The organism is Candidatus Terasakiella magnetica (genome assembly GCF_900093605.1).
Classification (GTDB): Bacteria; Pseudomonadota; Alphaproteobacteria; order Rhodospirillales; family Terasakiellaceae; genus Terasakiella; species Terasakiella magnetica.
In genome coordinates this window covers 1-115,343 of record NZ_FLYE01000047.1, presented here as the reverse complement: position 1 = coordinate 115,343, position 115,343 = coordinate 1, and the positions used below count along the sequence as shown (strand labels likewise).

Sequence of the window (115,343 nt, the reverse complement as noted above, 5' to 3'; positions counted from 1 at the left end):
AATCAAAACCGCAGGAACATCAGGTGCTTTCAGTACGGCAAAGCCCGCAAAACGGTGCGGGTTGCGCAAAACTTTTGAAGAACGTGAAATGTCTTTCACCAATGTTTCTGCAAAGCGAGAGGACTCATTTGTGGTATCACGCTGGGCCATATCAAGCAGAATGAAACTCAGATCATCTGCTGTTGAAGATAAATCGACCCCTGCAATCAAATCAGCCTTGTTTTCGCGCTCAGCCAAGGCTTGCGCTTCTTTTGAAGAGGCCCGTTCTGACAAGGTATAGACAGAGGCACCGCGCACGGACTTATCACGAAACGTATCAGCATGAAGCGAGAGAAACAGGTCAGCGCCTGCACGTCGTGCAATGGCTGTGCGCTCACGTAGCGGGATAAACACATCACGATCACGGGTTAAAACCACTTTATATCGCCCAGTTCTGCGCAAAGCGTCACGCACTTGGCGGGCAATGGCGAGCGTTATGTGTTTTTCATAAGCCCCACTGACACCGCGTGCACCGGGGTCCACCCCACCATGGCCCGCATCAATGACCACCACATGCTTGCCGCTTTTCTTTTGCGGTTTAGCTGGTGGTAACATGGCAGGAACGCGTGCTTTTTGAATATTTTTTGGCGCAACTCGCGCAGGTGCAGCCTTAGCCACTTTTGGCGATGGGAAAGTTGCTGGCTTCATCAAAGCCATAAATGTTGCACGGCTTGTCGGCACCATATCCATGACAAAGCGCCAATTGCGCGTCTTGCCACGCGGGGGCAACATCATGGTGTTTTTAATTTTTACAGGTTGTTTGGCATCTAAAACAATACGCGAGGTCCCGGTTTTAAAAAGACCATAGCGAAAACCACTCAGTGATCCATACATGCGTGGATTGTAGCCTTTGGGCAACTGCCAGCCCATTTCAGGAAAATCAACCACGATCCGGTACGGGTCTGCCAACATGGAGACCCGATATTTTACCTTATCACTAACTTCCATCACAAAACGAGTGTAATCGGGATGCTGACCGACACGAACATTTTGCACAAGCGGCATTAAACCATCTTGGGAAGAAGCCGTTGGCGCGAATCCAAAAAGACAGATAAATAGGAATAACGTTTTGAAAACAGTTATTTTTATGAATTTACGGGTCATAATCATGGTTCAAAAATTTGCTACATTTCCACACATAAATTTGTGCGACTCCATTGATTTACCTTATTTCCCCCACCTTTCGCAAGCTTTCAATGATGCACAGAGGGAACAAATAAATAAGAAAAATCAATATTTGCGCATTTAAGACATTGTGAAATCAATTTCCTACCGTTATGTTAACGACCGCGTGAAAAAGCGCTCTTATCTGTAAAAACATCCATTTCACGGAAAAAACCACTGTTTGGCATTTCCCAACACTTAAAAAAATGGACACAACGTTTAAACAGGATCGAGTTCACGCCGATTTGACGCAATTTCTATTTGTGCGAAACGTAGCGCTTGGCAAGACTAAAATATACACACCTATTCGAGGTTTTCATGCTGGCAAGAGCAGACCATAATATCAAAACGACTGAAACGGGCTATCCCGCGTCACGTTTTGTAATGGGCGCCGCCGGCATTTCTACCACACCATTCATTAAAAAATATTGCAGCAACGTTCAACTGGGGCACGTCCACTTACGAATGCACTCACGTTGGCTACACGTTTCTGCGCACTGGAGTTACGAGCCTAATGGCAACCAAACGTATGTTAATCGATGCAACCCACCCGGAAGAGACCCGGGTCGTTGTCGTCGATGGAAATCGCCTAGAAGAACTTGAATTTGAATCTGCTAACCGTAAACAACTCAAAGGGAATATCTATCTCGCAAAAGTCACCCGCGTAGAACCAAGCCTGCAAGCTGCCTTTGTTGAATATGGCGGCAACCGTCACGGCTTCCTCGCGTTTAACGAGATACACCCTGATTATTACCAAATCCCGGTATCGGACCGTGAAGAATACGAAGCCGATGTGGATGACAACGGTGATGAAACAGACCCAGACCCCGAAGCAGCTGTTGAAGAGTCCGGTGCAGATGATAGCGATCAGGTTGAACATAACCGTCCGCGCTATCGCAATCAGCGCCGCTATAAAATTCAGGAAGTGATTAAAAAGCGCCAGATCATTTTGGTGCAGGTTGTTAAGGAAGAACGCGGCAACAAGGGTGCTGCCCTGACAACTTACCTGTCACTAGCGGGTCGTTACTGCGTGCTGATGCCTAATACGGATAAGGGCGGAGGGATTTCACGTAAAATCTCAAACGTTAAAGACCGCAAACGTCTCAAATCAGTTTTGGCAGACCTTTCTATTCCAAAAGGCACAGCCGTTATTGTGCGCACAGCAGGTGCAGAACGCACCAAGCCTGAGATCAAGCGTGATTTTGAATATCTCATGCGTTTATGGTCCAACATTCGTGATGTGACCTTGCAAAGTCAGGCCCCTGCCCTGATTTATGAAGAAGCCAACCTGATTAAACGTTCCATTCGCGACATGTACAGCCGCGATATTGACGAAGTCTTGGTTGAAGGCGAAGAAGGTTACCGCATTGCCAAGGACTTCATGAAAATGTTGATCCCTTCTCATGCAAAGAAGGTTCAGCCTTATCGCGAAGAGTCCAAAATTCCGCTTTATCACCGCTATCAGGTTGAAGGCCAGCTTGATGCAATGCATAGCGCAATTGTGCAGCTGCCTTCAGGTGGGTATATCGTTATCAACCCGACCGAAGCCTTGGTTGCCATTGATGTGAACTCTGGTCGCTCTACCAAAGAGCGTAACATTGAAGAGACCGCGCTGAAAACCAACCTTGAAGCGGCTGATGAAATTGCGCGTTCCTTGCGTTTGCGTGATTTGGCTGGTCTTGTGGTTGTCGATTTCATTGATATGGAAATTTCGCGCAACCAGTCTGCAGTTGAGCGTCGCATTAAAGAAGCCATGAAGCATGATCGCGCCCGTATTCAAATCGGTCGCATCAGCCCGTTTGGCCTGCTTGAAATGTCGCGTCAACGCCTGCGTCCAAGCTTTACAGAAACAAGCACTGAGCCGTGTCATTTCTGTCACGGCACAGGGGTGCGCCGTTCACTTGAATCAACCGTCTTGCATGTATTGCGTGTGATTGAGGAAGAAGGTATTCGCCGTCGTTCTGACGAGATTATCGTTCATGTGCCAACACAAGTGGCCCTTTACATCCTCAACCAAAAACGTGACCTGCTGGCTGCGATTGAAGAACGCTATCAGATGGCCGTTCAGCTTTTAGGCGATGACAGTCTTGTCTCTCCTGAATATAAGCTTGAGCGCCTTAAAGCCAAGCAAGGTGGTGGCGATACCAACACCCGTCCGCTCGGCCCTGAAGATTCAACCAAGCTTGAAAACATCAAGGATGAAGTTCTTGAGACCACAAGTGAGGATGATGAAGAAGGTGATGGTCGCAAACGTCGCCGTCGTCGTCGCCCACGTCGTCGCAAAAACGAGAACCAATCAGCTGATGAAGTGTCAGAAGTTGTTGAAAATGAAGAAACCGGCGATGAAGACGATGATGAGGATAAGCCTCGCAAGCGTCGTCGTCGTGGCAAACGCGGTGGTCGTCGTCGTTCGCGTCGCACCAATGAAGATGGTGTAGAAATCGAGAACGAAGATGACGATGAAGCAATGACAGAGTCTTCTGAAGGTGAAGCTTCTGAAAAGACTGCTGATGAAGCAGCTTCTGAAGAAGAAACACGTGAAGAAAGACCGCGTCGTCGCCCACGTCGTCGTGGCATGCGTCGCCGTCGTCCTGATTATGATGAGCCCAGAGAAGCAAAACCTGCAAGTGATGCAGAAGAAACTTCTAATACGGACTCTGAAACATCTGACGCGCCAAGTCAGGAAGAAGAAAAGCCTAAAAGAACGCGTCGTCGCATTTCACGCAAATCCACTGAAGAGAAAAGCGAAGAAACGGCTGATACATCTGAAGACAATACTGAAGAGTCTTCAGAAGAGAAGCCAAAGCGCAAAACAACACGTCGTCGCACCTCTACGCGCAAGCCAAAGGTGGATGAAGACACATCAGATGCTTCTGAAAGCGCAAGCGAAGAAGCAGAAGAAAAGCCAAAACCTGCACCGCGCAAGCGCCGCACAACAAAGAAAGAAGACGTGGCTGTTGTTGAGGCGAAAGAAGAAAAAGCACCAACACCAGAGCCAAAAGTGGAAGCAAAAGTTATTGCAACCACGGCTGTTACGCTTAAAGCAAGTGATGGTTCCCATGAGGAAGTCACTGAAGATAAACCAAAACGCAAAGGTTGGTGGAGCCGTTAAGCTCCCCCTACTCTTTCAAGCATTTAAAAGCCCGGCCTCTCTTGAGCCGGGCTTTTTACATTTAACCACCTTATACGGATAGCTAATTTACACTTATTTCATGGATATGCTATATTGATACCCATAATAAAAAAATGATTATTATTCTAGACAGGAAGATTCACAAAGATGTTAGAAAAAATCAAATGCGGCGATGGTGAGCACTGCTTGCGTTGTAAATTTTATGAAACGCTCACCAAGATCGGTAAATTGGCAGGCTTTTCTAAAAACCAGAAAGATCGTTGTGACTGGTTTTCAGAAAAAGATAAAACCTCAACACAGTAAAACCTTCACTAAGCAAGGTAGGCCTTTAACCGTTTCGCAGCCTCTTGCATATGCGCAAAACTTCCTGCATAGGAAAAGCGCATAAAGTGTTGTCCGCGTTCTGAATCAAAGTCAACGCCGGGGGTCAACGCGACCCCTGTTTCATTGAGGATCTTCTTACAAAACGCCTGTGTATCATTTGTGAGATGGGCTACATCTGCATAAATATAAAATGCCCCATCACTGGGTGCGAGCTTATCAAAACCAGCTTTAGGCAGCTCATTTAAAAGCAGCTCCCTGTTCTTGGCATAGGCAGCTACATTCTCATCAAGCTCTTCAATACAGTCAAAGGCCGCAATCCCACCATATTGGGAAAGTGTCGGTGCGGAAATAAACAGATTTTGCGCCAAACATTCAATTGGGCGCACCATATCATCAGGCACAACCATCCAGCCCAAGCGCCAGCCCGTCATGGAAAAATATTTCGAAAAACTATTGATCAAAATAGCCTGATCACTAAATTCCACAGCCGTATCTGCTGGCCCATCATAAGTAATGCCGTGATAAATCTCATCTGAGATAAAGCGAATAGCGTTATGGTCGCAATAGTGACACAAGGCTTGAAGGTCTTGGCGCGACAACATACTGCCCGTTGGGTTCCCCGGACTTGCCACAATCAATCCATCCAGCTTTACCCCAAGATTGTCCAAAATCTCAGGTGTGGGTTGGAAATGTGTTTCTGGCCCCACGGGTATTTCAATCGGCTCATAACCAAGAGCGCGCAAAATATTGCGATAAGCCGGATAGCCCGGTGCGGTTAACCCAACCTTATCGCCTTCTTCAAAGGCACAGAGGAAAGAAAGAAGAAAGCCACCAGAAGAACCTGTTGTCACCACAACACGGCTGGCATCAATGGAAACCTTGTAATAATCTTTGTAATATTGTGCGATCCGTTCGCGCAATTGAGGAAGTCCCAAAGCATCGGTATAACCGATCTTATCGCTCATCAAGGCTTTCTGGGTTGCTTCTAACACGGCCTTGGGCGCACTGCTGCTGGGTTGGCCCACTTCCATATGTAGAACATCACCGCCACTGGCCTCGCGCTCGTTTGCGGCACGCATGACATCCATAACGATGAAGGGGGCCACTGTGCCGCCTTTTGCAATTTTTAAAGCCATAGATCAGTCCGCCCCGACGCCAAGTCCATATCCACGCGGGTCACTCATGGCGCGACATGTTTGAGCCTGTGCATGTAAGCCCCCTGGGCACGCAATCGCATTGACAATGCCAAGGCCTTGCACGCCTGCTGTTTTATGACCCATTGATTGAAGCTTGCTCAGCACATCAGCACTCAAGTTTGTTTCATGATAAAGCACATCGGGTGCACCACCATGATGCGTTCTTGGCATATTCATAGCCTCTTTAGGGGCTTGTTCCCCCATAATAATGCGCGCAGCCACACTAACAAGGGCGGTTGGTGCCGTTACACCGCGCGAAGCAGCACCTGCGAAATAAACTTCATTTGAATTGGGGTTCACAACCAGCATAGGGCCAAGTGGCATAGGACCACGACCATTCAAGCCCGGCAAGGCAGAAAGCAGCACACCCGTTTGTGGCGCAATACGCCCCACACCAAAACCATTATTCATCGATACATTACACGCAACCCCCATGCCGTAACGATCAACCGCAGCAAGGCTTAAAGCGCTTGGCGCTTCTGGCGTGCTTTGTGGAACAGCTTTTAAGGTTGAAGCTGCCTGATGGCGGGTCTCACTCATACCACTCATCAAACTTTTAATATGTTTTTCGCTCACCAAGGCATTGGCAGGCGCACGTGAATGCCCAGATGGCATAACCCAACGTGCACGGTCCCCATAACTGCGCATTGAGCTTTCTGCCAACATATGGGCGCGTGTGGCCTCATCGGCCTCATCAAAATCATCATATTCAGCCAACATGGACCAAATTTGCGCGCCCACAACACCGCCCGCAGCCGCAGGTGGGGCAAAATGGGCAACCTTATACTGATAAGGCAGGCTTTGGACTGTATCACTCCATGCAGGCAGCGCGTCGCGTAAATCCTCTTTTGTGATATAACCACCTGCTTGCTTAACCGCCTCAACAAAGCGGTTTGCAAATGGCCCCACATATAAGGCACCCGGGCCTTTAGTGCGAATTTCTGTTAAAGTGGCGGCGAGATCAAACTGCTTGATGAAATCCCCTTCACGCACGGGCTGAGCATTATCTTTGGCAAAAATACGTGCAGCTTCCTTATCTTGAATAAGGGCCGGACCAACGGGTTTAAGCTCTGCTGCCAGCGCGCGAGAGACTTGCGTGCCAAAACGTGCCAAATTCTCAGCCGGTGAGATAAGCTGCGCCCAACGCAAATCACCATATTTGGACTGCAAAATAAAGAAGCCACGTGCATTCATGGGCACGCCAACGGGGCGCTCAGTCCCCGGTGGGATTGTTTTTGGCGGTTTTGATAAGAAATCCAAGGCTTCAGTTGTTTCGTCCTTGCGATCATGCACCACACAGACACCACCACCACCAAGGCTGGCTGTGGCCGGCATGGTCACACTGGCGGCAAAATACATGGCTGTTACCGCATCAGCGGCTGTACCACCTGCACTTAACACATCACGCCCAACCAAGGCTGCGCGTGGTTCATCTGCGCTGACCCCGCCAATAAAGCCCTTCACATAACCAATTTTGCCTTTATCTTCCGGCTTCTCAGCTATAGAACAAGCAGCCAGTGAAACCAACATTGTACAAGCCGCTAATTGACGCCAGATAGATGGCAGGCTAGCTTTAGACAAATTGGATATATTAAAGCGGTGAGAAAGCGTGCGAAAAACCATTAAACTTCTTTTCTTTGTTATGTGTTGGACCCTGTCTTTCTACATCACTAACGCTAAAAATGCAGTAGCATTAACATTTATTCGAGATGCAGAAATCGAAAATACCATCGCTTTGTTTGCAAAGCCAATTTTTGATGCCGCCGGATTAAGCGCCGACAACATTGAAATTTATCTGGTAAAGGACAATAGACTCAACGCTTTTGTTGCAGGTGGGCAAAAACTTTTTATCCATACCGGACTTTTACAGCGTAGCCGCACCCCTGAGCAGGTAATCGGCGTGATTGCCCACGAAACAGGTCACATCGCAGGCGGCCATTTATCGCGACTTCGCCAAAAAATGCAAGGCGCGTCCCCCGAATCGATTCTTGGTTACATACTGGGTGGTGCCGCCGTGCTGGCTGGTCAGCCCGGTGCAGCCAGTGCCATTGTGCTTGGCGGTCAAGATATGGCCATGCGGTCCTTGTTACAATATAGCCGTACCGAAGAGGGGTCAGCCGACCAAGCAGCCGTTAGCTACCTTGAAGCCAACCAAATGACCTCTAAAGGTCTTTTACAGTTTTTTGAAGTGCTGAAAAAAAATGAGCTGAGCACCACATCTGAGCAAAACCCCTATACACGTTCTCACCCCCTCACAGCGGGGCGGATTTCATTTCTAAGCAATCATGTTGAAACATCACAATATAGTGCCAAACGCGTTTCACCAAAAATGATCGAGATGCATGCCAGAATGCGGGCCAAGCTGGATGCCTATCTCTTGCCAGCGCCGCACACCATGCGTCTTTATCCTCTTGGGGATCGCTCTATTGCCGCGCGCTATGCCCGTGCGCAGGCCTATCATAAAGACAGCCAACTTGATAAAGCCCTAAATGAAATCAACAGCTTGATTAACGAGCGCCCAAAGGATGCCTTCTTCCATGAGTTAAAAGGCCAGATTTACTTTGAAAATGGCAAGCTTCAAGACGCAATTACATCCTATGAAATCGCCGTGGACCTTCTCCCTCAATCCCCGCAGCTTATGTTGGCCTTAGGGCGCAGTTACCTTGAAACAGAAGACCCCTTGCAACTGGGCAATGCCATTACATTGCTGGAACGCTCCCTTGCAAAAGACAAGACCCGCAGCTTCGTGTGGCGCCAATTGGGCATTGCTTATGGGCGCAACGGACAAATGGCTGAAAGCTCCGTTGCCTTAGCCGAAGAAGCCTATTTGCAAAGACGTTATAAAGATGCGATTTACCTTGCCGGACGGGCTGAAAAAGACCTAAAAACCGGCTCTCGCCAATGGATACAGGCCCAAGATTTACGCTTAAGCGCTGAGCGCCTCCTGAAAAAACAGAAACAAAAATGACCCGCTTTTATCAAATTGCACTTTTGCTGAGCTTTGTTTTCACCCTTGAAGGCTGCGCGAGCCAGAAAAAAGAAAAATACCTTCAAATTGGAACTGGTAGCCGCATTGATATTCTAGGGCCAAGAGCCCAGTTCTATCCCAATAATATCCCCGCTGGCTGGGTCATTGAAGGCATGGATTTTGACACAGCCTTTAGCAATAGAAATAAAGTGGCAAATATTTTTCAAGCGCGCAAAGAAGGTATGGTTGGCACCCACATCCAAAATGGCGCAAAAGACTTTATTCTGGCGCGCTATACAAAAGCCAAAATGCTTGTAACACCCTACCTTACATGGCAATGGAATGTATCAGAACATAAAGGCGAGCATCACCCTGTGCGCCTTGTTGTTGGCTTTTATGGCGGGGGAGATAAAAGCCCACCACTTGGCAATGATGCCTTTATCTGGCGCGGTGAAAAATTACCCCCGTTTGATCGCCTGCTTGCCATTGGTTTTGATGATATGGCCCTCAAACGCGGTAATCTCTATAGTATGGGACGGGTCAAATATTATGCCCAACGTGGCGGGGTTGAACAAACCAACATGTGGTATGATGAGGCCATTGATCTCTCGCTTGTCTATCAACGGGCATGGCCGCGCGATGATCGCTCCAATGTCATTGTGACCTTTGTGGGTTTTGCCGGCCAATCTTCCCCATCAGGGGGCGGGATTACCTTTTCAAATATCTGGTTAAGCCGATAAGTCTACTTGCCACTGCTACAAAGCTGCTCCATGATGGGGCCTCCAAAAATCAAAATAGAGCTCTTAAACATGTTGCGCCTGTTTCTTAGTGTTACCTTCAGCCTTTTTCTCATCTCCTCTGTACAAGCTGGCGAAAGCCTAAGCAGCACAGAACAAGAGGAGGTCCGTAAGCTTGTCAGAGAAACCCTCTTACAAAATCCTGAAATTCTTGTGGAAGCCATGAGCATTTTACAACAGCGCCAAGAACAGGCCCGTGCTGACCAGCAAAAAGCCGCGCTAAACTCTGTTAGTGCAGACATGATCAAAGGCCCCCTTACCCCTGTGGCCGGCAACCCCAAGGGTGATGTCACATTGGTTGAGTTTTTTGATTATAATTGCGGATATTGCAAACGTGCCTTTCCCGGCGTGATGGAAGTCATTAACAGCGATAAAAATATTCGTTATGTCTTAAAAGAATTTGCCATTTTAGGACCAGAATCAGAAGTCGCAGCACGCGCAGCACTGGCGGCTGAAAAGCAGGGTAAATATATGGATTTCCATATTGCCATGATGACAATGCGCGGACGCCTGAGCACAGATAAAATTATGAAGACAGCCAAAGATGTCGGGCTTGATGTTGAAAAACTCAAAAAAGATATGAGTGGCGATGATGTGAATGCTGAAATCACATCCACACGTGAAATTGCACAAAAACTGGGAATTACGGGAACACCTGCGTTTATTATCGGTGATCAGGTCATTGCGGGGGCAGTACCGCCTGAGGCTCTCATTGAGGCGGTAAAACAACAACGCAAGAAGTAAGGGGAAACAAGCCAATGAACCTTGAGATTAAATCGGTTGAAGAACTGCTCGCACATTCCATTTCAATGGAAAGCGAAGCTGCTGAGCGTTATCGCGAAATCGCTGACGCCATGGAAGTTCATAATAATCTTGATGTTGCCGAGCTGTTCAATACCTTGGCTGGATATGCTGATAAACATGCAGGTGAAATGCAAGAGCGCGCCAAAGACCTTGAAATCCCCCATATCGCGCCTTGGGATTTTGCATGGGAAGATGGCGATAGCCCTGAAGCGGCTGACCATTTCCAGATGCATTATAAAATGACGCCCTATCACGTTTTGCAAGTCGCCCTTAAAGTGGAAAAAGGCGCGCATGATTTTTACAAAAAAATCGCAACCGACAGTACAAATCCTGAAGTGGTTAAACTCGCCAAAGAATTTGCTGAAGAAGAAAGTGAGCATGTGGAAATGCTTGAAGGCTGGGTTGGACGTTACCCTAAGCCTGATAAAAACTGGGACGAAGACCTCGACCCACCCATGATGCACGAATAAGGTTTAGTTTGACGGTTTCAGGTTAGGCAATGGCGCCTGCATAGTTGTTGCAGCAGATGCATTGATTGTTGGTACAGGTAGTAAAACAAACCTAAAACCACTTGCGCCTTCAACCAGCAACAAGACCATCTCGCGTTTCTCACGCTGCGCCTTTTTGATAAAGCTGATTATATGAGCAGGCTTCCAAACGGGTGATTGGTTAACCTGAACAACCACATCACCAACTTTAATATCTAAGCCAGCTGCCTTTTCTTCATCCACAAGGCTGACAACAACACCACGCGAGCGCCAACCCAGATTAAAGCGCTCTTTAACCTTTTCAGTCAGTGCGGCAAAAGAAATGCCCAAAGGTGCAATCGTTGCAAACTTGTTGCGTTGAATATTCCACAAGGGCGGCATGACACCGATTGGAATTTCCACATCAATTTTCTTGCCACGGCGCAGAAGTGTCGCCGCCACTTTGGTATTGGGCTTAAATCCCTTCGCCATTTTGACGACGGTTTCCACATTGCTTGCCACTTTACCATCTAGCATCACGATAATATCACCGCGTCGCACATCAGAATGGCTAGCAGGCCCCGGGTACGCAATATCGCGCACCAAGACACCTTCTTGGCTCAAAACACCTAAGGATTTAGTGATAATGGGTGAAAGACCTTGAATCTGCATTCCAAAAAAGGGCGTCACCGCATTTGCACAGGCAACAGTGCTCACCACGCTCATCAGCATGGCAGCAAACACAATCCCCTTAACAGACTTTAACAATGGGCAAAACACAGCCCACCTCCAAGATACTTTTTTAATTACTTCTAAAGCTTATCCTGAAGGGGCCTGATAAATAAAGGATGAAATTTAAAATTTACGTTTATTTACTTAGTGCCAAGGATGGAAAGCGCTGAATCATAGAGCTTAAAACCATTGCGACCAGAGGTTTTCACCGCATACATTGCTTCATCAGCACAGCGCATGAGTTCCTCTGCATCCATTGAATCCTCTGGGAAACAGGACATTCCAATACTTGAACCCAGATAGCATTCTTCACCTGCTGCGATGATTGGCTCTTTCAAACAATCAAGTACTTTCTGAGCCACAAGCGGGCCGGACTCTGTTGTATCAAGTTCTTCAAGTAAAATGATAAATTCATCCCCACCAATACGGGCAACCGTATCTGATTCGCGAATGATATTTCTAAAACGCCGCGCCACTTCAATCAAAACCGTATCACCAGCTTCATGACCTAAGGTGTCATTAATCGGTTTAAACTTATCTAAATCAATAAACATCAAGACAAGGCACTTGTCATAGCGTTTCGACAGTTTAATGGCATGGAAAAGACGGTCTTTGAACAAATGCCTGTTTGGCAAACCCGTTAACGTATCGTGATGGGCCATATGACGGATACGTTCAACATTTTGGATACGCTCGGTAATATCGCGTAGCACAGCCGTAAACAGTCGTTCACTGCCCACTTGCGCACTTGAAACCGTCATCTCAAGGGGGAATTCCCCTTTATCCTGATTAAGCCCTTCAAACTCAATAGCGCGCCCCATCATTTTAGAACGCCCATGGGAAATTTTGCGCTCAAAAATACGACGATATTTGTCTCGTGTCCCCTCTGGCATTAATTCTTCAATATGTTTGCCAATGGCTTCACGCGCAGCCATGGCAAATACTTTTTCTGCCGCGGGGTTAAATGTCTGAATAACCCCATCAGAATTGAATGTAATGATGCCTTCACTGACCGTATTAAGAATACTTTTAATGCGATGTTCGCGATCGCGCACGGCTTCTGATGCACGTTTATAAGCCGTAATATCCTGCACTTCGACAATATATGCCGTCATTGGCCCAAGCTGTAATTCATTGATTAACAGCTTCACATCCAGACTTTTATCATCCAATGTGGTGAGTTTCAGGGGAACAAAATCATCTTCTTCTGCCAAGACTTCCAAACCGAAAGACAGAAAGTCTTTATAATCTTGATGGATAAAATCAATGATCGGTTTGTTTAAAACATCATTATGACTTTCAGCGCCAATGAGTTTTAGACCCGCAGGGTTCATATATTGGATATGGTCTTCATAACAAATCATGAAAAGGTTAGAGGCTTTTTCAATAAGCTTCATGCCCCAGCCCGCTTGGGCTAGGTCAAACTCATTAATCTCTACAACCGTTTCTCTATTCGTCATTATATTTCTTTTGACCCAGATCCCCATAAGAGGCTTATTTTATTTTTAGCTTAGCCTTTGCGAGCGCTTCAGCGAGTGCATTATCGCCTTGCTCGCTCCCCCTTGATGGTTTTTGAGAGCCTTTGTTCCTGTATGGTTGTGACTCTATCCTATTTTTTGTGTGTTGCGAACCAGATTTTTTGACCTTTTTGTCAGTTTTATTAAAATTCTCACTATCTTTGGCTTTCATAGATAGCGAAATACGCTTTCTGTTCAGGTCAACTTCAAGAACGCGGACCTTCACCACATCACCGGGCTTTACGATTTCATGCGGGTCTTTCACAAACTTATCTGCCAAATGCGAGATATGAACCAAACCGTCTTGATGCACCCCCACATCCACAAACGCGCCAAAATTGGTCACATTTGTCACCACACCTTCAAGGCGCATGTCTGGTTTCAAATCAGATGGTTTTTCAATACCTTCTTGGAAAGTGGCCGTTGAAAATTCAGGACGAGGGTCCCGACCGGGTTTTTCAAGCTCCGCAATAATATCCTGAACCGTTGGCAGGCCAAATTTATCATCAATAAAATCAGCCGCGTTTAACTGGCGCAAGCTGGCCTGATCACCAATTAACTCATCAACAGAAACCTTTACCTGATTGATAATTTTTTTAACAACCGGATAGGCCTCTGGGTGAACAGAAGATTGATCAAGCGGGTTATCACCTTGGCGAATGCGCAAGAAGCCTGCGGCCTGTTCAAAGGCTTTTGGGCCAAGCCGCGTAACTTCTTTGAGCTCTTTGCGATTTTTAAAACGGCCCTTTTCTTCGCGATAGCGCACAATATTTTGCGCAAGCCCTTCATTCAGACCAGACACATGGCTGAGCAACGCAACCGAAGCCGTGTTTAAATCGACCCCCACGCCATTTACGCAATCTTCAACCACACCATCAAGCATACGTCCTAATTTAACTTGTGACACATCATGTTGATATTGCCCCACGCCAATTGATTTAGGGTCAATTTTCACCAGTTCAGCCAATGGGTCTTGTAAGCGACGCCCAATGGAAATGGCGCCGCGGATTGACACATCGATATCAGGAAACTCCATCGCGCCATATTCAGAGGCCGAATAAATCGACGCCCCTGCTTCACTGACCACCAGTTTGGTTAATTTCAGCTCTGGATAACGCTTCATTAAATCGCCTGCGAGCTTATCTGTTTCGCGCGAGGCTGTGCCATTGCCGATACTGATCAATTCCACCTTATTTTTGCGACAAAGCTGGGCGAGTAATTCTATAGATTGATCCCACTGGCGCTTGGGCTCGTGCGGATAAATTGTGGCAATATCACAAAGTTTACCTGTTTCATCCACCACAGCGACCTTCACGCCTGTGCGATAGCCCGGGTCAAGTGCAAGGGTGGCACGCGTACCTGCCGGTGCAGCAAGCAACAGATCGCGCAAATTTCTGGAAAAGACCAAAATGGCTTCATCTTCAGCTTCTTCGCGCAAGCGTGTAAGCAGGTCCATTTCAAGATGCAAAGAGATTTTCACTTTCCATGCCCAGCGCGCACAATCAGAAAGCCATTTATCAGCACCACGACCTTGATCACGCAAACCAAACTGGCGGCTCACTTTTAATATACAGTCAGAGGCATCTTCTTCTTGTGAAACAAGGGCAATTTTCAACACCCCCTCATTGCGCCCACGAAAGAGAGCCAAGGCACGGTGAGACGGGATTTTGCAAATGGCTTCTGAATAATCGAAGTAATCTGAAAATTTAGCCCCCTCATTCTCTTTCCCTGCAACCAGCTCGGAAACAATCTTGCCCTCTTCCCAAAGATAGGTACGCAGCTCCTTTAAAAGGCCTGCATCTTCAGAAAAACGTTCCATCAAAATTTGGCGTGCACCATCCAAAACGGCCTTGGTATCGGCAAAACCTTTTTCTTCATCAATGAAAGAGGCCGCTTCACCTTCTGGTGACTTTTCTGGATTTTCAAACAACAGGTCAGTCAAAGGCTCAAGCCCTGCCTCACGGGCTATTTGCGCTTTCGTGCGGCGTTTTTTCTTATAGGGGAGATAAAGGTCTTCCAAGAGAGCCTTGGTATCGGCTTTTTGAATTTCGCCTTTTAACTCACCTGTAAGCTTACCTTGTTCATCAATGGATTTAAGAATGCTGTCTCGTCGCTCATCTAGTTCACGCATGTAACGCAGACGTTCTTCCAAAAGGCGCAGCTGGGTATCATCCAGACCTTGGGTCACTTCTTTTCGATAACGCGCGATAAAGGGAACAGTCGCACCTTCATCCAATAAACCAACAGCAGATTCGACCTGCTTTAAGCTAACAGAAAGCTCAGATGAAAGGCGATTAACGATAGAGAGCATTTATTATTGTCCTTCTCAAAATGGGCGCTCTTTATAGCAAGGACAAAAACAAAAAGGCCACCTAAAAAGGTGACCTTGATACTTTATTTCTTTTATGCCGTTTTAAATATAAATCGCTTCAAAGGAAGGTGACTTGTGAATCCCACATTCGGTTTTCCCCTGACCAGACCAGCGCCCAGCGCGTTGGTCTTCTCCCTCTTTTACCGCACGGGTACAAGGGCCACAGCCAATAGAAGGATAACCTTTGCTCACCAAGGGGTGGCGTGGCAAATCCATTTCCTTAAACATAGCGACCACCGTTTCATAATCATAATTAAACAGCGGATTAATTTTAAAGCGCCCATCATGGTCAAGCTCAATACCTTGAAGACTTGCACGATCGCTATTTTGGAAACGTTTGCGCCCACTGACCCAAGCCTCATACGGCTCAAGCGCTTTTTCAAAAGGCAGAACTTTGCGGATATGACAGCAATAGTCTGTATCACGCTCATGTAGCGTGCCATCACGGTCTGCATTTTCAAGATGCATCGCCTCTGGCCCAACCGTAATGATATTGCTTAGGCCAAGATATTCTTTGATCGTTTCTCTATAGTGAAGCGTTTCTTCAAAAAGCTGCCCTGTATCAATAAACAGGATCGGTGTGGTTTTATCCACCTCAGCAACCAGTTTTAAAAGAACGGCCGCTTCTGCCCCAAAAGAAGAACTAATGGCAATTTTACCTGCGAACTCTTCCTTAAGCATGACTTCAAGCAATCCATGGCCTTCAAGCGCGCCGTATTTCTCAATAAGCGAGGCTAGTTTTTCTTCTTTTTGCAAAGCCGACTGGTTCGGTTTTGCAAAGGAAACAGCACTGGATGTGGCAGTCATACTCTTAAAACCCATTAGATGTTTGTTTCAGGACTATAGGATTTAAGCCTCTTTCTCTATTTTGTCAATTATTTATGTTGATTATATTTATATACATTTATTTATTGTTATTGAAGAAACCTGCCAGATTGTCTAATCAAGCTCTATTCTTTTTATATAGTGAGCAAGAACATGGTTGAGCTGCAAGGACCCGATTTAATTCCACAAAATGAAAAGGTGACCTCACTTGTCGTGCTGTTACATGGCTTTGGTGCCGACGGTCAGGACTTAATCGGTCTTGCGCCTTTCTTTGTCCAGCATTTGCCCAACACAGCCTTTCATGCCCCTGATGGGCCACAGGTTTGTGAAATGTCCCCATTTGGGCGTCAATGGTTCAGCCTTGCGCGGTGCGATAGTGATTTCCTAAGACGCCGTGCAGAAACCCAAGATATTGCATTTGAGGCTATGTATGACGGGGCCTGTGAAGCAGCTGCCCCCATCCAGCATTATGTGGATGGGTTGATGAAGCGCTATGGGCTCAGTGCTGATAAGGTTGCCTTGGTTGGTTTTTCCCAAGGCACTATGATGTCACTTCATCTAGGTTTGCGCCAAGAAAGCCCCTATAGCTGCATCGTTGGTTTTTCAGGTGCCTTGGTTGGCGCTTCAAAGCTTAAGGCTGATAAAAAATGCGACAGTCCCGTCTTGCTCGTTCATGGCGAAGCCGATGAAATGCTCCCCATCCATGCTGTGGAACTGGCACAAAGCGGGTTAAAAGCCTGTGATATTGATGCACAAGTGATAAGACGCCCCGGCCTGCCCCATTCTATTGACGAAGCCGGTGCCATGGCCTGTGCTGAATTTCTCAAACAACACCTTGAAGGGTAGCCATAAAAAAAAGGCACCCTGATTAAGGTGCCTTTTAAAACAGGAAAACTGTTTTGAATTAATCTTCGAACGGGATTAGCGCGTCGAATTTAGCAATCTCAAGCATACGACGGACTTGACCGTCTGCACTGCGGATAGAGATGGTAAAAGACTTACCAACCGTTGCATCACGCAGCAACATCAACATGCCAAGACCTGCTGAATCGATGAACTCAAGACCACTTAGGTCAAAGACACACTTTGAACCGCCATATTCTTTAAGGTCATCTACAATTTTACGAAAGACGACGTTGTCTGAGAAAGTCAAGCGACCCTGAAGGAAAAGCTCTCTAGTGTTGTCATCGCCACGAATACTGTATTCCATGTCTCATCCTCGTTTTACTGAAAACAGTGCGGTCTATATAAATATAGTGCGTTAATTTTTGTTGCTAAAACCACCATAACTGTTTTTTTTCATTCGTCCAACATTTTACACCAAATTAATTCTTTTTTTTTCGCATAAATACAAAAGGATATACGTAGCTTTCCCATACTGTTGGAAAGCTTGTTATTTGTATTCATCCTGAATGGTTGACCGAATTTTTTGTACAGCCGCAGCTGAAACCGCATCCGTATTAAAGGTTGCCGCCAATGCAGCAGAAAGCTGAGGCAATAATTCTAGGTCTTTATGTTTAGGCAATGTCCCGCTATCCCACAGTGATTTGGTCACAGTCACAAGCGTGCCTGCCAAATCCGCAATATGTCCATAATCACTATCTTCTAAGCGCTCCACAATATCACGCCCGACTTTCATCAATTTAATGACCATTTCCATATTTTTCTTGGTCACTTCACCTGCTTCATAAGCAGGAACAATGCGCTCAACCAGATAGCCAACTTGAAAGACATGGCGCTCAATCTTTTGCGCATTCACATCCCAAAGTGCCTTATCAATCTGACTTTGCACCATGCGAGGATCGTAGGTTCCGCTTGCTTTGGCAGCCATGGTATTGGGCACTTCAACGGATGGGATTTGCTGCGTGCCCGGGCGCGCAGCTTTGCGACGATCCGGTCCAACATAATCGGTTGTCACCACAAACGGTTTTCTTTTTTCAATCAGGTAAGTCACCCGGTCAATGACTTTTTGCGCCACAACCGGCTTAATCTGCAAATCATCCAAGCCTGCTTCTGAGGCCATTGTCACAATGCCTTCTGTGGCTTCTTCAATAAAGAGGATGACGGCTGCAAAAGGGTTTTGTCCCAGCTCATTATGGCGCAGTTTCTTGATCGATTCACACACATGACCGCCTTTAAGGTCAATATCACACAAGATCAAATCCGGGTTAACGACGCGAACTTCGGCTTCAAAGGCTTCAATTGAAGGCGCGTCCACAATCCCGCGAAAGCCGTGATGGTGTAAAACCCCTTTCAGGCTTGTGCGCAATTGGCGGTTTGAATCCGCAATCAGGATTTTTATATCTTCAATTTGATAGTTTGCCATAATCAGCTACGCATCACCTTTAGTTCCATGATCTTCAACCATAAAACGTTAAGGCACTTTTGTGAAAGAGGAATTATAAAAAAACCTCTAAAACCATCATTTCTATAACTATTGTGGGCCTGCAAGTGGAGTTGGATGGGTATTCACCCCCAACCAATATTCCTGTACTTGCTTCATAACCTGCACAAATTCGTTAAAATCAACTGGCTTTCGAACGAAACTGTTTGCACCAAGCTTATAGCCATTACGGATATCTTTATCTTCATCAGAAGTGCTCAGGATAACAACTGGAATATGGTTCGTTGTTTCACTGGCGCGCATTTGCTTTAGAACATCCAAGCCGCCAACCTTTGGCAAGTTCAAATCCATTAAAATGAGATTAGGTAAGCGATCAGCTTTACGCTCTCGATACTCACCCTTTGCAAATAAGTAATCTAAGGCCGCCTGCCCGTCTTCGACCACCACGAGATGGTCATCGCTGTTCATGCGTTTAAACGCCAAAACAGCCAGCTCGATATCGTCCGGGCTGTCTTCTATAAGGAGTACGTTTTTCATTGTCTCAGTTCGGTTTATTTTTGCGCCGTTATTATGTATTTATACTTATACATGACTTATCAAATCTAAAACTTCAAGTCTTATCAATGGTGCTTGACTTCTCGGCTCAACACAGCCATGACCATGAAAAGGTTTTATACAAGCAGGTGCAAAATGGACGAAATCTACATCCCCATTTCAGAATTCATACAATCTTTAGAAGAACTCCCTTATGCACAAGAACTTTCTGCTTTAGGCGTTTTTCTCACCTTTCTGATTTTGCGCAGTCTTTTTGCCCGCATCATCATCAGTTTTGCCAAAAAACTGACATTGCGCACGAAAAATACCATTGATTATGATTTGGTCTGCGCCCTTGAAAATCCGGTAAAATTCCTGTTTGTCATCATTGGTGCCTCCTTGGCCTTACAGATTCTCTCCCTGCCTGAAAGCTGGCTGGACATCACCGCACCGACTATTTCGGCCCTTTATACCTATTGTTTATTCTGGGCTTTATTTTGCACGATCCCGCCTATTACAAAAGCGGTCTTCAGCCTTGGTCAAAGAATGGGCAAGGCCGTTAATGAAGATTTACAGCAGTTCTTTATTCGCAGTGTTGAAGTCATTGTCCTTGTCATCGGTGGCGTTGCCATTTTGGAACAATGGAACATTAATGTCTCAGCCTTTCTTGGCGGTCTTGGCCTTGCGGGTATGGCCGTTGCACTGGCCGCAAAAGACACGGTTGCCAACCTGTTTGGTACCTTGACCATTTTCACTGATAAGACTTTTCAAAAAGGCGATTGGATTGAAACCCCGCATGTGGAAGGCACGGTTGAGGTCATCGGCCTGCGCGCCTCAAAAGTGCGCACCTTTGCCAAAGCCCTTGTCAATGTGCCCAATGCCAAGCTTGCCAACAGCCCCATCACCAATTGGTCACGCATGACCAACCGCCGTATTAAAATGACATTAGGGCTTGAATATCGCACCACCGCCCAACAGCTTGAAACAATTGTTGACGCCTTGCGTGACTATATCGCCAATGATGCAAAGGTTGAGGCCAAAGGCCCGGTTGCCCAGATGGTGCATCTCACCCACTTTGGTGCCAGCAGCATCGACATCAATCTCTATTATTTTACCAAAACAACCAATTGGGAAGAATGGCGCCAGATTAGAAGCGATCATATCATCGCCTTTAAACGCATTGTTGAAGAAGCAGAAGCTGGCTTTGCCTTCCCAAGTCAATCGCTCTATCTAGAACAAATGCCTGAAGAAACGGCTTAAGACAGCATTTCAGACATACATTCGCGCAGCTCTTTTGGCATCAAGGGCTTATTAAGCAACACCAGTCCGTGGCGCTCCATAGTGCGGATTAAGTCTGGTGCTGTATCGCCTGAAAGCACAACAGCCGGAATGTTAAGAGCCAATTTTTTGCGCACTTCCATAATGGCATCTAGACCTGTTTCATTTTCGCGCAGTCGATAATCAGCCACAATCACATCGGGGCGTTCTTTACCTGCATCGCAATGGGCAAGGGCCTCACTGACAGAACCTGCCACCAGTGGCACACAGCCCCATGCCTCAAACATATATTCAGTTGCGATCTGAACATCGACTTCATCTTCAACAAAGAGAACGCGACACCCCTCCAATATAGAACCATCGCCTTGGACCGCGGCCTCTTCCTTGCGCGTTTCCACTTCAACAGTGGGCAAGGAGAACCAGAAGCTTGATCCTTTTTCTTCTTGTGAAGACAGGCCGATCTTCGTTCCCAACAAATCTGAGATGCGATCACAAATGGCAAGGCCAAGCCCCAAGCCTTTACGGCGGTCACGCTCAGGATTACCCACTTGGCGGAACTCTTGGAAGATGACTTTCTGGTCCTGTGGGGAAATCCCGATACCTGTATCATGGACATAAAAAGTCAACTGCCCTTGATGACGTTTTGTACCGACAAGAATGCGCCCATCTTTTGGGGTATAGCGAATGGCATTGCCAATAAAGTTGCGCAACAGACGTTCAAACTGTACCGCATCGGTTTGGACATGGCAGGATGTTTTAACGAAAGTCAGCTGCAGGCCTTTTTCTTCTGCAACCGGGACAAATTCCTGTTCCAGCATATCAAAACAATGGCGCACGCTGACAGCTTCCAGATTAACCGGCACCACATTGGCATCTAGCTTGGAAATATCCAAAATCCCGGCAAACAATTCATTCATTGTTTCCAGCGAATTGGTGATCCGATCCAGCACTTTTACGCCAGCAGGATCAACAATATATTGTTCAAGCACACTAAGCAGCAAGCCCATGGCATGCAAAGGCTGGCGCAGGTCGTGGCTGGCTGAGGCCAAGAACTGGGATTTAGCCACACTGGCAAGTTCTGCCTTTTCCTTGGCTTCTTCCAGATGTTGTTGATAGCGTGCTTCTTGGGTCAGGTCATGATAGGTGGATAGAACAGCCGCTTCCCCATCATAGAAAATTTTCGTACAGGAAATGGTGAAATACTGCTGTTCATCCGCATCGCTCACAAAAGCAAATTTATGCTCATTTACCGCCTCGCCTCTGGCAAAGGTGGCGTTAACTTCCTGCTCAATGCCCAACCATTCAAAAATATTTTTACGATCTTGCAGCTTAAAAGCATTATCCGCTGCTTTATTGTAAAAGAGCGGGTTGCCATCAACCAAATGGGTCACCACAATGGGAATGGGTGAAGCGTTAAAGATAAAACGTAAATTTTCTTCACTTGCCTTATAGGCTTCGCGGCGACGCCGATCATCGGTCACATCAATGCCACTACAGGCCAGACCGATAACTTCGCCGCTCTCTGCTTCTTTCATGGGCTCGACAACAAGGTCGAAATATTCCGAATCTTCATCACCGGAAACCGTTGGCATTTCCACACGTTCACCAATGCCCGTTTCCAAAACCCGACGTTTAATCACGCCCATGCGATCTGCCAAATCTTGGCCCAGAATGTCCCAATCGGTCTTGCCAATCACCTCATCCTGCACAAAGCCCATATGACCGTTATAAAGCCATGTGTAGCGCAGCTTAGTATCATGGTGGCACAATGCCATCGGGCTTAAGCGCAACGCATCCAGAAAGCGTTTTTCAGACAGCTTTGCTTTTTCCACTTCCGCTTTAAGCTGGCGAACCTCTTCTTCTAAAGCGGCAATTTTATCTGACTGGTCTGACGGGCTCATAAAATATGTCCATAAGGAAATAATGTTCCCTCTTAATTGGCATATTTTTTCACAACTGACCAGCCTCTTTCGTGTTCTCTTAGCTCTTTGACAACCATACACTTAAAACAGCACCTGCCGGCACGATGGCGAGGGCAAAAATGAAATCAAACATGTCGTCACTCCTTTTTTCATCGCAGAGCTATAGTCTTGCAGACCTTGGCTTGAAAAACAGTGCGCGTGATCACAGCTTATTCATAAATTGACTCACTTTAAAAATGTTCTTATTATGTTCTAATTATGGAGCCTGTTATGAATATTTTCACCCCGCTGTTTAGCAAATTAAAGTTACCCTACTTCCTCTCACGCGTGCCTGCGGGTTTTCCTTCCCCTGCTGAAGACTATGAAGAAAGCCGTCTGGACCTAAACGATTTTATTGAACATCCTGCCGCCACCTTTTTTGTGCGCGCCAGTGGGGAGTCTATGACAGGCGCGGGCATCTTCCCCGGTGACCTTCTTATTGTTGATCGCAGCCTACAGGCCAAACACAACAGTATTGTTATTGCAGTCATCAATGGAGAAATGACCTTAAAGCGCCTTATTCGACGCAATGGGCAATGTTACCTTAAGGCAGATAATCCGGCTTATCCCAATATTGCGCTAAGTGATGATGCGCTCATCTGGGGGGTGGTTAAAAATTCGGTGCGAGACCTTGAATGAGTATTGTCGGGCTGATTGACTGTAATAATTTCTATGCCTCGTGCGAGCGGGTATTTGAACCCAACCTGATTGGCAAGCCCATCGTGGTGCTGTCCAATAATGATGGTTGCGTGATTGCGCGCTCACAAGAGGCAAAGCAAATGGGTATCCCCATGGGAGAGCCTTTTTTCAAGGTTAAATACCTCCAACGCGAAGGATTGGTCGTGCGTTCGTGCAACTTCCCCCTTTATGGGGATATGTCAAACCGCGTCATGACCTGCCTGTCACATTTCATCCCCGATGTGGAAATCTACTCCATTGATGAGGCTTTTCTCAAACTTAAGGGGCTGGAGCATCTGGATTTGCGCGCCTATAGCCTAAACATTCGACAGACCGTGCTGGATTGGACAGGCATCCCCATCAGCATCGGTATTGCACGCACCAAGACCTTATGTAAGATCGCCAATAAAATTGCAAAAAACGAACCCCGTCGCGGCGGGGTGGAAGTTCTTCTGAGCCGCGGCGAGCTCCACTACGGCCTTGCCACCACCCCCATTGGCGATGTCTGGGGCATTGGGCGACGTTGGGCACATAAGTTAAAAGGCGACGGTATCCATTATGCCCTTGATCTTGCCAATGCTCCTGAAAGATGGGTGCGCCAAAAGATGGGGGTTGTGGGTTTGCGCACTGCCCTTGAGCTGCGCGGTACAGCCTGCTTGGCTTTTGAAGAAGAAACACCGGATAAAAAAACCATCTGTGTCAGCCGTTCTTTTGGTGAAATGCTGGAAAGTCGGGAGGATTTGGAAGAAGCCATAAAAACCTTTGCCATGCGCGCAGCAGAGAAACTTCGCCGTGGTAAACTTGTCGCCTGCCAAATCTGTGTTTTTATCCGCACCAATGCCCATCGTGATGAGCTCAAACAATATCGCGCAAGTCAGACCCTTAGCCTTGAGTACCCCAATGATGATTCCCGCCTGATTGTTCAGACCATGCTCAAGGCCTTGCGCCATATCTATCGCAAGGGGTTTCAGTATAAACAGGCAGGTGTATTTCTGCTGGAACTTATCCCCAAAAGCAAAGCCACCCCTTCCCTGTTGGTCCCTGTTGATGAAAAGGCCACGCCGCTGATGCAGGCCCTTGATCATCTGAACAAACGCTTTGGCGAAGGCAGTGTAAATGTTGGGCAATGTAAAAAGACACGCCATTGGTATGCCACCCGCAACTTTTCCTCCCCGCGCTATACCACCTGCTGGCAGGAATTACCCAAAGTACGCTAAAGATTTCAGATAAGAATGAAAACTAATAAAAACATGTCACCATATGGGGATAGCGTGATAGGCTATTTGGCGCATATGGTTTTTTATTTATGAACACGGTGGTGACATGGCTGATCTTCCCCATATTCTTTTCGTTGATGATGAAGAACATATCCTGCGCGCGATTAAGCGGCGCTTGCATTATGGGAATGTGCAATGGAAATTTAGCTTTGCTGACCGCGCCACAAAAGCTGTCGAGATTTTAAATGGTGAAACTCCGGTTGATGTTGTGGTAACCGACCATATGATGCCACGCTTTAACGGCTATGAACTCGTGATGTATATATTGGCTGAACATAAAGAGGTCTCACCCATTATTCTGTCTGGCAATTGCGATAAGCTGCATCGAGAAGAGTTTGACCGCCTAGACGTTCCCTTCTTCGAAAAGCCTCTACCAACAAATGAGCTCATCGATACCATCACCACACTTTTAAATGAAAAAGAAAAAGCATCGGCTTAAAGCCTCTTTTCTCAACATAAAAATCATATGAAAACCAAAAAACCCCGCTTCAGTGAAGCGGGGTTTTGAAATGGTAGGCACTAGTGGGTTCGAACCACTGACCGTTCGATTAAAAGTCGAATGCTCTACCAGCTGAGCTAAGTGCCCTCATCAGAGGTGGTCCGAACTGCCGTGTGGCGTGTTGTCCGTCCCGTTTGGTGAGGCGGAACATAGTGGGGTCGGCCCCATTGGTCAACAAAGAATTTCAAAAAAATGAAAATTATTTAAAAAATGTTTATTTTCAAATAGTTGAAACTTCTTTCTTCCTTGTTTTTTTACACAAAAAAATCCCCCATAAATAATATATGGAAGATTTTTTATCACAAGAGAGTCCTGAATATATCTAAAGTTCACACCATTGCTCAGAATGGCTCAATCAAGAAAGAATCAGTCCTGACTTTCAAAACGCTCAAGAAGATTCTCTTTTACATTAGGGCTCACAAAATCCGTAATATCGCCGCCTAACTTACCAATCTCTTTCACAAAACGCGAAGAGATAAACTGGCATTTATCAGAAGCCATCAAGAAGACCGTTTCAATATCTGGCGATAGGTGGGAGTTCATCCCCGCCATCTGAAATTCATATTCGAAATCAGAAACCGCGCGCAAACCCCGCACGATGGTTTTTGCGCCTTGGTCTGCTGCAAAATTCATCAATAGGCTTTCAAAGGGCTTCACCTCAATGGTTGCGCCTGTGCGCGCCATGATGGCAGGCAATTCATGCTCCACCATCGCGACCCGTTCTTCTAGGGAAAATAATGGCCCTTTGCCGCGGTTGATCGCAACAGCAAGTACTAAATGATCAACGAGATTCGTTGCTCTTTCAATAATGTCGAGGTGGCCGTTGGTGACCGGATCAAAAGTACCCGGATACACACCGATACGCTTATTCGCCATGACACATGAACTCCATCAAAAGCAGTAAGACAGAATGTGCAGAAGCTTAACCCTCTGCACCCTCACTTTCGCCTTCCTGTTGGTCGGCAGATTGGTCTGCCTGTTGTTGATTTTCTTCCTCACCTGAAGGAGACTCTTCGCCCTCTTCAGAAATCTCTTCGCCATCATCGCCCATATCACGGAAACAGCTCACAGAAACAACGCTTTCACCCTCAGCAACACGGAAAAGCGTCACACCTTGTGTCTTGCGCCCTGCAATACGGATCTGGCCCACACCTGTGCGGATCAATTGCCCGCCATCGGTGACCATGATGATCTCGTCTTCTTCTTCAACCGGGAAGGAAGCCGCCACATTACCGTTACGCTCAGACGTTTCGATATTGGCAATCCCCTTACCGCCACGCCCTGTGGTGCGATATTCAAAGGAAGAAGAACGCTTACCATAACCACTTTCCGTTACAGAAAGCAGGAACTCTTCAGAAGCTTCCATCTCAGCGACTTGTTCTTCGCTTAGACCTTCAGCAACCACGTCTTCATCACCACGGCGTTTGGCATTGGCATAACGAAGATAAGCATCGCGCTCATCGGCTGTCCATTTGCCACCGTTAAGGATCGACATAGAAATGACACGGTCTTCATCAGCCAGACGAATACCACGCACACCTGTTGAATTACGCCCGGCAAAGACACGGACATCTTCAACAGAGAAACGAATACATTGACCGTTATGAGTAGTTAAGAAGACATGATCATCCGGCGTACAAATCGACACAGCCACCATAGAATCACCATCATCAAGCTTCATGGCGATCTTACCGTTTGCCTTCACGTTGGTGAAATCAGACAACAGGTTACGACGCACCCCACCTGAGGCGGTGGAGAACATGATGTGCATATCCTTAGCTTCAGACTCGTCTTCCGGCAATTCCATCACGGTTGAGATATTCTCACCTTCATCCAATGGCAACAGATTGACCATTGCCTTACCTTTGGATTGCGGTGTCCCAAGCGGCAGGCGGTAGACTTTCATCTTATAAACCATACCGTTGGAAGAGAAGAACAACAGTGGTGTATGAGTATTGGCAACAAAGACATTTTCAACAATATCTTCGTCTTTGGTACTCATGCCCGAGCGACCTTTACCACCGCGACGTTGTGCACGGTAGGTATCAAGCGGCACACGTTTGATGTAGCCAGAGCTTGTGACCGTCACGACCATATCTTCGCGTTGGATCAAATCTTCAATATCATGTTCAAATTCAGCTTCTTGAATTTCAGAACGGCGCGGTGTGGCAAACTGGGTGCGCATATCAACAAGTTCGTTGCGCATCAAGGTCATCAGTTTTTCACGTGAACGCAGGATGGAGAGATATTCTTCAATCTCTACACCCAATTCACGCAGATCACCGGCGATTTTTTCACGCTCAAGCCCTGTTAAGCGGTGCAGACGCAGCTCAAGAATCGATTTGGCTTGAGTTTCTGAAAGCTGATACATGCCTTCAACAACCTGACGGTCCGGCTCATCGAGCAATTCAATAAGCGGTTCAACCTGACCAGCGCGCCATTTACGTTCCATCAACTGGCTACGCGCCGTTTGTGGATCAGGTGCTGCACGGATCAATTCGATCACTTCATCAATATTTTCAACCGCAACCGCAAGACCAGCCAACACATGGGCTTTGTCGCGCGCTTTACCAAGTTCAAAGATTGTGCGCCGTGTAATCACTTCTTCACGGAATTCAATGAAGGCCTGAAGGATTTGCTTCAGGTTCATCAATTCTGGACGGCCTTTGTTGAGCGCCAGCATATTCACACCAAAGCTTGTTTGCAGCGGTGTAAATTTGAAAAGCTGGTTCAAAACGATTTCAGGCTGGTGGCCCTTTTTGATTTCCACAACAACGCGAACACCTTGACGATCAGATTCGTCACGCAGATCGCCAATGCCTTCAATCTTTTTGTCACGCACCAGACCGGCCATATTTTCAATCATACGGGCCTTATTCACCTGATAAGGGATTTCCGTAATAATGATCGCCATGCGGTCTTTGCGGATTTCTTCAATATTTGTGCGCCCACGCATCACAACAGAGCCACGCCCGGTGTGGAAGGCGGAGCGCAAACCAGTTTGACCAAGGATAATCCCACCTGTTGGGAAATCTGGTCCAAACACATAATCATTGATCAGATCATCAACGCTCAGGTTAGAATCATCAATCAGGGCACAACAGGCATCGATCAATTCCCCAAGGTTATGGGGCGGGATATTGGTTGCCATACCCACCGCAATACCACCAGCACCATTAACCAACAGGTTTGGATATTGTGCAGGCAGAACCGATGGTTCCAGCGTGGTATCATCGTAGTTTGCTTTAAAATCAACTGTTTCTTTGTCGATATCAGCAATCAGGTTATGGGCTGATTTATCCATACGTGCTTCGGTATAACGCATGGCTGCAGGTGGATCACCATCCATGGAACCAAAGTTCCCCTGCCCGTCAATCAACGGCAAACGCATGGAGAAATTTTGCGCCATACGAACCATGGCATCATAAATCGCGCTATCGCCGTGCGGGTGATATTTACCCATCACATCCCCGACGATACGGGCTGACTTACGGTACGGTTTATTATAATCGTACCCGCTTTCCTTCATCGCATAGAGAATACGACGGTGAACAGGTTTTAACCCGTCACGTACATCTGGCAGCGCCCGTGAGACGATTACACTCATGGCGTAATCTAGGTAGCTGCTGCGCATTTCATCTTCAATGGAAACCGGGGCAATATCCATGCCCGAAGGTGTCTGTTCGTTGTCGCTCGTCAACTGAGTAACCCAATCTGTTATTACTTCTTAAAAAGTCGTGTTTTTTAGTCCTCTTTTCAAAAGGATAAGACACTTCTTTTTATTTGGTAAAAAGGTATAGCAATTTTCAAATTCAACAACAACAAAACTATGACGATTTTAACAATAAAAACGTTCCTTTTTCATCTTGCGGCCTTTGCCTGATCAAACAGATGCGATAGAGTATCGAAATCAGATCAATATAAATGAAATGACAAGATGCCGACAAAGCTCGCAAACGCCAAGCAATTGATCTTTTTTTCAATCTGCTTTTTACTTTTTTCATCACCAGCTTGGGCTGAACCCCACGCGGCTTTTATTTTTGTCGAAAACGCTCTTATTTCCCTCGTCTTTGCCATTCTTGGTCTTGCGGCAGGTATTTTCTTTTTTAGAGAAAAGCGCCATGAGATTGAAGATAGCCCCCATTCAAGCCGCTATCTGGCAGCCATTGAACGTATTTCTCAAGGCTTCACTCTTTTCTTGCGCCCCGATCAGGAGGCAACACCCAAGCAGGCCGTTGAATGGCTTTTGCGTGAAACCGCAAAAACAATTGATGCCTCACAAGTCAGTTTCTGGGTCTTTGAAAACAATCAAACCGCTTTAAAAGTTAAATATTTCTTTGATGCCCGCAGCAATAAGCTTCAAATCAACATGAGAATGTCAAAAGATCGCCACCCCGGCATCTTTGGCACTTTGCGCGGGGAACGTACCATTAGTTTTTCTGATGCGCGCAACGACATGCGCTGCCTTGACCTTATGGAGTCTATGCCTGAAGGGACCCAGCCAAAATCTATTTTGATTGCAACGGTCGGTGTTGGTAAACAAGCTCATGGTACCTTGCAGGTCAATACACGGCGGCGCCTGCGTAAATGGAATGACAGCGACAAACAATTTGCGAGTTCTATTGCGGATTTGATCGCCTTTTATTTATCTACACACGATTTACAGATTACAAAAAAAGCCCTGCAAGGTACCGAAAAACGTTTCCGCGACCTTGTTGATGCCAGCTCTGACTGGTACTGGGAAACCGATGAAGAACATCGTTTCAGCTATTTTTCAGAACAATTTACCTCTCAAACAGGTCTTCCACAGCAAAAATTACTAGGTAAAACACGCAACATCTTTGCTGAAGATGCGGCCATGAGTGCAAAATGGGTCAACCACTGGGATGACCTGCAAAACCACCGCCCCTTTCGTGATTTTCAATATTCAACTGAGGTCAATGGTCGCGATCTTTGCGTCACCATTAACGGCAAGCCCTATTTTGATGAAAATGGTGCCTTTCGCGGCTATCGCGGCACAGGCACGGATATTACGGAAACCAAAACATATAAAACCCGCTTTGAAGAAGGCATCAACGCGCTGCCCAACGGCTTTTTAATGTGGGATGCGGATGACCGTCTGGTCATGTGGAATAAAACTATTTTAGAAATGTTCCCGGTTATTGCCCCTTATGCCAACAGGTCTTTCACCTATCTGGAGCTGATCAAAATATGTGAGAGAGAAAATGCGGTTAAATATCCAAAGCCATTAACAGATGCTTTTTGTAGTGTGATTGTCGCCCAACATAAAAGCTGTACGAGCAGTGAGATTGAACTCAGCAATGGCAAGCACCTTCTTGTTCATGAGCATGCGACCTCAGAAGGCGGGATCGTTGGAATTTACACAGATATCACCAATATCAAAGCCCGTGAAAAAGAGCTCATCCAGAACAAACTCTATTCTGAAGTACTGACCAAATGCAGCAACGTACTTTTCCATGCCCGCAATGAAAGTTTTATCCTCTCTGAAATCTGCCGCATCATCACCGAGACACCACCGTTTGATATCGCTTGGATTTCCCTTTTCAATTCCCCCGGTCAATTGCCGGAATTTTTGAAAATCAACATGCAGCGCGGGCTCGATATCTCCTTGGTCGATCACCGCCCTTCCAGCACATTGAAACAAGCCTTTATCAAGCAGGAGTTCATGGAAATGAACGAGACCCTGCTGCAACAGGCCTTTCCAGATTTTAAAGACAGCTTCATACAAAGCGAGATTAAATGCGCCGGTATTTTCCCCATCTGGATCGACACAAAAATTGCCGGTTTCCTCAATGTGGCAACCAAAGAAAGAAGCAAATTCAAACAACGCCATATCAACCTGTTAAGAGAAATTTCCAATGATGTGGGCTATGGGCTCTCCAGCTTGAGGAGTGAACATAGCCGCCTGATTGCAGAAGAAGCATTGCGTGAAAGTGAAGGACGCTACAGAAGCCTTGTTGATATGTCACCTGATGCCATTTTGGTTTTGGATGAAAACAACAAAATCGTCTTTTCAAACCCTGAAGGCCATGCCCTGTTTGTGACGAAAAACCGCGTAGAAATCCTCAACAGACCGTTCCTTGATTTCATCGTCGAAGATAAGCCCATCTTTGCCCATGCCCCTGATTTTAAGTCTGAAGACCCAACAGAATATCTAAACTCAATCAAACTTCGAAAAACCGATCAAACGATCTTCGAAGCAGATATCACCTCACGCCCGGTTTCCTACGCTGGCTTAACCACACGCTTGCTGATTATTCGTGATGTGACAGAAAGAAATCGGGTGAATGAGCATCTTGCCCAAACCTCCAAGCTTGCCACCCTTGGAGAAATGGCAGCAGGTATTACACACGAATTAAGCCAGCCTTTAAATATCATGCGCTTTGCGGCTGAAGGCAGTTTGCTCAAAATGAGCAAAAATAAAATCACTGAAGAAGAAATTCAAAAACAGTTTGATCTTATCAGCATGCAAAGTGGCCGTATGGCCGATATTATCGACCATATGCGGGTCTTTAGCCGCAAAGATACAGGCAGCGTAGAAACCTTTGACCCCACACTGGTAATCAGTCAATCCGTGGATATGGTCGAAGCACAGTTTTTAGCAGAAGGTATTCAGCTTGAGGTGCGCTACCCCGCGCATTATGGTATGCTTAAAGGCCGCCCCATTCAGCTTGAACAGGTTATTCTAAACCTAATCAACAATGCACGCGATGCCATCAACCAACGCCATCAGAATTTAGGTGACGATGAAATTGCAGAAAAAATAATTTCAGTGCTGATGATTTATGATCAAGCCGATCATGAGATTAATATCGCCGTGACTGATAATGGTGGCGGCATCCCTGAAGAAGCTTTGGCAAAATTATTTGACCCCTTCTTCACCACAAAAGAAGTCGGCAAAGGAACAGGCTTGGGCCTTTCTGTTAGCTACGGCATTATTGCAGCCATGGGCGGCATTATCAGGGCGCGCAACATTCACAAAGGTGCCAGGTTTGATATCAACCTACCTTGTTTTACCCCTCAAGAAAAAGACGAACAACAGGTCGAAAATGCTTCCCCTCTTGAGATTGCACAGACTTATGATGAAGACAATACACCGGACGAAGACCTTGAGTTTGATGTAGATGGTGCCAGCGTACTTGTTGTTGATGATGAAATTTATGCGGCAGAAGCCATGATGGAATATCTCTATTCCCACGGCCTCCAAGTCAATATCGCGAGTAATGGTGAAGAAGCACTTGAGCTTTATGACCTTGACCCTGTCGATGTTGTCGTAACGGATATGCGAATGCCTAAAATGGATGGCTATGTGTTGATCAAAAACCTCAAGGAACGCAACCCTGATATCCCCATCATCGTTGTAACGGGCCATACCGGAATGGAAGATATCAGCCAAGAAGACCTAAATAGGCTTGCCTTTAGTATCCTTAAAAAGCCTGTTAGCCTGTCTGAATTATCATCACAAGTAGAAAAAGCAGCTCAATCTATTGGAAAAGATAAGATTTCTACTTTTGGTGATTGAGAATCGCGCGTCATTAACATATGATATGCGCAAATTTAAAAAGTGGAATAAAAATAAATGAAAATCCTTATTGCAGATGATCACAATCTTGTACGCGAAGGTCTAAGGCCTTTTATGGAAGAACTCGATCCAAACGTTACGATTGTTGAGGCTGCATCTTTTGACGAAGCCTATGCGCTTGCTGACAAAACAACTGGATTAGACCTTATTCTCATGGACCTGAAAATGCCGGGTATGAACGGCTTTGATGGGTTGATTAAAATGTGTGACACACACACTGATACCCCCGTTGTTATCCTGTCAGGCCATTTTAACCGCCATGATGTGCTTGAAGCTGTTGAGCGCGGTGCAGCGGGTTATGTGCCTAAAACCATCAGCGGGTCTGCCATGGTCAATGCATTGCGCCTTGTATTGTCCGGTGAAAAATATATTCCGTCCGCTGCCTTTCAAGATACACCAGAAGACAATGACGATAGCCCCATTGGTCGCAGCGCAAATAATGCAGCGCCAAAAGATGGCCCGCTGTCTCGTCTGAGTGATCGTGAAAAAGAAATCCTCGGTCATTTGATCGAAGGTAATACAAACAAGGAAATTGCGCGCAAGCTTGGCCTTCAGGAAATCACCGTTAAGGTCCATCTGCGCAACATCTATCGCAAGATGGAAGCAGCCAACCGTGCACAAGCAGTGCGCATTGCCCTTCAAAACGGCTGGCAGACTTAAAAGCGTCTTTTTTCAAAGAGACATAGAGACAAAAAAGAACCCTCTGACCAAAATGGTGAGAGGGTTCTTTTTATTCTTAGGCGTAAAGAAAAGGCTTATTCTTTAGAAGATGCCTCAGTGCTTTCCTGCACTTTGCTTTCTGCTTTTTCTTCAGCTTTACCAAGCTTGGCCGCACGTGCGCGTGCAATGATCACCAGCTTTTCAAGATCAGCTTCCGTACATAGACCCAATGTTACAGGGTTGCGCGGTGTGATATTGGTTGAATTCCAGTGCGTCTTATCATCAATCGCCTTAATTGTCGGTTTTGTAGTTCCCAACAGTTTTGCAATTTGCACAGGCTGTAATTCAGGGTGGTTTTTCAACAACCATGCAATACCGTCTGGACGGTCTTGGCGTTTTGATACAGGCGTGTAACGTGCACCTTTACCTCGTGCCTTAGGCATCGGGTTGGTTGATTTAGCAAGTTTCAAGCGTGAAGCTGGGTCAGCGGCACAACGGTCTAGTTCAGCTTGTGTAAGCTGACCATTGGCAAGCGGGTCAAGACCCTGCATTCCCATACCAACATCGCCATCGGCAATTGCCTGAATTTCCAACTCGTGCAAACCACAGAAGTCAGCGATTTGAATAAAGCTGAGAGCCGTGTTTTCGACAAGCCAAACGGCCGTCGCCTTGGGCATAAGAGGCAGCGCCATCTCGTTGATCCTTTTCTTACTTTAAGATGTCGATTATATAGAATCGACCAAAATGATATTTGCCCTACTATATAATCGACTTTTCGCTCAGGTCAAACCTCTTCCATGAAGAGAGATCAACTTTCTACTTTGAGCACGATTTTTCCGATATGTTGAGAGCTTTCCATCAACTCATGGGATTCTTTGGCCTGATCCATTTCAAAACTACTGTGCAACACAGGTTTCACAGCCCCTTTTTCAAGCAAAGGCCAGACTGTTTCCTGCAGTTCTTCAGCGATTTGTGCTTTTACTGCGAGGGGCTGCTGGCGCAATGTAGAGCCTGTGATTTGAAGCTGTTTCATCATCACGCTCATGAAATTAACTTCGGCTTTTGAGCCTTGTAGATAAGCAATGTTGATCAAACGGCCTTTTCTGGCCAAACAGCGGATATTGCGCGCAATATAGTCTCCACCGACCATATCAAGAATCATATTCACGCCTTTTCCACCTGTTGCTTCTTTGATCACATCAACAAAATCAGCCTCTTTATAATTAATCGCCATCACCGCACCCAGTTTGCGACATGCCTCACATTTTTCTTCAGAACCTGCTGTCGTATAGACTTTTGCCCCCAATACGGTAGCGACCTGAATTGCCGTTGTGCCGATTCCACTGGAACCACCATGCACAAGCAAGCTTTGACCTTCTTTTAAGCCCCCTTGAACAAACAGGTTAAACCAGACCGTAAAAAACGTTTCCGGCACAATCGCAGCTTCTTCCATGCTTAAACCTGCCGGGATGGGAAGGCATTGCTGGGCGGGCACATTACAATATTGTGCATATCCCCCGCCATTGGTTAGCGCGCAGACCTTATCACCCACACTAAGGCCAGCAACATCACCACAAACCGCAACAATTTCACCCGCGACTTCAAGGCCAAGCAGGTCAGAAGCCCCTGGGGGTGGCGGATAAAGCCCTTTTCGCTGAATAACATCAGGACGGTTCACACCAGCAGCCGCAACCTTGATCAAAACTTCACCATCAGCCAGCTCAGGACGTGCGCGTTCTGCCATTTGCAGGACCTCAGGCGCGCCCGGTTCGCTGATCTCAATACATTTCATCGTCTGTTGTGGCATAGCGCACTCACTTAATTATATTTCAAAAAGTCATTTGATAGTTGATAGAAAGAAATAACGAGCCTGCGCAAAAGTCAACGTTTGTTGCGCTGCAGCAACTATTTTTCTTGACCCATGCCATCACAGCCCCCTAGATTGGGGCCAGCCGAAAAGGCAAGTTTGACAGGTTGAGGCCATAAAAATAAGGGCTGTCGTTATTTATATAACGGCAGCCCAATTAATTTGTACTTCCTTCTTCTCAGAACAGTTTAAAAGCTTATGATGAGTTTTTTCATTTAAGCGTTGCCGTTTTGGGTGATTCCGGCTAGAAAGCCGCGTTTGGAAATTTTTCGCGATGATAGCGCGGACAGGGATATGACTGACAGAGCATTATTGCCCACGGGCCTAGAAGATGTATTACCGATCGATGCACAATATGAAGCATCCGTTGCAGACCATCTTATGAGTACATTTGCCTCCTTGGGTTATGACCGTGTCAAACCCCCAATGATTGAATTTGAAGATAACCTTCTTCAAGGCAGTGGCGAGGCTATTTCAGCCCAGACCTTCCGTGTGATGGACCCTGCCTCACAGCGTATGCTTGGGATTCGCCCTGATATGACGGTTCAGGTTGAACGCATCGCCTGCACACGCCTTGTCAATGCCCCACGCCCGCTGCGACTGAGCTATACGGGTCAGGTTTTGCGCGTTAAAGGCTCACAACTGCGCCCAGAGCGCCAATTCGGTCAAGCTGGTGTTGAGCTTATTGGTTCAGATGCACACAGCAGTGATTGTGAAGTGATTTTGCTGGCTGTTGAAGCACTTACAAATGCAGGGGCAAAAAACTTAAGTGTCGATCTTGGCTTGCCTTCATTGGTGCCTGCTATTTGCGAAAGCCTTGATATTGATGATGAAACAAAATCACAATTGCGCACAGCCCTTGATCGCAAAGATGCCGCAAGTGTCAAAGCCCTTGGTGGTAAGGCAGCAGATCTATTTAGCATTTTGCTTGATAGCGCAGGCCCGGCAAAACAGGCCATTGAGACGCTTAAAAGCTTAAAACTCGACGGTAAAGCCCAATCGCTTTGCCAGTCCCTCATCAGTGTGTATGAGCTGGCAATAAGCCAAAGCCCTGAGCTTAACATCACAATTGATGCGGTTGAAAACCGTGGCTATGAATATCACACAGGCGTGACCTATACATTTTATGCCAAAGGCGCACGCGGTGAATTGGGCCGTGGCGGGCGTTATGTGGCGGGTTCTGGGGAAGCCGCAGTTGGCTTTACCCTCTTTATTGATAGCCTCATGCGGGCCTTGCCAAAAGCACAGGCCCCTGAGAAATTATTTGTTCCTTTTGGAACTGATGCACAAGAAAGCGCGAAATTGCGCCAACAAGGCAATATCACAGTTAACGGATTGCAAGACGAATCTGATGTTTCGGCAGAAGCCAAACGTCTGGGATGCAGTCATATTTTCTTAAACGGAAAGATTGAACCGCTTGTCGGTTAAAGCGGTAAAACGGAGTATATACCAATGACAAACGTAGTCGTAGTCGGTTCCCAGTGGGGTGACGAAGGTAAAGGCAAGATTGTTGACTGGCTTTCTGAGCGCGCAGATGTGGTCGTTCGTTTCCAAGGCGGTCACAATGCTGGACATACACTTGTTATTGATGGTGTAAAATATAAACTCAGCCTGCTGCCTTCTGGCACAGTGCGTGGTGGCAAACTTTCTGTTATCGGTAATGGTGTGGTCATCGACCCCGCTGCCCTGCTTGAAGAAATGGACACCATTCGCGGCCAAGGTGTTGAGATCAACCCTGAAAACCTGGCAATTGCTGAAAATGCCTGTTTGATCCTGCCGGTTCACCAAAAAATCGACCATGTGCGCGAAGAAGCGTTGGGTAAAGCCAAAATCGGCACAACAGGTCGCGGCATCGGCCCTGCCTATGAAGATAAATGTGGTCGCCGCGCCATTCGTTTTGGCGATCTGGCTGACCCAGATACATTGCCTGCCAAGGTGGAAAAACTTCTTGCCCACCATAACCCGCTGTTGCGTGGTCTTGGTCATGATGAATGGAGCGTTGAAGAAGTTCTCGCCCCTCTTTTGGAAATGGCCCCAAAACTGACACCATATTCACAAATCGTCTGGCAACTGCTTGATGATGCCAAATCCAAAGGCCAACGCATCCTGTTTGAAGGTGCGCAAGGTACGTTACTTGATGTTGATCATGGTACAGTACCGTTCGTGACGTCATCTAACACCGTTGCAGGCCAAGCTTCTGCGGGTTCTGGTATGGGTCCGGGCTCACTGGATTACATCCTTGGCATCACCAAAGCTTACACAACACGTGTAGGTTCTGGCCCCTTCCCAACAGAATTGTTTGACGAAGTTGGTCAAGGCTTAGGCGAGCGCGGTCACGAGTTTGGTACGGTTACAGCACGCAAACGCCGTTGTGGCTGGTTTGATGCGGTTTTGGTCCGCCAAGCCGTTAAAGTCAACGGCATCAATGGTATTGCCCTGATGAAGCTAGACGTTCTTGATGGTATGGAAGAGCTTAAAATCTGTACAGGTTATAAGCTTAATGGTGAAACCATCAAACATCTGCCATCAAACCCGGCACAACAGGCTGAAGTTGAGCCCGTTTACGAAGTGATGGAAGGCTGGAGCGACAGTACAGAGGGTGCACGCACCTGGGCTGACCTGCCTGCAACATGCGTGAAATACATCAAACGCATTGAAGAACTTATCGACACGCCTGTTGCGGTTTGTTCAACAAGCCCTGAGCGTGAAGATACAATTTTGGTGACTGATCCGTTCAACGGGTAATTATCTCAGTCCTATAGATTTACACTTAAAAAGCTCTGGATGATAAATCTGGAGCTTTTTTTATATTTATTCACACCCTTTTAACAGTTTAGCTTTTATGATGAATGAGATTTTCGATATGATTTCCGCTACCATGTGCACAGTGGTGGGTGAAACATACCGAAATTGGGCGTTATAGAAAGATAAGATCCATAAATGGCCGAACAGGAAAACCAAAATGCACAAGATCAGGCTCAAGCCGATCAAGCTGCAGCTCAGCCAAAAGCTGAGCCACCAAAGGCAAAGGGTAAACCCGTGCCTCCTGTTGTGCTGGATCGCTATAACATTAACCCCGCCATGCCGATCCCTGAACTTTGCACCCCATCAGCCAAAGCCTATGTAGCTGAAGACAAACGTAATACCGAGCGCAAACTCTTCGCCCTTGTTTGCCCGCCCTTCCTTGGGGCCCGTACTGGTGTTATGGATGTTTTAAAAGGCGCGAATATTCGCGGATCCATGAACCTTGTGGAATGGGGCACCGTTCACTGGCCCTTAATCAGCCAGCGTACCGTTGTTGTGATTTATGAACGCCCGACAGGTGGACGCCTGCTTGACCATCTGGGTCAAATCTCTCAACATGAAATGGTGCGAAAAATCATCGAGCCCTTATGCCATGGCTTAATGGAACTGTCTTCGCGCGGTGTTTCGCATCGACAAATTCGCCCCTCCAACCTCTTTTTCCTTGATGGCTCCCTTGACCGTTTGGTCCTTGGTGATTGTACAACCGTACCACCGGGATATGACCAACCCATTCTTTTTGAAACGTTAGAACGTGGCGCTGCCCCGCCTGCCGGGCGTGGGGCTGGCGACGTTGCCGATGATATGTACGCCTTTGGGGTGTCTGTCATCTTTGCCATTGCCGGGGGCAACCCTGTGCCGCAATTGCGCACCGATGATGATATCCTTTATTCAAAGATGATCGAAGGCTCCTATACCACACTGATTGGTCAAGAAGTCATACCCCCAAATATGGTGGAATGTCTGCGCGGCCTTCTCTCTGATGATGAACATGAACGCTGGAGCCTTGAACAGCTTGATCTCTGGATCAATGGTCGGCGTTTAACCCCCATCCAGAAAAAGTCTGCACGCAAAGCCAAACGCTATATTGATTATGCCGGGCGTGAACATTTCAACACCCGCACGCTTTCCCTTGCCGCAACACGTATGCCCAGCCAAGTTGACAAGCTTGTCAAAGATGACATGTTGGAAACGTGGCTCAAGCGCGACTTGGAAGATTCTGATCTCTCCGCTGCGGCCTCAAACGCCATTCATATGGCACAATCACAATCTGGTGATAAAGATGTGCTGGCAGCCCGTATCGGGATTGTGCTCGATCCGACCTTACCGATCCGCTACAAGGATTGCTGGTGTATGCCTGATGGCTTTGGGACAATGCTTGCCCATTCCATCTTACATAAAGGTAATGCAAACTCACCGATTGAATTGATCACCCGTGGCCTGCCACGCGCTTGGTTTGATGCTCAAGATACCTATAACCCGGTCTATGTGGCCCTTGAAAAGAACTTTGACCAGCTTCTTGATTTTGTTCAAGAACGCAAAATCGGTTATGGGGTTGAGCGCGTCCTTTATGAAACCAACCCGACCATGGCCTGTCAGAGCCCCTTGTTGGTTGAGGAATATGTCACAACCATTAAAGACCTCATGCCCGCGCTTGAGCGCATTTCAGCCAAGGTCGATAAAAAGAAAAAACCGATTGATCGCCATATTGTCGCTTTCATTGCAGCACGGCTAAACCAAAATATTGACCCTCATGTCAAAGCCGTTGGCGATGATCGTGAAGAGATTGCGACATTAGGCATGCTCAGCCTGCTTGCCCTTGTGCAATGGCGCACCAAAGCGGGCACCATGATGGGCTTTACCAGTTGGGTGGGTGCCCATATGGGCCCCGCGATCAAAGCCTATCACAGTAAATCCATTCGTGAAGAGCTTGAAAAAGAAGTCCCAAAACTTATTCGCAAAGGTAACCTTGCTGACCTGTTCAACCTGCTTGATAATGCAGAACAGCGCGCGCAAGATCAGATAGAGTTCGATGAAGCTTGCAGTGAATTTGAAGAAGCTGAAAACGAAATAAAAGACATTCAGAATAACGAGAAATCCCTGCAGAAAAACTCAAATCGCATGGGGCAACAAGCTGCTGCTATGACATCCATTGTCATCTCCCTGTTAATCATCACCGTGACCTTCATCGGTCGGCTTTGGTAAGGGGAAACTATAATGGCAAAAGCAAAAATGACGGTGAAGAAGCAACAAGGCGGTGGCCTCATGCTGCTTGGCATGATGGCACTGTTTGCAGCTGTTATCTTGATGCTGGTTTCCATGGCATCACTGGTGCTTGTCTGTTTTGGTATGTTGCCAACATTTGTCGCCGTTCTGATTGACCGCTCCCCACAACGCTTTGCATTCATCAGTGTTTTAGCCATGAACTTTGCCGGTATTTTCCCTTATCTGCTGGATTTATGGATGGGAAGCAACAGTATGTCTGTTGCCATTGATACCCTTACCGATGTGTTCTCTCTCTTTTTGATGTATGGCTCAGCGGGTCTTGGCTGGATTTTATTTATTGTCACACCCCCCATTGTTACCACCGTCATGACCTTTATTGCCCAGCGACGTGTTTCTGTCTTGCGCGCAAGCCAAAAGAAACTACTTGGCGAATGGGGTGATGCGGTCACTAAAGAAGAGGTGGTTGGCGAGCCCGGTGAGGCCAAAGAACCCGGTGCACCAGCCGCAGAACCCAAAGCCCCGAGGGGCTAGAGTATTTCAAAGAAAAAACGCCCGATCCATGATCTGGGCGTTTTTTTATAGTTAGATTGAGAAAGCAAAATCAGAAATTATCACGCATTTCCTTTTCTTTCATGCGTTGTTCAAGCATGGCATTTTTCATAGATTTTTGTAATTTTTCAAATGCACGTACTTCAATCTGACGAATACGTTCACGCGATACACCATATTGCTGAGATAAATCTTCAAGTGTCGTTGCCTTATCTTGTAAACGACGCTCAGTCAGGATGTGACGTTCACGCTCATTTAAAATACTTAAGCCCGACTCCAGCATAATACGACGATTATCAAGCTCTTCTTTTTGAGCGAGTTCTTTTTCCTGATTAACCTTGTCATCAACCAACCAGTCAATCCACTCACCTTCCCCATCCATACGTAGCGGGGAGTTCAAGCTATGATCTGAACTGGCGAGACGGCGGTTCATCTGAATGACTTCTTCTTGTGGAACGTTCAGTTTTTCAGAAATCGCTGTCACATGCTCTGGGTGGAGGTCACCTTCTTCAATGGCCTGCATTTGCCCTTTAAGCTTACGCAGATTGAAGAAAAGCTTCTTTTGGGCCGCTGTTGTGCCCATTTTGACAAGGGACCAAGAATGGAGGATATATTCCTGCATAGAGGCCCTGATCCACCACATGGCATATGTTGCCAAGCGGAAACCACGTTCGGGGTCAAAGCGTTTTACCGCCTGCATCATCCCGATATTGCCTTCTGAGATAAGTTCGCCAACAGGTAGGCCATAACCGCGATAGCCCATTGCAATTTTTGCAACAAGACGCAGATGGCTGGTTACGAGTTTATGAGCAGATGCATCATCTTCACGGTCTCGCCAATTAACGGCCAAACTATATTCTTCCTCGACGCTCAGCATCGGGAACTTTCTGATTTCATTAAGGTACCGGGAAAGATTACTTTCCGGTGTGAATGTAAGTCCTAAGGTATTATTCGCCATGTGCCATTCCCCCTATCGGATATGGATTACACGGATAGCTCGGCGGAACCACCCGTCATGGATGCCCTCCTTAATTAAATCCCCTTCACTATTTATAGTACCTAACTCTACAGCTCGGGTATAGATAAAAATTATATTTTCTTCAAAAAGTCACATAACTCGTTGATTTCAGAAGGTAAGTCATTTTCAAAATGCATCTCTTCTTTTGTTCGCGGGTGCAAAAACCCTATAATATATGCGTGTAATGCATGGCGTTGGAACCCGCTAAATTCCGCCTTTTGCTCTGCATTGAGCAAACGCAAAAACCGTGGCGGCGTGCGCCCATATAAAGCATCCCCGACCACCGTATTGCTTTTATTGGACATATGCACCCGTATCTGGTGGGTTCGCCCCGTTTCAAGGCGACACTCCACTAAAGAGGCATGCAAGCCAATCTGCTTAACCAAGGAATAATTGGTCGCAGCTGTTTTTCCGCCCTTTGTAACCACCGCCATTTTTTTGCGATTCTGCGGACTACGCCCGATATTGCCTTCAATGCGGCCCTTTTTCGGCTCCGGCAGACCCCAGACCACAGCTAAATAAGCACGCTCAAGGGAGTGTTCAGCAAATTGTTCAGATAAGGCCACATGGGCAATATCGTTTTTCGCCACCACCATCAGACCGCTGGTCTCTTTATCAAGGCGATGGACGATCCCGGGGCGTTTTACCCCGCCTATACCGGAAAGACTATCCCCACAATGATGCAGCAAGGCATTGACCAAGGTCCCGGTATAATTACCTGCCGCGGGATGAACAACCATACCAGCAGGTTTATTCAAAACAATCAGGTCATCATCTTCATAGACGATCTCAAGCGCAATATCTTCGGGCTCAGGCTCATATTCCTTTGCTTCAGGAATTTTAAAAGAAAAACACTGTCCTGATTTGACCCGAAGCGACGGGTCGGTTATGGTCTGGCCCGAAAGAGTAACTACCCCTTCTTCGATCAGGGCTTTTAGTCGTGAACGCGATAGACCACTTTCTCCTAAAGAAAGAAGTTTATCCAAACGAATCCCTTGATCTTTGTCTTGGGTGGTTATTTCAAATGTATCTGTCATAATCACTAAGCTAGAGTAAAAAAGATGGGAAGAACAGTACTGGTTTCAGCCGTTGTCGGCATGGGAGTTTTAATCATCCTTGGCATGATTGCTCTGGTTTACGGCCTAATGCAGAAGGCAGACAACCCTGATTTTAAATTTTTTGATCTGGCAACAGAAGCACCTGAGCTTGAAAAAGCGCTAAAAGACATTGAAGTCCCGCTTGTTGGCAAGAAAAGTGAAGCTGAAACAGTTGCCCCAACAGCGGCCCCTGTAAGCGTTGTGGCCCCAGTGCGTGCTTTTGGCGATATGCGCATTGAGATCCCAACAGGCTATAAAGTGGTGGAAACCGATATAGATTCTCAACGCCTTGTGCTGCGCCTCATCAATGAGGTAGGTATTAACCGTTTGATGGTTCTTGATATCAATACGGGTGCAAAACTTGGTGGATTGTCCTTACACCCTGCTCAATGATCCTCTCACAAGCTGATTTTGATCGATTATTAGACTTCACAAAACAGGCCCATCCTGAAGAATGTTGTGGCCTGATTGTGGGGGATGGGGAAACTGTTGAGCGGCTCATGCCATCCGCCAACATCAGCACAGGCGATAAGACAAAAAGTTTTGAGCTTGACCCAAAAGTGCGTTTTGAGCTGATCCGTGAAAGCGGGGAGCGCAGCCTGATGGGGTTTTATCACTCTCACCCCAATGGAAATCCTTTTCCATCAAAAACAGATCGTTCCATGGTTTATGAGCCCGAACTGCTCTGGGTCATCACCACCTGTAAAGAAATCAAAGCTTTCCGCTTTAATGAAACAAATCAGGACTTTGAAGAGATTCCCATTCGGGTTAAGCTATAAGAAAGCAAAAACCGAACTGGAGGGTGAGATGAATTTCTGTAGCGATAATACGACTGGTGTCTCCCCGGAAATATTGGACGCTCTCACCCAAGCCAATACGGGTACCGCCATGCCCTATGGTGAAGATGAGCTCACAGCAAAAGTTCAAAAACGCTTTAACGAGATATTTGAATGTGAGACCACTGTCTTTCTCACCAGCACAGGCACATCGGCAAATGCCTTGGCCTTAGATGCACTGACGCCGTCTTATGGTAGCATTTATTGCCATAAGGATTCTCATATCAACTGTGATGAATGTGGTGCACCAGAAATGTTTTGTGGTGGGGCAAAGCTCATCACCCTGCCCGGCCCACACGGCAAGCTCCACCCCGGTGAGCTGGAAACTGCCCTGGCTGCCACCAATGATGCGGTTCACCACACCCAGCCTGCCGCCTTGAGCATCTCACAAGCCAGTGAAGCCGGCACCATTTATGGCCCGGCTGAAATCCATCACTTAAGTGCTGTTGCCAAAGAATACGGGCTCTATTTCCATATGGATGGGGCGCGCTTTACCAATGCGCTTTGCACAGTTGAGTGCAGCCCGGCAGAACTCACATGGAAAGCTGGTATTGATGTGCTCTCCTTTGGCGCGACAAAAAACGGGGCCATGAATGCTGAGGCCATTATCTTCTTTAATCAGAAACTCGCACGCGAAGTTGGCTATATGAGAAAACGCACAGGCCATTTACATTCTAAAATGCGTTTTATCGCGGCCCAATGGGATGCGTTTTTAACCAATGACTTATGGCTTAACAATGCCCGCCATGCCAATGCTATGGCGCAAAAACTCAAATGCGGGCTTGAAACCATTGCAGGGGCTGAACTTTACTTCCCTGTTGAAGCAAACGAGCTGTTTATCTCGCTGCCGGAAAACACGCTACAAGCATTGGAAGATGCGGGATATGGTTTTTATCGCTGGCATGATGCCGGATCGCCTTTGATCCGATTAGTCACAAGCTTCAACACCACAGAACAAGACATTAACGGCTTTATTCAAACGGCCCTTGAAGCTTCATAACGCGCTTTATACGCCATTGCCCAATCTTGTGACACCCGTTGTGATATTGACGTTACCTGCTGGGTTCTCAACACCAAATTTATCGGCAAATTCTTTGAGCGTTTGACCTGTCCAGTTTTTATAAATTTTATCCACTGTACCTTCAGCCAATAAACGCCCAAGGTTTTTGTCCCACAAAACAGCCAAAGGCTTATTTTTCTCGCTAAAGCCCACATATTGCGGGTCAACCATCACAGGGGGCATCAAGGCGCGCACCGCATAGCTCTTGTCTTTTAAGGCATTCTGCGCCCAGAAATAATCTTCCAGATACACATCTGCACGCTTGTGATGCACCATCATAAAGCCACGGTAATCATCTTCCTGCGTATCAGATTTGTCACGAAAGTTCATGACATTCCAACCCTTAAAATTGGAAATTTCTTCTGGATATTCATACGTGTCGATTTTCAACCATGTCTTGCCGTTGAAATCGTCAAGGGAGGTGAAACGCTCTATGGGATCAGCACTATGAACATAAGCTGTCATCACCCAAAAGAGCGCGTGATTTTTACCAACAATGACACCTTCATCATAGGGTGTCACCCCGACAATACCGTCATAGCCGCCCTTTTCAACGCCAGCTAAACAACGGTTAAAGGGAATAATATCAAAACTTAAAGGACGGTTGAGACGTTGGGCAATTTCTTTTGCAATATCAACTGCAATCCCCTGAGCCTCGCCTTGATCATCTTTCAAGGCGTAATAAGGCGGCCATGATTCCGTACATATCTTGAGCGGCTTTTCTTCTGCAAAACTAGCTGCACTTTTAAACAGTACAATACCAAACAGCAAAAAAGCCAATGTCGAATATTTCATAGCAGCGCCCTTAATTTACCTTAATCACATCATAATGTTAGAAGCGATTAACACCTTGGTCAATTCCCTTAATAGTATTTATAAAATACATATTAAGACGAACTACATTTTATAACCGAGGCGCAAGCCGCCCCAGTGACGTCCCTTCACGTTAATCGGTGCAGAAACATCCTTCATAATGATGACGTTGCCCCCACCCATATCACGTAAATATGTCTGCAAGAGATAAGGTTCTTCATTGCGCGCGGCTGCAAAACAGGTGCGATCTTTGAAGAAACGACGATTACGGCAATGGGCATTGTTCCAAACCGGGTCTGAACCTTGTTGCTCAGAATAGATTTTGTTATGAGTTGGAATAAACCCTTCAAGGTTCGCCGCCACACAGAACCCCACACGATCATCAAAATCAAGAGCAGGTTCTGCAATCGGTGTAAAGACACGATCCGTAATACTGACAAATTTAGTCATATGTTGCAGTGGGTCCGTACCCGCAATCTCTTCGTAGTTTTCATCAAACAGGTCTTCAATTGAGATATTGCCGCTATCGATTTCTTTCTCCAAGGCCAATTCAATCTGTTTTGCACGTGATTGAACTTCCTCCACAAAGGGCTGGTCCATGGCTTCATGACCGTAGAGATAATCCCCAAGGCGGATATTAAGATAATCATCAAGCTCGAAATTAACGCTGATTTGCAAACCATCAACTTCCACGACCTCAGCACACATAAAGCCGACATTTTCAAGGTCAAAGCTCACTTCATCACCAACCTTTGCCTTGCCACCACTTAAGCGCATAACCGCACTTTTTTGCGTTAAGGTCAGCACTGTATAATCAACGGTTTCCCCATAAAGGGTTAGTTGACCTTTTTCTTGAGCATCCGCTGTACGCATATGATGGGCAGAAACATCAGAACTTTCCATAATGATCTTAAAGCGATCCACCATATCTTGAAGCATGGTCATCACTTCACCAGAAGATGAGCGAACAAGATTAGTCACTTCACCCACTTCAGCAGATTTATCAAGGATCACACCGACGCGTTCTGATACCCCACGGGTGTTATCCGCAGCAGTCTGGGCATTAGAGCTGATTTCTTGGGTACTGGCTTCTTGCTGTTCAACAGCGCCTGCGATATTGACAGAGATCGAATTAATTTCATCAATTGTATCAGAAACCACCTTGATGGATTTTGCCGCGCCTTCGGTCATATCCTGCACGCTTAAAATCTGCGTGCGGATTTCATCAGTGGCTTGGGCTGTTTGATTGGCTAGTGTTTTTACTTCACTTGCAACAACCGCAAAACCTTTACCCGCATCCCCCGCGCGCGAGGCTTCAATGGTTGCGTTAAGGGCCAACAGGTTTGTCTGTTCAGCAATCGTATTAATCAGATTAACAATTTCGCCAATCTTCTGTGTTGCAGACAACAGGTCATTAACCGTTGTTGTGGCTTGGGAAGATTGATCAACCGCTTCGCTCGCAATCAAGGTTGTGCGCGACATCTGAGTGGCAATTTCACGACTGGAAGCGGCAAGCTCTTCAGTGGCGGCGGCTACAGCCTGCACATTTTCAGAAGCCTGCTCAGCAGAAGATGCTGCACTATTAGATTGTTCTTCCACATCCGTTGTGGCGTTAATGGCATCTTGTGTTGCGGTTTGCAACGTCTGGCTTTGGCGAACAGCTTCGGCAACAGTGCCATTCACTTCACCTTCAAGCGCATCTGATAAAGACATCATCTCACGCTTAAGCGCTACTTCACGGTCTTTTTCCGCCTTGAGAACTTCCACACCGCGCAATTCATTGGCGTTGGTCTTAAAGACCTCAAGGGTGCGGGCCATAGAGCCGATTTCATCTTGCTGATGCGTGCGTGGAATAGAGACCTCGTTATTGCCCTTGCTCAATTCATTCATCACGTTTCGGATATCTGTAATAGGGGACAGCAGACGAACCCGTGTAAACCAGATAAAGAAGAGCAAAAGTGAAAGCAGCATCAACGAGTAAAGAACACTCGCTGCGGTAAGAATATCACCAAGGTCCTGTACACCTGAGACGATTGTCTCAAGTTCCTTGCGATCAGCAACATCTGACATGAAGCTTAACAGGTAAATAGAAGCCCCTGTTCCTGCCACCATTAAAAAGGCAAGTAGACTTGGTATGATCAGACCAATAGCCTTGATCGTCATATTCTGAATAAAAGACATATATTGCCCCCCTTATTATTTTATTATCCATTATAGGGGGTTAACCAGTTAGTATGCAATTACCTCTAGGTATTAGCTCATATGGATCACGTATTTATACATATACCCAAATGTAGCACATCACATTTGTGACCAGGCTTCGATGCCGCCACGCAAGTTTGTGACATTCTCATAACCTTGCTGGCGCAACCATCCTGTAACCTGCATGGAGCGCCCCCCAAGATGGCACATCACCACAACAGTCTTATTTTTTGGAATTGAATCAATATCTTGTGGCACTTCATTCATAGGAATTTCAAGCGCACCTTCAAAAGCATGAGACGCGATTTCAGCCGGTTCGCGCACATCTAAAACCACATGGTCGTGATTATCGTCTTGGTATTTCTTTAATGTTAAGACATCAATTTCAAAAGGTAACGCGTCACTCATCGTAAACTCCAATTATCAGTTATTTCTAATTTAATAACGCATCTTCAAGAAATCAATTAAAAATCCATACCTAAATCAAGACAAGGCGCACTATGGGTGAGCCATCCAACAGAAATGACGTCCACACCACTTTGTGCAATGGCGGGGGCCGTTTCCAATGTCACGCCACCAGAAGCTTCAGCAACGGCGCGACCATCAATCATTTTAACGGCGTCTTTCAGCATGTCAGGGCCCATATTATCCAACAAGATCACATCCGCGCCTGCTTTTAAACCTTCTTCAAGCTGGGTTAAATCATCAACCTCCAGCTCAATCTTTACCATATGGCCGACTTTGCTTTTTGCACGTTCAATAGCTTGGGTAATTCCGCCACAGGCAGCAATATGATTGTCTTTAATCATCAAGCCATCATCAAGCCCAAAACGGTGGTTAAAGCCCCCACCGCAACGAACGGCATATTTTTCAAAGGCACGCAGGCCCGGTGTGGTTTTGCGCGTACAGGTGATGCGCGCTTTGGTGCCTGCCACCGCATCAACGATTTTGCGGGTTTCAGAAGCAATACCAGAGAGGTGACCAAGATAGTTTAACGCCACACGTTCCCCGGTCAGGATTGCACGGGCTGGACCTTCTAAAACACAGACCGTATCGCCCGGTTCAACCCGTCCGCCATCGGCGATATAGACTTCCATATCCACACGTGGGTCAACCAGATCAAAGGCCATTTCTGCAATATCAATTCCGCTAAGCGCACCAACTTGGCGTGCATTTATGGAAGCTTTCACCCAAGCATCATCATCAATAACAATGTCGGTTGTAAGATCACCACCACGGCCCAAATCTTCTGCCAAGGCAGCACGAACGCTTGGTTCAATAAGGATAGGAGAAAGAGGTTCTACTTTTACGCCGGCTTCTGACATGAGTTTACTGTCCCTTGTAAATCGGTTCCGAGATTAAGGCCGCGAATAAATGCATCGACCTCTCGTAAAGTTGTTTTATGGCGTTGCGCCTGTTTACTGTCGGTTTCTGGATAGTCACTTCTAAAATGACCGCCACGACTTTCGCAGCGCTCCAATGCAGAAACCAAAATCATTTTCGCGGTGATGAGGCGATTTTTAAAGAGCGGGCTAAAGCTTGCCTTGCGCCCTTCCCAGCTGACCACTTGGGCCAGAGCCTCATAAAGGCCTGCCTCATTTCTCTCAACACCACAGGCGCGATAAAGCAGACTGGCAAGTTGACCGGTTAAATCAACAGAGCCACTCCCTGTTGGCGCCACCTGTGTTGATAAAGCATCGCCCTGTGATTTCATCAAAATATCTTTTGCCACACGCCGCCCCATGACAACGGCTTCTAACAAAGAATTACTCGCCAATCGGTTGGCCCCATGCACACCTGTACAGGCAACCTCACCCACAGCCCAAAGACCATAAAGACTACTGCGCCCTTTAAGGTCCACATCAATGCCACCCATGTGATAATGCGCAGCTGGTGTAATGGGAATGGGTTCAACCCGTGGGTCAAGGCCAGCATCGCGGCAATAGCCCCATACGGTTGGAAAACGTTCTGGAAAGTCTTGGCCCACAACCTTTGTGGCATCAAGAAAGATTTTTTCGCCATTTTTAACACGGCGCCAAATGGCACGCGCAACCACATCACGTGGGGCAAGTTCTGCATCTTTATGCACGGCTGGCATAAAGCGAATGCCGCGGCCATCAATCAAATGAGCGCCTTCACCGCGCAAAGCTTCGGTCGCAAGAGGCATGGGTTTAAGGCCCACATCAATGGCGGTGGGGTGAAACTGTACAAATTCCAAATCGGCCAAACGCGCACCAGCTTGCGCCGCCATAGCAAGACCTTCACCACAGGCTTCTTCAGGATTTGTCGTATAGCCAAACAGGCCACCAATGCCCCCTGTTGCAAGAACAACTGCATTAGCCTTGACCAAAACATCCTGCCCAAAAGCATCTTTGGCAAAGGCACCTTTAACACGATTATGTTCCACAATCAGCTCATAGGCCTGACAGTTTTCCATAACGTTAATATTGGAGGTATGCATCAAAGCTTGACCAAGCGCGCGCATAATTTCCTTACCTGTGCTATCCCCATTGGCATGGAGAATACGGCGAAAAGAATGGGCGGCTTCGCGCCCTAAGCGCAAATTACCTTCATCACAGCAATCAAAATTAACCCCCCATTTTATGAGGGCGTCAATCAGCTCAGGCCCTTCATGGGTGATGGTATGAGCAGCTTTTTCACAAGAAAGCTCAACCCCCACATCAAGGGTATCTTTTTTATGATGTTCAGGGTGGTCTTTATCACCCATGGCCGCTGCAATACCACCTTGCGCCCACGCACTGCTTGAGCCCTCGCCCACAGGGGCTTTTGCCATCAAGGTAATATCAAGCCCTTGAAGGTCAAGCGCGCTGACAAGGCCCGCAGCCCCAGCACCGATAATTAGAACGTCTGTAGAGACCTGTTCCATCACGAAGGTTCGTTAGCTCGCTGAAATCATAGCTTCAATAGAAGCGCGTGCAGGCTTGGCAATCGCATCATCCACAAAGACTTCATTTGACATATCACGCAGACAATCAACAATTTTCTGCAAGGTGATCTTTTTCATATGCGGACACATGGAACAAGACATAATGAATTCACTATCTGGGCAATCTGCACGGATATTATCGGACATGGAACATTCTGTGATCAAGGCGACCAATTCAGGCTTTTTTTCTTTCACATAATCCGCCATGCCTGTAGTGGAGCCAGAAAAGTCAGCCTCATCCAACACATCAGGTGGGCATTCTGGGTGGGCAAGGATCACACATTCAGGATGGTCTTTGCGGATTTGCTGAATATCTTCTTTGCGGTAAAGCTCATGCACTTCACATTGGCCCGCCCAAGTCAAAATCTCAACATCTGTTGTTTTGGCAACATTGGCTGCCAAGAACTGATCCGGGATCAACAGCACTTTATCGCTACCAAGGGATTCGACAACCTTCTTGGCATTGGCTGAGGTACAGCAAATATCCACATGCGCCTTCACATCAGCAGATGTATTCACATACGTGCAGATCGGCACACCGGGGTTATCTTCGCGCAGTTTTTGCACATCTGCGCCCGTGATTGATTCAGCCAGTGAACAACCTGCTTCAGGGTCAGGGATCAAAACTTTTTTAGATGGGTTCAGCAACTTGGCAGTTTCGGCCATGAAATGCACACCACAAACCACCATCACATCGGCATCAACTTCTTTTGCTTTAACAGCCAAAGCCAAAGAGTCCCCAACGATATCAGATACACAGTGAAAAATATCACGAGTCTGATAGTTATGGGCAAGAATCACTGCATTGCGTTCTTTCTTCAAGCGAATGATCTCATCCACATAGGGTGCAATCACAGGCCATTCTTCCGCTGTGATATGGCTTTTTACCCGCTCATAGACAGGGGCCATACGCTCAGCGATTTCAGCAGTAAATTCAAATTCTTCATAGGCCTTTTGGGCTGCGACATTCATCTCAAAGCTCCTTATGCTCAAAAAGAGCATATCTGACGCAAAAATGTAGGGAGGCTTTTTTATTAACCTCCATTTGAGCATAAGTTATGCGTGCAGCGCACAATCGTCAAGTTCTTTTTGGAATGATTGTCATTAATGTGTAACAAGCTCTTAATTTAAAAGAAAAGTTTCTTTTATAAGGAGCTATCTTAACGTTTACCTACAGGCAGCTTTGGCCCCGCCGTTAAACGTTCAGCCAAAATATCACGCACGTAACGGAAGGTTTCAGCCGGGCGACCGCCTGTGCGGCTTTCATATTTGCCCGTACCTTCAACCAGACCACTTTTTTCCACAAGACGGCGAAAGTTCTGTTTATGAAGCAAATTGCCCGTGATCGCCTCAACCGCTTTTTGCAACTCAAACAAGGTAAAGGTCGGGGGCACCAATTCAAACACCACCGGGCGATATTTAAGCTTACCGCGCAAACGTCCCATTGCAGTGGCTAAAATCCGGCGGTGATCTAAAACCATCGTGTGACTATGATCCTGTACGCTCGCTTCAAAGCCCTGATCACGACGCGCCTCAGTTACAAGGCCTGCTTCATAAAGAAGCTCGTAGCGCTCGAGCACACGGTCTTCATTCCAGCGCACTTCTTCAGAGCCAAAACAAGCATCAATGCGGGCAAATCGTTCACGGATTTCAGCAGGGCTTGGTGCAGTAGCGGCCCAATTTTCAAGACCGGGCTCAATCTCTTCACTGATGATAGCAGGTTTTCCTGTGCGCCAATCTTCCCATGGGAAATAACGATACCAGTTTTGCCATAAAGCCTCCCCCGCCCCAGACGGCTTGGCTTCTTGCGCCAGTGCGAGGTAACCAATGGAAAGCACGCGCGCGCCCAGTTCCTGTTCGCGCGGATCGCGCCCACGATCACCAAAAGTATAAAGCTGTTCCACATAGCCCAGATCAAGCTCGGTCTGTTCTTCCACCCAATTGCGCAAACCCATATCAAGCGTGCGGTGATGTTCTGGATAAAACGGACCATAAGGCAAAGCTTCCAGCGTATTTTCACTGAGCTCTTCACCTTGGCGTGCAACCCCTGCCTCATTTGAAGCCAAAGCATGATCGACCCTGCGCACAACGAGAATACGTGGTTCAGCATCCGTTACCGCAACGATAACAGCCGTCAAACCAATTTGCACATTCCCTGCATTGTTGAAATCGTCAGAGCCAAAGCCTGTCATAGATTATTCAAGCCCTTTAATCACCGCATGACCGGATGTATCCGCAAATTTCGCCAATTGCTCATCACTGGCTTTTTCCTGATATTTACCTTTATATTCGCTATAAGGCATACCATAGATCACTTCCTTGGCATCATCCATGCTCAGTTCCACATCATGTTCGTTTGCGGCTGCCTTATACCATTTTGCCAAACAGTTCCGACAAAAGCCTGCCAAGTTCATAATATCAATGTTTTGAACATCGCTTCGGTTTTGTAAATGCTGAACAAGTCCGCGAAAAGCTGCTGCTTCAAGTTCAGTACGTGTTTTATCGTCCATTTCTTTTTCCTTTATTTTTCTGCACAAGAGATACAAGTCGGTGTGGCGGGATCTAACTCCAAACGTTTTAGTGCAATTTCTTCATCACACGAAACGCAATAACCAAAATCATCATTTTCAATGCGCATCAGTGCCGCATCAATGCGTTGGAGTTCAACCTTTCTGCGTTGATCAAGGGCAAGGGCCATGGCTTGGCCTTGTAAGGCATCCATTCGCGATAAACGCCCGACCTTGGACTGGTCCAGCTCAACAGGTTCGCGCCCTTCCCTGCTTTCTTCTTCAAGTCTAAGGACCTCAGCCCTTAATTCCTGCAAACGCATTTCAAAGGCTTTTACATCCAATGAGCCCGCATCATTCATCGAAATCCTCTTCAATCGATACAGGGTTTGAAGCCAGATAAGCAGAACTGTTCATCACCAAGCTCACCAATTCCGGCTGGCGGTTCGTGCCCGTTTTGCGAAAAACCTGCTTTAAGTGAGAGCGCACTGTATTCATGGAAACACCTGCTTCATCCGCAACGGTTTCAAGTTTTTTACCCACGATCAAAGCCTGGAGCAAACGGGCCTCTGCATCGGTCAGCCCATAAAGGCGCGCCAATACATTGGTTGGCGGCTCGTTGTGCATTTCAGGGTCATTGATAAAGACAGCCACATTCCCATCATCAGAAGACACATCATCTTCATCAGGCAGCGGCACAACCAGTAAGGAGAAAGAGCGTTTCATGGAAGGGCGCGTAACAATCATCGCGCCGCCTTCGCGTTCTTCATCATCACCAAGATCAATGGCTGCATCGCTGATCATGGCATGAAGGTTTTTTGTTTCGCCAACTTTGGCTGTTCTAAAAATGCCTGTTGGGCCGACATCTACCCCATCGCTTTGGGCAAAAATGTCACTGGCGTTATTGTTCATAAACAGGACTTGAGCCGTCTTATCAACAATCACAACCCCCATGGGCAGCTGGTTTAGGGCAGCTGCACCAAAGTTGGTTTTTTTATCATCTGCAAATTCATCACCGCTGAACATTTCAATATTGGCTTCAGGCACAAATGTTTCACCTTCAAGCACGGTTTCAACCGCTTCCAACATCTGTTCTTGGCTGAAGGATTTAAACATATAGCCCGCAACGCCACATTCCAGCGTTTTGTTAATTGCTTTTTGGCTTTCCGTTGCTGAAATAATGATGACCGGCACTTCTGGTCTTTTGCTTTGAACCGCACGAATACCGTCAAGCCCCTTCATGCCGGGCATATTCAAATCGGCAATCACCAGCGAGAAATCCAAATCCTGAGAGAGTACCTCCAGCAAATCAGGATAGCTGATTGCTTGTAAGATATCCGCATCGGGTTCAATTTTTCTAAGAACCCCTTTAACGCCCTCTAAGAGAAGAGGATGATCATCGGCGACCACGAAGGTTGTTTTCATTGTTTATTCAATACCCTGTTATCATTCTTGTTTATAAGGTAAGCGAGTGATTGTTCAGGTCAATTTCTTTTTTAGGTCTGCCCTGGGAAAGTTTTCACCTGTACACTGCGGATAAGTTGTCTAAGCTTAGCGGGACGCAAAGGTTTGTGCAATAAAACGAAGCCACTGGATTTTGCTTCTTGAATGCGATCAGGTGCCGTATCACCTGTAATAATCGCCGCTGGTATCTCCTTACCAAGTTTTTCATGGATCATTCGAATGGAGTCGGCACCGGTAAGTTCTTCCTGAAGGCGATAATCAGCCAAAATTAAATTTGGTATCTCATCTGTTTCATCTAACGCATCCAACGCTTCTTGGGTTGAACCTGCTGCAATCACATTATATTTCCAGCCTGTGATCAATTGCTGCATACCTTCAAGAATGTCAGGTTCATCATCGATCACCACAATCAGTGGCACATCCCCACCACTGAGCGCGACTTCAACGGGTTTATCTTCTGTCTCAATGACCTGTAATTCACCTTGAGGGACAAGAACACTAAAGGTCGTGCCCTTGCCCAATACAGATTTTACACTTAAAGAATGATTGAGCAAAGTCATCACCCGCTCAACAATAGCCAACCCAAGGCCCAAGCCCCGGCGGCGATCACGCGCAGGGTTATCAAGCTGCTGGAATTCTACAAAAATATCGCCTTGTTTGTCTTCTGGTATGCCCACACCAGTATCTGAAACCTGCAATAAAACATGCTGTCCACGGCGGCGTGCACCAAGTAAGACTCCGCCTTCTTGGGTATATCGAACCGCATTGGACATGAGGTTCGACAGAATACGTTCCAATAACACCGGATCACTATGAACAGCCAAATCTGGGCAGAAGGATTTCAGCACAAGGCCCTTTTCCTGTGCCCGTGCCGTATGCTGTTTAATCAAACGCTCAACAAGAGGGCGCAACATAACGGGGCCTTTTTCCGCCTTCATCACGCCTGCATCCAGTTTGGAAATATCAAGCAGCGCATTTAACAGGCCACGCAAAGCTTCCAGACTATCTGAAATATTGGTAATGATGCGCAGATCACCTTCAGAATTTTCATTCTTTACTTTGCGGCGGCGATCTTCCAAGGCAGATAAAAACATGCCAATGGCGTGCAGAGGTTGGCGCAAATCATGACTTGCCGCTGCCAAGAACTTGGATTTAGCCTTATTGGCATTTTCAGATTCAAGACGGGCCTGTTCCAAACGAGTTTCGGCTTCAATACGGTCCGTAATATCAATAACCAGTGATACAGTACCGCCATCAAGGGTGGAAGCCTCACTGACCTGAAGGTAGCGACCATTTGAAAGGGCCTCCATAAACACGCCGCTTGGCTTTTCACGGAATTTTCGACGCCTGTCCGCATAACCATGGCCATCGCGCACCCCATGGCGTTCTTCCATCTGCATAACCAGTTCTTCAAAGGTGACACCCGGGCGAATACGGTCATTGAGGATTTTATAATATTGATAATATTTACGGTTACACAGAACGAGGCGATTTTCATGATCCCACAAGGCAAAGGCCCCGGGCATGATCTCGTTTGCTGCCATCAGGCGGCTTCGCGCTTGGGTTTCAGCCGTGATATCGGAGCCCGTCCCGCGATAGCCCATGAAGTCGCCTTCGGTATTAAAGATCGGCTTACCGCTGAGCTTAACTTGGCGCCAGACCCCGTCCGGGCATTTGATGGAATAGATAAAATCACGAAAACGTCGACGATTTTTTAGATCATTACTGTGATGTATCCATTTATCAGGGTCATCAACATCACTCCCTGTAACTTTACCAAAATCAGGTTTAGACACCCCAAGGATATCGTCGCGTGAAAAGCCGGTAATTTCAAAGAAACGGTCTGAAACCAAGGAATAGCGCAACTCACGGTCTGTTTCCCACACCCAGTCAGACGTTGCTTCTGCCACATCGCGAAAACGTGCCTCACTGATGCGCATTTCTTCTTCACGATGGTTAATCTCATCCACCAGATAGCGCAAGGCATCTGCCATATCAGAAATTTCATCATGGCCTTTAATGGAGATTTCAGCTTCGCCACCTTCAGCATGAATGCGCATGGATTGCTTTAATTCATTTAGACGCGTCAAAATACGCCAGATAAAGGCACCACCGATTAAGCTAAGAACAATCACCGCACCAAGTACGATATTGGTCAGAAGGGTCGTGCGCACTTCAACGAGCTGTTGGAATTCTTGGCTGTTTTTCTCAATCCCTTCGCGCATCCGTCTAATCAAATCGTTGACTGAATAGACAAAGCGGCTGGAAAGACGCTCATTAACGGCTAGAATTCCTGAAACCCTCTGTAAAACAAGGGTTTGACGTGCCTGTAATGCAATCAGGCCATTTTCACCTAAGGCAATATTGCGTAAATCTGTAATAACATTGGCCTGCCCTTTACCTGATGTGAGCTTACCTTCATAGACCTTGATCTCTTCAAGGCTTGTCAGCAGACCTTTTCTATATCGCTCAAAACTGGCCTGATCCTTGATGGTTTCAAAAATCAGCAAACGCTCGATCAAATCATTAAAGGAATTGTACCATTGTAGATTTTTCTTTTGGTCATATTCAGATTTGCCCCGTACCAAGTTCTGGAGTTTTTTATTTCTTTTTTGTTTGAGCTCACTGATCTCGATACGCTCCTGAACAAGTTGATCAAGGCGACCATAATTCTCCAGTAGCTGTTCACGCGTCATATTAATGACTTTGAGAACATCATTATCAACATCATATGTACGAAGCGATTGGACAATTTCTTGCAACCAGCGCACCCGATCAGCAATACGAAAAGAAATGGTTTCACGCTGGGCCTGTGTGGTCACGCGCACCAACATGGGCGCACTGGCAACAATCGCTTCACTTTGTTGACCAAGTTGATAGGCAAGCGAGATAAGGCGACCTCTTCAATACCTTTGTTAAATTTCTGAATGGAGAAAATGCCCACACCAGCTGCTGCAACGGTAAAAACCACCGCCAAAGCAAAACTGGTAATCAGTTGAGCAAAAACACCGAAACGGAAACCACCCATCCTTCTTATGCACCGCTATAAATTATTATCGTTACAAATTGATAGTAGTTTGTTTTACCTCAAAGTTGAAACATTTAATTCAATCAAAAAACAGGCAAAAAAAAGGGGTGATAAGAAACCTTATCACCCAAGTCCGCCGAGAAACTACGTCGTACTCAGAACCCCAAATTGGAGAACTGTTTAGATAATGATCGATTGAGATGAACTTGGCTTCACCCAAACAGGTGATATATGAAATTAATTTCAAAATATTTTATGTGAATGAATAAAAATACGCACAAAAAAAAGGGTGACAAGAAACCTTATCACCCCAAGTCCGCCGAGAAACTACGTCGTACTCAGAACCCCAAATTGGAGAACTGTTTAGATAATGATCGATTGCGATGGACTTGGCTTCACCCATATAGGTGAGCTTTACAACTATTTTCTAATTTTATAGGAAGAATAAAATGCGGACAAAAAAAAGGGGTGATAGAAACCCTATCACCCAAGTCCGCCGAGAAACTACGTCGTACTCAGAACCCCAAATTGGAGAACTGTTTAGATAATGACCGATCTCGACGGATTTGACTTCACCCATATGGGTGAACTGTTAAAACTTTTTACAAAAATGGCCTTAAAAACAATCAGCCTTTTTCTAATGCATTGATTCCAGCTAAAAATTTCTTCGCAGTTCCCGCTTTAAGAAACTCCAATGCGCAGCCCAATTCTTTATCTTTTTTCACACCAACCTCAGGACAGCCCTTAATAGATGTATTACCCAAGCTACCATCTTTACTATGGCGATTATCATTACTGTAGGATTTAGCGTTAATTACATTGGGCAAGTCTGCTTCGCGCGGGGCTTTAAATTCATGTTTCGCCCCTTTTTCTTCTTTTGCCTTTTTATCTTTTTCGTCTTCTTTAACCTCAGGCACATCCAAACGAATATCCGGTGCTACCCCAACTTTTTGGATCGTGCGCCCTGAGGGCAAGTAATAAAGTGCAGTGGTCAAGCGCACAGCGCCTTCGCGCATCAATGGCATAATGGTCTGGACAGAGCCTTTCCCAAAAGTGCGACGCCCCATCAAAATAGCGCGGTTATGATCTTGCAAAGCCCCTGAGACAATTTCAGAGGCTGAAGCAGAACCGCCATTAATTAAGACAACAACGGGTAAACCTTCTGCCAGATCGCCACCACCAGCACCATAGTTGCGCACGTCTTTCTCATCACGCCCGCGAATAGAAACCACATTGCCATCGTCTAAGAACATATCGCTCAGGGCAACAGATTGCTGCAACAAACCACCTGGATTATTGCGCAAATCAAGGATCACCCCTTTTAAATCATCACCAAGTTTATCTCTCGCCATATCAAAGGCTTTGCGCACATCACCTTCCATACGCTCAGAAAAAGAAACAACGCGCACATGCAGATAATCATCATAAAGTGCCGACTTAACAGCACGCACCTGAATGATATCGCGAATAATCGTCACATCAAAAGGGCTGCGTTTTTCACGATCAACCGTTACTGTGACCGGGCTCCCCGGCTTGCCACGTAACGTGCGCACCGTCTTAGTCAAGGTCCATTCCTTAATGGAAACCCCTTCAATATGAGTAATATGATCCCCGGGTTTTAGCCCTGCACGATCCGCGGGTGTATCTTCAATGGGAGAAACAACATTAAGGAAACCATCGCCTTGTTGAACCTCAATCCCCAAACCACCAAACTCACCACTGGTATCAACCATCAGTTCCTGAAATTCCGCAGGTGTCATATAGCCTGAGTGCGGGTCAAGCTTTGCCATCATGGCATCAAGGGCAACCTCAACCACCTTGGACGGTGTTGCGAGCCCTTCTGGTGTTCCATCGTCTTTAGAGTTCAACCAGTCTTTATCTTTGCTATCATTAAGCCCTTCAATGGCATAGGTAATCAGGTCTTGATCAGAGACTTGCGTCACATAGCTTCTGCGCACCACCTTAAAGGCATCAACAAATTGATTAAACTGGTCTTTTCGTGTTCCGTCTTCTACCGATTTCTCATGATACACCGTTTGAAAACGGGCTAAATCTTCCATGGCAGCCTTGGGTAAACCATGGGTCCCCGTTAGCGAGGATACCCAGCGCCCCATTGGCCCATCATCAATTGCACAGCCACTGAGTGAAGGCAAAAAGACAGTTCCCACTGCCAAGGTAAGCACAATCATAAGAATAGAAGGAAGGCGAGACCAGAGATTCATCAAACGGGCTTTCTATTATCGTTCAGTTGTTTGAAATATAGGGCCTTCGCACCAATTTCTCAACACCATAAAAGAGAAAACCCCTACATATGGCAGGGGTTTATCTTAGCAGAGAATGAAAAGGATACTCTTTAGGATAAAGAATTAACCATCTGCATTCATTTGCTTGATCAATTCGCCAAGTGTCTCAACCGCTTTATCATTTGGCACCTGACAAGTCCCGGCATTTTCATGACCGCCACCATCGTATTTCAACATCAGCTCACCCACATTTGTGCCAGAGCCTTTATTCAAAATAGATTTACCACAGGCAAATACGGTGTTCTGCTTTTTCAAGCCCCACAGGACGTGAATGGAAATATTTGTATCAGGATAAAGCGCATAGATCATGAAACGGTTCCCCGTATAAATGATATCTTCTTCACGAAGGTCCAGCACCACCACATTATCGTGCACTTCACTACAACGTTGAAGCTGTTCGATAAACTTGGGCTCATGTTCCTTATACATATCCACACGTTCTTTAACGTCTGAAATTTCAAGGATTTCTTCGATCGACATGGTCGCACAGCTTTCGATCAAATCCATCATAAGCTGATAGTTTGAAATGCGAAAATCACGAAAACGTCCCAAGCCCGTACGTGCATCCATCAAGAAGTTAAGCAACACCCAACCATCTGATTTGAGGATTTCTTCGCGATTAAAGCGGGCTGCATCACCTTTATCCACAGCCTCCATCATTTCATCCCAACTTGATGGGAATTCACCATGACCACCGTAATATTTCCACACAACGCGCGCAGCAGAAGGCGCATCAGGGTCAATAATATGGTTTGACGGATTATCTTCAACGCGCAGGGTTTCACTCAAATGGTGATCAAATGCAAGGTGGACCCCTTCAACATAAGGCAGGTTTGTTGTGATATCACGGTCCGTTATGGCAACTTTACCGTCTTGCATATCTTTTGGGTGAACGAATGTAATATCGTCAATCAGGTCCATTTTTTTCAAAAGGACGGCACAAACCAATCCATCAAAGTCGCTTCGTGTGACTAACCGAAACTTTTCCCCCATGTCAAAACTCCTTATTCTAAGCGCCGAGGCTTCTAACCTCATGGGAAATTTAAATTCTTTAACTGATACGTTATCCTAAAAATAAAACAGTTTCAAAGCTTTCAAACGGCTTTTTGAAAATTTTTATAAAATTTTAAAATGCACCCAACATCATTTTGACGCTGGTGATCAACAGAAAGACTGCAAAACCTTTTTTAAGAAAGGCAGGATTTACGCTATGGGCAATCTTGGCCCCCAAGGGCGCACATAAGACGGTCATGGGCACAATTAGGGCAAAACCAAGCAAGTTAACATAACCGATAGAGCCCACTGGTAAGCCCTCAGCCCCATAGCCAGATAGGATAAAGCCAATGGCCCCGGGCAGTGCAATCACAAGCCCGATACCCGATGCGCTCGCGACTGCCTTGCGCATGGGGAAGTTATACGCACTTAAAATCGGTACACTAATGGAGCCACCACCAATGCCCACCATCACGGAAATAGAACCGATTACAAAAGCAAAGATAAATTCAAGCGGCTGACCGGGAAGCCCATCGCGAATATGCCCCCCTGTTTTGCTAAACATCATGCGAAGGGCAACGATGAAAGCAAGGATGGAAAACATCACGGTGAGGACTTGGCCTTTTAAAAAAGCCGCAATTACTGTCCCTGCCACCACGCCAATCACCACACCGGGCGTCCAGCTTTTCAACAAGGCCCAATCCACCGCGCCTTTTTTATGATGGGAGCGCACCGATGAAATGGAAGTGGCAACAATGGTGGCAAGTGAAGTTCCCACAGCCACGAACATGGCAATATCCGCACTCACCCCAAACATTTGAAAAAGGAAGAACAGCACCGGCACAATCACAATGCCGCCACCGACTCCGAGTAGCCCGGCTAAAATGCCTGCAACAAATCCGGTCAATGCAAGGGCACCAACGATTTGCATTAGAAATACAGGATCAGAAATTAAATTTTCCAATTTAGCCTCTTTCAATCAAACAAAATGGATATTTTTGAGTAAGGCAAACCCAAAGCCACCTTAAAAACAAGCTTTTTATCCAGTTTTCTTGCCTCATACCACATATTAAGTTACCTTTTCCAAGACAAATCTTACATAAGCTGAGGACAACTCATGGCAAATGGCGCAGAACTAGACATCTTTAATATCACAGCAGGACTTGCTGGTGGTCTGGCAATTTTTCTTTTTGGTCTTGAACAACTCTCTGGTGGCCTAAAAGCGGTTGCCGGTGAAAAGATGAAGACCATCTTGGCGAAATTGACCTCAAACCGTTTTATGGGGATGTTCACAGGAGCCTTTGTCACAGCGATTATTCAATCCTCATCGGTGACCACCGTACTTGTCGTTGGTTTTATCAGTGCTGGCTTGATGAAGCTTTCCCAATCGGTTGGGATCATCATGGGGGCCAATGTCGGCACCACCATTACAGCCCAGATCATTGCCTTTAAGATCACCCATTTTGCCATGGTCATGGTCGCTGTGGGTTTCTTCATGTTCTTTTTTGGCAAGGCCGATAAGTTTAAGCAATATGGTAATATGCTCATGGGCTTAGGCATGGTCTTTTTAGGCATGAACCTTATGTCAGAAGCCATGAAGCCACTGCGCAGTTTTGAGCCCTTCCTTGACTTGATGGTCTCCATGGAAAATCCGTTTCTTGGGCTTTTGGTGGGCGCAGCCTTTACCGCACTTGTTCAGTCTTCTTCTGCCACAACCGGGATTGTCATTGCGCTTGCTACCCAAGGCTTACTGAGTTTACCCGGTGGGATTGCCCTCATTTTCGGGGCTAATGTGGGAACCTGTGTCACAGCCATGCTCGCCTCCATCGGTAAACCACGCGAGGCCATCCGCGCTGCTGTTGTGCATGTGCTGTTTAATATTGCCGGTGTGTTGTTATGGATTGGCTTTGTTGATCAACTCGCCGCGGTGGTCAGGGATATTGGCGGGGAAGAAAGCGGCACGGCACGTGATATTGCCAATGCCCATACCATTTTTAACGTTGCAAACGCGTTCCTCTTTATCTGGTTTGTTACCCCTTTTGCAAGATTGGTTGAACGGCTTGTCCCGCTTGAGGCTGATAAAAATGCCATCTCGGTCAAACCGAAATACCTTGAAGAAGATTTAATTTCGACCCCCTCCATCGCGCTCAATGCCGTGCGCATGGAAATTGGCGAGCTGGGCAAACATGTCCAAAAGATGATGACAGCTATTTTACCTGCGACCCTAAGCGGCACGCGCGGCACTTTGGATAAGGTGGCTGATCTGGATAACAATGTGGACCAGCTTCATATGTCCATCATCAAATATGTCCGTCAAATCGGTTCTCAATCCCTTGGCGATACGGATATGCGCGAGGTTGTGCGACTGATGTCTGCGGCCAACCATATTGAAAATATTGGCGATCTTATTGAGCGCGACCTTGTCGAAATCGGCAAACGTCGCATTGAAGAAAAAATCGTTGTCAGCCCACAAACAACCCACCTTCTCAAATCCTTCCACGGCAAGGTTGATGAAGCACTTGGGTTGGCCTTACAGGCTTTACATGATGAAGATGTGGAACTGGCCCATAAAGTTTTAAATATGAAATCATCCATCACCCATGATGCGGCACAAATTTCCCAACATGGGGCTGAGCGCCTTCTTGTAGATGGGGATAACCGCCCCTTGATATCCCTGTTACGTGATTTTTATAGGTTTATTCATTAAAGAGTTTCTACCACAAATACGATCAAATGCCGATAGCAAAGGGTAGATTATTTCATTTTAAACCGTTACGTTTATTACAAAATAATGATCTACCCTTCTATTTCAAGCAATTGCTCAGCTGCGCGCTCATCCCCAGCCTCTTGTGCTTTTAAAAGCCAAGCCCTTGCTTTTGCAATATCAACTGCGCGACCTTGGCCTTGAAGGTACATATTTGCGATATTGATCATGGCTGTTGTATTTCCAGCCTCAGCGATAGGAAGCCACAGCGCGTAAGCCTCGTCATACTGCCCCATCTTATAAACGGCATAAGCTTTAAGCGAAGTGATCATTGAATGTTTCTGGCTGTCTTTCTCACCAAACCCTTGGGCCAAAGCCGGGGAATTTACTGCAATAACAAAACATAACAACATCATCATTCGAAACATATTCATCTCCCATTACCTATCTTCATTTAAGTAGACCTTTTGCCAATTGAAAGTACGCAGGCGTTTTTTTACGATTTAACCCTAAAAAATGCGAAAGGTCTGTCATGCGCTATGTATTCGTTTTCTTATTCCTCTTTGCTTCCCTAAACGCCCATGCTTTTAGCGGACAAAAAACCATTTACCTTGAAGACAAAAGCCACAAGAAATTAGCAATCGCCACCATTTCCTTTGAAAAGGCACAAGCCGGATATGACTATAAAATCACCTATCAGGAAGAACTTTTTGGTGATTTCTTCTTATCCATGCGCCCGTTTCGCTGTTATGAGACCAAAGACCTCTATTGTCGCCAGCCCTATCCTTATGAGCTTACCAAAACCATCACCGAGACAGATTTCAGATCGCTGGAACATGACCTGCTCTTTATCGCAAGAAAAGCCAATGAATATGGCATTGATCCCTATAATGGGCGCTATTACATCCTGCAAAAAACCGATCATGGCCTAAAAGGCACGGTCTATGGCGTGGACCTTAATGTCATTGCTTCCCCACCGGAAGATAACGATATGCATCCCATCAAACATGATGAAATTGATGAGATGGAAGCTGACAGCGTGCAGTTCCCCACCCTGCTTATTGAGTAGCTTTGCGTGGATAGGCGGCAATTTCACTCAGCAAATGCCCCCCAGCGCCCCAGCCATCACTTCCTTGTGAAAACCAATAAAGATTTTCATAGCCCAGATGTGCAGCGCGTTTCACCGCATTCCACGACATCCAGCAGGATTTTAAGCAAAAGAACACAAGCGACTTTTGCTTATTATCACCTGTAATCGCCTTCAGGCTTTTTGAAAAATAGAGCTCTTGGGCAGGCGTTAAAGCCCCGCGTCCCACATCAGGTAACCAGAGACTATTGGGGATACTATGGCGGGGGCGCACACGCAGCCATTCCCCATCAATGCCCTCAGTTAACAAACTGCCAGAACCAATCACATCAATAAAAAGCGCTGAGCCCTTTTCATGCAGTTCCTTTGCCTGAGCAACCGTGAGAACGCGCCCGCCCGGCACATGGTTTGGCACAGGTGCTTTATAGCGGTTCATGCGGTAGCCCTCAGGCAAAGGCACGGTTTGTGCGCACGCACTTAACAAAAGAACAACAAGCCCGAGCCACCTCATTTACGCGGCCCTTTTTGCAAAATTCCTTTTGCAGGATCGTAGCCCATAATAGCGACCATAATAAATAGAACCGTTGCCCCACAAGTGATGCCAAAAGCCATCTCGTTAAACTTGCCATAAAGGGCAAAACGGATCATCTCAACCGCGTAGGTAAAGGGATTTACGTGGCACAGTTCCACCAGCAGCTCACTTGATTCGGCAATTTTCCATAATGGATACAGCGCGGAGGAGAGAAAAAACATCGGGAAAATGACAAAGTTCATCACGCCGGCAAAATTCTCCAACTGCTTGATCCATGAGGATAACACCATACCCAAAGCGCCGAGCATGACACCCGATATAATCAGGATGGGAAAAACCCGAAAGTATCCTTCAAGGGGCAACTCAATGCCAAAAGCAAAAGCGATAAGCAAGAAAACATAGACTTGTAAGATCGAGACCAAAGCTCCGGCGATTAACTTGCCTGAAAGCAAGAACCAGCGCGGCATGGGCGCTGTCATCAACACCCGCATAGAGCCCATTTCACGGTCATAAACCATGGAAAGCGAGCTTTGCATCCCGTTGAAAAGCTGGATCATCCCCATCAGGCCAGGAATGATATAGACCTCATAGGTAATATAAGTCTCATAAGGCTCGATAATTGAGACCCCAAGGGCAGAGCGAAAGCCCGCAGCAAAAACAAACAGCCACATTAACGGGCGCACAAGGGCGGCAAAAAACCGCTCCCTTTGCTGCAAAAACCGCAGTAATTCCCGATTAATCACCCCGATGAAACAGACCCAATAGGCACTCATGAAGCTTGCCTCACCTCAGTAAAATGGGCAAAAGCCTGATCAAGACTACCATATTGTTGCACCATCATTTGGGCAGGTTGTGCTGTTTTAACTTCACCTTGATGCAAGACCACAACATGGTCATCAAGGCTGATTTCATCAATCAGATGCGTTGCCCATAACACGCCAACGCCGTCTTCCTTACACAGGCGATGGACATGTTCAACAATGGCTTTTCGTGAAGGCACATCAAGCCCGACGGTTGCTTCATCAAGTAATAAAATTTCTGGCTTATGCAGCAAGGCCCGTGCTATTTCCACACGGCGTTTATGCCCACCATTGAGCAAACGGACCTTTTCATGGCGGCGCTCATAAAGATCAAGGCGGACCAGTTCTTTTTCAATGCGCTCATCCCGGACTTTTCTGGCAAGCCCATGCAGGGCCGCAAAATAACGCAGGTTTTGTAAGATGCTCAGGTCCAGATCAAGGGTGGTCTGTTGAAAGACGATGCCCATTTTTGATAAGGCTTTTCGAGAATTACCAACAATATCAACTCCGCCGACTTTCAGCGCGCCCGCATCGGCATTAATCAAGGCAGTGGCTATGGAAAAAAGCGTGGATTTGCCCGCCCCATTTGGCCCTAACAAGGCGGTAAAGCTCCCCTTTTCAATGGAAAAAGACGCATCACGCAAAGCGGCCTTCCCATTCCCGTAGGAATAGGAAAGCCCATTAACTGAAAAGACCTCTGTTTGCTTTGTCATTTACGGCTTAACTGCCACCCCCCATGGATATCGACCGACTTTAACCGATTTGATGGCTTCTTGCTTTTCCACATCAACCAAAGTCACATCACCACTCACGCCATTTGTGGTCAACAATTGCTTCTCACCCGGTAAAAATTCCATATGCCAGACACGACGGCCCACCAGAATATATTTTTCAACTTCATAGGTTTTGCGGTTTACCACAGCCACATGGTTAGCCGGGCCAAGCGCCACAAAGGCATATTTACCATCGCTAGTTAAACGCATCCCCACGGGCTGCACGCGGTCTTGATGAATGCCTTTGATCGCAAATTTAATCTTTTTCTTAATGGTGAAATTTTCCGTTTCAATCACAGAAACCGTGCCACCAATTTCAGAAGAGGCCCAAAGCAGACTGTCATCTTTTTCAAACACACCATAACGCGGGCGCGCATCAATCAGGGTATTTTCAAACAGCTCATTTTTCGCCGTATCAATCCAATGCACCATATTGGTGGTCTCAGATGTGGTAATGGCCCATTTGCCGTTATGGCTTACCGCCATGCCTTCGGGCTCCACACCCACATCGATTTGGGCGATAACTTCAGATGTTTCCACATCCACAACCGTTGTCAGCGCATCATCTTCATTGGCAATATACAAGCGGCGATTATCAGGATGTAAGGCAAAAAGCTCTGGGTCCGCCCCAGATGGCAGCTCACCAATTTTCTTTTCTGTGGCCGCATCATAAATCTCAACCGTGTCATCATCAGACGTACAGATGAAGAGCTTTTTATGATCATGGCTCAGGATAATACCGCGCGGTCGTTGCCCCACTTCAAAAGTGCGAACCACTTTCATGGTGTCACTATCAATTACCGACACCGTATCGTCTTTTTCGTTTGAGACATAAACCGTTGCACTATGTGCGCTAAAGGATGCCAACAGGCCCAGCCCTAAAACGCTAGAAAGAAGAAGTTTTCTCATATCAGTATTAATCCAGTTTACATTTTGTTTCCGGCTTATCAAAACCGAGTGTATCAAGTTCATTTGTTTGGTGCATAAAGCCTTCAAGGGGCGGTTGGGCCACCAAGGAATGGGCTGCGGTTAGCGCAATGGGTTGTCTTAGCTGCCCATTCCATGAACGATAGGAAAGCTTGCGCCCTTTAAAGGCGGCAAGTTGAAAGTCAGGGCTGCGGATATAGGCATTGAGTGTTTCATATTTGTTTGATTTCGTGCGCGTGGCGGCTTCCCCAATGGTGCGCACAGCTGCCCACGCGGCATAATCACGCCCCGTCATATGGCGTTTGGCTTTTTTGAAGAAGCGCTTTTGCAACTGGGCAGCGCCCCATTGTTCCACCGTCCAATACCAAGGCGTGGGAAAGAGCCCTTGCGTACCCGCAACAGGACGGGGGCCATAAGTGCGATACATGAGATATTCACCAAAATCACCCAACTCATCAGCCACCATCAAAACATCATAGTCTTCACCTTGGGTGAGAAGCGGCACTTCAGCTTGGGCTGTGCGACGTGCATCACGCCCGCCATCCCAGACTTTTTCTTCCACAATCTTTGCACCAAATTTCAGGGCTGAGCGTTTGATTGAGGCGGCAAAAAGCTGATCCTCCTTGCGCTGACCAGAAATAAGGAACCATTCATTCCATTTTTTCTTCACCAAAAACTGGCTTAAAGCATCTGTCAGCATGGCGCGCGAGGGAATGGTATGGAGCACGCGGATATCACAAGCCGTTTGCCTAAACTTATTATCCTGTGCGCGCACATTAAAAAACAGCACGTTCTTATGGGTGATTTTTTCCAATACGGCCTCATAAGAATGAGACGGTAAATCCAAGATAAAAAGGTCATGACCTTGTTCAACAAGCTGCTTTACAGCGCCCACAACATCCCCATCTTCAGGCACGAGGACTTCTTTAGTGGTAAAATGTTGTTTTAAAAAGCGCCCCGTTGTGTTGTTATCTTTTAGACCAACGCGCACACCCTGAAGACCCAAATCATCAGGTTCTTCAATCAGGTTTGATAACACAGGCGGGCGTTCAACCTCTTGAGAGATAAAAGCAATTGAGATTTCCATTTTCTCTTTTGCCATCGCGCTACCAAGGGAAACACAAGACAATAACAACGCATAAGCGATGCGTTTAACAAACATTTTTAAGCCTCAAAACAGTTCTTTAATTTACCATATTAGACCAAGCCGCCCCCCATAGCCGCAATCCGACCTTTGTCGAATAGGTTTTCGACTATAGTCGGGTAAAATAAATAGAACTGAGCTTTAAGCGCATTTACATTTTCACAACCCACAAAGTGACGTCATGACAAAACGAATTGCCGCCACCTTTTTGATCGCTTTTATTTTAAACCTGCCTTCTTATAGTTTTGCGGGTGAGCTTCTTATTGAAAATAAGTCTGCCCACAAAATAAAAGTCGCATCCATTGGCGGCGGTGGCACCCTTGCCTCCAACACCACTAAAACAATTAATTTTGAAAATGAAGAGCGCGGTGCTGACATTAATATCTGGTGGGTGAAAAATGTGCGCGAGCTCTGCCAAATTTTCACACCGTGGGATCGCACGGTCACCATCACGGGCAAGCACACCATCAACTGCCTTTCGCGTAATTAATAAACTGGTCTAAAGTCGAATATGAAAAGTTTTTTGCAAGTGCTAACATATTTTTATCAATCAGCAATGAAGCAGCTGATTAGGTTATTCCCTAACCATTTAATTCCCATAACCTCCCTGTTAATACTTGCATGCGCGAGTCCTCAAAAAGGGCTTGCGTTTTCTTTTGATGAAATTCAGGAAAAAGGCGAAATCTCCATCGCGGTTTATCGCGATTTCCCGCCCTTTTCCTATAAAGAAAAAGGCAAGCTTAAGGGTGTTGATGTTGATATCGCCAAACATATTGCCAAATCTCTGAATGTGCGCCTCAATCTGATTGAACAGACCGCAGATGAAAATGTCGATGATGATCTGCGCAATGCCATCTGGAAAGGCCATTATCTGGGCGGGCAAGTTGCCGATATCATGCTGCATGTGCCCTATGATTCCCTTTTGGCAAAACGCAACGACCTTGTTGTGCTGTTTGGCCCTTATTATCGCGAAGATATGGTGCTGGCACGTGATATTAAAAAGGTTGGTAAAGATGCCACCTTGGCGGTCTATCGTTTTGAAAATATCGGTGTGGAGCTCGACTCCTTGGCTGATATGTATCTGTCTGGGGCCTTTGGCGGCAGCATTCGTGAAAAGCTGCTTCATTACACCACCACCTATGAAGCAGCCGCTGACATGATCAAAGGCAAGACTTTTGGTTTGATGGGCCCACGCAGCATTGTGGAAGGCGCCATTGGCTCCCATAAAAAAGCCTATCAGATTGGAAAAGTCCCGACACCGGGCCTAAGTAAAGATAACTGGCTCATTGGAGCGGCGGTGAAAAACACCTACCGCCAGCTCGGCTACGCAGTTGGTGATATCTTAGGTGAGATGGTCACAAGCGGGCAGATTAAAGACATTTTTAAAGCCCACGGCCTGAGCTATAGCCCACCGCCAGCCAGTTTTTATAATTAAGGTTAAGAGTGCATGCCATGAGAAAACTTTTATCACTTTGCGCCTTGGGTTTATGGGCCACAACCGCCCAAGCCGGCAGCATCCCAAAAGACCCGTGGCAATCCCCCATGTGGGAATACCTTGCTGAAGATACCTTTGGTGAAAAAGCCGAGATCAGCATCGATAACCGTATTAAGATCTACGTCCCCTTGGATGCGGAAGATAATTTTCAGGTGCCTGTCTCGGTTGATGCCAGTGCCTTGGGCAAAGTTGAAGAAATCGTCTTAATGACAGATTTAAATCCTTTCCCCATTGCTGCACGTTTTTACCCAAAATCCGCAAAACCCTATTTTGCCACACGGGTAAAACTTAATGAAGGCAGCGTCATTCATGCGATTGCACGCACACCCGATGGCAAATGGCATATGACTGGTTCCTTTGTGCGCGCTGATGGCGGGGGCTGTGCTGCGCCAAGTGTACAGATGGCGTCTTCTGATTGGTCAGATCACTTGCTTGAAGTGCAAGGAAAAGTCTGGGCGCAAAAAGATGGCTATAACCGTTTGCGCCTGCGCATTCGCCACCCCATGGATACGGGGCTTTCCGGCAATGTCGCCACCTTCATTATAGAAGAGGTCAATGTGTTTGACCAAAATGACAAACTTCTGGCCCGTTTTGAGCCTAAAGAACCCGTCAGCGAAGACCCGGTTCTTACATTTGAGCTGCCAAAATCATCAGGCCCGCTTCGTGTAACGGGGCGCGATAACAACGGTAATGACTTTGACATTAAGGTAGAGACACAATGAAATTCTTCCTCATCGCACTGAGCCTGATTTCATGGATCAATAGCGCACAGGCCAAGGAACTGATCTATAGCCTCAGCCCCGTAAAAGTCGCCCAAAACGTTTATGCCTTTATCGGTTCAACGGACTATTTCAACCGTGAAAATGGCGGTAACATCGTCAATACGGGTTTTATTATCGGAACCGACGGGGTGATTGTTATTGATAGCGGCCCTTCACTTCGATACGGCCTGCAAATGCGCAAAGCCATTCGCACCATTACGCCCAAACCTGTGACCTCCGTTATCATTACCCACCATCACCCCGATCATTTCTTGGGAAATACCGCTTTTCCTGATAGCGAGATTTACGCACTGCCCGAAACGATTGAAGCCATTAAGGTTGAAGGTGACGGCTTGCTTGAAAATATGTTCCATATGGTGGGTGATTGGATGATTGATACGGAACTTAAACTGCCAACCAAAGCCATCAGCAGCTCAAAAATGGTGATGTCGGGGCGTAGTTTGCGTTTTTTACCGCTAAACGGTCATACCCAAGGCGACCTTGCCATTATGGATGAACAAACAGGTGTGTTATTTGCTGGCGATCTCGCCTTTTATAATCGCACGGCAACAACGCCTCACGCCCATCTCCATAACTGGTACGATTCCCTTGATATCTTGATGAACAGTGGTTTTAAAACCGTTGTTCCCGGTCATGGGCCCATTGATCAAGATGGAGCATCGCTTGAGCAAACATTGCGTTATCTAAAATGGTTGGAAGCCACCTTGAAACAAGCCGCGAAAGACGGTCTTGAGATGACAGAAGTCTTGCGCCTTAAAACACCTGAAGAATTCAAGTCACTTGATCTTCACCGCGATGAATTTTATCGCTCTGTTTCTCACCTGTGGCCCGACATTGTCAATGAGACTCTGCCCTTGATTGCCCAAGACTTAGACTAAAGTTGAATGCGTTTTTTCATCACTTCAACCCCTTAGAAACCAAATTAGACTTATTGCCAATTGTTCATAACGGGCCATTTTACGCATAGTTCTAGGCATGGGAGAGGCTTAACTCACCTAAGGTTTTAATTCTCAATACCCTCGAAAGGGAGAACTGTATGAAACGGGCACTGTTGGCAACTGCGGCTATGGGATGGTTGGCTATCTCCGCATTTGCATCTGACGCACAAGCGGGCGTCACAAACGATGAAATTCTTAATGACCACAAAAACACGTCACAAGTTGTAACGGACGGTATGGGCTTGCAAGCGCAACGCTACAGCCCGCTCAACCAGATCAACAAAAAAACAATCAGCAAACTGGTTCCAGCTTGGACATTCTCTTTTGGTGGTGAAAAACAACGCGGTCAAGAAGCACAGCCTCTTGTTGCTGATGGCGTTATGTATGTAACAGGTTCTTACTCTCGCCTGTTCGCCATTGATGTGAAAACAGGTGAAGAACTATGGCAGTATGATGCACGTCTTCCAGATGGCATCATGCCATGTTGTGACGTGATCAACCGTGGTGCTGCACTTTATGAAGACATGGTTTACTTTGGTACACTTGATGCCAAAATCATCGCACTTGACGCCAAAACTGGTAAAGTTAAGTGGAAAAAGAAAGTTGGCGATTATAAAGCTGGTTATTCTTTGACAGCGACACCTTTGATCGTTGAAGGCAAAGTTGTCACCGGTGTATCTGGTGGTGAATTCGGTATCGTTGGTAAAGTTGAAGCCCGCGATGCAAAAACAGGTAAACTGATCTGGTCTCGTCCAACTGTTGAAGGCCACATGGGCACTCTCAACGGTAAAGAAGGCACCATGACAGGTACGAAAAACGCGACATGGCCTGGTGACATGTGGAAATGGGGCGGCGGCGCGACTTGGCTCGGCGGTACGTACGATCCAGAAACACGTCAGCTGTTCTTCGGTACAGGTAACCCAGCACCATGGAACGCACACTTGCGCCCAGGTGATAACCTTTACACGGCCTCACGTCTGGCAATCGACATCGATACTGGTGAAATCAACTGGCACTATCAAACAACACCAAATGATGGTTGGGACTTTGACGGTGTAAACGAAGTTGTCTCTTACAACCTTGATGGCAAGAAACTGGCAGCAACCGCTGACCGTAACGGTTTCTTCTATGTACTTGATCGCACAAACGGTAAGCTGCAAAACGCAACACCGTTCGTTAAAGACATTACATGGGCGAAATCTATCGACATCAAGACAGGTCGTCCAAACTATACATCTACAGGCCGCGCGGGTGACCCTGCGAAGTCTAAAGATGGTAAAAAAGGTAAAGCTATCTTCTCTATCCCATCATTCCTTGGTGGTAAAAACTGGATGCCAATGGCCTACAGCCCGAAAACAGAGCTGTTCTACGTACCTTCAAACGAATGGGGCATGGACCTTTGGAACGAGCCAGTATCTTACAAAAAAGGTGCTGCATACCTCGGTGCTGGTTTCACAATCAAACCATTGTTTGACGACTATATCGGTGCTTTGAAAGCCATCGACCCACGCACAGGTAAAATCAAGTGGGAATACCGCAACAATGCACCGCTTTGGGGTGGTGTTATGACAACAGACGAACTGGTATTTACTGGTACGCCTGAAGGTTACCTCAAAGCATTTGATGCAGAATCAGGTAAAGAAGTTTGGAAATTCCAAACTGGTTCAGGCATCGTTGCTTCTCCAATCACATGGTCTCAAGACGGTGAGCAGTATATCGCTGTTGTTTCCGGCTGGGGTGGTGCGGTTCCACTTTGGGGTGGTGATGTTGCTAAGCGCATCAAAAACCTTAACCAAGGTGGTAGCGTTTGGGTATTCAAACTCACCAAATAAGCAAGAATGCATTTAATGCATACATTGTTATGGAAAAGGGTAATGTCAAATCGGCATTACCCTTTTTCTATTTCCAAAAAATCATTGTAATTGTAGATACAATCTACAAACTGCTATAAAGTATTTTGAATAAAAATAAGAAAAACTCTTCTTTACGTCTGCCTAAAGGTAACAAAAATGTACAGATTCCTCGTTGCTGATGACCATCCTTTGTTTAGAGATGCCTTGCGTCAAGTCATTGATGAACGTTGGAATGATGCGGAAATCGTAGAAGTCTCCGATCTGGATTCTGCCAAAGAAACAGCCCAAAGCGATGATGATCTGGACATGGTTCTTCTTGATCTCAACATGCCCGGTGCAGAAGGTTTCTCAGGCCTGCTCACCCTGCGCAATCACGCGCCTATGTTGCCTGTGGTTATTGTTTCTGCAGAAGAAAGCCCTGATGTGATCCAACGCGCACTCACCTGTGGCGCTTTGGGCTTTATCCCAAAATCATCTTCAAAAGAACGCATTGGCGAGGCGATTGAGTCTGTACTATCAGGTAAATCCTTCGTGCCGCCAGAGCTGGCCGCCGCCATTGAAGATAAACGCCGCATGGATGATGAGCTTAAAGAAAAAGCAGCCCTGCTCTCACCTGCAGAGTTAGGTGTGTTGCAACTTCTCACCATGGGTAAACCCAACAAGATTATTGCTTTTGAGCTCAACATCAAAGAATCGACTGTTAAAGCACATATTTCATCGATCTTGCGCAAATTGGGTGTTCACAGCCGTACACAAGCTGTTCTTGTAGCCAAGAACCTCGACTTTTAGGGGCGGGCTCTAACGGCCCATCTTCATCCCGCCACCGGGATAAGGCTCTTTGCGTTTCCACCACAGGAGCTCACCTTTCACAAAGGCCTGAGCCAAGTCATTTTGTGGCGAGGTGAAAAAGTCCTTCACATTGGCTTTTTCCAAAACACGACCACGATGCATAAACATCACATCACTGCCCAATCGTTTGGCTTGTCCCAAATCATGGGTGGTCATGATGATGGTTGTTTTCTTTTCAACAAAGGCTTCAATGGTTTCTTCAATAGAATGGGTCGCACTGGGATCAAGGCTTGCACAAGGCTCATCTAAAAAAAGCACTTCGGGCTGAATGGCCCATGCACGCGCCATGGCAAGACGTTGTTGCTCTCCACCCGATAAAACACGTGCGGGCTGTTCTGCCAAACGTCCAAGCCCGACCTTCTTCATTGCCGCATAAGCCATATCGCGACGTTCTGAGCGATGGATGCCTTGGCGTTTTAAAGCATATTCAATATTGGCAAGCGCTGTTCTGCGCAACAAGACCGGGCGTTGAAACACCATGGCCTGATGCTTTCTAACCTTTTTGGGAAAGCCTGCCTGCCCATTCCAGAAAACCTCGCCAGATGAGGCTGGCAACAAGCCATGGCAAATGCGCAACAACAGGCTTTTACCAGCCCCATTGGCCCCAAGCACCATAACACGTGCACCGGCTTTTACCTGAAAATTCATATCCTTGATCAGGCGTTTATCACCTGCGATGAAATTAACATCTTTCACCTTTAGGGGCAGGATCGTACTCATGCGCCAAGCCTCCGTTTTGCACATTCACCAAGGATAAAGGCCACGGCATTAATGGTAAGTGACAGGCTGATTAAGACAATCCCAAGACCAAGCGCAAGGGCGAGATCGCCTTTACTCACCTCTAAAGCAATGGCTGTGGTCATGACACGGGTGACATGGTCAATATTGCCCCCAACAATCATCACCGCACCGACTTCAGCACTTGCGCGACCAAAACCGGCGAGAATAGCCGTCATCAATTGAAAACGCGCATCCCATAACAAGGTCGGGATGGCACTCCATCTTGTGCAGCCCAATGATTGGAGTTGTTCTTGATATTCCCCCCAAAGCTCATGGATCACTTGGCGGGTGAGTGCAGCAATAATTGGTGTAATCAGCAGGACTTGGGCAATGATCATGGCTGTTGGGGTAAACAGCAGGCCAAAGACCCCAAAGGGGCCTGAGCGCGATAACAAGAGATATACCAATAAGCCCACAACAACAGGCGGCAAGCCCATCAAGGCATTCAGCAACACTACAGCGGCGCGCTTTCCCCTGATAGGTAATAAAACTAGGCCCGCCCCAACAGGTAGCCCAATGAGTGCAGAAATAAAGACAGAGGTAAGGCTGACTTCAAGCGAAAGCTGGACGATTTCCATCAGTTTCGCATCAAAGCCGATAATCAAAGATCCTGCAGCCTGAATAGCTGCCCAGATCTCACTCATCCGCCACCACGCTGGAAATATTTCGCCATGCGATCAAGTTCAACCTTTGCCACATCTTCATCTACATTAAAAAAACGAAAAACCACATGGGTTACGGGCAAGGCCAGCAAGGCAATGCGGCGCTCCCCTTCAGCCGAAAGCTCCACCTCAATGCGTCCAAGCGGGGCATTTTCAACGATGATCTGCGCGCCATCTTGCGCAGTGCCACTATATTCAATGGTGGCATCGGGAACCGATCTGGGTAATAGGCGCAAGAAATCCTTATGCGTTGTGCCCATTTCACTTTTAAATTCGACCGTTTTCAAAAAAATCAGCCCCCGGCAACTGGTGGCCAAACGGCCAAATGATCATTTTCTTCCAGCAGGCGTTCTTCGCGCGCACTGGGTTCAACATATTCACCATTTACCAACACAAGATGGCAATGTTCTGGTGGTACACCAAAATCATCAAGTAAACCGCGCACGCTTTTTTCCGCCTCAAGCGTAATTTCCGCTTCATTGCCGGATTTGCTTTCAGGCAGGAAACTGCCCAATTGCGCATATAACTTCAATGTAACTTTCATAAATAACCTCTAAAGGGGGGAGGAGGAATTACTTGCGATATGAGATAACCACGCACGGAGTTTGGCAGGCTTTAACGGTTTATTCAACAGCGCATAGCCATGAGAGGCAATTGTTGCGCGCAATTCGTCCGTGCGGTCCGCCGTAATAATCATGGCGGGGAAATCAGGCTTATGATCACGCTTAATCCAGCTCAGAAACTCAAGGCCTGTCTCATTGTTATTAAGATGATAATCCGCAATCACCGCATCCGGGAAAGTCGGAAGTTCATCCAAAATACGAATAGCTTCCATTTGAGAGCCCGCCGTATAGACCCGGCAATCCCAATTTTCCAAAAGCCCGCGCATCCCCAACTGGATATCGGTTTCATTATCAACGATGAGGATAGAAAGCCCATCTAAAACTTCGCCCAGTTTATCAACCACTGTTCGTGCAGAGACTTCTTTTTTGGCCTCAACCAATGGGGCATAGACACTAAAACACGAGCCTTTGCCCAGCTCAGATTGTACCGTGACTTCATGACCAAGGGTTTGAGAAATCCGTTTCACAATGGCAAGGCCAAGTCCAACACCCTTATTTTCATTGGCATTGAAACTTGAATTGGCATTATCAAGCTGGCGAAATTCTTCAAAAATATGACGTTGGTCTTCTTTTGAAATCCCCGTCCCCGTATCATAAACGCTGAGCTTAAGCTGGTTACCCACCTGTCGTGCGCCCACCACAATGCGCCCTTTATCGGTATAGCGCACCGCATTGCTCACAAAATTGCGCAAAATGCGTGAAAAGAGTTTTGGATCACTGGCAACAAGCTTGGTTGAACCGACCACTTTTAAGCTGGTGCCTTTCTTTTGCGCGATGGGGCCATATTCTTTTTCAAGGCGGTCAAACAAGTCTTTGATCTCATAATCTGAAATCACCACAGGCACCGCACCCGCATCCAGCTTGGAAATTTCCAACAAGGCACCAAGCAGGCTTTCCACCCCTTTTAAGGCGAAATCTGCGCGTTCAACCAATTGCAGGTTTTTATCTTCCAGACTGCGATCCAGCAATGTGGAGATAAATAAACGCGCCGCATTAAGCGGTTGTAACAGGTCATGACTGGCGGCTGCTAAGAAACGGGTTTTACTTAAGTTTGCTTCTTCAGCCACTTCTTTGGCAAGATGCAGCTCATCAGTGCGTTCACGCACGCGCTCTTCAAGGTTTTCCTTAGCCTCAAGAAGCTGTTCTTCTGAGCGAAGGCGCGCGGTAATATCGGTATATGTGGTGACAAAGCCACCGGAAGGCATGGGGTTTCGATGTACCTCAATGGATTTCCCGTCAGGCCGGGTATATTCAAACACCAGCGGGACCATCTTCTTGGCACGGTCCATGCGCATTTGATAGTCTTCTTCATCGGCCTGACCAAACTCCCCGCGAAATACGTTGTATCTGATATAGCGCGAATAAGGCATGCCATGTTCGACAAGCCCGTCTGGAAGCTCCAGCAATTCCACAAATCGCTGGTTCCACGCAACCAATTGTAGGTCTTTGTCAAATACAGAAACTCCTTGGCTCAGGTTATCCAATGAGGCTTGCAAAAGAACATTTTGTTCAGCCAATTCTTTTTCACGCCGGATGCGTTCCTGCATTTTGATATCGGTGATATCGGTATAAACGCCCACCACACCGCCATCTTTTGTCGGGCGCTCATTAATTTTAAGCCAGCGACCATCCTTTAACTGGATGACAAAAGAATCACGTGGATTGCGATGGCGTGCAAGGCGTTCATCAATCCAGTCTGTTACATCAGAAACTTCAGAGGGCACCACATAGCGATCAACAAAACGCCGGGCCATATCTTCAAACTGGATACCGTAAGAAACCTCTTTTTCCTTACCGCCCCAAAATTCCCAGAACTTCTCGTTACACAGAACCAGCCTGTCTTCGCTATCGTATAAGGCAAAGCCTTCAGAAACGCTCTCTACCGCCTCAACAAGGCGAATACGCGCAGTTTCAGCCTCCCCTTTCGTGCGGGTGAGCTCCTTATTGATATTTTCAACTTCATTAAGGGCTGTTTCCAGCTCATTTGTGCGCTCACGCACCTTATCATCAAGCAAAGTTGCGGTTTGAAAAAGGGAAAAAGCCCCGCCTTGAACATCAAGGGTGCGCTCCACCTGCTTCATCAAGGCAGCAATGATTTTGCGCAGCTTTAAAGCTTCATCCGGTGTGCCGGACGGAATATCTAATGCATCAATCATGGGGCCATCCAATCGCCACACCTGTTAAGGTCTGGTTCACATGCATCCCTGAAAATTGTTCACCGTAAGTGTTGAAACCCACCACATTATTCTGTTTGAAAATTTCAGAGACTTCATCAAGGCGGTGATCGCCTTTTTGTTCCAGCTCCAGCTTTCTAAAAATACAATCACAACCAATAATCAGTTCCGGCACGCCAATTTCCTGCTGGATTTCTTTCATGGTCTCTTCAAGGTTGGTGGTCATGTCGCGCCCTTCAGCCAAGGTAAGAACAAGCCCCTCATCAATAGCGCAGAAAAACTTCAACCCGTCTGCGCCTTCTGGTCGTTGGATAGAGCGCACATAATAAGACCCGCCCACACGTACCATAACCGGATGTTTCGCAAAGGTAAGCGGTGTGAGTTCTGAATGAGGCACACCAATGAGGCGGGCATATTCTTCCGTTGCAGGCGAGGCGTTGATCTCTTTCACAATGCGTGAATGCGGATCAGCCTCTGTAATCACCATCTTGCGCGCGGTTTCCACAAAATGCTGAGTGCGAAAGACCTTAAACGGGCAGCTTGTATTAATCAGGATAAGCGCAGCCCCATCGGTCACCGTTTGCCCACAACAAAAAAGCTGTGTCTCATGAAATTTTAAGTCATCACCGGCTGAGCCCCCAAAAAGCGGGATATCACCCAGTTCGGGATGAATGGCGCTAAGCACATTTTCTTCAGCCAAGGACATGCCATCAACCAAAAGAAAACCAAATGTATTTTCAGCCAAAGTATCACCAGAGCGACTATGAAGCTGATCGACAAGAGTGCGCGCGCTTTGGCGCCAGCCGACCATATCAATTTCTGAAACAGGCGTGATCAGATCAACCGCCACATTGAATTTATCTTCCGGCAAACCAAAGGCGCAGATACCCGCCTGATTATAGCCACCATCATCAATCACCCCTGCCGTTGTGCAGCCAATGATGGGAATGTCTGGGTAAGAAACAGAAAGGACCTTCCCGATTTCGGAAAGGTCGTATTTGCCTGCACTAAAGTAAAACAAAACACTAAAAGGACCATCGCCCAGCTGATCTTTTAAATCAGCAACAACTTCTGTTGTCTCTTGGGCGGCGGAACTGGCTTTGGGGATGTGGTGTTTTATTTGCGCCACGGCACTTCCTGTTTAATTATTATCATGAGATAGATCATCTGCTTGCGAATTTAAACCGCAGCAGACCTTCTATTTACTCGTCTTCTGGCTGCGCATCAATATATGTGCGGATCGCCCAGAGACCTTCTTGGGAAATCGTACCGACAAATTTAGGCATATAAACTTTGCCATCACGTACCGCACCGTTTGTCACGCGCTCAATATACCACTCATCGCCATCAAAATCTGCTTCAAGGTAACGCAGGTCCGGTGCAATCCCGCCAGAGATTACTTGAAGACCATGACAACGCGCACAGTTTTGGTTATAGGCAGAAGAGCCGATTTCAATGGCGCGGGCATTATATTTTTCATCTTCACGAAACGGGTTTTGGTCAACCCATTCTTCGCCCAGTTTTGGCAAACCTGATGTATCAACAGCTTGTGGGGTTACATCACCATGTGCAAATGCACCTGTTGCCAATCCGACAGACATGCTTACAGCCAGTCCGGCTAAAAGGTACTTCTTGAACATATTATATTTCCTCCAATGAGAGTCGCGTTTCATCGACAATTCAATCTATTTGTCCTGCCTCTTTTATACCGCGGACCATGGGGGGATTTCTCCTCGACTTTGGTCGCATTCGCACTAGCCAAAGGTCTAAACGATCATAAAAAAACGCCGCTTTCCGCAAAGAAAACGACGCTTTTTTGTTCTTCATGCAGGCAAAAGACTACATCTGTGACAAAGCCACATAAGCATCCATAATGCGATGCGGGTCTGCCATCAGGCGTTCTTTCCACGGGCCGAGTTCTGTGCGGCTCTGGATCAAGCCACGCAACACACCCACATGGTCCGTGCGACCAAGGGTTTGCGCCCCAATCAACACATCACCATCAAATTCAAGGCGAATGTAGCGATAGTTTTCCGCATCAAGGCGCTCAACACTATCACCGCCAGGCACACCTTCCCACAGACCAAAGGAAGCTGAGATCAGCCCCAATGTATCCAGCACGTTCATCACGAGGGAGCCCTGATAAGGCGTTTCGTGACCACACATGTTTTTCGCAGCGATTCGACCATGATCAGCTGCCGTTGGCTGAATGGCGTGAACTGACCAGCCACCTGTTGAGAAATCAGGCCCTTGAGCCACGTCACCAGCAGCATAAATGTTGGAAACAGCGGTTTGAAGATGGGCATCAACCTTAATACCTTCTTCGACCTCAACGCCAGAACCTTCAAGGAAAGCCACGTTGGAGCGCACGCCTGCAGCCACCACAAGCAAGTGGGCCGGAATTTGCTCACCATTATCCAGATCAACCAGCAAGGTGTCTTCAGGATCATTTTTGTTAGGCTCAACCATGGTGATTTTAGTTGAGGTATGAACGCTCACACCGTGGCTGTTACACCAATCTTTCACAAGATTACCGCATGTTGGGTTCAACATACGTGGCACCATGCGGTCGCCCATCTCAACAACGGTCAAATTTACTTTACGAAGCGCTAAGGCTTCAAGGATGATACAGCCGATAAAGCCTGCACCCATCAACACCACATGGGCGCCTTCATGGGCGAGCTCAATAATTTTGCGGGCATCTTCCAATGTCCAGCAATGGTGTACACCTTTATTATCCAACCCGGGAATGGGTGGTTTGATCGGACTTGCCCCTGTTGCCAGACACAGTTTGCCATAATGAATGGAAGAACCATCTGCCAGTTTCAACGAGCTTGCAACACTATCAACCTTTTTCACCAGACCTTGGCGATAATCGATATTAAGATCGTCATAGTGGGTGTCGCTTTTTCTCAAATATGTGCCGTCTTCCTCAACCTTACCAATCAGGTAGTAAGGGATCGCCATACGAGAATAAGGCGGTTCTGCTTCACCGCTGATCAACAAGATTGTGCCTGTCGGGTCTTCTGCACGTAAATTTTCAACCGTTTGCACACCTGCGGGCCCTGCCCCAACGACAACATAATCATAATTGCCATTTTGGACATTTCCCAGTGCCGATCTTTCGACATTCTCAGAAGGGGCAAAAACCTTTTTTAACAGTCCGAACATTTCTTTTTTCCTGAATAAAAAAGGCGGATTTCCTGAGGGATATTCAGAAAACCCGCCTCATTAGAGTGACAAATTAAGCCAAGCCCAAACGATTTAATGTATCGGCTTTTGGCACACCTGTGTCATCCCAACCACGAAGGTCGTAATACTCAGGCAGCATTTTGTCCAAATCGTTGACACGACCTTTGGCAGGACCCGTTTTTGCCGCGTCTTTCAACAGACGTTTTGGCAATGTGTCGTCCTTACCTGTAAAGCCTGCTGCGATGTTGTATTGGCGTTCCATATTCCAAACGCGCTCCCCAACTTCGAGCATTTTCTCAACAGACCAGTCACCTTCACAAGCTGCATTTACTTGTGGGGCGATATCTTCAAGTGACCATGCAAATGTTGTGAAGATACACAGACCAGAAGAGTCAACAGCAGCTGTTGCATCCTGGAATGCCATCACAAGACCGGCCTTGCCTTCTGTTGCCAATGGGTCAGTCTTTTCTGGAATACCCAGAACTTCAGACGCAATGGTGTAAGAACGCAAGTGACACGCACCACGGTTAGATGTTGCATACGTCAGGCCCATGCCTTGAACACCACGTGCATCATAAGCCGGGAATTCTTGTTTCTTAACAGACATGGAAACTTCTGGGTGACCGTACTTTTCACAAAGACGCGCAGACCCCATACCGATTTCAAGACCAAAGCCTTCACCACGGCCCACCATCTCAGCAATATCTGTCAGAGCTTTGGCATTACCAAACTTAAGCTCGATCCCGCCAGTATGTTCTGTTGTCAGAACGCCCATTTCGAACAATTCCATTGCGGCACCAACTGTGGCACCAAAGGAAATTGGGTCATAACCCTGTTCGTTACAGATGAAGTTTGCAAATGTACAAGCTTCAATGTCGTCGATCCCACATTCAGAACCCAGCGACCATGCTGCTTCATATTCCAGACCACCAGATGCTTTTTGATATTCTGGACGATCTTTAACCGTATAGTGCGAACGCTCAATCGTTGAAACACGCTGACAAGCAATCGTACAGCCATAACAAGCCGCATTTGTTGTCAGGTTTTTGGTGCCATCTGCACGAACTTCATGCATTTTCTCACCAGAAATGTTGGCAGCGCCTTCAAACTGAACTTCTTTGAAGTTACGTGTTGGCATTGCACCGATTTCGTTGATCACGTTCATCAGGACTTGCGTACCGTATGTTGGCAGGCCTTGGCCCGTAACAGGGTTTTCAGCCAAAACAGCTTTACCCGCATTTGACGCTTCAAAGAACGCTTCTGGGTCTTCAACCTTCACGCCGATTGTCCCGCGAATGGCAACAGCCTTAAGGTTTTTAGAGCCCATGACGGTGCCCACACCGGAACGACCCGCTGCACGGTCCATATCGTTAACCACACAAGCGTACAGAACGCCTTTTTCACCGGAAACACCGATAGAAGCCACACGAACCTGTGGGTCTTGGTGGTCAGCTTTGATACCTTCTTCCGTATCCCAGCAAGATTTGCCCCAATATTTAGACGCATCAAGCAGTTCAGCTTTATCATTTACAATTGAAAGATAAACAGGTTTATCTGCTTTACCTTCAAAGATCACCATATCCCAACCGGCGTTTTTCATTTCGTTACCGAAGAAACCACCAGAGTTAGAACAAGCGATAGCACCCGTAAGCGCGCCTTTTGTCACAACAGTGTAGCGACCAGAAGTCGATGCACATGTGCCAGTAAGCGGGCCTGTTGCCATGATCATTTTGTTATCTTCAGAAAGCGGATCAACTTTTGGGTCCGTTTCTTCGATGAAGTATTTTGTCGCAAGACCGCGAGAGCCAAGATATTCCTGAGCCCAAGCCATATTCAGGTCTTCAGAAACACAAGTGCCTTTAGAAAGGTTCACCCGCAGTAATTTACGTGTCCATGCCATCTGATTATTCCCCTTTATGCTTCTGCGGTTGTGCCGGCATCAGTCTTAGCTGCCCAGCTGCGCATTTTATCTAGACCCGTTGCTTCGGCATCAACGAATGTGATGGCACCTGTTGGACAAGCACTTGCACATTTCGGATCACCACTACACAGGTCACATTTGGCAACTTTGCCTGTATCAGGCACATAGTTGACTGTGCCGAATGGACAGCTGATGGTACAGACTTTACAGCCTACACAAGCTGAGTCTGCCACAACTTTTGCCCCAGTTTCCGCATCAAGTGTGATGGCTTCAACCGGACAAGAACGCATACACCAAGCTTCAGCACATTGTGTGCATGTGTATGGTACGAAACGACCTTCGTCGTGAAATTTGAATACTTTAATGCGTGACTTTGAAGGGTTAAAGGCCCCTGTATGTTCCATAGAACAAGCCACTTCACATTGCAGACAACCTGTACATTTGTCTGGATTGATATTTAGCGCTTTCTGCATCTTCCCGTTCCTTTGAAAGCCCCCCGTTAAGTGCTGCATTCTGGCCTCGCATCACCTATCCCTAAGGGACCAACTTTCATTTTGGTTTAAGATAGTGCCAAAGTGTCGCTGATGTTGGGCTTGGCTTCAATTCAACTAAAGGCGAATAGGGCTTCATTCTCAGCCAAATAGGTCTGAACAAAAGTCGAATTGAAACGCTGATCTGCACTCATGGGCACTTCAATCGTCTTATCAATCCGGCTGGGTTGCCCCCCTAAAATATGAATTTGATGCCCCATCTGGATTGCTTCTTGCGAAATATGGGTAACAAACAGGGCCTTGAGCTGATGTTTGGAAATAAGATTATAGGTTAATTTGCGCAGGCTTTCAGCGCGCTTTGGGTCAAGCGAGACAAAAGGTTCATCTAAAATCAGGATTTCAGGCTTGATCACAAGTGCGCGTGCCAAGGCCACACGACGGGCCATGCCCAATGACAGTTTGGATGCCATGACATCGCCCTGCCCCTCTAAGCCAACCTCAACAAGTAGCCCATCAATCAAGCAGGCTTCATCAACATTACAGACCAGTTCAATATTTGCCCGCACGCTGCGCCACGGCAAAAGCTGGGGTTCTTGAAAGACAAAACCGACCTTGCCTGCGCGCGGGCTGATCTCGCCTTTAAAATCTTCATCAAGTCCGGCGATAAGGCGCAGTAAAGTGGATTTTCCACAGCCTGAAGGACCACAGATAACGCTGGGGCTGCCCTTTTCCAGCTCGAACTCAATCTCACCAAGAACGCCGCGACCCTCAAAGGATTTTTCATCAATTTGGATTTTCATGAGCTGATCCGCCATTTACTGACATGGCGTTCCCACGGGCCAATCAGCCCATATTCAATACATAAAATCACCCCGATGAAGGCGATGGAATAGGCCAAGATACCTGTCACATCAAACATCTGGAAAAAGAGATGGAGCTGAAAGCCCACACCGTCACTGCGCCCCAAAAGCTCCACCACCAAGACGATTTTCCAGATCAAGGCAAGGCCGGAGCGCGAGGCCGCCGCAAAGAAAGGCACCAGTTGTGGCAAGATAATATGTTTAAGCTTTGTAGCCGTGGACAGGCGATAACTACTCGCCATATCAGCCAAGCCCCGATCAAGGGATTTCGCGCCTTCGCGCAAGGTAATGGCCACATTAGGGATTTTATTGATGGAGACCGCTAAAACAGCGGCAACCTCATTTAACCCCACCCAGAGATAACACAGGATAATCACCACAAGGGCGGGAATATTAAGCAAGAAGAGCAACCAAGGCTCAAAAAAACAGCCCGCAGATTTATTTAGCCCCATGGACAGCCCAATAAAGCTGCCGATAAACATGGCGAGAATGAAGGCGGCTAACACCCGCCAAAGGGTGGCGAGGCAATGTTGATAAAGCTCACCCGTTTGAGCTTCTTCAAAAATACGGGCAAAAACCTCATGGGGCGGCGGGAGGAGTTCAGACTGCACCCCATAAGACACAAGCGCCCATCCCCCAAAAAGCAGCAGTAAAGACAGGCTTTGTATGGAAAATGAACGTAGTCCCATCACGTTAATAACGGATTGCCTCTACAAATGTGCCTTGGGCAATTGTTGAGGATTTTCCAACGAGCTTCTTACCGCCAAGTTTAGCCAATAAGGCAAAAAGATTTGCCGCTTCAAGGCGTTCTTTGTCCCCCCAGCTTTGTGGGATACCTTTGATAAAACCCTCTTTTAAGGCCTGAAAACTCGCTTCAGACTTTGCCTTCATCATTGGTTTAAGCGCAGCCCATGCTGAAGGATCATTTGCCAAGATGGTTTTGGCTTGGCGCGATGCAGCTGACATAGCGCTAATCAGGTCTTGTTTTTGAGCAAATTCAGGGCTGAACACATAACCAATCATTGGCACATCCCTATTCATGCCCAAGCTTTGCAACGCGCGTGAAACATCAGCCACACGATTAAAGCCTTTAGCTTCCAACTTGGCTGCATAATGCCAGAAATTAATCACCCCATCGAGCTCACCCGTTTCAAGCTTTTTGCTTAACAAGGGCGGGGCGCCAAAAACAGGCTGGGCTTCTTTGGCAAGGTCAATATTATGGTTTTTCTTGGCAAGGGCTTGAAACAGCAGCCAGCTTTTATCCACCGGACCACCTGCAATACCAAGCTTTTTACCTTTAAGGTCTGCAAGCGTTTTAATGTTTTTTGCCGGGTCCGCCATCATGGCACCGACCATGCGCGAATAAGGGATAAAGCTGTAGTTTCGCCCCGCACTGCGTTGGCGCGACACCCAAATCCAGTCATTCACAATCACATCGACCGCACCACCATGAATGGCCGTGGCGGAGGCTTGCTTGCCAGCAAAGGGGACGATCTCAAGGTTAAACCCCTGAGCTTTATCCAGACCATAGGATTTAATGGTCTGGAGTTCCCAATTCACCGTGCCAAATTTCAAGACACCTGCGCGAAGGGTTGGAAGTTCTGCATGAAGGCTTTGCAATGCCATCACGACGAAAGCCAAGAAAAGTGAACCTAGAAACTTCATATCAACCCCTTATACGCACGCTTATGGCTTATTTAAATGTCTTGAGAAATTCAATCAGGTAATCCTGCTCAGCAGGGTCTGTGATCTGAACGTGGCGCATACGTGTGCCAGAAACAACCAAGGTGTTGCCTTCAACCCAAGCACGCAGGAAGTCTTCATCCCACACGATGTCAGATTTTTTCAAATCTTCTGAATATTCAAAACGGGGAAGTGAGGCAGCTTTGCGCATATAAACACCGCGCAAGTTTGGACCGAATGTATTTTTCGCCGGATCCATTGAGTGACATTTTTTACAACGGTGAAAAACCTGTACACCCGCAGCAGCCTTAGAATTTGGTGCTTTATAACCAAACATCTCTTCAGCTTGTGCTTCAGTATTGGCAAAAGTCAGTGCGCCCAGCGCAAAAAGCGCCGCCATTGTTTTCTTGATCATTTTAAAAATCTTCCCTTTTGATAGATCAAATTCTATTGCCGACCAGCATAGGCAAGAGTTCACTCTTTTTCATTTCGACTTTCGACCAATTTTCAGGGTCATGGGATTAGCCAAAAGTCGAATAGCAAACTTTACGAAAGTCAAATTTGTTAGGGGCAAAAGGTGAGATACTTCTTCTCATACATTCTGATATTTTTAAGGTCACATTCTAATGAACCAAACATCAATGATCGGTCATAACTCTGGTGATACAAAGGTTACCATCACTGTTAAGCTGTTTAACTCCATGCATACCAAGGGTAATCCGGCGGCTGTGCAAGACCCGTTGGAATATCCGGTTGGGACAACGGTGGGCGATGTTTTTCGTGATTTAAAGCTCCCCTTGGACGAACTTTTCCTCATTTTGGTCAATGGGCGCGACATCTCGCCGGGCTTGGTCGGTGATATCCGTTTTGCCCATGAACTTGAAGAAGGTGACGTCATTGCCTTTTCAGGTCCGGTTCCCTACAGTTATGGCTATGGCGCACCCGTGGTTTAATGTTTATACTGCACTCAAACAGGCTATAATTATTAATCACCTCAGGATACTCTTGAATGTCTGATGCGCTAAAAAAACTGCAAGAAGAAAATGCAGCGCTCAAAGAACATATAGCCACCTTTCAAAAACGTGATGAGCTTTATACCCTTGCCATGGAAGTCCCCAATGAGGGGCTGTGGGATTGGAATCCAATCACAAAAGAACTGCTCATTTCTTCGCGCCTCATGGAAACATTAGGCCATACCAGCAAGACCAAATTCACCACAACAAATGAGTGGCTAGATTGGGTTCACCCCGATGATGTTGCAGGATATGAAGCCAAGGTTTCTGAGCATTTAAAAGGCTTAAGTGATTATTTTGAATGGGAATATCGCGTTAAAGATACAAACGGCAAGTACCATTGGGTCTTGGCACGCGGTAAAGCCTTGCGCGATGAAAAGGGTCTCGCTTATCGCATGGTTGGCTCTGTTGGGGATATTACACAGCGCCGCCAAGCTGAAGATGAGCTCAAACGCTCTCACGAGCTGTTAGAAGAGCGCGTAGCAGAACGTACTTCTGAGCTGGTGCGGGTCAACCGTATCCTTAATGAGGAAATCAAAGAGCGCAAAGTCATTGAAAAAGAGCTCAAGGCCGCCAAAGAAGAAGCGGAAAACGCCAACATCAGCAAAAACAAATATCTCGCGGCTGCCAGCCATGATTTATTGCAGCCCATGAATGCGGCGCGCATCCTCATCACCACGTTGCAAGAACGCATTTTAAAGCCAGAAAACCAATCATTGGTCACGCGCATTCATTATGCCCTTGAATCCGCTGAAGACCTGTTGATTGACCTGCTTGATATCGCCAAGCTTGATGCCCATGCCATGAGTGTGGATGTGCAAAACTGTCCGGCAAACCGCGTCATGTACCTGCTTGAAAAAGAAATTCAATCGGTTGCGAAAAAAGCGAGTGTCGAGCTGGTTGTTGTTGAATGCTCCCTTGGCTTTACCAGTGATGTGCGCTTACTTGGGCGTATTTTGCGCAACTTCCTTAACAATGCCATTCGCCATGCTTCAGGTGGAAAAGTCCTTTTAGGGTGCCGCCGTGTGGGTAAGAACATCCGTTTTGAGGTTTGGGATAATGGTTGTGGTATCCCCAAAGACAAGCTCAAAATCATCTTTGAGGAGTTTAAACAGCTCAAACCTTCCGGCTCCCATAATGAACAAGGCGTTGGGCTTGGCCTTGCGATTGTTGAGCGTATCTCTGTCATGCTTGATCATAAGGTTGATGTGCGCTCTCAAGTAGGCAAGGGTTCTGTCTTTAGTGTTGAAGTGCCTGCCTGTGAGATCAACAAAGAAATACAACTTTCCTATCAGCCTTCCTCAACTGAGGTGGTGCAGGACTTAGCTGGTAAGGAGTTCCTCATTGTCGATAATGAAAGCTCGATTACCCATTCCATGTCTGTACTGCTGCAAGAATGGGGGGCTGTACCTTATTGCGCCCTCTCCCTGCGCGCAGCGGTCACAGAAGTCGATAGCAACCGCATCTCCCCTGTGGCGATCTTGGCTGATTATCACCTAAATGAAGATGAAACCGGACTTGAAGTTATTGATGCGGTACATCGTTTGTTAGGCAAAAACATTCCCGCTGCCATTATCACGGCGGATCGGTCCCAAGAACTGCTGACAAAATGTAAATCAAAAGGGATCAGCGTTTTAAATAAGCCGATAAAACCAGCCAAGCTCAGGGCGTTGTTGTCGTTTTTGACAAGAGACGCTTAACACGCTCATCCGGTGTGGGGTGCGCACTAAAGAAAAAAGCATAAAGGGCATCATCCTTATGCGGCGTCTGGTTTTGCCCCCAGATTTTTTCCAAAGCTGACACAAACGTTTCTGCACTTACCTCGCGCGCAGCAACCTGATCGGCCTCATATTCAAATTTACGCATAACCGAATTTGAAAGCCCCATCCACAACCCATCCATTAAAGGCAGACCAACAAGTGCGATGAGCAAAAGCTCATCAAAGCCTTTGCCCCAATTCAAAAAACTATTCATCCCCATAAAGGCATAAAATGAAATAAGGATGATGGCACTTTGTAAAACCACCCATTTGATATGATGCGCTTTTACAATATGGCCTTTTTCATGGGATAAAACCGCGCGAAACTCCTGTTCACTCACAAGCTTTTTCAATGCTGTTGTATAGACAATAAAAGAGGCAAACCCACCGCCAAAGGCACGGGCATTGGCTTGCTTACTCTGGCGTGTTTCCACATCTTCATAAACTGGGATTTTACCAAGGCGATAGTCCCTATCTTCTTCAAGGTCTGAGAAAAGGCGTGTTTTAAACAGGGGCAAAATAATAAATTGCCCGCCCAGCAAGGCCACAACCACAAGCGCAATAATATGGTTTGATCCCAACTCACCTGCAAGCAGCACAATAAATATACAAGGCACCATCCACATCAAAAGTGAGCCTAAGCGTTTAGCACTTATATGGATGAAGTCTGCAAAGGATTGTTGAGACAGATCATTTGCTTTTGCCACCTGCCATAAACGCACATTACAGATGGCCCAACGGGTAAGGGAGAAAACAAAAAGAACAGCCACACAAACCAGAAAGCTCTGAATAAGGCCAGAGCCCATCCAGTTTTCAGGCAAGTAGAGCACAAGCAAAGCAAAAAACAGTGTATCCCAACACTCGCTTCCTAATAGGACCATCAAGCGTTGGCGCGCAAACTGGCTATCAATGGCCTGTCTGGATAAATAGCGATGCTGGCGCGCCATAAGCCAAAGCTTAAAGGCGAGAATAAACCCCGCAATACTCAGATAGACAGCGACCATATCAACCCAATTCAGACAGTTTCGTGCTTAAGGCACCTTTTGCCCGCATAACGATGGGATTACGATAACCAGATGTGATTTTGGCATTTTCAATGGCAGACTGAATCACATCAAAATGTTCTGATTTAGAACAAGCCGGGTCCGCATTGCGTGCATCCCCACTAAGCAAATAGGCCTGACAGCGACACCCGCCAAAGTCTTTTTTCTTATCTTCACAAGACCCGCAAGGTTCTTTCATCCACTCATCACCACGAAACTCGTTAAAAGCAGGTGATTCATTCCAAATCCAATCAAGATCGTGATCTTTAACAGATGGATATTCAATCCCCGGAATGACCTTGGCCTCATGGCACGGCAGCGCCGCCCCATCCGGTGCGATGGAAAGGTGAATAGAGCCCCATCCGTTCATACAAGGCTTAGGTCGCCCATCATAATAATCTGGGATGACAAAGAAAATCTGCACCTTATTGCCCAAACGCTCGCGCGCACGTTCAACCTTTTCTTCAGCAATTTCAAGCTGCTGCTTGGTCGGTAACAGCCCATCACGGTTCAGCAAAGCCCAAGCATAATATTGGATATTGGCAAGCTCTAGAAATTCAATTCCATGTTCTTCACACAGATCAATTAAATCTTCCACCGCATCAATATTTAAGCGCGAGATCGGCACATTTAAAACCATAGGGAAATTATGGCGCTTGATCATTTTGAGAACTTCGATCTTCTTTTCATAAGAGACCGCACCAACCATCAGGTCGTTCTTGTCTTTATCAGAATGCTGAAAGCTCAGCTGGATTTGTTTTAGGCCTGCTTCTTTAAGCTTAATCAGGCGCTCTTCAGTCACCCCCATGCCAGAGGTAATCAAATTGGTGTAGAAACCCATTTTATCGGCCTCTTCCACAAGGATTTCCAAATCCTTGCGCACCATGGGCTCCCCACCGGAAAAGCCAAGCTGCATGGCGCCTAAATCACGTGCTTGACGAAAGGCGCGCAGCCAGTCATCTGTGCTGAGCTCATTATCATAGTCGTCAAAATCAAGGGGATTGGTGCACCATGGACATTTAAGCGGGCACTTGTACGTTAATTCAGCAACAACCCAAAGCGGCTTTCCGCAATCAGATAGTTGTTCAAACTTTGATCCATCCTTTGTCAAGTGCAGTCTCCATGAAGGCATAGACATCATCGCCGAGCTCGTCACCGGCATCAAACTGATCTTTCAGCGCCTGCACAATATCTTCCACTGTGCGTTTACCATCGATCAAATTCATAATATGGCCTGCGGGTCCGTTGAGCTTGATCAGACCTTCAGGGTATAACAGCATATGCGCTTGTTGAGATTCTTCCCAACGAAAAACATAAACAGGATTAATTGCAGGGCTGTCATTTAACCGGATTGGGCTATTTTCCAACGTCTTTCTCCAGACCATTTTTTCTTATTTTTTTGCATAAAAAAAGGGAAGGAGACCCCTCTCCTCCCCTCTTTTAGGAACCTTAAATAAGGTCTTAGCGTACGTTGATGTATGCAGTAACTTCAAAGCCAAGACGCAAATCGCAATAAGCCGGTATTTCCCACTTCATGTCAGTCTCCATGATATCTGTTCTAATTTATGTAAGCAGTGTGCCTGTTACCAAATTAATCTTCAATTCGCCATTAGTCGTATTATTGAGCCGCAGCTGCTTGATGGTCTTCTGGCACAAAACATCCCGGTGGGATCATACCCGGTGAGACATAGGCCAGATAAAGCGCATCCAACTGTGCCCAGAGCACACCTGTTTTCATGTAAAGGGCATCAATCACTTCTTGTTGCTGCGGGATCGTCACCGCATGTTCCTTCACATACTTCAAAGCAAAATCCACATCGCGTGGTGCTTGTGTTAGGCGTTCGCGAAAATAGCCGACCATGGAATCATCCACGAAATCATAATTTTCCAACATACCTGCAATTCGTTCTTTATGAATTTTTGGTGCAAACAATTCTGTTAGGCATGATGCAAACCCAATGAGCAAGGGCGCACGGCGACAGAAGTTGATATAGGTTTCCAGCGCATGTTTACTTGCCGGATGAACCCCTTCCATGGATTTCACATAGTCACGATCCAGCCCTAAGGACTCACATAAGCGCAACCAACGTTCAATCCCGCCGATATCATCACCCAAACCATCATGATCAAAGATACGCTGGCGCCAAATATTGCGCAGCTCTTTATCTTCACAATTAGACAGGATGGCATAATCTTTTATGGGAATACCTTGTTGGTAGACATAGCGGTTTAACGCCCATGCCTGTACCTGCCCCAAATTCATTTCACCACCATGCAACATCTTATGGAAAGGATGTAGATTGTGATAACGTTCCGCCCCAATTGAGCGTAATGCTGCCTCCAGTTCATCTGGTGACAAAACAGTTGTGACTTTAATCATAAGAGTACCTCCATACCGTCAAAGCCTATTTCCCAGCCTGCCTCTATTGTTGTTTTGCGTTCTTGTGAACTGTTTAGAAGTACAGGGTTCGTATTGTTAATATGAATAAAAACTTTCCGCTTCACATCCAGGTCTTTAAAGGCCTCAATGCTGCCTTCGGGGCCATCCATACACATATGGCCCATGCGCTGTCCGGTCTTCACCCCACAGCCCGTTTTGATCATTTCTTCATCAATCCATGTGGTGCCGTCAAAAAACACAACTTCAGCACCGCGCACACGGTCTTTCAACTCATCAGGCATGGCTGAGCAGCCTGGCAGGTAATAAAAATGCTTACCGCTTTTCTTGGATGAGATTTTAATGCCCACCGTATCTTCCGGCACAGAACCAAAATTATCGCCCTTGCTTTCATCTTCAAGATAAAGCGCGATTTTGCCGGGCACGGGGAAAAGCTCAACCTCAATACCACTTGGTGTGCCGTCTTTATATTGCAACTCGGTTGTTTCAAAAACCGGCAGGTCACGGCGATCCACATATTCAGGATTAAGAATGTTAAATAGGCTATTGCCGCCTAAAACCCCCATCACCCTTTTTGTGGCATAAATCGCCAGTGGATGGCTTTCACGCGTGGTCAGCAACCCGCCGATATGATCCACATCCGCATTGGTCAAAATCGCGCCAACGATAGGGCTATGGCGTTTACCAAATTTAGGATGGAGTTCTTTATTCATCTGAATTTGTTGGCGCAGATCAGGCGATGCGTTCAGCAAAAACCAGTTTTCATCATCCACTGTTACCGCCAAAGAGGACTGCGTGCGCGCAACCGCATCCGGGTCTTCTGCCCAGATTTTGGAACAGTTATCACAGTTACAGTTCCACTGGGGAAAACCACCACCTGCGGCAGAACCGAGTATCAAAACTTTAAGCATCACATCATCCTTTAATCTTTATCTAAGGCTAGCGTAAATCCCACCCCTTACAATTAGACTTAGGGCTTAAACAGGTATAACGGTTCTAAGAAAGAACCCTCCATTAGACTAATGTCGTAAATTTTGTTTCTTGTAAAAAAGAGAGATCAATGCCATCTTCCAAGCGCTATGTCACTGGCGACATAACGAAGCAAATTTTAAATTTTGAGGTCCCGTTCCTATGAAACGTCTTAACAGACTACTTGCTGCCACACTGGCACTCGCCTTTACGTCCCTGACAGCACATGCTGACAAGCCTTTCATTTCTGTAGCCTCAACAACTTCAACAGCAAACTCTGGCCTGTTTGACTATCTGTTGAAAAAATTCACCGATGAAAAGGGTATTGATGTACGCGTCATTGCAGTTGGCACAGGACAAGCTGTTCGCTTGGCCCGCAAAGGCGATGCAGACGTTTTGTTTGTGCATCACCGCCCTTCAGAGGAAAAATTTGTTGCCGATGGTTTTGGCAAAAAACGCTTTGACGTGATGTATAATGACTTTGTCCTTGTTGGTCCGAAATCTGATCCGGCACACATCAAAGGCTGTAGCTCCCCTGCTGAAGCGCTTAGTAAAATCAAAGCGTCGGGTGCTTCTTTTGCATCGCGCGGCGATGATAGCGGCACGCACAAACGTGAAGTTTCTTTATGGAAAGCAGCAAATATTACGCCTGATGGCTATTGGTATCGCGCCACGGGTTCTGGCATGGGGGCCACCTTAAATGTGGCCTCTGGCATTAATGCCTATGCGATTTCTGATCGTGGTACTTGGATCAGTTTCAAAAACAAAAAAGACCTCACCATCCTGTGTGAAGGTGACAAATCTCTCTTTAACCCTTATGGCGTCATTGCGGTGAACAAAGACAAGTTTGCCCATATTAAAGAAAAAGAGGCTAACACTTTTGTAAACTGGCTGGTTTCTGCCAAAGGGCAAAAGCTGATTTCAGATTTTCGTGTAAACGGCCAACAGCTTTTTAAACCTAACGCGCAGTAATTAAAGCAATTACCTAATGAAAAAGCTCCCAATAATCGGGAGCTTTTTCATATTAATATCCGCATCTTTGTAAGTGGGTCAGACTTTCAGCCAAGCTTTTCCCGTATCAATCATGCGGTTGCAAAAACCCCATTCATTATCAAACCAGCAAAAGAGCTTAAGCGTGCGGCCTGAATTCACCTTGGTTTGTGTCGCATCAAAAATGCAGGAATGGGTATCATGGTTAAAATCAATGGACGCATGAGGCTCTTCCGTATAGCCAAGAATCCCCTTAAAGCCAGATTGACTGGCCTGTTTGATGGTGGCGTTGATTTCTTCAACACTCACTGTTTGTTTCAAGTTCAGCGATAAATCAAGGGCTGAGACATTCATGGTCGGCACACGCACATGCAGGCAATCAAACTTGCCCTTCATATGGGGCATGATCCGCTCGATACCTTGCGCCAGTGAGGTTTCAACGGGGATGATGGATTGTAGACCACTTCGGCTTAAGCGCAGGTTCTGGTTATTAGAACTATCCACCATGGGCTGGTCATTCATGGAGGAATGAATGGTGGTCATCACACCATTTTCAATGCCCCAAGCCTCCTCTAAAATATGCAAGATTGGGGTTACACAGTTTGTTGTACAAGATGCGGCTGAGGCAATGGTCATCTCAGCTTTTAAATCTTGTTGATTAATCCCATAAACAACCGTTGCATCCATTTCTCTAGAAGCGGGTTGAGAAAACAACAATTTCTTTGGGCCTGCACTTAGATATTGAGTCGCGCTCTCGCGGGATTTAAAGCTGCCACTACATTCAAATAGTAAATCAATATCCAAGGCTTGCCAGTTGAGCTCTTGTGGGGTTGGCGCAGCAGAAATACGGATTTTATCCCCATCGACAATCAAGTCTTCGCCATCGACTTCCACAGAAACAGGAAAGCGCCCATGGGTAGTGTCATAGCGTGTCATATAGGCCAATGTATCAATATCGGTCAGGCTGTTGATCGCTACAACCTGCAAGCCATGTCGATTTTTATCTTCATAAAGGGCACGTAAAATGGATTGGCCTATTCGACCATAGCCATTAATTGCGACTTTTTTCACATAGGGTTTCAAATTAATACTCAGCAGACTCTTAACCCGAAGAACGGGCTGAAAACGATGGTGGGCGCGTTATGGCATTCTGTTATGAGTGTATCTGACAACAGCTCCATGAAGTCAAGCCAAGCGACACTCTTTTATAAGCTTGCGTCTTATATGACGTATGAAAAAGAAAGCTTACCCATATAAAAAGCAGGCTGTTTAGATATCAGCCTGCTTTTCAACACTCTCTCACATTTTGTTACTCAGCCGCATCTTCGTAATCCTCTAAAGGCGGGCAAGAACAGACAAGATTTCTGTCACCATAGGAGTTATCCACACGGTTTACAGGCGACCAGTATTTATCCACACGAAATGCCCCCGGTGGGTAACAGGCCTGCTCACGGCTATAGGGGCGTTCCCATTCACCAACAAGGTCTTCCACTGTATGAGGGGCGTTTTTAAGCGGGTTATTCTCCGCATCAATGCGCCCTTCTTCAATGTCTTTAGCCTCACTATGAATAGCCAGCATGGCATCACAGAAACGATCAAGTTCAAACTTGGTTTCACTTTCTGTGGGCTCAATCATCAAGGTGCCAGCCACAGGCCAGCTCATGGTTGGCGCATGAAAGCCACAATCGATCAAACGTTTGGCAACATCTTCTACCGTCACATTTGCTCTATCTTTAAGCGGGCGTGTATCAATAATACATTCATGAGCCACACGGCCATTAGAGGTGTAAAGAACCTCATAAGCCCCTTCTAGGCGCTTGGCGATATAGTTTGCATTCAAGATGGCAACTTTGGTTGCTTGTGTCAGACCCTCACCGCCCATGGCCAGACAATAAGCCCATGAAATCGGCAAGATGGAAGGTGAGCCAAATGGTGCGGCTGAAACCGGACCAACAGCGGCATCCAATTCAGGGTGACCCGGCAAATAGGGCTCAAGGTGTGATAACACACCAATTGGTCCCATGCCCGGTCCGCCCCCACCATGTGGAATGCAGAATGTTTTATGCAGGTTCAAGTGAGATACATCCCCACCAATCTTGCCCGGCTGAGCCAGACCGACCATAGCGTTCATATTCGCCCCATCGATATAGACCTGAGCCCCATGATCATGTGTAATCTCACAGACTTCACGCACGGTTTCTTCAAACACACCATGGGTGGAGGGATATGTGATCATACAAGCAGCTAGATTTTCTGAATGTTTTTCAGCCTTTTCACGGAAATCAGCCACATCAATGTCACCATTTTCAGCAGATTTCACCACAACAACCTTATAGCCCACCATCTGCGCCGTTGCCGGGTTGGTGCCATGTGCGGATGTGGGGATCAAACAAACATTACGATGCTCATCACCACGTGCATTATGATAATTACGGATCGTTGTCAGGCCCGCATATTCCCCTTGCGCACCAGAGTTTGGCTGCATGGAGATCGCATCATAGCCTGTGATCTGACAGAGCTTATCAGACAGATCGTCAATCATCTCGTAATAGCCATCCACCTGATTGCGCGGTGCAAACGGGTGAATATCACCAAATTGCGGCCATGTAATCGGGATCATTTCCACGGTGGCATTAAGCTTCATAGTACAAGAGCCAAGCGGGATCATCGCACGATCAAGCGCTAAATCACGATCAGCTAGTTTACGGATGTAGCGGGTGATCTCTTGTTCTGCACGGTTTTTATGGAAAATCGGATGCGTTAGATATTCAGATGTACGCGCCACGTCTTCTGGCAGGCGATAATCCATCTCCTGATGCTCATCATCCACCATGTTATTACCACCAAAAGCAGACCAAACGGCCTCAATCACTTCTGGTCGGGTTTGCTCATCTAGTGAAATACCGATGCGGTCTTCGCCAATTTTGCGCAAGTTAATGCCATTTGCCACAGCCGCATTTAAGATAACGCCCTGCATGGCACCCACTTCAACCGTGATGGTGTCAAAGAACACAGATGGCTCAACCTTAAAGCCGAGCTTTTCAAGACCCGCTGATAGACGCACCGTATGTTGGTGAATGATCTGCGCAATCGCCTTGATCCCGTCAGGACCATGGAAAACCGCATACATAGACGCCATGACAGCCAACAACGCTTGGGCTGTACACACGTTAGAAGTGGCTTTTTCACGCCGGATATGCTGCTCGCGTGTTTGTAAAGACAAACGATAGGCTTTATTACCACGGCTATCAATTGACACACCGATGATGCGCCCCGGCATAGAGCGTTTATAGGCATCACGTGTTGCCATGTAAGCTGCGTGTGGACCACCAAAACCCATAGGCACGCCAAAGCGTTGGGTTGAACCTACTGTAATATCAGCCCCCATTTCACCCGGTGCTTTTAACAGCGCCAGCGCCATTGGGTCTGCGATCATCACAGCCAGTGCTTTGTTTTCATGCAAAGCCTCAATAATGGCGGTAAAGTCACGCACATGACCGTATGTACCGGGATATTGAAAGACCGCCCCAAAGACCTCTTCTGCATTCAGGTCCGTATCAGGGTTACCGACAATCACTTCAATCCCAATCGGCTCAGCACGCGTTTTCATCACTTCGATATTCTGAGCATGACAATTTTCGTCAATAAAGAATGTCTTGGATTTTGATTTTGAAGAACGCTGCGCCATAGTCATGGCTTCTGCCGCAGCCGTTGCTTCATCAAGCAAGGATGCATTGGCAATATCAAGGGCGGTTAAATCACAAACCATGGTTTGGAAGTTCAACAATGCCTCTAAGCGACCTTGGCTGATTTCTGGCTGATACGGTGTATAAGCCGTATACCAAGCCGGGTTTTCAAGGATATTTCGCAAGATCACAGGCGGTGTCATGGTGCCGTAATAACCCTGACCAATCAATGAGGTCAGCACTTGGTTTTTATCAGCAACCTGGCGCAAGTGATAAAGCGTATCGCGCTCAGAAAGGGCCTCACCCCATTCAAGAGGTTCAGACTGACGAATATCAACCGGAACGGTCTCATCAATCAGACTTTCAAGGCTATCAGCACCAACCACTTTAAGCATATCGTTCATTTCAGCCGGAGACGGGCCGATATGGCGGCGGTTTGCAAAGTCATAGGGTTGGTAAGATGTCGGTTTAAAGGTCATCTATAGATCCTTTCTATTAAGCTATCAGAGCTTGATAAGCATCTGCGTCCATCAAGTCATCGAGTTGTGAGGCATCGAAAAATTTAATCCTGCATAGCCATGCATCGCCTTTAGGGCTTTGATTGACCAATGGGGGATTATCTTCGAGTTCTGCGTTCGCGGCAACAATTTCACCACATGCGAGGGGATAAATTTTACTTAGAGCTTTCGCGCTTTTAATTGCGCCAATATCTTCAACACGAGCAATAGAGAAAAGCCCCATTGAGCTCAAATGTGCATAATCGGCTTCAATCAATAGATTGCTATGATCAGAATATTTTTGACGTTGGTGTAAATAATCCAACAAAAGGCACCTTCCTAATCAAACCATACTGGCTTGGTTAAATGATGCCCCCTCTGTCCTGCTTACCTGAGATAGTGCCCGATTTAACAGTGCCAATTTGACACTACAATTTTCAGACTTAACCTTCGGCGGATCAGGTCTTTGCCTGATCTCTCTCCAGAGTCTCATCTTCCTGTAGTACATGTGCCTGAGAGTTTCCGGGGCGGTTGCTCCTTCGGCGACAACTTGTAACGTTGTCTCTCCCACAGGAATTTCATGAGAAATTGATATATAAGGTGAACAAAAGGCCAAAACCCTGCTCACCGTCTCTACGGTAAGTGAAACGTGACAAGAATGTCAAAAACTTTTTCAAGCCATATGAAAATATTGCAACGAGACCACCCACATTATTTCGCAATACATACATCCCTTTTTTCTTCAAGAAGGGCCGTGAAAAACAGACCTGACTTGAGTTGCCTCATGGCTTGTTACATCCAGCACTTCAAAGATTAAAGGCTGGGAATCCTCCGTCACAGAGTTTGCTTTAACATAGACCCTAAAGGTCACAACGCTTGCTGCTTCAATGTTAAAATCAGTTCCCTCTTGCCCAACCAGCTTTAATTCTGGCTGGAAGTCACCTTGAACATTAAGGCGCAAAGTGCGTTTTTGATCTTCTTTATTGAGAATACGCACCGTATAAGCGTTTTGAATGTCACCGGAACTGAGCCTTACGTAAAACGGTGCACGGTCTTTAAGCACGGTTAGTTTCGTCATCTCACGCGCAGAAAAGCCCCAGAGCGTTAACACGGCTGTAACAAGCAGAATACTAAGATAAACAGAGCTTCGCGCCCTTAATAAAGCTGGCTTGCTCAGCTCCACGGGCTTTTGGCCCGCGCGCTGTGCAATATGATGCTGAGAATCGTAAGAAATCAGCTTTTTAGGCAGTTCAAACTTTTCCATCATGCTATCACAGGCATCAATACAGAGCCCACAACCGATGCAGCCCATCTGGTTACCTTCGCGAATATCCACCCCCGTTGGGCAGACCTGAACACACAAAGTACAATCCACACAATGACCACGATTGGTAAAGTCCCGCTCTTTACCCGGCTTTTGACGTGCTTCACCGCGCCAATCTTCATAGGTGACGAGCTTGCTATGTTCATCAACCATCACACCTTGAAAACGACCATAAGGACACATGTATAAACACACCTGTTCACGCGCCAGCCCCGCCATCAAATAGGTCATGCCAAGTAGGGTGAGAAAAGTCACCAGAATCCAGCCTGAAATATCGCCATCTATGATATTTTGCGTCACCACAAAGGCATCATCAAAATACCACAGAAACGATAGTGCAAAGAAAGTGGAGATCAATAGCCACACGCCATGTTTAAGCACTCTTTTCGCCATTTTTCCTGCACTTAAAGGGGCTTTATCCATGCGAAGACGCGCGTTTCTATCCCCTTCAATCAAGGCTTCAACCTTCATGAACAGGTCTGTCCACAGGGTCTGAAAACAGGCAAAGCCACACCATGCCCGCCCCCATAAAGCGGCTGAAAAGAAAAGCCCGACAGCCGCCAAAATCATCACGCCTGTCAGGATGTAAATATCCTGCGGCCAGACCTCCAGCCCGAACAGGTAAATACGTTGCCCAGAAATATCAAAAAGGATGGCTTGATTGGTTTTCCCCTCCCCTCGCTCCCAGCGCAACAAAGGCGTGAGGTGATAAAGCACCAAACCAACCCAAAGGAAATAATCCTTTAACCTGCGATAGGCCCCTTTAACGGCCTTGGGATGAATTTTTGTACGATTGGCATAAAGCGGGCCCTTTTTATCTTGGACAGCCATATCCATTTGATGTGCATCTAACATGAGGTTTCTCCAACTCTGTCAATCCTGCTCACAGCAATTTGTATGGGGCTTCAATACATACAAAAGAACATCACACCAAATATTGTTGGCATGAAACCCACATTGTATGTATTTTTAGCCATACAATCAGATTTCAAAGAAAGATGCTGCAATGAGTACAGACTGGCTGCCAACAAGCTTAAACCCAACCAAACCAGTCTATAGGGCCATTGCCGATGCGATTGAGGCTGATATTGCCAGTAGCCGTTTGCAAAATGGGGACAAGCTGCCCACCCAGCGCCATTTAGCCAAAGAACTGAATGTTGATTTCACCACCATCACGCGGGCCTATGGGGAAGCGCGCAAAAGGGGCTTAATTGTTGCGCGTGTCGGGCAAGGTACCTTCATTCAAGGGAGCAAAGCGGCCCCTTCCCCAACCACACGACAAAGCACAAATGCGGAAATTGATATGGGGATGAACATGCCGCCTGTGCCCACAGACCCTGATGTGATAACGCGCATGCATCACGAAATGAACGAGGTCACCCATCGTTTAAGCACGCGCTCCCTGTTTGGCTATCAGGATTTTATCGGCTCCCCCATGGAGCGTGAACAAGCCGCCCATTGGGTGAGCCGTTTTTTACCCAAAGCTTGTGCAGAGCGTCTTTTGATCTGTTCAGGCACACAAAGTGCATTGTTATCGCTTGTTTTATTTTTGCTGAAACCCGGTGATACGGCGGCATCTGAAAATGTTACCTACCCCGGTTTTAGCATTTTATTGCGCCAACTCGGCATTCACCATGTGGGATTAGAGATGGATGACGAAGGCATCATTCCGGCAGTTTTTCGAAAAGCCTGCCAAGAAAAAAACATATCGGTGCTTTATTGCAACCCGACCCTACATAACCCGACCACAACAACATGGTCCCAACCGCGCCGGGTCGCCATTGCCCAAATCGCGCGCGAATATGATGTGAAAATCATTGAAGATGATGCCTATGGCGGCTTGGCCCTCTCTGCACCTGCGCCCTTATCCACATTTGCACCTGAGCGATCTTATTATATCATCGGTCTGGCAAAATGCCTTTCAAGTGCCTTGCGTATCTCTTTTCTCTGCGTGCCAGATCATCAAAACTTTCAGGCCTTGGCCTTATCAAACCGTGCAACGTCCATGATGGCGTCTCCCATCACCAAAGCCATGGCGTTGCAGCTTTTATCCAGTGGATGTGCTGATCTTGTGGTGAAAGACATTTTAAAAGAAGTCACAATCCGCCAAAAAATTGCCAAAGACATTCTGCCTAAAGGCAGTTTTAAGGCTGATCCCAACGGCTTTCAGGTTTGGCTTGAACTTGGTGAGCACTGGACAACACATGAATTTATGGGCAACTTGCGCCGCCAAGGTATCCGCCTTATTGGCGGGGATGCTTTTGCTGTCAGCTCAAATCCCCCCAATGCTGTGCGCATCTGCCTTGGCGTACCTGAAACCAGCCAAAAAACCAATGAGGTACTAAGCACCATCACAAACACCCTGCGTTATTCAACAAATGAGCTCAATGCCATTGTCTAAGCGCCTGACAGACAGCCTTATGTATGTTAGAAAAGAGGCATGAAATATTTCTTTGAGAAAATATTCGCCCTTATATTAGGTATACTCATCCTGAGTATCATCCTCCTGATCATGAGCCTCCTTTTTGGCGGCTCAGCCATTGGCATCCTCAGTCTCATCTTCGGTTTCCCCGCAGCCTTCCCTTTAACAACACTGTTTCTGATTGTTGTCTTCGTGATTGTAGTCTGGCTGAAAAGAAAATAATCCCCTACCCTCTTTTTTAATCAATCTTTCTTAGGTTTTTTGTTTTTTAGGCGGGGTAAGGTTTCGGCAAAACTAATTAGAATTTTTTTCAGTTTCTTTTCTTTCACGCTTTTAATGGCTTTGGCTGGCGACACCCACATTTTTGTACGTTTATGCATTTCGGGCCACTCATCTAGTTCTTTGCGAACCTCAAGGGCAAATACTTTTACCCGACAATGGTAACCGCCTTTTTGAGGTGTTTTTTTATACTTATATTCACCAATAATGGGCTTGAGAAGAATGCCTTTGACCCCCGCCTCTTCATAGGCTTCTTTCTCAGCAGAATGGCGCGCTTTCATATTTGGTTCTATCGTTCCCTTGGGGAGAACAAAACGTCCAGTTGATAGAGATGTTAGGAGTAAGATTTCAAATTTTCCCTTATGTCGGCGATAGGGGATCACAGAAGATTGTTTACGATATTCCATAGGGCCTTCTTTCTTGTTTTGAGCCTGCCTCATAAGTATTTGTTATATTTCATAGTGTTACATTCGTTTGTCAGCAGGAAGGGATTGTGCGGTGATGCTGGAGGCATCATAAACAACCCCTGACGCCCTGACGGACGAATGTAACACTACCCTTCGGGTCAAGTGAGAAAGGGCAACTATCGCGTTAACTCATTTAACCGATGCGCCGCATCGCTTTGCATGAGTTTCCTAATTCTTGCCCTTTCTCACTTGATGAAAAACAACAAATACTTATGAGTCAGGCTCTTAGTCCGTAACTGTACGACAAGGGCCTTTATAAAAAAGTGAACATAATATTACGTATTTTCTTCAGATTATCAAAGTATTCTCACATCTTTTTTGGCCCAAATTAATTGCAATTGCACTAAAATAAATCATTGACCTGATCTTTATTTCTATCGGTGGGTATATCTTGAATACTAAAGAATGAACTTTTTAGCCCTAAAGGATTAGCTGGAACTTGGCATGATTGATGCGTTTATTTAATGCAGAAACAAAATGATGAGAGCCAATATGGATAAATCCTTTTTTGATGAGATGCACAGTGGCAGTGGCCCTGGAAATGTTCGAGCGCCATATGAAAACTATTCAGCTTGGCTTCATTCAACACAAGTTGAAGAACTGGAAAAGCGTCATCATCAAGCAGATGTTCTCTTTAGGCAAATTGGAATTACGTTTAACGTTTATGGTGCTGATGGTGGTGTTGAAAGGCTCATTCCTTTCGATGTGGTTCCTCGCATCATATCTGCCAATGAATGGAATTTAATTGAACGTGGTGTTATCCAGCGCGTGAAAGCGCTGAACGCATTTTTACATGATACTTATAATGAACAGGCTTTCTTAAGATCCGGGCTTATCCCGCCAGACTTGGTGCTCAATAATGAAGCGTTTCGTCCAGAAATGCTCGGCTTAAACCTCCCTCATAATGTTTATTCTCACATCAGCGGCGTTGATATTGTGCGCATTGATGAAGAAACATTCTATGTCTTGGAAGATAATGCCCGCACGCCAAGCGGTGTGTCTTATATGCTTGAAAACCGTCAAGCGATGATGCGCCTTTTTCCTGACCTCTTTCATTCAAATAATATTGCACCGGTTAGTCACTATCCGGAGTTATTGCTTGAAACACTTCGCTCTGTCTCGCCTCGTGGCATTGAAAACCCAAATGTGGTGCTTATGACACCGGGCCAATTTAACAGTGCTTATTTTGAGCATGCTTTTTTAGCTCAAGAAATGGGGATAGGCCTTGTCGAAGGACAGGATATGTTCGTTGATGAAGGTATTGTTTATATGCGCACAACGCGTGGTCCAAAACGTGTTGATGTAATTTATCGACGTATTGATGATGAATTCTTAGACCCCTTGGCATTTCGTGCGGACTCAGCCCTTGGTGTCCCTGGTTTATTATCCGCTTATCGCCTAGGTAACGTGTCAATTTGTAATGCGATTGGTGGCGGAATTGCTGACGACAAAGCGGTCTATACATATATGCCGGAGATCATCCGTTTCTATTTAGGCGAAGAACCAATTTTAAAAAATGTTCCAACCTATAACCTTCGCCTTAAGGATGATCTTGCTTATGTCTTAGAACATTTGGAAGAATTGGTTGTCAAAGAGGTTCATGGATCAGGTGGGTACGGTATGTTGGTCGGTCCGGCTGCCACAAAGGCAGAAGTTGAAGAATTCCGCCTAAAAATTCAAGATGATCCGGAAAACTTTATAGCCCAGCCCACCTTATCTTTGTCGACTTGCCCAACATTTGTCGATCAAGGGATTGCACCACGCCATGTTGATTTACGACCCTTTGTTCTTTCAGGGCAAACAACACAAGTGGTGCCGGGGGGGTTAACACGCGTTGCGATGAAAGAAGGCTCTCTTGTGGTGAATTCATCTCAAGGAGGTGGCACAAAAGACACTTGGATACTGGAGGGCGGACATGCTCGGACGCGCAGCTGATAATTTATTTTGGATGGCCCGCCATATGGAACGTGCAGAAAATATAGTACGTTTATTACAGACCACCCGACATTCAAATATGATCAAAAATAATGATGACGGAGAAGTCTGTAGATTGTCTTTAGCTTCATTGCAGGTTTCTGGACAAGAAGAACTGTTTTCAAAAGAATATGGCGCTGCGACCAAGGGGCGCGTAACAGCCTTTATGTTGTGTGACCTTAACAATCCCTCGAGTGTTAAATCATCTTTGCGCTTTGCACGAGAAAATGCCCGTGCGACACGGCATTTATTGACATCCGATGTTTGGAGTTGCATGAACAGAACATGGCTTGCCGTACGTGATCTTGGCTATTCTGAAATCAGCAAAGCCTCAATTGATGATCATCTGGATTGGATGATTGATCGCTCCTATATGTTTCGGGGGACCATGGAAGGCTCCATGAGAAGAGGCGAAGGGCTTAAATTTGCAAATCTCGGTTTCTGCCTTGAAAGAGCTGATTACACCGCGCGTTTTTTAGGGGCGCATCTTGGCCAGAACAATAATTTTGCGACAACAACACGCAATTTACAAGTATCTGATTATTATCAGGCGACAGTCCTGCTACATGCGCTCAATGCATATAAAGCCTATAGGGAAACATTCTCAAGCAGTATAGAAGTGGACCGAATTGCTGAACTCCTCATCTTACATGAGGAAGTGCCGAGGTCTTTGCTTGCCTGTGTGAATGACGTGGTTGATATTTTAAAGGAGCTCAATCCTTCATCTGTTGTGCTCAAAGATGTTTATGAGCTGCAATATCGTTTACAGTCTGTGCAAATATCTCAATTGCAAAGGGTCGGTATAGATCATTTCTTGCGTGATTTCTCCAAACAGATTGATGAAATTAGTCTCGCAATTCAAAATGAATTTATGATGGTCCAATGATAATTAAAATTAAACATGAAAGCCATTATGCGCTTGAAGTCGCAGCACGAAGAGCTGTTCAGTATTTACGTTTAACCCCTCGAAATGATCGCAACCAACGTGTTCTTCATTGGTCCGTTACGGGGCCTGAAAGCCTAAAGCAATGGACGGATGGGTTTGGTAATATTGTTCATATCGCCACAGAAAATGCAGAGCATCACGATCTGAAAATTATAGTTGAAGGCGAAATTGAAACAAAAGATACCGCAGGCGTCTTAAAGCTGGATGACGGGCTGCCCCCCATTATGTTTCTACGTGAAACCCCATTGACAGAAGTAAGCCCCGAGCTTGAAGCCTTTTCACAAAATTATACGAATATACGTGAGGAACAGGGCGATATCTCTTTCTTGCATGAGCTTATGAATGGTCTTGCTAATGAAATCACTTATGTCAGTGGTGTGTCAGATGTTACGAGCAATGCAGCAGATGTTTTTGAGAGTAAAAAAGGTGTGTGCCAGGATTTTGCCCATCTTTATATCGCAGCATGCCGTGTTCATAATGTGCCTTGTCGATATATTTCTGGATATATAACCAACGGTATTGGTGAGCCCGCCTCACACGCATGGGCGGAAGCTTATATTCATAATTTTGGTTGGATCAGTATGGACCCTTCAAATCGACAAAGTGCGACAGAAAGTTATGTTCGCCTTGCAATTGGATATGACTATTCTTGTGCAGCCCCTATAATAGGTGTACGTACCGGCGGGTATGGTGAGAAGTTGAACATTGATGTTCAAGTCAGTCAAAAACAAGAGTAATCAAGGAATATAGATTGTTATGAGTTACTGCCTAGGCATGCTTTTGGATGTAGGATTGGTTTTCATGTCTGATACTCGGACCAATGCGGGTATTGATAATATCTCAACCTTTCGCAAAACATTTATATTTGATGCAAAAGAAGATCGCCGTATCGTTATCTTAGTGGCAGGCAATCTCGCAATCACACAAAATGTGTTGAGCCGTCTGGAAGAGCGTCTTGAAGATGATGATGTAAAAACCAACATCTATTCACAAGTAAGTATGTTTGATGTTGCAAGACTTGTCGGCGCCACGTTGCGTGAGGTGCATGGGGAAGAAGCTGATGCCCTTAAAAATCATGATGTTGATTTTTCTGCATCGCTGATTGTTGGTGGTCAAATCAAAGGGCGCCGCATGCGATTGTTTAATATTTATTCAGCCGGTAATTTTGTTGAGGCTACTGCTGAAACACCCTATTTCCAAATTGGCGAAGCCAAGTACGGCAAACCCATTATTGAGCGTGTCATCACACCACAGTTATCCATTGCTGAAGCTGTAAAATGCGGCTTGGTTTCTTTTAATTCAACGATCAGGTCGAACTTATCCGTTGGATTACCTATCGACCTAACGTTCATTCCAAGGGATAATTTTGAGGGGATGTATCATCATCTTATTTTAGAAGATGATCCTTATTTTAATAGTTTAGGCGATATATGGGGGCAAGGTTTGCGTGATTTGTTCTCCACGCTGCCTGATCCTGAGTGGATACGTTAAGCGGTGAGCTGGTTCACGAACGATCAACTAGATCATGTCAGCCATCATCTTGAACTGATCTATCCAAACGCAAACCATAAAGACCTTGCAGGTGATGTTCTTGCTGCATTTGGGGTAGCTGCGACAAGCAACCAACAAGAAACTACGCATTTGTGGGATCAAAATGATGTGGTCATGATCACCTATGGTGATAGCCTCTGTGAAGAAGGTGAGAAACCTCTTCATAGCTTAAAGCACTTCTTAAATGAGTATCTAAGCGGGATCATTAATGGCGTACATATATTGCCGTTTTTCCCCTATACCTCTGATGATGGTTTTGCTGTTCAAGATTATGATCAGGTTCGATCCGACCTTGGGGAATGGTCAGATATAACGGATATTGCACAGAAGTTTAGACTCATGGCTGATGTGGTCATTAATCATGCCTCAAGCAAACATGAATGGTTTCGACAGTTTGAAGAGGGAAAAGCCCCTGGGTGCGATTATATTAAAACGGCTTTCCCTGAAGATAATCTAAGCGACGTTGTTCGCCCTCGCCCGTTTGAATTGTTACGGCCTACGCAAACTAAAAACGGCCTAAAACATGTATGGTGTACCTTTAGCCATGATCAAGTTGATTTAGATTTTGGCAACCCGGCTTTATTGATTGAATTTATTAAAATTATGAGACGCTATATTGATCATGGCGTTCGCATTTTTCGACTGGATGCAGTCGCATTTTTATGGAAAGAGGTAAACAGCACAAGCCTGCATTTGCCGCAAACCCATGAAATCATAAAACTAATACGTACACTTGTAGATATGCGTGATGAAACAGTCATTATCATAACGGAAACCAATGTCCCTAATCACGAGAACCTGCAATATTTTGGCAATGCCAATGAAGCGCATGTTGTCTATAACTTTAGCCTCCCTCCTCTACTTCTACATGCCCTGTTAACCGGGCGCTCTGAGTTTTTGCGCCATTGGGCGGCGAGTACACCGCCTTTGCAAAATGGGTGTAGCTATTTAAATTTCACCGCCTCACACGATGGAATTGGATTGCGCCCTGTTGAAGGGCTGCTTTCCAAGAATGATATTGATATTTTGCTCAATACCATCGAATTATTTGGGGGAACTGTGACCACACGTTCCATTGGAGAGGGCGTTGAAAAACCATATGAAATGAACATCACTTATTTTGATGCGCTTAAGGGAACGATCAAAGGGCCAGATCACCTTCAAAAAGAGCGTTTCCTTGCATCACAAACAATAATGATGAGCTTGCAAGGCATTCCCGCATTTTATATTTTAAGCCTGCTGGCAACGCCTAATGATTATGTAAAGATGGAAGAAACCCAACATAATCGTTCCATCAATCGTCATCAGTGGGATTATCAAAAATTAATCCAATTACTCGATGGTGCGACAAGTATTCAAGCTCAGATATTCAATGAAATTCGCAGGCTTCTTGCAATTCGTATTGAACAACCAGCCTTCCACCCTGATGCAACACAATATATGATCCAGCCCAGTTCAGGTTTCTTCGGCTTCCTTAGAGAGCATAAGGGAGAGAAGCAATTGATCTATGTGGTAACGAACTTACAAGCTGAAGAAAGTTGCTTATCCCTATTAGACCTTAATCTTTCCACTTCACAAAAGTGGATTGATTTGATCAGCGGGGCTGTAATCAATTTATCTGAGGGCACACTGAATTTCGCACCCTACCAAACAGTGTGGATAACCCAACAAACTGATTAAGCGTTATCTTCCTCAACGGCTTTGTTAAGCCGAGACAAGAAGCCCGGCATCGCTGAATTAACACGGCTCCAACTGGGGATAAAGGGGACTTCCTGAGGGTATTCAAGAAAGACCTGACCCGCTTCCATAATATTTTGGGCAAAAAGTTCAACAGCCTGTTCTTCTTCGTGGCGATCAACAACAAGACCATTCATCATGGCGTCATTATGATAATTCTCAATAAGGTCTAGGGCCGTTCGATAATATGTCGCTTTCACGGTACGGAATTTTTCTAATGAGAAAATCTCACCATCGGTCGCGAGCTTTCTGAAAATGGCTTTAGAGATATCAATACTCATGCGTGAAAGGCCTTTGGTTGCGTCTTCTTCAGACATAATCTGATGCTTGTGATCATATTGATCAGCAATATCAACCTGGGCTATGACCTTGGTTGAATAGTTCCGTCTGACTTCAGAAAGAACACCAATTTCCAAGCCCCAATCAGAAGGGATGCGAATATCAGACACCACGCTTGCACGCATGGCAAATTCACCAGCTAGGGGATATCTAAAACTATCTAAATAGGTAATATAATCATTATCACCACAGACTTTTTTCAAGGCATGTAATAAAGGGGTCACCAATAAACGGGTGACACGACCACTCAGCTTTCCTTGATTTATGCGGGGGTAGAACCCTTTTGCAAAGACATATGAAAAGTTTGGATTTGCAACAGGATACAGTAACCTCGCCAACATTTTACGGTCATAAGTCAGGATGTCACAATCATGTAAGCCAACGACTTCAGCGCGTCTTGATGATAAGGTATAGCCAAAACAGAACCAGACATTTCGCCCTTTTCCCAGTTCACGTGGAGAGATGTTTTTATCTTTGAGCTCTTGATCAAGGGCTTGCATACGCGGCCCTTCATTCCATAAAATTCTGTGACGTTGGGGGAGTTTGGAGAAATAGTTCTTTGCATATTCGAATTGTTCTTTATTGGCTTGGTCTAAGCCAATAGTAATTTCAGCTAAATAGGGAACTTGAGAAAGCTCATCGACAATATGTTGAAGAGCTGGGCCTTCTAGCTCTGAAAATAAAGAAGGCAGAACCAAAGATATGGGACGTGTCTGTGAAAAAGTTATTAAATCTTGTTCCAAGTCCTCAACAGAACGGTCTGTTAGGTTATGGAGTGTTGAAATCACCCCTTTTTGGTAAAAGTCAGACATTTGGTGAAATCCCCTGCTTTATTATTTTGGACCCAGTTCGTACAAAAGCTTATTCAATTCATCAGACCAACCTTGTGGTCCTATTCGTTTTGAATAAACTATTTGCCCCGTCGCTCCCGTGATGTTTGGGCGCGTAACATTTGGGTTTGCAATTACTATGCCTGTATCGACAGTCTTCAACATATCTTCATCATTAGGGCCATCGCCAAGGGCGCACGTATGAAAGTCTATGGCTGGGTATTTTGCTTCTATTTTTTCTAAAAGCCATTTAATGGCACTACTTTTATCCACATTTGATAACAGATGATAGAAGCGCCCCCCTTGAAGCACCTTTAAGCCCGCTTCCTTGGCTTTTATTTTTAATATTTTAAGTTCAGCATCATTTCCTGACCATAAAAATGGTTCACTCGCTTTTCTGTCTTTGGCTTTTATTGCCTTTTGCTTAGGCAATCCTGTGTGTTCTATAATCTGAGAAACAGACATTTGGCTGAAACCAAGGATATGACTGCTTAAATTTTGATCAATTTGATCAATAAATGTGCAGATGCCATTATAATCTTTCCCCAGTACCTTGTAAGGAGCAGAGTATAATGATTGTGAAAAGTCACTTTCACCTAAATAAATAGCGGCACCATTTTCAACGATGCAAGGCTCAGAAATTGAAACTTCATCTTGAAGGTCCCTCACCTCTGCCCATGTCTTGCTCGTTGTGAAAATAACAGGGACTTTAAGCTCTTTCAGCCTATTCAATGTTTCAAGCGATGCTTGATACGAATAAGTTTCATGATCAAGAAAAGTCCCATCAAGATCTGTAAAGACAATCAGTTTTTGTAAAACATTCGTCAAAACTCATTCCTTATTTAACTAAACATATACCCATCAATACATTTTATATGCCAAGTTCCTCTTCCATTTCATGTGGACATGCATAAAGACGGTCATTTAGGCCCGAGAAATCGCCCCCCATTGAGAAGCGTTAGGTGGACATTTTTGGATTTATGACCGCTGTAGAAGCGAAAGCAGACCTATTGCGGACAAGTGAAAATGCGTGCTGGTGAAACCTTATTTATGCCAGCCCCTTATATAATACCTTCAAAGGAAAAATTGATCAGGGAACCAAGCACAAACGAATTCGTCACCTGTACAATTTTTATCCTATATCTTTTTCTCATTACCCCTAAGAAAAACAAATAAAAGCACTTCTTCCTAATGTCATTGACATCACTCGGTTTCAGGAGCAGCATAAACTATTAATAACCTATAATGTATTGTTATGAATTCAGAAACTGAAACACTCATACACGAAAAACTATCGTATCTTGAAAGCGAAGTAACAACTTTGCGAGAGAGCTATTTGGTCGTCAATGAACGTTACAGCGGTATGCTGACGTCAATGAAAGATATGACATCGACAGCTCTTGAAGCAGCCTTAAGGTCAGCAACCGCTGCTGAGAGTTCTGCCTCAGCTTGCGAAAATGCCAAAATCGCAGCTCAGAAAGCTGCTAATCAGGAAGTTGTGTTTGCAGCTCAATCAGCGGCAACGGCTGCAAGTCTTTCCTCAATTGCAGCTTCAGAAGCAGCAGCGGCGGCAGCAGCAGCGGCAGCGGCAGCGGCAAACGCTGCGGCTCATCAAGCTGAAGAAACCGCACTACATGCTTCAACAGAAGCTGCTGCAGCGACCAAAAGAGCCGCGGTGGCCGCAGCGACGGCAGCCAAACTGGCAAATGAAACACAAAACATAGCAAAAGACTTAAAAGAATGAATGTTAAATTCTAATAACCTTCCACTCTTGGAGGTAAGATGACTGATAATTCTAACCCTACTCCACCTGCGAACATTGTATCTGCAATGAAGGGAAGAGGCTGTCCATCGGTTGGGGTTGATTTAAAGAATATTGTCTTAAAACTTTCAAGCCTTGAAAGTGAAATACAGACCATTCATGAACTCGCATCTTTTGGCAGTCATATTTCTGATTGCGATGATGTTATCTTGCAGATCAACTCTAAAGAACTTTCATGGTTAGGAGTGAGCCGTGAGGAAGTCATTGGTAAAAAAAGGCTGACTGATTTTTTAACACCTGAGAGCCAGTTAAAATATCAGAAGCATTTTCCTTCTTTCATTGAACATAGATATGTTGTTGACCTTGAATTAGATATTTTAAGCCGTGATGGGACAATCAAAACAGTTTCTATGAATATGACTGAAAATGTTGATTCAAATAGTACCCCTTACCAATACCGGGCGATACTTTTTGACATTTCAGACCAGAAATTATGGGCTGACAAACAAACTCTCCAGGCGATCTCTTTTGAATCTCTTTCAGGTACTGTGGTTACTAACTCTAAGGGCATTATCGAACAAATCAATAAAGCGTTTACAGATTTAACAGGATATGACGAAAAAGACGCAATTGGACAACCAATGAGTCTGCTAAGTTCTGGCAGGCACGATAAAGAATTTTACAAAAAACTGTGGTCATCCTTATTAACAAAAGGAAGGTGGCAAGGTGAGATTTGGAACCGCCGCAAGGATGGAAGAGTTTTCCCCGAACGATTGAGTATAGCTGCGGTCTATAATTCGGAAGGTGAGCCCCTTCATTATATTGGGACTTTCTTTGATTTAACCGCGAGCAAAAAAGTCCAGAATGAAGTTGCTCAAATGGTTTACGTAGACCAGCTTACCAAGCTTCCCAATCGACGGATGTTAGAGGAGAAAGTTGCGCATGCTTTAGCTTTAGCAAAGCGTGAAAAGCATTGCGGAGCAATCTTGTTTGTCGATCTGGATAATTTTAAAATTCATAACGATACACGTGGGCATGACTTTGGCGATTTACTTTTAATTGAAGCTTCCAAACGCTTAAAGGAAGGACTGCGCGAAAAAGATAGTGTCGCGCGTATTGGTGGCGATGAATTTGTCGTTCTTCTTGAAATGTTAGATAAAAACTCGGTAACGGCTGCAATCCAGGCAAAAAAAGTATCGGGTAAAATTTTAGAAAGCCTGGCCAGACCATACCAGTTAAAAGGCTTTAAAGTGCGGTGTACAGCGAGTATCGGCCTTTGCATGTATGAGGGAACTGAAACAACTGCTGAGTTACTTCAGCGCGCAGACATTGCAATGTATGAATCTAAAAATTCTGGACGCAATACATTCCACTTTTTCGATCCGGAAATGCAATTGGCAATTGCTAATCGGGCAGCCCTAGAAAGTGAATTACACAGAGCCATTAACAGAGAACAATTTGAACTATATTACCAAGCACAGGTGAATTCAAAAGGTCAAACTGTTGGTGCTGAGGCGTTAATTCGTTGGCATCATCCTGAGCGTGGTTTAACATCGCCATTAGAGTTTATTCCACTTGCTGAAGAGACAGGCTTGATTTTGCCCATTGGCAAATGGGTACTGGAAAAAGCCTGCGCACAAATCGAGTTGTGGCAGAAGAAAGCGTCTACAAAAGATTTAGTACTCTCAGTCAATGTCAGCGCACATCAATTTCATCAGGTCGAATTTCTTTCTCACCTAAAAATGTGCCTTCAAGAATACGACATAAATCCAAACCTACTCCAACTGGAACTTACAGAAAGCATCTCCTTAAATCATCTTGATGAGGTTATTTCAAAACTCAGCATCTTAAAGGAAATGGGTGTAGAGTGTTCCATTGATGACTTTGGCACAGGGTTCTCGTCACTTTCCTATCTTGCACAGTTACCTTTTACAAAGCTCAAAATTGACAAATCCTTTGTAGATAACATCGGGAACCGTTCTGCTGATAATAGCTTGGTTGAAGTGATTGTCGGAATTGCTTCTCATATGAGGATGGAAGTTATCGCAGAGGGTGTAGAGGAAGAGATTCAGGAAAGATTTCTTTTAGATCAAAATTGTCATATGCTTCAGGGATATCTATTTGGCCGTCCTGTTCCAATAAAGGAATTTGACGCAATGTTGGCTCCTAACAAATAAAAGATTTCAAAGTCTTCTCTTGGCTGA

104 protein-coding genes, 1 tRNA gene and 1 riboswitch (1 of these 106 running past the window's edge) are annotated in these 115,343 nt (G+C 46.2%); of the genes, 39 read left to right on the top strand and 66 right to left on the bottom strand.

What is annotated here, in order from left to right:
• Positions 1 to 1,143, bottom strand: partial view of an N-acetylmuramoyl-L-alanine amidase gene (locus MTBPR1_RS16080; RefSeq protein WP_205631264.1) — the 5' portion only. It extends 135 nt beyond the left edge of the window; only the first 1,143 of its 1,278 coding nucleotides appear in the window; the start codon lies at positions 1,141 to 1,143; its stop codon lies off the left edge, out of view.
• A 574-nt stretch (positions 1,144 to 1,717) separates the two neighbouring features.
• On the opposite strand from MTBPR1_RS16080, the gene MTBPR1_RS16075 reads away from it, so the two are divergent.
• Together MTBPR1_RS16075 and MTBPR1_RS18180 are read left to right on the top strand one after the other, a co-directional pair.
• Positions 1,718 to 4,315, top strand: coding sequence for an Rne/Rng family ribonuclease (locus MTBPR1_RS16075; protein ID WP_069190054.1), 2,598 nt, complete (start codon positions 1,718 to 1,720; stop codon positions 4,313 to 4,315).
• A gap of 168 nt (positions 4,316 to 4,483) precedes the next feature.
• Positions 4,484 to 4,639 (top strand): hypothetical protein, encoded by a 156-nt coding sequence (locus MTBPR1_RS18180; RefSeq protein ID WP_165602689.1) that lies wholly within the window; start codon positions 4,484 to 4,486, stop codon positions 4,637 to 4,639.
• A gap of 8 nt (positions 4,640 to 4,647) precedes the next feature.
• Here the strand turns inward: MTBPR1_RS18180 and MTBPR1_RS16070 are convergent, their stop codons facing one another.
• Both MTBPR1_RS16070 and MTBPR1_RS16065 read right to left on the bottom strand, forming a co-directional pair.
• Entirely contained in the window at positions 4,648 to 5,796 is a 1,149-nt protein-coding gene (locus MTBPR1_RS16070; protein WP_069190053.1) for a pyridoxal phosphate-dependent aminotransferase, read from the bottom strand.
• Between the two features lie 3 nt (positions 5,797 to 5,799).
• A complete protein-coding gene (locus MTBPR1_RS16065) occupies positions 5,800 to 7,479 on the bottom strand; it encodes a gamma-glutamyltransferase (RefSeq protein ID WP_083223163.1) in 1,680 nt (559 codons plus the stop codon).
• Here MTBPR1_RS16065 and MTBPR1_RS16060 point away from each other — a divergent pair.
• The 4 genes from MTBPR1_RS16060 to MTBPR1_RS16045 are packed head-to-tail and all read left to right on the top strand — an operon-like array spanning position 7,466 to position 10,895.
• Entirely contained in the window at positions 7,466 to 8,824 is a 1,359-nt protein-coding gene (locus tag MTBPR1_RS16060; protein WP_083223162.1) for a M48 family metalloprotease, read from the top strand. The two genes, MTBPR1_RS16065 and MTBPR1_RS16060, sit on opposite strands and share 14 nt — an antisense overlap.
• The gene (locus MTBPR1_RS16055) at positions 8,821 to 9,564 is read left to right on the top strand and encodes a hypothetical protein (RefSeq protein WP_069190052.1); all 744 of its coding nucleotides are present in this window, start codon (positions 8,821 to 8,823) and stop codon (positions 9,562 to 9,564) included. Before MTBPR1_RS16060 ends, MTBPR1_RS16055 begins: the two co-directional genes overlap by 4 nt.
• 30 nt (positions 9,565 to 9,594) lie before the next feature.
• A complete protein-coding gene (locus tag MTBPR1_RS16050; RefSeq protein ID WP_083223161.1) occupies positions 9,595 to 10,365 on the top strand; it encodes a DsbA family protein in 771 nt (256 codons plus the stop codon).
• A gap of 14 nt (positions 10,366 to 10,379) precedes the next feature.
• Positions 10,380 to 10,895, top strand: coding sequence for a ferritin-like domain-containing protein (locus MTBPR1_RS16045; protein ID WP_069190050.1), 516 nt, complete (start codon positions 10,380 to 10,382; stop codon positions 10,893 to 10,895).
• A gap of 3 nt (positions 10,896 to 10,898) precedes the next feature.
• Here the strand turns inward: MTBPR1_RS16045 and MTBPR1_RS16040 are convergent, their stop codons facing one another.
• The 4 genes from MTBPR1_RS16040 to MTBPR1_RS16025 all read right to left on the bottom strand — a co-directional run bounded on the left by MTBPR1_RS16040 (position 10,899) and on the right by MTBPR1_RS16025 (position 16,319).
• Complete coding sequence (locus MTBPR1_RS16040; RefSeq protein ID WP_126465310.1) at positions 10,899 to 11,672, bottom strand: PDZ domain-containing protein; 774 nt, start codon at positions 11,670 to 11,672, stop codon at positions 10,899 to 10,901.
• Positions 11,673 to 11,764: 92 nt separating this feature from the next.
• Entirely contained in the window at positions 11,765 to 13,084 is a 1,320-nt protein-coding gene (locus MTBPR1_RS16035) for a diguanylate cyclase domain-containing protein (RefSeq protein WP_069190048.1), read from the bottom strand.
• A 34-nt stretch (positions 13,085 to 13,118) separates the two neighbouring features.
• Positions 13,119 to 15,452, bottom strand: a complete 2,334-nt coding sequence (locus tag MTBPR1_RS16030) for a Tex family protein (protein ID WP_069190047.1) — start codon at positions 15,450 to 15,452, stop codon at positions 13,119 to 13,121.
• Positions 15,453 to 15,554: 102 nt separating this feature from the next.
• Positions 15,555 to 16,319, bottom strand: coding sequence for a phosphoadenylyl-sulfate reductase (locus tag MTBPR1_RS16025; RefSeq protein WP_069190046.1), 765 nt, complete (start codon positions 16,317 to 16,319; stop codon positions 15,555 to 15,557).
• 171 nt (positions 16,320 to 16,490) lie between these two features.
• Between MTBPR1_RS16025 and MTBPR1_RS16020 the strand changes: the two genes are divergently transcribed.
• Positions 16,491 to 17,183 carry an alpha/beta hydrolase gene (locus MTBPR1_RS16020; RefSeq protein ID WP_083223159.1) on the top strand — a complete coding sequence of 231 codons (693 nt, stop codon included), beginning with the start codon at positions 16,491 to 16,493 and terminating at the stop codon, positions 17,181 to 17,183.
• A gap of 58 nt (positions 17,184 to 17,241) precedes the next feature.
• Here the strand turns inward: MTBPR1_RS16020 and MTBPR1_RS16015 are convergent, their stop codons facing one another.
• The 3 genes from MTBPR1_RS16015 to MTBPR1_RS16005 form a co-directional block, all read right to left on the bottom strand.
• A complete protein-coding gene (locus MTBPR1_RS16015) occupies positions 17,242 to 17,547 on the bottom strand; it encodes an STAS domain-containing protein (RefSeq protein WP_069190044.1) in 306 nt (101 codons plus the stop codon).
• Positions 17,548 to 17,730: 183 nt separating this feature from the next.
• Positions 17,731 to 18,663, bottom strand: coding sequence for a response regulator (locus tag MTBPR1_RS16010; protein ID WP_069190043.1), 933 nt, complete (start codon positions 18,661 to 18,663; stop codon positions 17,731 to 17,733).
• A 108-nt stretch (positions 18,664 to 18,771) separates the two neighbouring features.
• Positions 18,772 to 19,218 carry a response regulator gene (locus MTBPR1_RS16005; protein ID WP_069190042.1) on the bottom strand — a complete coding sequence of 149 codons (447 nt, stop codon included), beginning with the start codon at positions 19,216 to 19,218 and terminating at the stop codon, positions 18,772 to 18,774.
• Positions 19,219 to 19,371: 153 nt separating this feature from the next.
• Between MTBPR1_RS16005 and MTBPR1_RS16000 the strand changes: the two genes are divergently transcribed.
• Positions 19,372 to 20,475 carry a mechanosensitive ion channel family protein gene (locus MTBPR1_RS16000; protein ID WP_069190041.1) on the top strand — a complete coding sequence of 368 codons (1,104 nt, stop codon included), beginning with the start codon at positions 19,372 to 19,374 and terminating at the stop codon, positions 20,473 to 20,475.
• Here the strand turns inward: MTBPR1_RS16000 and MTBPR1_RS15995 are convergent.
• Positions 20,472 to 22,394: a PAS domain-containing hybrid sensor histidine kinase/response regulator gene (locus tag MTBPR1_RS15995; protein ID WP_069190040.1), complete on the bottom strand. Its 1,923-nt coding sequence runs from the start codon at positions 22,392 to 22,394 to the stop codon at positions 20,472 to 20,474. The genes MTBPR1_RS16000 and MTBPR1_RS15995 overlap by 4 nt on opposite strands.
• A gap of 291 nt (positions 22,395 to 22,685) precedes the next feature.
• Here MTBPR1_RS15995 and MTBPR1_RS15990 point away from each other — a divergent pair, with 291 nt between their 5' ends.
• The 3 genes from MTBPR1_RS15990 to MTBPR1_RS15980 all read left to right on the top strand — a co-directional run bounded on the left by MTBPR1_RS15990 (position 22,686) and on the right by MTBPR1_RS15980 (position 24,848).
• Positions 22,686 to 23,093 carry a LexA family protein gene (locus MTBPR1_RS15990; protein WP_069190039.1) on the top strand — a complete coding sequence of 136 codons (408 nt, stop codon included), beginning with the start codon at positions 22,686 to 22,688 and terminating at the stop codon, positions 23,091 to 23,093.
• Entirely contained in the window at positions 23,090 to 24,349 is a 1,260-nt protein-coding gene (locus tag MTBPR1_RS15985; RefSeq protein WP_069190038.1) for a Y-family DNA polymerase, read from the top strand. Before MTBPR1_RS15990 ends, MTBPR1_RS15985 begins: the two co-directional genes overlap by 4 nt.
• 106 nt (positions 24,350 to 24,455) lie before the next feature.
• On the top strand, positions 24,456 to 24,848 hold the full coding sequence (locus MTBPR1_RS15980; protein WP_069190037.1) for a response regulator: 393 nt from the start codon (positions 24,456 to 24,458) through the stop codon (positions 24,846 to 24,848).
• Between the two features lie 71 nt (positions 24,849 to 24,919).
• Here MTBPR1_RS15980 and MTBPR1_RS15975 read toward each other — a convergent pair.
• The 3 genes from MTBPR1_RS15975 to gyrA form a co-directional block, all read right to left on the bottom strand.
• Positions 24,920 to 24,995, bottom strand: a tRNA-Lys gene (locus MTBPR1_RS15975).
• Positions 24,996 to 25,274: 279 nt separating this feature from the next.
• The gene (gene coaD / locus MTBPR1_RS15970) at positions 25,275 to 25,784 is read right to left on the bottom strand and encodes a pantetheine-phosphate adenylyltransferase (protein WP_069190036.1); all 510 of its coding nucleotides are present in this window, start codon (positions 25,782 to 25,784) and stop codon (positions 25,275 to 25,277) included.
• 46 nt (positions 25,785 to 25,830) lie between these two features.
• Positions 25,831 to 28,575, bottom strand: a complete 2,745-nt coding sequence (gyrA, locus tag MTBPR1_RS15965; RefSeq protein WP_069190035.1) for a DNA gyrase subunit A — start codon at positions 28,573 to 28,575, stop codon at positions 25,831 to 25,833.
• Positions 28,576 to 28,845: 270 nt separating this feature from the next.
• On the opposite strand from gyrA, the gene MTBPR1_RS15960 reads away from it, so the two are divergent.
• Entirely contained in the window at positions 28,846 to 32,451 is a 3,606-nt protein-coding gene (locus tag MTBPR1_RS15960) for a PAS domain S-box protein (RefSeq protein ID WP_069190034.1), read from the top strand.
• 57 nt (positions 32,452 to 32,508) lie between these two features.
• On the top strand, positions 32,509 to 33,171 hold the full coding sequence (locus MTBPR1_RS15955; protein WP_069190033.1) for a response regulator: 663 nt from the start codon (positions 32,509 to 32,511) through the stop codon (positions 33,169 to 33,171).
• A 95-nt stretch (positions 33,172 to 33,266) separates the two neighbouring features.
• On the opposite strand, the gene MTBPR1_RS15950 is transcribed toward MTBPR1_RS15955, so the two are convergent.
• Together MTBPR1_RS15950 and MTBPR1_RS15945 are read right to left on the bottom strand one after the other, a co-directional pair.
• Positions 33,267 to 33,863 (bottom strand): DUF1013 domain-containing protein, encoded by a 597-nt coding sequence (locus MTBPR1_RS15950; RefSeq protein WP_069190032.1) that lies wholly within the window; start codon positions 33,861 to 33,863, stop codon positions 33,267 to 33,269.
• A gap of 116 nt (positions 33,864 to 33,979) precedes the next feature.
• Positions 33,980 to 34,978, bottom strand: a complete 999-nt coding sequence (locus MTBPR1_RS15945) for an NAD(P)H-quinone oxidoreductase (RefSeq protein WP_205631262.1) — start codon at positions 34,976 to 34,978, stop codon at positions 33,980 to 33,982.
• Between the two features lie 354 nt (positions 34,979 to 35,332).
• Between MTBPR1_RS15945 and MTBPR1_RS15940 the strand changes: the two genes are divergently transcribed.
• From MTBPR1_RS15940 to MTBPR1_RS15925, 4 genes are all read left to right on the top strand, one after another.
• The gene (locus tag MTBPR1_RS15940; protein WP_069190031.1) at positions 35,333 to 36,466 is read left to right on the top strand and encodes an ATP phosphoribosyltransferase regulatory subunit; all 1,134 of its coding nucleotides are present in this window, start codon (positions 35,333 to 35,335) and stop codon (positions 36,464 to 36,466) included.
• Between the two features lie 24 nt (positions 36,467 to 36,490).
• On the top strand, positions 36,491 to 37,783 hold the full coding sequence (locus tag MTBPR1_RS15935) for an adenylosuccinate synthase (protein WP_069190030.1): 1,293 nt from the start codon (positions 36,491 to 36,493) through the stop codon (positions 37,781 to 37,783).
• 195 nt (positions 37,784 to 37,978) lie between these two features.
• On the top strand, positions 37,979 to 40,045 hold the full coding sequence (locus tag MTBPR1_RS15930; RefSeq protein WP_069190029.1) for a protein kinase family protein: 2,067 nt from the start codon (positions 37,979 to 37,981) through the stop codon (positions 40,043 to 40,045).
• Positions 40,046 to 40,057: 12 nt separating this feature from the next.
• Positions 40,058 to 40,597, top strand: coding sequence for a hypothetical protein (locus tag MTBPR1_RS15925; RefSeq protein ID WP_069190028.1), 540 nt, complete (start codon positions 40,058 to 40,060; stop codon positions 40,595 to 40,597).
• Between the two features lie 70 nt (positions 40,598 to 40,667).
• Here the strand turns inward: MTBPR1_RS15925 and rpoH are convergent, their stop codons facing one another.
• Positions 40,668 to 41,573, bottom strand: coding sequence for an RNA polymerase sigma factor RpoH (gene rpoH / locus MTBPR1_RS15920; protein ID WP_069190027.1), 906 nt, complete (start codon positions 41,571 to 41,573; stop codon positions 40,668 to 40,670).
• A gap of 131 nt (positions 41,574 to 41,704) precedes the next feature.
• Complete coding sequence (locus MTBPR1_RS15915; protein WP_069190026.1) at positions 41,705 to 42,670, bottom strand: RluA family pseudouridine synthase; 966 nt, start codon at positions 42,668 to 42,670, stop codon at positions 41,705 to 41,707.
• A gap of 24 nt (positions 42,671 to 42,694) precedes the next feature.
• Here MTBPR1_RS15915 and MTBPR1_RS15910 point away from each other — a divergent pair, with 24 nt between their 5' ends.
• From MTBPR1_RS15910 to MTBPR1_RS15900, 3 genes are read left to right on the top strand one after another with little or no spacing between them, the layout of a single operon-like run.
• A complete protein-coding gene (locus MTBPR1_RS15910) occupies positions 42,695 to 43,123 on the top strand; it encodes a hypothetical protein (protein ID WP_126465306.1) in 429 nt (142 codons plus the stop codon).
• Entirely contained in the window at positions 43,120 to 43,509 is a 390-nt protein-coding gene (locus MTBPR1_RS15905; RefSeq protein ID WP_069190024.1) for a M67 family metallopeptidase, read from the top strand. Before MTBPR1_RS15910 ends, MTBPR1_RS15905 begins: the two co-directional genes overlap by 4 nt.
• A 28-nt stretch (positions 43,510 to 43,537) precedes the next feature.
• Positions 43,538 to 44,566: a threonine aldolase family protein gene (locus tag MTBPR1_RS15900; RefSeq protein WP_069190023.1), complete on the top strand. Its 1,029-nt coding sequence runs from the start codon at positions 43,538 to 43,540 to the stop codon at positions 44,564 to 44,566.
• Between the two features lie 6 nt (positions 44,567 to 44,572).
• On the opposite strand, the gene MTBPR1_RS15895 is transcribed toward MTBPR1_RS15900, so the two are convergent.
• The 15 genes from MTBPR1_RS15895 to MTBPR1_RS15825 all read right to left on the bottom strand — a co-directional run bounded on the left by MTBPR1_RS15895 (position 44,573) and on the right by MTBPR1_RS15825 (position 61,847).
• Positions 44,573 to 45,421 carry a substrate-binding periplasmic protein gene (locus MTBPR1_RS15895; RefSeq protein ID WP_069190022.1) on the bottom strand — a complete coding sequence of 283 codons (849 nt, stop codon included), beginning with the start codon at positions 45,419 to 45,421 and terminating at the stop codon, positions 44,573 to 44,575.
• Between the two features lie 102 nt (positions 45,422 to 45,523).
• Entirely contained in the window at positions 45,524 to 47,620 is a 2,097-nt protein-coding gene (locus MTBPR1_RS15890; protein ID WP_069190021.1) for a methyl-accepting chemotaxis protein, read from the bottom strand.
• Between the two features lie 120 nt (positions 47,621 to 47,740).
• On the bottom strand, positions 47,741 to 48,049 hold the full coding sequence (locus tag MTBPR1_RS15885; protein ID WP_069190020.1) for a rhodanese-like domain-containing protein: 309 nt from the start codon (positions 48,047 to 48,049) through the stop codon (positions 47,741 to 47,743).
• 56 nt (positions 48,050 to 48,105) lie between these two features.
• Positions 48,106 to 48,966, bottom strand: a complete 861-nt coding sequence (nadC, locus tag MTBPR1_RS15880) for a carboxylating nicotinate-nucleotide diphosphorylase (protein ID WP_069190019.1) — start codon at positions 48,964 to 48,966, stop codon at positions 48,106 to 48,108.
• Positions 48,948 to 50,528 (bottom strand): L-aspartate oxidase, encoded by a 1,581-nt coding sequence (locus MTBPR1_RS15875; protein WP_069190018.1) that lies wholly within the window; start codon positions 50,526 to 50,528, stop codon positions 48,948 to 48,950. The genes nadC and MTBPR1_RS15875 overlap by 19 nt, the downstream gene beginning before the upstream one ends.
• 12 nt (positions 50,529 to 50,540) lie before the next feature.
• Entirely contained in the window at positions 50,541 to 51,560 is a 1,020-nt protein-coding gene (nadA, locus tag MTBPR1_RS15870; protein WP_069190017.1) for a quinolinate synthase NadA, read from the bottom strand.
• Positions 51,561 to 51,748: 188 nt separating this feature from the next.
• The gene (locus tag MTBPR1_RS15865) at positions 51,749 to 52,780 is read right to left on the bottom strand and encodes an NUDIX hydrolase (RefSeq protein WP_069190016.1); all 1,032 of its coding nucleotides are present in this window, start codon (positions 52,778 to 52,780) and stop codon (positions 51,749 to 51,751) included.
• A 3-nt stretch (positions 52,781 to 52,783) separates the two neighbouring features.
• Positions 52,784 to 53,098, bottom strand: coding sequence for a DUF1244 domain-containing protein (locus tag MTBPR1_RS15860; protein WP_069190015.1), 315 nt, complete (start codon positions 53,096 to 53,098; stop codon positions 52,784 to 52,786).
• A gap of 11 nt (positions 53,099 to 53,109) precedes the next feature.
• The gene (locus MTBPR1_RS15855; protein WP_069190014.1) at positions 53,110 to 53,457 is read right to left on the bottom strand and encodes a TraR/DksA family transcriptional regulator; all 348 of its coding nucleotides are present in this window, start codon (positions 53,455 to 53,457) and stop codon (positions 53,110 to 53,112) included.
• Positions 53,450 to 54,520, bottom strand: a complete 1,071-nt coding sequence (locus MTBPR1_RS15850) for a response regulator (RefSeq protein ID WP_069190013.1) — start codon at positions 54,518 to 54,520, stop codon at positions 53,450 to 53,452. The genes MTBPR1_RS15855 and MTBPR1_RS15850 overlap by 8 nt, the downstream gene beginning before the upstream one ends.
• 71 nt (positions 54,521 to 54,591) lie before the next feature.
• Positions 54,592 to 57,393 (bottom strand): ATP-binding protein, encoded by a 2,802-nt coding sequence (locus MTBPR1_RS15845; protein ID WP_069190012.1) that lies wholly within the window; start codon positions 57,391 to 57,393, stop codon positions 54,592 to 54,594.
• On the bottom strand, positions 57,378 to 57,587 hold the full coding sequence (locus MTBPR1_RS15840; protein WP_069190011.1) for a hypothetical protein: 210 nt from the start codon (positions 57,585 to 57,587) through the stop codon (positions 57,378 to 57,380). The genes MTBPR1_RS15845 and MTBPR1_RS15840 overlap by 16 nt, the downstream gene beginning before the upstream one ends.
• A 626-nt stretch (positions 57,588 to 58,213) precedes the next feature.
• Positions 58,214 to 59,809: a S41 family peptidase gene (locus MTBPR1_RS15835; protein WP_069190010.1), complete on the bottom strand. Its 1,596-nt coding sequence runs from the start codon at positions 59,807 to 59,809 to the stop codon at positions 58,214 to 58,216.
• A 144-nt stretch (positions 59,810 to 59,953) separates the two neighbouring features.
• Positions 59,954 to 60,883, bottom strand: a complete 930-nt coding sequence (locus MTBPR1_RS15830; protein WP_069190009.1) for an exopolyphosphatase — start codon at positions 60,881 to 60,883, stop codon at positions 59,954 to 59,956.
• A gap of 133 nt (positions 60,884 to 61,016) precedes the next feature.
• Positions 61,017 to 61,847, bottom strand: coding sequence for a sulfite exporter TauE/SafE family protein (locus tag MTBPR1_RS15825; protein WP_069190151.1), 831 nt, complete (start codon positions 61,845 to 61,847; stop codon positions 61,017 to 61,019).
• Between the two features lie 153 nt (positions 61,848 to 62,000).
• Here MTBPR1_RS15825 and MTBPR1_RS15820 point away from each other — a divergent pair, with 153 nt between their 5' ends.
• On the top strand, positions 62,001 to 63,590 hold the full coding sequence (locus tag MTBPR1_RS15820) for a Na/Pi cotransporter family protein (protein WP_069190008.1): 1,590 nt from the start codon (positions 62,001 to 62,003) through the stop codon (positions 63,588 to 63,590).
• Between the two features lie 89 nt (positions 63,591 to 63,679).
• On the opposite strand, the gene MTBPR1_RS15815 is transcribed toward MTBPR1_RS15820, so the two are convergent.
• Positions 63,680 to 64,021: an SEL1-like repeat protein gene (locus MTBPR1_RS15815; RefSeq protein WP_126465303.1), complete on the bottom strand. Its 342-nt coding sequence runs from the start codon at positions 64,019 to 64,021 to the stop codon at positions 63,680 to 63,682.
• A 98-nt stretch (positions 64,022 to 64,119) separates the two neighbouring features.
• On the opposite strand from MTBPR1_RS15815, the gene MTBPR1_RS15810 reads away from it, so the two are divergent.
• A complete protein-coding gene (locus MTBPR1_RS15810) occupies positions 64,120 to 64,656 on the top strand; it encodes a hypothetical protein (RefSeq protein ID WP_069190006.1) in 537 nt (178 codons plus the stop codon).
• Here the strand turns inward: MTBPR1_RS15810 and MTBPR1_RS15805 are convergent.
• Genes MTBPR1_RS15805 through MTBPR1_RS15785 form a run of 5 tightly spaced genes read right to left on the bottom strand, consistent with a single transcriptional unit; the run spans position 64,646 to position 68,868 of the window.
• Positions 64,646 to 65,185 (bottom strand): rhodanese-like domain-containing protein, encoded by a 540-nt coding sequence (locus MTBPR1_RS15805; protein ID WP_069190005.1) that lies wholly within the window; start codon positions 65,183 to 65,185, stop codon positions 64,646 to 64,648. The two genes, MTBPR1_RS15810 and MTBPR1_RS15805, sit on opposite strands and share 11 nt — an antisense overlap.
• A complete protein-coding gene (locus tag MTBPR1_RS15800) occupies positions 65,182 to 65,979 on the bottom strand; it encodes an ABC transporter permease (protein ID WP_069190004.1) in 798 nt (265 codons plus the stop codon). Before MTBPR1_RS15800 ends, MTBPR1_RS15805 begins: the two co-directional genes overlap by 4 nt.
• Entirely contained in the window at positions 65,976 to 66,719 is a 744-nt protein-coding gene (locus MTBPR1_RS15795; RefSeq protein WP_069190003.1) for an ABC transporter ATP-binding protein, read from the bottom strand. The genes MTBPR1_RS15800 and MTBPR1_RS15795 overlap by 4 nt, the downstream gene beginning before the upstream one ends.
• Positions 66,720 to 67,688 carry a PQQ-dependent catabolism-associated beta-propeller protein gene (locus MTBPR1_RS15790; protein WP_069190002.1) on the bottom strand — a complete coding sequence of 323 codons (969 nt, stop codon included), beginning with the start codon at positions 67,686 to 67,688 and terminating at the stop codon, positions 66,720 to 66,722. It abuts the gene before it with no gap.
• Between the two features lie 7 nt (positions 67,689 to 67,695).
• On the bottom strand, positions 67,696 to 68,868 hold the full coding sequence (locus tag MTBPR1_RS15785; RefSeq protein ID WP_069190001.1) for an ABC transporter substrate-binding protein: 1,173 nt from the start codon (positions 68,866 to 68,868) through the stop codon (positions 67,696 to 67,698).
• Between the two features lie 163 nt (positions 68,869 to 69,031).
• Here MTBPR1_RS15785 and MTBPR1_RS15780 point away from each other — a divergent pair, with 163 nt between their 5' ends.
• The 6 genes from MTBPR1_RS15780 to MTBPR1_RS15755 all read left to right on the top strand — a co-directional run bounded on the left by MTBPR1_RS15780 (position 69,032) and on the right by MTBPR1_RS15755 (position 74,707).
• Positions 69,032 to 69,340, top strand: coding sequence for a hypothetical protein (locus MTBPR1_RS15780; protein ID WP_069190000.1), 309 nt, complete (start codon positions 69,032 to 69,034; stop codon positions 69,338 to 69,340).
• A 39-nt stretch (positions 69,341 to 69,379) separates the two neighbouring features.
• Positions 69,380 to 70,285 carry a substrate-binding periplasmic protein gene (locus tag MTBPR1_RS15775; RefSeq protein ID WP_205631261.1) on the top strand — a complete coding sequence of 302 codons (906 nt, stop codon included), beginning with the start codon at positions 69,380 to 69,382 and terminating at the stop codon, positions 70,283 to 70,285.
• 17 nt (positions 70,286 to 70,302) lie between these two features.
• Positions 70,303 to 71,067: a quinoprotein dehydrogenase-associated SoxYZ-like carrier gene (locus MTBPR1_RS15770; RefSeq protein WP_069189999.1), complete on the top strand. Its 765-nt coding sequence runs from the start codon at positions 70,303 to 70,305 to the stop codon at positions 71,065 to 71,067.
• A complete protein-coding gene (locus tag MTBPR1_RS15765) occupies positions 71,064 to 72,005 on the top strand; it encodes a quinoprotein relay system zinc metallohydrolase 1 (RefSeq protein ID WP_069189998.1) in 942 nt (313 codons plus the stop codon). The genes MTBPR1_RS15770 and MTBPR1_RS15765 overlap by 4 nt, the downstream gene beginning before the upstream one ends.
• 158 nt (positions 72,006 to 72,163) lie before the next feature.
• Positions 72,164 to 73,897, top strand: a complete 1,734-nt coding sequence (locus MTBPR1_RS15760; protein ID WP_069189997.1) for a PQQ-dependent methanol/ethanol family dehydrogenase — start codon at positions 72,164 to 72,166, stop codon at positions 73,895 to 73,897.
• Between the two features lie 177 nt (positions 73,898 to 74,074).
• Positions 74,075 to 74,707: a response regulator gene (locus tag MTBPR1_RS15755; protein ID WP_069189996.1), complete on the top strand. Its 633-nt coding sequence runs from the start codon at positions 74,075 to 74,077 to the stop codon at positions 74,705 to 74,707.
• Between the two features lie 9 nt (positions 74,708 to 74,716).
• Here MTBPR1_RS15755 and MTBPR1_RS15750 read toward each other — a convergent pair whose 3' ends face one another.
• The 14 genes from MTBPR1_RS15750 to MTBPR1_RS15685 form a co-directional block, all read right to left on the bottom strand.
• Entirely contained in the window at positions 74,717 to 75,487 is a 771-nt protein-coding gene (locus MTBPR1_RS15750) for an ABC transporter ATP-binding protein (RefSeq protein ID WP_069189995.1), read from the bottom strand.
• A complete protein-coding gene (locus tag MTBPR1_RS15745) occupies positions 75,484 to 76,191 on the bottom strand; it encodes an ABC transporter permease (RefSeq protein ID WP_069189994.1) in 708 nt (235 codons plus the stop codon). Before MTBPR1_RS15745 ends, MTBPR1_RS15750 begins: the two co-directional genes overlap by 4 nt.
• The gene (locus MTBPR1_RS15740; RefSeq protein WP_126465301.1) at positions 76,188 to 76,496 is read right to left on the bottom strand and encodes a hypothetical protein; all 309 of its coding nucleotides are present in this window, start codon (positions 76,494 to 76,496) and stop codon (positions 76,188 to 76,190) included. Before MTBPR1_RS15740 ends, MTBPR1_RS15745 begins: the two co-directional genes overlap by 4 nt.
• A 5-nt stretch (positions 76,497 to 76,501) precedes the next feature.
• Complete coding sequence (gene thiS / locus MTBPR1_RS15735; RefSeq protein WP_069189992.1) at positions 76,502 to 76,753, bottom strand: sulfur carrier protein ThiS; 252 nt, start codon at positions 76,751 to 76,753, stop codon at positions 76,502 to 76,504.
• A gap of 9 nt (positions 76,754 to 76,762) precedes the next feature.
• The gene (locus tag MTBPR1_RS15730) at positions 76,763 to 78,988 is read right to left on the bottom strand and encodes a NahK/ErcS family hybrid sensor histidine kinase/response regulator (protein ID WP_069189991.1); all 2,226 of its coding nucleotides are present in this window, start codon (positions 78,986 to 78,988) and stop codon (positions 76,763 to 76,765) included.
• A complete protein-coding gene (locus MTBPR1_RS15725; RefSeq protein WP_083223155.1) occupies positions 78,981 to 80,135 on the bottom strand; it encodes an FIST N-terminal domain-containing protein in 1,155 nt (384 codons plus the stop codon). The genes MTBPR1_RS15730 and MTBPR1_RS15725 overlap by 8 nt, the downstream gene beginning before the upstream one ends.
• 73 nt (positions 80,136 to 80,208) lie before the next feature.
• Positions 80,209 to 80,646, bottom strand: a complete 438-nt coding sequence (gene pedF, locus MTBPR1_RS15720; protein ID WP_069189990.1) for a cytochrome c-550 PedF — start codon at positions 80,644 to 80,646, stop codon at positions 80,209 to 80,211.
• A 199-nt stretch (positions 80,647 to 80,845) separates the two neighbouring features.
• On the bottom strand, positions 80,846 to 82,177 hold the full coding sequence (locus tag MTBPR1_RS15715) for an NAD(P)/FAD-dependent oxidoreductase (RefSeq protein WP_083223154.1): 1,332 nt from the start codon (positions 82,175 to 82,177) through the stop codon (positions 80,846 to 80,848).
• Between the two features lie 73 nt (positions 82,178 to 82,250).
• Complete coding sequence (locus MTBPR1_RS15710) at positions 82,251 to 84,098, bottom strand: aldehyde ferredoxin oxidoreductase family protein (protein WP_069189989.1); 1,848 nt, start codon at positions 84,096 to 84,098, stop codon at positions 82,251 to 82,253.
• 14 nt (positions 84,099 to 84,112) lie between these two features.
• Positions 84,113 to 84,592, bottom strand: a complete 480-nt coding sequence (locus tag MTBPR1_RS15705; RefSeq protein WP_069189988.1) for a 4Fe-4S dicluster domain-containing protein — start codon at positions 84,590 to 84,592, stop codon at positions 84,113 to 84,115.
• 131 nt (positions 84,593 to 84,723) lie between these two features.
• Entirely contained in the window at positions 84,724 to 85,410 is a 687-nt protein-coding gene (locus MTBPR1_RS15700) for an ABC transporter ATP-binding protein (RefSeq protein WP_165602688.1), read from the bottom strand.
• Positions 85,407 to 86,159 (bottom strand): ABC transporter permease, encoded by a 753-nt coding sequence (locus MTBPR1_RS15695; RefSeq protein ID WP_069189986.1) that lies wholly within the window; start codon positions 86,157 to 86,159, stop codon positions 85,407 to 85,409. The genes MTBPR1_RS15700 and MTBPR1_RS15695 overlap by 4 nt, the downstream gene beginning before the upstream one ends.
• Before the next feature lie 4 nt (positions 86,160 to 86,163).
• Positions 86,164 to 87,135 carry an ABC transporter substrate-binding protein gene (locus MTBPR1_RS15690; protein ID WP_069189985.1) on the bottom strand — a complete coding sequence of 324 codons (972 nt, stop codon included), beginning with the start codon at positions 87,133 to 87,135 and terminating at the stop codon, positions 86,164 to 86,166.
• A 28-nt stretch (positions 87,136 to 87,163) separates the two neighbouring features.
• The gene (locus tag MTBPR1_RS15685; protein WP_069189984.1) at positions 87,164 to 87,568 is read right to left on the bottom strand and encodes a c-type cytochrome; all 405 of its coding nucleotides are present in this window, start codon (positions 87,566 to 87,568) and stop codon (positions 87,164 to 87,166) included.
• Positions 87,569 to 87,779: 211 nt separating this feature from the next.
• Here MTBPR1_RS15685 and MTBPR1_RS15680 point away from each other — a divergent pair, with 211 nt between their 5' ends.
• Both MTBPR1_RS15680 and MTBPR1_RS15675 read left to right on the top strand, forming a co-directional pair.
• Entirely contained in the window at positions 87,780 to 88,106 is a 327-nt protein-coding gene (locus MTBPR1_RS15680; RefSeq protein ID WP_069189983.1) for a MoaD/ThiS family protein, read from the top strand.
• A 56-nt stretch (positions 88,107 to 88,162) separates the two neighbouring features.
• Complete coding sequence (locus tag MTBPR1_RS15675) at positions 88,163 to 89,866, top strand: hybrid sensor histidine kinase/response regulator (RefSeq protein ID WP_069189982.1); 1,704 nt, start codon at positions 88,163 to 88,165, stop codon at positions 89,864 to 89,866.
• Here MTBPR1_RS15675 and MTBPR1_RS15670 read toward each other — a convergent pair.
• The 6 genes from MTBPR1_RS15670 to pqqB form a co-directional block, all read right to left on the bottom strand.
• Positions 89,829 to 90,929: a M48 family metalloprotease gene (locus MTBPR1_RS15670; protein ID WP_069189981.1), complete on the bottom strand. Its 1,101-nt coding sequence runs from the start codon at positions 90,927 to 90,929 to the stop codon at positions 89,829 to 89,831. The genes MTBPR1_RS15675 and MTBPR1_RS15670 overlap by 38 nt on opposite strands.
• A 1-nt stretch (position 90,930) precedes the next feature.
• Positions 90,931 to 92,079, bottom strand: a complete 1,149-nt coding sequence (pqqE, locus tag MTBPR1_RS15665) for a pyrroloquinoline quinone biosynthesis protein PqqE (RefSeq protein ID WP_069189980.1) — start codon at positions 92,077 to 92,079, stop codon at positions 90,931 to 90,933.
• A complete protein-coding gene (gene pqqD / locus MTBPR1_RS15660) occupies positions 92,054 to 92,335 on the bottom strand; it encodes a pyrroloquinoline quinone biosynthesis peptide chaperone PqqD (protein ID WP_205631260.1) in 282 nt (93 codons plus the stop codon). Before pqqD ends, pqqE begins: the two co-directional genes overlap by 26 nt.
• A gap of 94 nt (positions 92,336 to 92,429) precedes the next feature.
• Positions 92,430 to 92,504 (bottom strand): pyrroloquinoline quinone precursor peptide PqqA, encoded by a 75-nt coding sequence (gene pqqA / locus MTBPR1_RS18485; RefSeq protein WP_126465325.1) that lies wholly within the window; start codon positions 92,502 to 92,504, stop codon positions 92,430 to 92,432.
• An 82-nt stretch (positions 92,505 to 92,586) separates the two neighbouring features.
• Positions 92,587 to 93,348: a pyrroloquinoline-quinone synthase PqqC gene (gene pqqC / locus MTBPR1_RS15655; RefSeq protein ID WP_069189978.1), complete on the bottom strand. Its 762-nt coding sequence runs from the start codon at positions 93,346 to 93,348 to the stop codon at positions 92,587 to 92,589.
• Positions 93,345 to 94,277 (bottom strand): pyrroloquinoline quinone biosynthesis protein PqqB, encoded by a 933-nt coding sequence (gene pqqB, locus MTBPR1_RS15650; protein WP_069189977.1) that lies wholly within the window; start codon positions 94,275 to 94,277, stop codon positions 93,345 to 93,347. Before pqqB ends, pqqC begins: the two co-directional genes overlap by 4 nt.
• Positions 94,278 to 94,497: 220 nt before the next feature.
• Here pqqB and MTBPR1_RS15645 point away from each other — a divergent pair, with 220 nt between their 5' ends.
• Complete coding sequence (locus tag MTBPR1_RS15645) at positions 94,498 to 95,307, top strand: ABC transporter substrate-binding protein (protein WP_069189976.1); 810 nt, start codon at positions 94,498 to 94,500, stop codon at positions 95,305 to 95,307.
• A 78-nt stretch (positions 95,308 to 95,385) separates the two neighbouring features.
• Here the strand turns inward: MTBPR1_RS15645 and MTBPR1_RS15640 are convergent, their stop codons facing one another.
• The 4 genes from MTBPR1_RS15640 to ccoG form a co-directional block, all read right to left on the bottom strand.
• Positions 95,386 to 96,396: a type I glyceraldehyde-3-phosphate dehydrogenase gene (locus MTBPR1_RS15640; protein WP_069189975.1), complete on the bottom strand. Its 1,011-nt coding sequence runs from the start codon at positions 96,394 to 96,396 to the stop codon at positions 95,386 to 95,388.
• Positions 96,397 to 96,634: 238 nt separating this feature from the next.
• Positions 96,635 to 99,490, bottom strand: a complete 2,856-nt coding sequence (gcvP, locus tag MTBPR1_RS15635; protein WP_069189974.1) for an aminomethyl-transferring glycine dehydrogenase — start codon at positions 99,488 to 99,490, stop codon at positions 96,635 to 96,637.
• 16 nt (positions 99,491 to 99,506) lie between these two features.
• Entirely contained in the window at positions 99,507 to 99,833 is a 327-nt protein-coding gene (locus MTBPR1_RS15630) for a glycine cleavage system protein H (protein WP_205631259.1), read from the bottom strand.
• A gap of 165 nt (positions 99,834 to 99,998) precedes the next feature.
• A riboswitch (glycine riboswitch) is annotated at positions 99,999 to 100,088 on the bottom strand.
• Between the two features lie 162 nt (positions 100,089 to 100,250).
• Positions 100,251 to 101,687: a cytochrome c oxidase accessory protein CcoG gene (gene ccoG / locus MTBPR1_RS15625; RefSeq protein ID WP_069189972.1), complete on the bottom strand. Its 1,437-nt coding sequence runs from the start codon at positions 101,685 to 101,687 to the stop codon at positions 100,251 to 100,253.
• A 151-nt stretch (positions 101,688 to 101,838) separates the two neighbouring features.
• Here ccoG and MTBPR1_RS15620 point away from each other — a divergent pair, with 151 nt between their 5' ends.
• Complete coding sequence (locus tag MTBPR1_RS15620; protein ID WP_069189971.1) at positions 101,839 to 103,233, top strand: aminotransferase-like domain-containing protein; 1,395 nt, start codon at positions 101,839 to 101,841, stop codon at positions 103,231 to 103,233.
• 263 nt (positions 103,234 to 103,496) lie between these two features.
• On the opposite strand, the gene MTBPR1_RS15610 is transcribed toward MTBPR1_RS15620, so the two are convergent.
• Positions 103,497 to 103,940, bottom strand: a complete 444-nt coding sequence (locus tag MTBPR1_RS15610) for an NUDIX hydrolase (RefSeq protein ID WP_069189969.1) — start codon at positions 103,938 to 103,940, stop codon at positions 103,497 to 103,499.
• Positions 103,941 to 104,492: 552 nt separating this feature from the next.
• Here MTBPR1_RS15610 and MTBPR1_RS15605 point away from each other — a divergent pair.
• From MTBPR1_RS15605 to MTBPR1_RS15585, 5 genes are read left to right on the top strand one after another with little or no spacing between them, the layout of a single operon-like run.
• Positions 104,493 to 105,935 (top strand): circularly permuted type 2 ATP-grasp protein, encoded by a 1,443-nt coding sequence (locus MTBPR1_RS15605; RefSeq protein WP_069189968.1) that lies wholly within the window; start codon positions 104,493 to 104,495, stop codon positions 105,933 to 105,935.
• Positions 105,916 to 106,860: an alpha-E domain-containing protein gene (locus MTBPR1_RS15600; RefSeq protein ID WP_069189967.1), complete on the top strand. Its 945-nt coding sequence runs from the start codon at positions 105,916 to 105,918 to the stop codon at positions 106,858 to 106,860. Before MTBPR1_RS15605 ends, MTBPR1_RS15600 begins: the two co-directional genes overlap by 20 nt.
• Entirely contained in the window at positions 106,857 to 107,657 is an 801-nt protein-coding gene (locus tag MTBPR1_RS15595; RefSeq protein WP_069189966.1) for a transglutaminase family protein, read from the top strand. Before MTBPR1_RS15600 ends, MTBPR1_RS15595 begins: the two co-directional genes overlap by 4 nt.
• A gap of 19 nt (positions 107,658 to 107,676) precedes the next feature.
• Positions 107,677 to 108,411: a proteasome-type protease gene (locus tag MTBPR1_RS15590; protein ID WP_069189965.1), complete on the top strand. Its 735-nt coding sequence runs from the start codon at positions 107,677 to 107,679 to the stop codon at positions 108,409 to 108,411.
• Between the two features lie 3 nt (positions 108,412 to 108,414).
• Complete coding sequence (locus MTBPR1_RS15585) at positions 108,415 to 110,151, top strand: sugar phosphorylase (RefSeq protein ID WP_069189964.1); 1,737 nt, start codon at positions 108,415 to 108,417, stop codon at positions 110,149 to 110,151.
• Here the strand turns inward: MTBPR1_RS15585 and MTBPR1_RS15580 are convergent.
• Positions 110,148 to 111,359 (bottom strand): glycosyltransferase family protein, encoded by a 1,212-nt coding sequence (locus tag MTBPR1_RS15580; protein ID WP_069189963.1) that lies wholly within the window; start codon positions 111,357 to 111,359, stop codon positions 110,148 to 110,150. The two genes, MTBPR1_RS15585 and MTBPR1_RS15580, sit on opposite strands and share 4 nt — an antisense overlap.
• Before the next feature lie 21 nt (positions 111,360 to 111,380).
• Positions 111,381 to 112,205 (bottom strand): HAD-IIB family hydrolase, encoded by an 825-nt coding sequence (locus MTBPR1_RS15575; RefSeq protein WP_069189962.1) that lies wholly within the window; start codon positions 112,203 to 112,205, stop codon positions 111,381 to 111,383.
• A gap of 427 nt (positions 112,206 to 112,632) precedes the next feature.
• Between MTBPR1_RS15575 and MTBPR1_RS15570 the strand changes: the two genes are divergently transcribed.
• Complete coding sequence (locus tag MTBPR1_RS15570) at positions 112,633 to 113,121, top strand: hypothetical protein (RefSeq protein ID WP_126465299.1); 489 nt, start codon at positions 112,633 to 112,635, stop codon at positions 113,119 to 113,121.
• A 38-nt stretch (positions 113,122 to 113,159) separates the two neighbouring features.
• The gene (locus MTBPR1_RS15565; protein WP_069189960.1) at positions 113,160 to 115,316 is read left to right on the top strand and encodes a sensor domain-containing protein; all 2,157 of its coding nucleotides are present in this window, start codon (positions 113,160 to 113,162) and stop codon (positions 115,314 to 115,316) included.
• Positions 115,317 to 115,343 lie beyond the last annotated feature (27 nt).

Coding starts and splice junctions, on each gene's coding strand:
- MTBPR1_RS16075 (WP_069190054.1), top strand. CDS start 1,718: ATGGCAACCAAACGTATGTTAATCGATGCAACCCACCCGGAAGAGACC.
- MTBPR1_RS18180 (WP_165602689.1), top strand. CDS start 4,484: ATGTTAGAAAAAATCAAATGCGGCGATGGTGAGCACTGCTTGCGTTGT.
- MTBPR1_RS16070 (WP_069190053.1), bottom strand. CDS start 5,796: ATGGCTTTAAAAATTGCAAAAGGCGGCACAGTGGCCCCCTTCATCGTT.
- MTBPR1_RS16065 (WP_083223163.1), bottom strand. CDS start 7,479: ATGGTTTTTCGCACGCTTTCTCACCGCTTTAATATATCCAATTTGTCT.
- MTBPR1_RS16055 (WP_069190052.1), top strand. CDS start 8,821: ATGACCCGCTTTTATCAAATTGCACTTTTGCTGAGCTTTGTTTTCACC.
- MTBPR1_RS16050 (WP_083223161.1), top strand. CDS start 9,595: ATGATGGGGCCTCCAAAAATCAAAATAGAGCTCTTAAACATGTTGCGC.
- MTBPR1_RS16045 (WP_069190050.1), top strand. CDS start 10,380: ATGAACCTTGAGATTAAATCGGTTGAAGAACTGCTCGCACATTCCATT.
- MTBPR1_RS16035 (WP_069190048.1), bottom strand. CDS start 13,084: ATGACGAATAGAGAAACGGTTGTAGAGATTAATGAGTTTGACCTAGCC.
- MTBPR1_RS16030 (WP_069190047.1), bottom strand. CDS start 15,452: ATGCTCTCTATCGTTAATCGCCTTTCATCTGAGCTTTCTGTTAGCTTA.
- MTBPR1_RS16025 (WP_069190046.1), bottom strand. CDS start 16,319: ATGACTGCCACATCCAGTGCTGTTTCCTTTGCAAAACCGAACCAGTCG.
- MTBPR1_RS16020 (WP_083223159.1), top strand. CDS start 16,491: ATGGTTGAGCTGCAAGGACCCGATTTAATTCCACAAAATGAAAAGGTG.
- MTBPR1_RS16015 (WP_069190044.1), bottom strand. CDS start 17,547: ATGGAATACAGTATTCGTGGCGATGACAACACTAGAGAGCTTTTCCTT.
- MTBPR1_RS16010 (WP_069190043.1), bottom strand. CDS start 18,663: ATGGCAAACTATCAAATTGAAGATATAAAAATCCTGATTGCGGATTCA.
- MTBPR1_RS16005 (WP_069190042.1), bottom strand. CDS start 19,218: ATGAAAAACGTACTCCTTATAGAAGACAGCCCGGACGATATCGAGCTG.
- MTBPR1_RS16000 (WP_069190041.1), top strand. CDS start 19,372: ATGGACGAAATCTACATCCCCATTTCAGAATTCATACAATCTTTAGAA.
- MTBPR1_RS15995 (WP_069190040.1), bottom strand. CDS start 22,394: ATGAGCCCGTCAGACCAGTCAGATAAAATTGCCGCTTTAGAAGAAGAG.
- MTBPR1_RS15990 (WP_069190039.1), top strand. CDS start 22,686: ATGAATATTTTCACCCCGCTGTTTAGCAAATTAAAGTTACCCTACTTC.
- MTBPR1_RS15985 (WP_069190038.1), top strand. CDS start 23,090: ATGAGTATTGTCGGGCTGATTGACTGTAATAATTTCTATGCCTCGTGC.
- MTBPR1_RS15980 (WP_069190037.1), top strand. CDS start 24,456: ATGGCTGATCTTCCCCATATTCTTTTCGTTGATGATGAAGAACATATC.
- coaD (WP_069190036.1), bottom strand. CDS start 25,784: ATGGCGAATAAGCGTATCGGTGTGTATCCGGGTACTTTTGATCCGGTC.
- gyrA (WP_069190035.1), bottom strand. CDS start 28,575: ATGGATATTGCCCCGGTTTCCATTGAAGATGAAATGCGCAGCAGCTAC.
- MTBPR1_RS15960 (WP_069190034.1), top strand. CDS start 28,846: ATGCCGACAAAGCTCGCAAACGCCAAGCAATTGATCTTTTTTTCAATC.
- MTBPR1_RS15955 (WP_069190033.1), top strand. CDS start 32,509: ATGAAAATCCTTATTGCAGATGATCACAATCTTGTACGCGAAGGTCTA.
- MTBPR1_RS15950 (WP_069190032.1), bottom strand. CDS start 33,863: ATGGCGCTGCCTCTTATGCCCAAGGCGACGGCCGTTTGGCTTGTCGAA.
- MTBPR1_RS15945 (WP_205631262.1), bottom strand. CDS start 34,978: ATGCCACAACAGACGATGAAATGTATTGAGATCAGCGAACCGGGCGCG.
- MTBPR1_RS15940 (WP_069190031.1), top strand. CDS start 35,333: ATGACTGACAGAGCATTATTGCCCACGGGCCTAGAAGATGTATTACCG.
- MTBPR1_RS15935 (WP_069190030.1), top strand. CDS start 36,491: ATGACAAACGTAGTCGTAGTCGGTTCCCAGTGGGGTGACGAAGGTAAA.
- MTBPR1_RS15930 (WP_069190029.1), top strand. CDS start 37,979: ATGGCCGAACAGGAAAACCAAAATGCACAAGATCAGGCTCAAGCCGAT.
- MTBPR1_RS15925 (WP_069190028.1), top strand. CDS start 40,058: ATGGCAAAAGCAAAAATGACGGTGAAGAAGCAACAAGGCGGTGGCCTC.
- rpoH (WP_069190027.1), bottom strand. CDS start 41,573: ATGGCGAATAATACCTTAGGACTTACATTCACACCGGAAAGTAATCTT.
- MTBPR1_RS15915 (WP_069190026.1), bottom strand. CDS start 42,670: ATGACAGATACATTTGAAATAACCACCCAAGACAAAGATCAAGGGATT.
- MTBPR1_RS15910 (WP_126465306.1), top strand. CDS start 42,695: ATGGGAAGAACAGTACTGGTTTCAGCCGTTGTCGGCATGGGAGTTTTA.
- MTBPR1_RS15905 (WP_069190024.1), top strand. CDS start 43,120: ATGATCCTCTCACAAGCTGATTTTGATCGATTATTAGACTTCACAAAA.
- MTBPR1_RS15900 (WP_069190023.1), top strand. CDS start 43,538: ATGAATTTCTGTAGCGATAATACGACTGGTGTCTCCCCGGAAATATTG.
- MTBPR1_RS15895 (WP_069190022.1), bottom strand. CDS start 45,421: ATGAAATATTCGACATTGGCTTTTTTGCTGTTTGGTATTGTACTGTTT.
- MTBPR1_RS15890 (WP_069190021.1), bottom strand. CDS start 47,620: ATGTCTTTTATTCAGAATATGACGATCAAGGCTATTGGTCTGATCATA.
- MTBPR1_RS15885 (WP_069190020.1), bottom strand. CDS start 48,049: ATGAGTGACGCGTTACCTTTTGAAATTGATGTCTTAACATTAAAGAAA.
- nadC (WP_069190019.1), bottom strand. CDS start 48,966: ATGTCAGAAGCCGGCGTAAAAGTAGAACCTCTTTCTCCTATCCTTATT.
- MTBPR1_RS15875 (WP_069190018.1), bottom strand. CDS start 50,528: ATGGAACAGGTCTCTACAGACGTTCTAATTATCGGTGCTGGGGCTGCG.
- nadA (WP_069190017.1), bottom strand. CDS start 51,560: ATGAATGTCGCAGCCCAAAAGGCCTATGAAGAATTTGAATTTACTGCT.
- MTBPR1_RS15865 (WP_069190016.1), bottom strand. CDS start 52,780: ATGACAGGCTTTGGCTCTGACGATTTCAACAATGCAGGGAATGTGCAA.
- MTBPR1_RS15860 (WP_069190015.1), bottom strand. CDS start 53,098: ATGGACGATAAAACACGTACTGAACTTGAAGCAGCAGCTTTTCGCGGA.
- MTBPR1_RS15855 (WP_069190014.1), bottom strand. CDS start 53,457: ATGAATGATGCGGGCTCATTGGATGTAAAAGCCTTTGAAATGCGTTTG.
- MTBPR1_RS15850 (WP_069190013.1), bottom strand. CDS start 54,520: ATGAAAACAACCTTCGTGGTCGCCGATGATCATCCTCTTCTCTTAGAG.
- MTBPR1_RS15845 (WP_069190012.1), bottom strand. CDS start 57,393: ATGTTGGTGCGCGTGACCACACAGGCCCAGCGTGAAACCATTTCTTTT.
- MTBPR1_RS15840 (WP_069190011.1), bottom strand. CDS start 57,587: ATGGGTGGTTTCCGTTTCGGTGTTTTTGCTCAACTGATTACCAGTTTT.
- MTBPR1_RS15835 (WP_069190010.1), bottom strand. CDS start 59,809: ATGAATCTCTGGTCTCGCCTTCCTTCTATTCTTATGATTGTGCTTACC.
- MTBPR1_RS15830 (WP_069190009.1), bottom strand. CDS start 60,883: ATGGGGGAAAAGTTTCGGTTAGTCACACGAAGCGACTTTGATGGATTG.
- MTBPR1_RS15820 (WP_069190008.1), top strand. CDS start 62,001: ATGGCAAATGGCGCAGAACTAGACATCTTTAATATCACAGCAGGACTT.
- MTBPR1_RS15815 (WP_126465303.1), bottom strand. CDS start 64,021: ATGAATATGTTTCGAATGATGATGTTGTTATGTTTTGTTATTGCAGTA.
- MTBPR1_RS15810 (WP_069190006.1), top strand. CDS start 64,120: ATGCGCTATGTATTCGTTTTCTTATTCCTCTTTGCTTCCCTAAACGCC.
- MTBPR1_RS15805 (WP_069190005.1), bottom strand. CDS start 65,185: ATGAGGTGGCTCGGGCTTGTTGTTCTTTTGTTAAGTGCGTGCGCACAA.
- MTBPR1_RS15800 (WP_069190004.1), bottom strand. CDS start 65,979: ATGAGTGCCTATTGGGTCTGTTTCATCGGGGTGATTAATCGGGAATTA.
- MTBPR1_RS15795 (WP_069190003.1), bottom strand. CDS start 66,719: ATGACAAAGCAAACAGAGGTCTTTTCAGTTAATGGGCTTTCCTATTCC.
- MTBPR1_RS15790 (WP_069190002.1), bottom strand. CDS start 67,688: ATGAGAAAACTTCTTCTTTCTAGCGTTTTAGGGCTGGGCCTGTTGGCA.
- MTBPR1_RS15785 (WP_069190001.1), bottom strand. CDS start 68,868: ATGTTTGTTAAACGCATCGCTTATGCGTTGTTATTGTCTTGTGTTTCC.
- MTBPR1_RS15780 (WP_069190000.1), top strand. CDS start 69,032: ATGACAAAACGAATTGCCGCCACCTTTTTGATCGCTTTTATTTTAAAC.
- MTBPR1_RS15770 (WP_069189999.1), top strand. CDS start 70,303: ATGAGAAAACTTTTATCACTTTGCGCCTTGGGTTTATGGGCCACAACC.
- MTBPR1_RS15765 (WP_069189998.1), top strand. CDS start 71,064: ATGAAATTCTTCCTCATCGCACTGAGCCTGATTTCATGGATCAATAGC.
- MTBPR1_RS15760 (WP_069189997.1), top strand. CDS start 72,164: ATGAAACGGGCACTGTTGGCAACTGCGGCTATGGGATGGTTGGCTATC.
- MTBPR1_RS15755 (WP_069189996.1), top strand. CDS start 74,075: ATGTACAGATTCCTCGTTGCTGATGACCATCCTTTGTTTAGAGATGCC.
- MTBPR1_RS15750 (WP_069189995.1), bottom strand. CDS start 75,487: ATGAGTACGATCCTGCCCCTAAAGGTGAAAGATGTTAATTTCATCGCA.
- MTBPR1_RS15745 (WP_069189994.1), bottom strand. CDS start 76,191: ATGAGTGAGATCTGGGCAGCTATTCAGGCTGCAGGATCTTTGATTATC.
- thiS (WP_069189992.1), bottom strand. CDS start 76,753: ATGAAAGTTACATTGAAGTTATATGCGCAATTGGGCAGTTTCCTGCCT.
- MTBPR1_RS15730 (WP_069189991.1), bottom strand. CDS start 78,988: ATGATTGATGCATTAGATATTCCGTCCGGCACACCGGATGAAGCTTTA.
- pedF (WP_069189990.1), bottom strand. CDS start 80,646: ATGTTCAAGAAGTACCTTTTAGCCGGACTGGCTGTAAGCATGTCTGTC.
- MTBPR1_RS15715 (WP_083223154.1), bottom strand. CDS start 82,177: ATGTTCGGACTGTTAAAAAAGGTTTTTGCCCCTTCTGAGAATGTCGAA.
- MTBPR1_RS15710 (WP_069189989.1), bottom strand. CDS start 84,098: ATGGCATGGACACGTAAATTACTGCGGGTGAACCTTTCTAAAGGCACT.
- MTBPR1_RS15705 (WP_069189988.1), bottom strand. CDS start 84,592: ATGCAGAAAGCGCTAAATATCAATCCAGACAAATGTACAGGTTGTCTG.
- MTBPR1_RS15700 (WP_165602688.1), bottom strand. CDS start 85,410: ATGAAAATCCAAATTGATGAAAAATCCTTTGAGGGTCGCGGCGTTCTT.
- MTBPR1_RS15695 (WP_069189986.1), bottom strand. CDS start 86,159: ATGGGACTACGTTCATTTTCCATACAAAGCCTGTCTTTACTGCTGCTT.
- MTBPR1_RS15690 (WP_069189985.1), bottom strand. CDS start 87,135: ATGAAGTTTCTAGGTTCACTTTTCTTGGCTTTCGTCGTGATGGCATTG.
- MTBPR1_RS15685 (WP_069189984.1), bottom strand. CDS start 87,568: ATGATCAAGAAAACAATGGCGGCGCTTTTTGCGCTGGGCGCACTGACT.
- MTBPR1_RS15680 (WP_069189983.1), top strand. CDS start 87,780: ATGAACCAAACATCAATGATCGGTCATAACTCTGGTGATACAAAGGTT.
- MTBPR1_RS15675 (WP_069189982.1), top strand. CDS start 88,163: ATGTCTGATGCGCTAAAAAAACTGCAAGAAGAAAATGCAGCGCTCAAA.
- MTBPR1_RS15670 (WP_069189981.1), bottom strand. CDS start 90,929: ATGGTCGCTGTCTATCTGAGTATTGCGGGGTTTATTCTCGCCTTTAAG.
- pqqC (WP_069189978.1), bottom strand. CDS start 93,348: ATGATTAAAGTCACAACTGTTTTGTCACCAGATGAACTGGAGGCAGCA.
- pqqB (WP_069189977.1), bottom strand. CDS start 94,277: ATGCTTAAAGTTTTGATACTCGGTTCTGCCGCAGGTGGTGGTTTTCCC.
- MTBPR1_RS15645 (WP_069189976.1), top strand. CDS start 94,498: ATGAAACGTCTTAACAGACTACTTGCTGCCACACTGGCACTCGCCTTT.
- gcvP (WP_069189974.1), bottom strand. CDS start 99,490: ATGACCTTTAAACCGACATCTTACCAACCCTATGACTTTGCAAACCGC.
- ccoG (WP_069189972.1), bottom strand. CDS start 101,687: ATGTTAGATGCACATCAAATGGATATGGCTGTCCAAGATAAAAAGGGC.
- MTBPR1_RS15620 (WP_069189971.1), top strand. CDS start 101,839: ATGAGTACAGACTGGCTGCCAACAAGCTTAAACCCAACCAAACCAGTC.
- MTBPR1_RS15610 (WP_069189969.1), bottom strand. CDS start 103,940: ATGGAATATCGTAAACAATCTTCTGTGATCCCCTATCGCCGACATAAG.
- MTBPR1_RS15605 (WP_069189968.1), top strand. CDS start 104,493: ATGGATAAATCCTTTTTTGATGAGATGCACAGTGGCAGTGGCCCTGGA.
- MTBPR1_RS15600 (WP_069189967.1), top strand. CDS start 105,916: ATGCTCGGACGCGCAGCTGATAATTTATTTTGGATGGCCCGCCATATG.
- MTBPR1_RS15595 (WP_069189966.1), top strand. CDS start 106,857: ATGATAATTAAAATTAAACATGAAAGCCATTATGCGCTTGAAGTCGCA.
- MTBPR1_RS15590 (WP_069189965.1), top strand. CDS start 107,677: ATGAGTTACTGCCTAGGCATGCTTTTGGATGTAGGATTGGTTTTCATG.
- MTBPR1_RS15580 (WP_069189963.1), bottom strand. CDS start 111,359: ATGTCTGACTTTTACCAAAAAGGGGTGATTTCAACACTCCATAACCTA.
- MTBPR1_RS15570 (WP_126465299.1), top strand. CDS start 112,633: ATGAATTCAGAAACTGAAACACTCATACACGAAAAACTATCGTATCTT.
- MTBPR1_RS15565 (WP_069189960.1), top strand. CDS start 113,160: ATGACTGATAATTCTAACCCTACTCCACCTGCGAACATTGTATCTGCA.